The 115,343-nt window shown below is 45.3% G+C and carries 115 protein-coding genes and 1 riboswitch (2 of these 116 running past the window's edge); of the genes, 47 read left to right on the forward strand and 68 right to left on the reverse strand.

The window, feature by feature from the left end:
* Nucleotides 1–1,947, forward strand: the 3' portion of a protein-coding gene (locus tag JK628_RS00990; RefSeq protein WP_202287434.1) for an ABC transporter permease. 453 nt of this gene lie to the left of the window's left edge; only the last 1,947 of its 2,400 coding nucleotides appear in the window; its start codon lies off the left edge, out of view; it ends in the stop codon at nucleotides 1,945–1,947.
* Nucleotides 1,948–2,121: 174 nt separating this feature from the next.
* Here JK628_RS00990 and JK628_RS00995 read toward each other — a convergent pair whose 3' ends face one another.
* Nucleotides 2,122–3,741 (reverse strand): AbgT family transporter, encoded by a 1,620-nt coding sequence (locus JK628_RS00995; RefSeq protein ID WP_202287435.1) that lies wholly within the window; start codon nucleotides 3,739–3,741, stop codon nucleotides 2,122–2,124.
* A gap of 1,068 nt (nucleotides 3,742–4,809) precedes the next feature.
* On the opposite strand from JK628_RS00995, the gene JK628_RS01000 reads away from it, so the two are divergent.
* The 3 genes from JK628_RS01000 (at nucleotide 4,810) to JK628_RS01010 (ending at nucleotide 7,476) form a co-directional block, all read left to right on the forward strand.
* Complete coding sequence (locus tag JK628_RS01000; RefSeq protein ID WP_202287436.1) at nucleotides 4,810–5,379, forward strand: LemA family protein; 570 nt, start codon at nucleotides 4,810–4,812, stop codon at nucleotides 5,377–5,379.
* Nucleotides 5,380–5,764: 385 nt separating this feature from the next.
* Nucleotides 5,765–6,787: a DUF3137 domain-containing protein gene (locus tag JK628_RS01005; RefSeq protein ID WP_202287437.1), complete on the forward strand. Its 1,023-nt coding sequence runs from the start codon at nucleotides 5,765–5,767 to the stop codon at nucleotides 6,785–6,787.
* Between the two features lie 74 nt (nucleotides 6,788–6,861).
* A complete protein-coding gene (locus JK628_RS01010) occupies nucleotides 6,862–7,476 on the forward strand; it encodes a lytic transglycosylase domain-containing protein (RefSeq protein WP_237524104.1) in 615 nt (204 codons plus the stop codon).
* On the opposite strand, the gene JK628_RS01015 is transcribed toward JK628_RS01010, so the two are convergent.
* Nucleotides 7,473–8,855 (reverse strand): MATE family efflux transporter, encoded by a 1,383-nt coding sequence (locus JK628_RS01015; protein WP_202287439.1) that lies wholly within the window; start codon nucleotides 8,853–8,855, stop codon nucleotides 7,473–7,475. The genes JK628_RS01010 and JK628_RS01015 overlap by 4 nt on opposite strands.
* A gap of 96 nt (nucleotides 8,856–8,951) precedes the next feature.
* Here JK628_RS01015 and JK628_RS01020 point away from each other — a divergent pair, with 96 nt between their 5' ends.
* Together JK628_RS01020 and JK628_RS01025 are read left to right on the forward strand one after the other, a co-directional pair.
* On the forward strand, nucleotides 8,952–9,833 hold the full coding sequence (locus JK628_RS01020) for a LysR family transcriptional regulator (RefSeq protein WP_202287440.1): 882 nt from the start codon (nucleotides 8,952–8,954) through the stop codon (nucleotides 9,831–9,833).
* A gap of 271 nt (nucleotides 9,834–10,104) precedes the next feature.
* A complete protein-coding gene (locus JK628_RS01025) occupies nucleotides 10,105–11,427 on the forward strand; it encodes a M28 family peptidase (protein ID WP_202289661.1) in 1,323 nt (440 codons plus the stop codon).
* Between the two features lie 376 nt (nucleotides 11,428–11,803).
* Here JK628_RS01025 and JK628_RS01030 read toward each other — a convergent pair whose 3' ends face one another.
* On the reverse strand, nucleotides 11,804–12,646 hold the full coding sequence (locus JK628_RS01030; protein ID WP_202287441.1) for a 23S rRNA (adenine(2030)-N(6))-methyltransferase RlmJ: 843 nt from the start codon (nucleotides 12,644–12,646) through the stop codon (nucleotides 11,804–11,806).
* Between the two features lie 142 nt (nucleotides 12,647–12,788).
* Between JK628_RS01030 and JK628_RS01035 the strand changes: the two genes are divergently transcribed.
* The gene (locus tag JK628_RS01035) at nucleotides 12,789–13,550 is read left to right on the forward strand and encodes a class I SAM-dependent methyltransferase (protein ID WP_202287442.1); all 762 of its coding nucleotides are present in this window, start codon (nucleotides 12,789–12,791) and stop codon (nucleotides 13,548–13,550) included.
* A 213-nt stretch (nucleotides 13,551–13,763) separates the two neighbouring features.
* On the opposite strand, the gene JK628_RS23395 is transcribed toward JK628_RS01035, so the two are convergent.
* Nucleotides 13,764–13,892, reverse strand: a complete 129-nt coding sequence (locus JK628_RS23395) for a hypothetical protein (protein ID WP_272931637.1) — start codon at nucleotides 13,890–13,892, stop codon at nucleotides 13,764–13,766.
* A gap of 288 nt (nucleotides 13,893–14,180) precedes the next feature.
* On the opposite strand from JK628_RS23395, the gene JK628_RS01040 reads away from it, so the two are divergent.
* From JK628_RS01040 to JK628_RS01055, 4 genes are all read left to right on the forward strand, one after another.
* A complete protein-coding gene (locus tag JK628_RS01040; protein ID WP_237524105.1) occupies nucleotides 14,181–15,788 on the forward strand; it encodes an Ig-like domain-containing protein in 1,608 nt (535 codons plus the stop codon).
* Between the two features lie 155 nt (nucleotides 15,789–15,943).
* The gene (locus JK628_RS01045) at nucleotides 15,944–16,816 is read left to right on the forward strand and encodes an AraC family transcriptional regulator (protein ID WP_237524106.1); all 873 of its coding nucleotides are present in this window, start codon (nucleotides 15,944–15,946) and stop codon (nucleotides 16,814–16,816) included.
* 456 nt (nucleotides 16,817–17,272) lie between these two features.
* The gene (locus JK628_RS01050) at nucleotides 17,273–17,620 is read left to right on the forward strand and encodes a hypothetical protein (protein ID WP_237524107.1); all 348 of its coding nucleotides are present in this window, start codon (nucleotides 17,273–17,275) and stop codon (nucleotides 17,618–17,620) included.
* An 82-nt stretch (nucleotides 17,621–17,702) separates the two neighbouring features.
* A complete protein-coding gene (locus JK628_RS01055; protein WP_202287444.1) occupies nucleotides 17,703–18,149 on the forward strand; it encodes an energy transducer TonB in 447 nt (148 codons plus the stop codon).
* A 109-nt stretch (nucleotides 18,150–18,258) separates the two neighbouring features.
* On the opposite strand, the gene yidZ is transcribed toward JK628_RS01055, so the two are convergent.
* A complete protein-coding gene (yidZ, locus tag JK628_RS01060; RefSeq protein WP_202287445.1) occupies nucleotides 18,259–19,212 on the reverse strand; it encodes an HTH-type transcriptional regulator YidZ in 954 nt (317 codons plus the stop codon).
* Nucleotides 19,187–20,401: an MFS transporter gene (locus JK628_RS01065; protein WP_202287446.1), complete on the reverse strand. Its 1,215-nt coding sequence runs from the start codon at nucleotides 20,399–20,401 to the stop codon at nucleotides 19,187–19,189. Before JK628_RS01065 ends, yidZ begins: the two co-directional genes overlap by 26 nt.
* 165 nt (nucleotides 20,402–20,566) lie before the next feature.
* Nucleotides 20,567–20,666, forward strand: a riboswitch (purine riboswitch).
* 25 nt (nucleotides 20,667–20,691) lie between these two features.
* On the opposite strand from JK628_RS01065, the gene add reads away from it, so the two are divergent.
* The 6 genes from add (at nucleotide 20,692) to JK628_RS01095 (ending at nucleotide 24,110) form a co-directional block, all read left to right on the forward strand.
* Nucleotides 20,692–21,687, forward strand: a complete 996-nt coding sequence (add, locus tag JK628_RS01070) for an adenosine deaminase (RefSeq protein WP_202287447.1) — start codon at nucleotides 20,692–20,694, stop codon at nucleotides 21,685–21,687.
* A 197-nt stretch (nucleotides 21,688–21,884) separates the two neighbouring features.
* Nucleotides 21,885–22,298 (forward strand): VOC family protein, encoded by a 414-nt coding sequence (locus JK628_RS01075; RefSeq protein ID WP_202287448.1) that lies wholly within the window; start codon nucleotides 21,885–21,887, stop codon nucleotides 22,296–22,298.
* Between the two features lie 118 nt (nucleotides 22,299–22,416).
* Entirely contained in the window at nucleotides 22,417–22,773 is a 357-nt protein-coding gene (locus JK628_RS01080) for an antibiotic biosynthesis monooxygenase family protein (RefSeq protein WP_202287449.1), read from the forward strand.
* 79 nt (nucleotides 22,774–22,852) lie between these two features.
* On the forward strand, nucleotides 22,853–23,242 hold the full coding sequence (locus JK628_RS01085) for a nuclear transport factor 2 family protein (RefSeq protein ID WP_202287450.1): 390 nt from the start codon (nucleotides 22,853–22,855) through the stop codon (nucleotides 23,240–23,242).
* 135 nt (nucleotides 23,243–23,377) lie between these two features.
* Complete coding sequence (locus JK628_RS01090) at nucleotides 23,378–23,755, forward strand: hypothetical protein (RefSeq protein WP_202287451.1); 378 nt, start codon at nucleotides 23,378–23,380, stop codon at nucleotides 23,753–23,755.
* A gap of 19 nt (nucleotides 23,756–23,774) precedes the next feature.
* Nucleotides 23,775–24,110: a hypothetical protein gene (locus JK628_RS01095; RefSeq protein ID WP_202287452.1), complete on the forward strand. Its 336-nt coding sequence runs from the start codon at nucleotides 23,775–23,777 to the stop codon at nucleotides 24,108–24,110.
* A gap of 140 nt (nucleotides 24,111–24,250) precedes the next feature.
* Here JK628_RS01095 and JK628_RS01100 read toward each other — a convergent pair whose 3' ends face one another.
* The 11 genes from JK628_RS01100 to JK628_RS01150 all read right to left on the reverse strand — a co-directional run bounded on the left by JK628_RS01100 (nucleotide 24,251) and on the right by JK628_RS01150 (nucleotide 32,369).
* A complete protein-coding gene (locus JK628_RS01100; RefSeq protein ID WP_202287453.1) occupies nucleotides 24,251–24,541 on the reverse strand; it encodes a hypothetical protein in 291 nt (96 codons plus the stop codon).
* 50 nt (nucleotides 24,542–24,591) lie between these two features.
* A complete protein-coding gene (locus JK628_RS01105; protein WP_202287454.1) occupies nucleotides 24,592–25,026 on the reverse strand; it encodes a hypothetical protein in 435 nt (144 codons plus the stop codon).
* A gap of 2 nt (nucleotides 25,027–25,028) precedes the next feature.
* A complete protein-coding gene (locus JK628_RS01110) occupies nucleotides 25,029–26,018 on the reverse strand; it encodes a flagellar motor protein MotB (protein WP_202287455.1) in 990 nt (329 codons plus the stop codon).
* Nucleotides 26,018–26,875 (reverse strand): flagellar motor stator protein MotA, encoded by an 858-nt coding sequence (gene motA / locus JK628_RS01115; protein WP_202287456.1) that lies wholly within the window; start codon nucleotides 26,873–26,875, stop codon nucleotides 26,018–26,020. The genes JK628_RS01110 and motA overlap by 1 nt, the downstream gene beginning before the upstream one ends.
* 14 nt (nucleotides 26,876–26,889) lie before the next feature.
* A complete protein-coding gene (locus JK628_RS01120; RefSeq protein WP_202287457.1) occupies nucleotides 26,890–27,612 on the reverse strand; it encodes an RNA polymerase sigma factor FliA in 723 nt (240 codons plus the stop codon).
* A 12-nt stretch (nucleotides 27,613–27,624) separates the two neighbouring features.
* Complete coding sequence (locus JK628_RS01125) at nucleotides 27,625–28,080, reverse strand: flagellar basal body-associated FliL family protein (protein WP_202287458.1); 456 nt, start codon at nucleotides 28,078–28,080, stop codon at nucleotides 27,625–27,627.
* Nucleotides 28,081–28,094: 14 nt separating this feature from the next.
* Nucleotides 28,095–29,219, reverse strand: coding sequence for a flagellar hook-length control protein FliK (locus tag JK628_RS01130; protein WP_237524108.1), 1,125 nt, complete (start codon nucleotides 29,217–29,219; stop codon nucleotides 28,095–28,097).
* Nucleotides 29,212–29,538: a hypothetical protein gene (locus JK628_RS01135; RefSeq protein WP_202287460.1), complete on the reverse strand. Its 327-nt coding sequence runs from the start codon at nucleotides 29,536–29,538 to the stop codon at nucleotides 29,212–29,214. The genes JK628_RS01130 and JK628_RS01135 overlap by 8 nt, the downstream gene beginning before the upstream one ends.
* On the reverse strand, nucleotides 29,507–29,887 hold the full coding sequence (gene fliS, locus JK628_RS01140) for a flagellar export chaperone FliS (protein ID WP_202287461.1): 381 nt from the start codon (nucleotides 29,885–29,887) through the stop codon (nucleotides 29,507–29,509). The genes JK628_RS01135 and fliS overlap by 32 nt, the downstream gene beginning before the upstream one ends.
* A 13-nt stretch (nucleotides 29,888–29,900) precedes the next feature.
* Complete coding sequence (gene fliD, locus JK628_RS01145; RefSeq protein ID WP_202287462.1) at nucleotides 29,901–31,274, reverse strand: flagellar filament capping protein FliD; 1,374 nt, start codon at nucleotides 31,272–31,274, stop codon at nucleotides 29,901–29,903.
* A 288-nt stretch (nucleotides 31,275–31,562) separates the two neighbouring features.
* Nucleotides 31,563–32,369 (reverse strand): flagellin N-terminal helical domain-containing protein, encoded by an 807-nt coding sequence (locus tag JK628_RS01150; RefSeq protein ID WP_202287463.1) that lies wholly within the window; start codon nucleotides 32,367–32,369, stop codon nucleotides 31,563–31,565.
* A gap of 244 nt (nucleotides 32,370–32,613) precedes the next feature.
* On the opposite strand from JK628_RS01150, the gene fliB reads away from it, so the two are divergent.
* Complete coding sequence (gene fliB / locus JK628_RS01155; protein WP_202287464.1) at nucleotides 32,614–33,789, forward strand: flagellin lysine-N-methylase; 1,176 nt, start codon at nucleotides 32,614–32,616, stop codon at nucleotides 33,787–33,789.
* A gap of 80 nt (nucleotides 33,790–33,869) precedes the next feature.
* Here fliB and JK628_RS01160 read toward each other — a convergent pair whose 3' ends face one another.
* From JK628_RS01160 to JK628_RS01220, 13 genes are read right to left on the reverse strand one after another with little or no spacing between them, the layout of a single operon-like run.
* Nucleotides 33,870–34,886, reverse strand: coding sequence for a hypothetical protein (locus JK628_RS01160; protein ID WP_202287465.1), 1,017 nt, complete (start codon nucleotides 34,884–34,886; stop codon nucleotides 33,870–33,872).
* Nucleotides 34,887–34,906: 20 nt separating this feature from the next.
* A complete protein-coding gene (flgL, locus tag JK628_RS01165; protein WP_202287466.1) occupies nucleotides 34,907–35,824 on the reverse strand; it encodes a flagellar hook-associated protein FlgL in 918 nt (305 codons plus the stop codon).
* Between the two features lie 10 nt (nucleotides 35,825–35,834).
* The gene (gene flgK / locus JK628_RS01170; protein WP_202287467.1) at nucleotides 35,835–37,208 is read right to left on the reverse strand and encodes a flagellar hook-associated protein FlgK; all 1,374 of its coding nucleotides are present in this window, start codon (nucleotides 37,206–37,208) and stop codon (nucleotides 35,835–35,837) included.
* 46 nt (nucleotides 37,209–37,254) lie between these two features.
* On the reverse strand, nucleotides 37,255–37,668 hold the full coding sequence (locus JK628_RS01175; RefSeq protein ID WP_202287468.1) for a rod-binding protein: 414 nt from the start codon (nucleotides 37,666–37,668) through the stop codon (nucleotides 37,255–37,257).
* Nucleotides 37,668–38,798, reverse strand: coding sequence for a flagellar basal body P-ring protein FlgI (locus JK628_RS01180; protein WP_202287469.1), 1,131 nt, complete (start codon nucleotides 38,796–38,798; stop codon nucleotides 37,668–37,670). Before JK628_RS01180 ends, JK628_RS01175 begins: the two co-directional genes overlap by 1 nt.
* A 25-nt stretch (nucleotides 38,799–38,823) precedes the next feature.
* On the reverse strand, nucleotides 38,824–39,312 hold the full coding sequence (locus tag JK628_RS01185; protein ID WP_202287470.1) for a flagellar basal body L-ring protein FlgH: 489 nt from the start codon (nucleotides 39,310–39,312) through the stop codon (nucleotides 38,824–38,826).
* Nucleotides 39,309–39,983: a flagellar basal body L-ring protein FlgH gene (gene flgH, locus JK628_RS01190; RefSeq protein ID WP_202287471.1), complete on the reverse strand. Its 675-nt coding sequence runs from the start codon at nucleotides 39,981–39,983 to the stop codon at nucleotides 39,309–39,311. The genes JK628_RS01185 and flgH overlap by 4 nt, the downstream gene beginning before the upstream one ends.
* Nucleotides 39,984–40,031: 48 nt before the next feature.
* A complete protein-coding gene (flgG, locus tag JK628_RS01195) occupies nucleotides 40,032–40,817 on the reverse strand; it encodes a flagellar basal-body rod protein FlgG (protein WP_202287472.1) in 786 nt (261 codons plus the stop codon).
* Nucleotides 40,818–40,840: 23 nt separating this feature from the next.
* Nucleotides 40,841–41,575: a flagellar basal body rod protein FlgF gene (locus JK628_RS01200; RefSeq protein ID WP_202287473.1), complete on the reverse strand. Its 735-nt coding sequence runs from the start codon at nucleotides 41,573–41,575 to the stop codon at nucleotides 40,841–40,843.
* A 9-nt stretch (nucleotides 41,576–41,584) separates the two neighbouring features.
* Entirely contained in the window at nucleotides 41,585–42,793 is a 1,209-nt protein-coding gene (flgE, locus tag JK628_RS01205) for a flagellar hook protein FlgE (protein ID WP_202287474.1), read from the reverse strand.
* A 22-nt stretch (nucleotides 42,794–42,815) separates the two neighbouring features.
* A complete protein-coding gene (locus JK628_RS01210) occupies nucleotides 42,816–43,475 on the reverse strand; it encodes a flagellar hook assembly protein FlgD (protein ID WP_202289665.1) in 660 nt (219 codons plus the stop codon).
* Nucleotides 43,475–43,894, reverse strand: a complete 420-nt coding sequence (flgC, locus tag JK628_RS01215) for a flagellar basal body rod protein FlgC (protein ID WP_202287475.1) — start codon at nucleotides 43,892–43,894, stop codon at nucleotides 43,475–43,477. Before flgC ends, JK628_RS01210 begins: the two co-directional genes overlap by 1 nt.
* A gap of 6 nt (nucleotides 43,895–43,900) precedes the next feature.
* Nucleotides 43,901–44,251: a flagellar basal body rod protein FlgB gene (locus JK628_RS01220; RefSeq protein WP_202287476.1), complete on the reverse strand. Its 351-nt coding sequence runs from the start codon at nucleotides 44,249–44,251 to the stop codon at nucleotides 43,901–43,903.
* An 84-nt stretch (nucleotides 44,252–44,335) separates the two neighbouring features.
* On the opposite strand from JK628_RS01220, the gene flgA reads away from it, so the two are divergent.
* The 3 genes from flgA (at nucleotide 44,336) to JK628_RS01235 (ending at nucleotide 45,931) form a co-directional block, all read left to right on the forward strand.
* Nucleotides 44,336–45,082, forward strand: a complete 747-nt coding sequence (gene flgA / locus JK628_RS01225) for a flagellar basal body P-ring formation chaperone FlgA (protein WP_202287477.1) — start codon at nucleotides 44,336–44,338, stop codon at nucleotides 45,080–45,082.
* A 110-nt stretch (nucleotides 45,083–45,192) separates the two neighbouring features.
* Entirely contained in the window at nucleotides 45,193–45,480 is a 288-nt protein-coding gene (gene flgM, locus JK628_RS01230) for a flagellar biosynthesis anti-sigma factor FlgM (RefSeq protein ID WP_202287478.1), read from the forward strand.
* Nucleotides 45,473–45,931 (forward strand): flagellar protein FlgN, encoded by a 459-nt coding sequence (locus tag JK628_RS01235; RefSeq protein ID WP_202287479.1) that lies wholly within the window; start codon nucleotides 45,473–45,475, stop codon nucleotides 45,929–45,931. Before flgM ends, JK628_RS01235 begins: the two co-directional genes overlap by 8 nt.
* Before the next feature lie 12 nt (nucleotides 45,932–45,943).
* Here JK628_RS01235 and JK628_RS01240 read toward each other — a convergent pair whose 3' ends face one another.
* The 8 genes from JK628_RS01240 to JK628_RS01275 form a co-directional block, all read right to left on the reverse strand.
* Nucleotides 45,944–46,357 carry a hypothetical protein gene (locus tag JK628_RS01240; RefSeq protein ID WP_202287480.1) on the reverse strand — a complete coding sequence of 138 codons (414 nt, stop codon included), beginning with the start codon at nucleotides 46,355–46,357 and terminating at the stop codon, nucleotides 45,944–45,946.
* Complete coding sequence (locus JK628_RS01245; protein ID WP_202287481.1) at nucleotides 46,354–47,700, reverse strand: FliI/YscN family ATPase; 1,347 nt, start codon at nucleotides 47,698–47,700, stop codon at nucleotides 46,354–46,356. The genes JK628_RS01240 and JK628_RS01245 overlap by 4 nt, the downstream gene beginning before the upstream one ends.
* Nucleotides 47,687–48,439, reverse strand: coding sequence for a flagellar assembly protein FliH (gene fliH / locus JK628_RS01250; protein WP_202287482.1), 753 nt, complete (start codon nucleotides 48,437–48,439; stop codon nucleotides 47,687–47,689). Before fliH ends, JK628_RS01245 begins: the two co-directional genes overlap by 14 nt.
* Complete coding sequence (locus tag JK628_RS01255) at nucleotides 48,439–49,425, reverse strand: flagellar motor switch protein FliG (protein WP_237524205.1); 987 nt, start codon at nucleotides 49,423–49,425, stop codon at nucleotides 48,439–48,441. Before JK628_RS01255 ends, fliH begins: the two co-directional genes overlap by 1 nt.
* A gap of 48 nt (nucleotides 49,426–49,473) precedes the next feature.
* Nucleotides 49,474–51,195, reverse strand: coding sequence for a flagellar basal-body MS-ring/collar protein FliF (fliF, locus tag JK628_RS01260; RefSeq protein ID WP_202287484.1), 1,722 nt, complete (start codon nucleotides 51,193–51,195; stop codon nucleotides 49,474–49,476).
* A 79-nt stretch (nucleotides 51,196–51,274) separates the two neighbouring features.
* On the reverse strand, nucleotides 51,275–51,613 hold the full coding sequence (gene fliE, locus JK628_RS01265; RefSeq protein WP_202287485.1) for a flagellar hook-basal body complex protein FliE: 339 nt from the start codon (nucleotides 51,611–51,613) through the stop codon (nucleotides 51,275–51,277).
* Between the two features lie 29 nt (nucleotides 51,614–51,642).
* Nucleotides 51,643–52,950, reverse strand: a complete 1,308-nt coding sequence (locus JK628_RS01270; RefSeq protein ID WP_202287486.1) for a sigma-54 interaction domain-containing protein — start codon at nucleotides 52,948–52,950, stop codon at nucleotides 51,643–51,645.
* Nucleotides 52,947–53,837: a MotY family protein gene (locus JK628_RS01275; RefSeq protein ID WP_202287487.1), complete on the reverse strand. Its 891-nt coding sequence runs from the start codon at nucleotides 53,835–53,837 to the stop codon at nucleotides 52,947–52,949. Before JK628_RS01275 ends, JK628_RS01270 begins: the two co-directional genes overlap by 4 nt.
* A gap of 431 nt (nucleotides 53,838–54,268) precedes the next feature.
* Between JK628_RS01275 and JK628_RS01280 the strand changes: the two genes are divergently transcribed.
* From JK628_RS01280 to flhA, 8 genes are all read left to right on the forward strand, one after another.
* Nucleotides 54,269–55,150 carry a FliM/FliN family flagellar motor switch protein gene (locus tag JK628_RS01280; protein ID WP_202287488.1) on the forward strand — a complete coding sequence of 294 codons (882 nt, stop codon included), beginning with the start codon at nucleotides 54,269–54,271 and terminating at the stop codon, nucleotides 55,148–55,150.
* A complete protein-coding gene (gene fliN / locus JK628_RS01285) occupies nucleotides 55,143–55,499 on the forward strand; it encodes a flagellar motor switch protein FliN (protein ID WP_202287489.1) in 357 nt (118 codons plus the stop codon). Before JK628_RS01280 ends, fliN begins: the two co-directional genes overlap by 8 nt.
* Before the next feature lie 2 nt (nucleotides 55,500–55,501).
* Nucleotides 55,502–56,230, forward strand: coding sequence for a flagellar type III secretion system pore protein FliP (gene fliP / locus JK628_RS01290; protein ID WP_202287490.1), 729 nt, complete (start codon nucleotides 55,502–55,504; stop codon nucleotides 56,228–56,230).
* 42 nt (nucleotides 56,231–56,272) lie between these two features.
* Nucleotides 56,273–56,419 (forward strand): hypothetical protein, encoded by a 147-nt coding sequence (locus JK628_RS01295; protein WP_202287491.1) that lies wholly within the window; start codon nucleotides 56,273–56,275, stop codon nucleotides 56,417–56,419.
* A 4-nt stretch (nucleotides 56,420–56,423) separates the two neighbouring features.
* On the forward strand, nucleotides 56,424–56,693 hold the full coding sequence (locus JK628_RS01300) for a flagellar biosynthetic protein FliQ (RefSeq protein WP_202287492.1): 270 nt from the start codon (nucleotides 56,424–56,426) through the stop codon (nucleotides 56,691–56,693).
* An 11-nt stretch (nucleotides 56,694–56,704) separates the two neighbouring features.
* The gene (gene fliR, locus JK628_RS01305; protein WP_272931638.1) at nucleotides 56,705–57,484 is read left to right on the forward strand and encodes a flagellar biosynthetic protein FliR; all 780 of its coding nucleotides are present in this window, start codon (nucleotides 56,705–56,707) and stop codon (nucleotides 57,482–57,484) included.
* The gene (flhB, locus tag JK628_RS01310) at nucleotides 57,481–58,614 is read left to right on the forward strand and encodes a flagellar biosynthesis protein FlhB (RefSeq protein ID WP_202287493.1); all 1,134 of its coding nucleotides are present in this window, start codon (nucleotides 57,481–57,483) and stop codon (nucleotides 58,612–58,614) included. The genes fliR and flhB overlap by 4 nt, the downstream gene beginning before the upstream one ends.
* Before the next feature lie 72 nt (nucleotides 58,615–58,686).
* The gene (flhA, locus tag JK628_RS01315; protein WP_202289668.1) at nucleotides 58,687–60,711 is read left to right on the forward strand and encodes a flagellar biosynthesis protein FlhA; all 2,025 of its coding nucleotides are present in this window, start codon (nucleotides 58,687–58,689) and stop codon (nucleotides 60,709–60,711) included.
* 75 nt (nucleotides 60,712–60,786) lie between these two features.
* On the opposite strand, the gene JK628_RS01320 is transcribed toward flhA, so the two are convergent.
* Nucleotides 60,787–61,317 carry a GNAT family N-acetyltransferase gene (locus tag JK628_RS01320; RefSeq protein ID WP_202287494.1) on the reverse strand — a complete coding sequence of 177 codons (531 nt, stop codon included), beginning with the start codon at nucleotides 61,315–61,317 and terminating at the stop codon, nucleotides 60,787–60,789.
* A gap of 106 nt (nucleotides 61,318–61,423) precedes the next feature.
* Here JK628_RS01320 and JK628_RS01325 point away from each other — a divergent pair, with 106 nt between their 5' ends.
* Together JK628_RS01325 and JK628_RS01330 are read left to right on the forward strand one after the other, a co-directional pair.
* A complete protein-coding gene (locus tag JK628_RS01325) occupies nucleotides 61,424–62,848 on the forward strand; it encodes an aminotransferase-like domain-containing protein (RefSeq protein WP_202287495.1) in 1,425 nt (474 codons plus the stop codon).
* A gap of 176 nt (nucleotides 62,849–63,024) precedes the next feature.
* The gene (locus JK628_RS01330; protein WP_202287496.1) at nucleotides 63,025–63,576 is read left to right on the forward strand and encodes a class IV adenylate cyclase; all 552 of its coding nucleotides are present in this window, start codon (nucleotides 63,025–63,027) and stop codon (nucleotides 63,574–63,576) included.
* 17 nt (nucleotides 63,577–63,593) lie between these two features.
* Here the strand turns inward: JK628_RS01330 and JK628_RS01335 are convergent, their stop codons facing one another.
* Nucleotides 63,594–64,763, reverse strand: coding sequence for a BamA/TamA family outer membrane protein (locus JK628_RS01335; protein ID WP_202287497.1), 1,170 nt, complete (start codon nucleotides 64,761–64,763; stop codon nucleotides 63,594–63,596).
* Between the two features lie 109 nt (nucleotides 64,764–64,872).
* Between JK628_RS01335 and JK628_RS01340 the strand changes: the two genes are divergently transcribed.
* Entirely contained in the window at nucleotides 64,873–65,301 is a 429-nt protein-coding gene (locus tag JK628_RS01340) for a MarR family winged helix-turn-helix transcriptional regulator (protein WP_202287498.1), read from the forward strand.
* A gap of 134 nt (nucleotides 65,302–65,435) precedes the next feature.
* Nucleotides 65,436–65,909: a peroxiredoxin gene (locus JK628_RS01345; protein WP_202287499.1), complete on the forward strand. Its 474-nt coding sequence runs from the start codon at nucleotides 65,436–65,438 to the stop codon at nucleotides 65,907–65,909.
* Between the two features lie 54 nt (nucleotides 65,910–65,963).
* On the opposite strand, the gene JK628_RS01350 is transcribed toward JK628_RS01345, so the two are convergent.
* The 4 genes from JK628_RS01350 to JK628_RS01365 all read right to left on the reverse strand — a co-directional run bounded on the left by JK628_RS01350 (nucleotide 65,964) and on the right by JK628_RS01365 (nucleotide 73,500).
* Nucleotides 65,964–66,815, reverse strand: coding sequence for a hypothetical protein (locus JK628_RS01350; protein ID WP_202287500.1), 852 nt, complete (start codon nucleotides 66,813–66,815; stop codon nucleotides 65,964–65,966).
* Between the two features lie 112 nt (nucleotides 66,816–66,927).
* Nucleotides 66,928–68,871: a methyl-accepting chemotaxis protein gene (locus tag JK628_RS01355; RefSeq protein WP_202287501.1), complete on the reverse strand. Its 1,944-nt coding sequence runs from the start codon at nucleotides 68,869–68,871 to the stop codon at nucleotides 66,928–66,930.
* Nucleotides 68,872–69,104: 233 nt separating this feature from the next.
* On the reverse strand, nucleotides 69,105–72,266 hold the full coding sequence (locus tag JK628_RS01360) for a lantibiotic dehydratase (protein WP_202287502.1): 3,162 nt from the start codon (nucleotides 72,264–72,266) through the stop codon (nucleotides 69,105–69,107).
* A gap of 10 nt (nucleotides 72,267–72,276) precedes the next feature.
* The gene (locus JK628_RS01365) at nucleotides 72,277–73,500 is read right to left on the reverse strand and encodes a lanthionine synthetase LanC family protein (protein ID WP_202287503.1); all 1,224 of its coding nucleotides are present in this window, start codon (nucleotides 73,498–73,500) and stop codon (nucleotides 72,277–72,279) included.
* Between the two features lie 265 nt (nucleotides 73,501–73,765).
* On the opposite strand from JK628_RS01365, the gene JK628_RS01370 reads away from it, so the two are divergent.
* The 3 genes from JK628_RS01370 to JK628_RS01380 all read left to right on the forward strand — a co-directional run bounded on the left by JK628_RS01370 (nucleotide 73,766) and on the right by JK628_RS01380 (nucleotide 75,330).
* Complete coding sequence (locus tag JK628_RS01370) at nucleotides 73,766–73,966, forward strand: hypothetical protein (RefSeq protein ID WP_202287504.1); 201 nt, start codon at nucleotides 73,766–73,768, stop codon at nucleotides 73,964–73,966.
* A 741-nt stretch (nucleotides 73,967–74,707) separates the two neighbouring features.
* On the forward strand, nucleotides 74,708–74,878 hold the full coding sequence (locus JK628_RS01375; protein ID WP_202287505.1) for a hypothetical protein: 171 nt from the start codon (nucleotides 74,708–74,710) through the stop codon (nucleotides 74,876–74,878).
* 281 nt (nucleotides 74,879–75,159) lie between these two features.
* The gene (locus tag JK628_RS01380) at nucleotides 75,160–75,330 is read left to right on the forward strand and encodes a hypothetical protein (protein WP_202287506.1); all 171 of its coding nucleotides are present in this window, start codon (nucleotides 75,160–75,162) and stop codon (nucleotides 75,328–75,330) included.
* Between the two features lie 145 nt (nucleotides 75,331–75,475).
* On the opposite strand, the gene JK628_RS01385 is transcribed toward JK628_RS01380, so the two are convergent.
* The 4 genes from JK628_RS01385 to ompR form a co-directional block, all read right to left on the reverse strand.
* Complete coding sequence (locus JK628_RS01385; protein WP_202287507.1) at nucleotides 75,476–77,605, reverse strand: peptidase domain-containing ABC transporter; 2,130 nt, start codon at nucleotides 77,603–77,605, stop codon at nucleotides 75,476–75,478.
* 27 nt (nucleotides 77,606–77,632) lie between these two features.
* Nucleotides 77,633–78,877 carry an HlyD family efflux transporter periplasmic adaptor subunit gene (locus tag JK628_RS01390; RefSeq protein WP_202287508.1) on the reverse strand — a complete coding sequence of 415 codons (1,245 nt, stop codon included), beginning with the start codon at nucleotides 78,875–78,877 and terminating at the stop codon, nucleotides 77,633–77,635.
* Nucleotides 78,878–79,012: 135 nt separating this feature from the next.
* Nucleotides 79,013–80,329, reverse strand: a complete 1,317-nt coding sequence (gene envZ / locus JK628_RS01395; RefSeq protein ID WP_202287509.1) for a two-component system sensor histidine kinase EnvZ — start codon at nucleotides 80,327–80,329, stop codon at nucleotides 79,013–79,015.
* Nucleotides 80,330–80,339: 10 nt separating this feature from the next.
* On the reverse strand, nucleotides 80,340–81,065 hold the full coding sequence (ompR, locus tag JK628_RS01400) for an osmolarity response regulator transcription factor OmpR (RefSeq protein WP_202287510.1): 726 nt from the start codon (nucleotides 81,063–81,065) through the stop codon (nucleotides 80,340–80,342).
* Between the two features lie 357 nt (nucleotides 81,066–81,422).
* On the opposite strand from ompR, the gene greB reads away from it, so the two are divergent.
* The 3 genes from greB (at nucleotide 81,423) to JK628_RS01415 (ending at nucleotide 86,752) form a co-directional block, all read left to right on the forward strand.
* A complete protein-coding gene (gene greB, locus JK628_RS01405; RefSeq protein ID WP_202287511.1) occupies nucleotides 81,423–81,908 on the forward strand; it encodes a transcription elongation factor GreB in 486 nt (161 codons plus the stop codon).
* A 221-nt stretch (nucleotides 81,909–82,129) separates the two neighbouring features.
* Complete coding sequence (locus JK628_RS01410; protein ID WP_202287512.1) at nucleotides 82,130–84,484, forward strand: Tex family protein; 2,355 nt, start codon at nucleotides 82,130–82,132, stop codon at nucleotides 84,482–84,484.
* A 396-nt stretch (nucleotides 84,485–84,880) separates the two neighbouring features.
* Nucleotides 84,881–86,752 carry an LTA synthase family protein gene (locus tag JK628_RS01415; protein ID WP_237524208.1) on the forward strand — a complete coding sequence of 624 codons (1,872 nt, stop codon included), beginning with the start codon at nucleotides 84,881–84,883 and terminating at the stop codon, nucleotides 86,750–86,752.
* 19 nt (nucleotides 86,753–86,771) lie between these two features.
* Here JK628_RS01415 and JK628_RS01420 read toward each other — a convergent pair whose 3' ends face one another.
* Entirely contained in the window at nucleotides 86,772–87,263 is a 492-nt protein-coding gene (locus JK628_RS01420; protein WP_202287514.1) for a hypothetical protein, read from the reverse strand.
* 83 nt (nucleotides 87,264–87,346) lie between these two features.
* Complete coding sequence (gene bioH, locus JK628_RS01425; protein WP_202287515.1) at nucleotides 87,347–88,120, reverse strand: pimeloyl-ACP methyl ester esterase BioH; 774 nt, start codon at nucleotides 88,118–88,120, stop codon at nucleotides 87,347–87,349.
* 57 nt (nucleotides 88,121–88,177) lie between these two features.
* Between bioH and JK628_RS01430 the strand changes: the two genes are divergently transcribed.
* Nucleotides 88,178–88,924 carry a ComF family protein gene (locus tag JK628_RS01430; protein ID WP_202287516.1) on the forward strand — a complete coding sequence of 249 codons (747 nt, stop codon included), beginning with the start codon at nucleotides 88,178–88,180 and terminating at the stop codon, nucleotides 88,922–88,924.
* Between the two features lie 80 nt (nucleotides 88,925–89,004).
* Here the strand turns inward: JK628_RS01430 and JK628_RS01435 are convergent, their stop codons facing one another.
* Nucleotides 89,005–91,545: a M14 family zinc carboxypeptidase gene (locus JK628_RS01435; protein WP_237524109.1), complete on the reverse strand. Its 2,541-nt coding sequence runs from the start codon at nucleotides 91,543–91,545 to the stop codon at nucleotides 89,005–89,007.
* 211 nt (nucleotides 91,546–91,756) lie between these two features.
* On the opposite strand from JK628_RS01435, the gene nfuA reads away from it, so the two are divergent.
* The gene (gene nfuA, locus JK628_RS01440) at nucleotides 91,757–92,335 is read left to right on the forward strand and encodes a Fe-S biogenesis protein NfuA (protein WP_202287518.1); all 579 of its coding nucleotides are present in this window, start codon (nucleotides 91,757–91,759) and stop codon (nucleotides 92,333–92,335) included.
* A gap of 95 nt (nucleotides 92,336–92,430) precedes the next feature.
* Here nfuA and JK628_RS01445 read toward each other — a convergent pair whose 3' ends face one another.
* The gene (locus JK628_RS01445) at nucleotides 92,431–93,762 is read right to left on the reverse strand and encodes an MATE family efflux transporter (RefSeq protein ID WP_202287519.1); all 1,332 of its coding nucleotides are present in this window, start codon (nucleotides 93,760–93,762) and stop codon (nucleotides 92,431–92,433) included.
* Nucleotides 93,763–93,780: 18 nt separating this feature from the next.
* Between JK628_RS01445 and JK628_RS01450 the strand changes: the two genes are divergently transcribed.
* Nucleotides 93,781–94,827, forward strand: a complete 1,047-nt coding sequence (locus tag JK628_RS01450; protein WP_202287520.1) for a polysaccharide deacetylase family protein — start codon at nucleotides 93,781–93,783, stop codon at nucleotides 94,825–94,827.
* A 121-nt stretch (nucleotides 94,828–94,948) separates the two neighbouring features.
* On the opposite strand, the gene JK628_RS01455 is transcribed toward JK628_RS01450, so the two are convergent.
* Nucleotides 94,949–95,455, reverse strand: coding sequence for a GNAT family N-acetyltransferase (locus JK628_RS01455; RefSeq protein WP_202287521.1), 507 nt, complete (start codon nucleotides 95,453–95,455; stop codon nucleotides 94,949–94,951).
* A 384-nt stretch (nucleotides 95,456–95,839) separates the two neighbouring features.
* Here JK628_RS01455 and JK628_RS01460 point away from each other — a divergent pair, with 384 nt between their 5' ends.
* Nucleotides 95,840–96,001: a hypothetical protein gene (locus JK628_RS01460; RefSeq protein ID WP_202287522.1), complete on the forward strand. Its 162-nt coding sequence runs from the start codon at nucleotides 95,840–95,842 to the stop codon at nucleotides 95,999–96,001.
* A 404-nt stretch (nucleotides 96,002–96,405) separates the two neighbouring features.
* On the opposite strand, the gene JK628_RS01465 is transcribed toward JK628_RS01460, so the two are convergent.
* The 6 genes from JK628_RS01465 to JK628_RS01490 form a co-directional block, all read right to left on the reverse strand.
* A complete protein-coding gene (locus tag JK628_RS01465; RefSeq protein ID WP_202287523.1) occupies nucleotides 96,406–97,461 on the reverse strand; it encodes an alpha/beta hydrolase in 1,056 nt (351 codons plus the stop codon).
* A 181-nt stretch (nucleotides 97,462–97,642) separates the two neighbouring features.
* Entirely contained in the window at nucleotides 97,643–98,275 is a 633-nt protein-coding gene (locus JK628_RS01470; RefSeq protein WP_202287524.1) for an SCO family protein, read from the reverse strand.
* Nucleotides 98,276–98,329: 54 nt separating this feature from the next.
* A complete protein-coding gene (cyoE, locus tag JK628_RS01475; RefSeq protein ID WP_202287525.1) occupies nucleotides 98,330–99,235 on the reverse strand; it encodes a heme o synthase in 906 nt (301 codons plus the stop codon).
* A gap of 94 nt (nucleotides 99,236–99,329) precedes the next feature.
* Nucleotides 99,330–100,313 (reverse strand): COX15/CtaA family protein, encoded by a 984-nt coding sequence (locus JK628_RS01480; protein ID WP_202287526.1) that lies wholly within the window; start codon nucleotides 100,311–100,313, stop codon nucleotides 99,330–99,332.
* Entirely contained in the window at nucleotides 100,313–100,858 is a 546-nt protein-coding gene (locus tag JK628_RS01485) for a hypothetical protein (protein ID WP_202287527.1), read from the reverse strand. The genes JK628_RS01480 and JK628_RS01485 overlap by 1 nt, the downstream gene beginning before the upstream one ends.
* A 217-nt stretch (nucleotides 100,859–101,075) precedes the next feature.
* Nucleotides 101,076–101,789: an SURF1 family protein gene (locus JK628_RS01490; RefSeq protein ID WP_202287528.1), complete on the reverse strand. Its 714-nt coding sequence runs from the start codon at nucleotides 101,787–101,789 to the stop codon at nucleotides 101,076–101,078.
* Nucleotides 101,790–101,811: 22 nt separating this feature from the next.
* On the opposite strand from JK628_RS01490, the gene JK628_RS01495 reads away from it, so the two are divergent.
* Nucleotides 101,812–102,030, forward strand: coding sequence for a DUF2909 family protein (locus JK628_RS01495; protein ID WP_202287529.1), 219 nt, complete (start codon nucleotides 101,812–101,814; stop codon nucleotides 102,028–102,030).
* Between the two features lie 18 nt (nucleotides 102,031–102,048).
* Here JK628_RS01495 and JK628_RS01500 read toward each other — a convergent pair whose 3' ends face one another.
* From JK628_RS01500 to lexA, 8 genes are all read right to left on the reverse strand, one after another.
* Entirely contained in the window at nucleotides 102,049–102,924 is an 876-nt protein-coding gene (locus JK628_RS01500; protein WP_202287530.1) for a cytochrome c oxidase subunit 3, read from the reverse strand.
* Entirely contained in the window at nucleotides 102,921–103,046 is a 126-nt protein-coding gene (locus JK628_RS23400) for a hypothetical protein (protein ID WP_272931640.1), read from the reverse strand. The genes JK628_RS01500 and JK628_RS23400 overlap by 4 nt, the downstream gene beginning before the upstream one ends.
* Nucleotides 103,043–103,168: a hypothetical protein gene (locus JK628_RS23405; protein ID WP_272931640.1), complete on the reverse strand. Its 126-nt coding sequence runs from the start codon at nucleotides 103,166–103,168 to the stop codon at nucleotides 103,043–103,045. Before JK628_RS23405 ends, JK628_RS23400 begins: the two co-directional genes overlap by 4 nt.
* Before the next feature lie 121 nt (nucleotides 103,169–103,289).
* A complete protein-coding gene (locus JK628_RS01505; RefSeq protein ID WP_202287531.1) occupies nucleotides 103,290–103,859 on the reverse strand; it encodes a cytochrome c oxidase assembly protein in 570 nt (189 codons plus the stop codon).
* A 2-nt stretch (nucleotides 103,860–103,861) separates the two neighbouring features.
* Nucleotides 103,862–105,466, reverse strand: coding sequence for a cytochrome c oxidase subunit I (ctaD, locus tag JK628_RS01510; RefSeq protein WP_202287532.1), 1,605 nt, complete (start codon nucleotides 105,464–105,466; stop codon nucleotides 103,862–103,864).
* Nucleotides 105,467–105,475: 9 nt separating this feature from the next.
* Nucleotides 105,476–107,044 (reverse strand): cytochrome c oxidase subunit II, encoded by a 1,569-nt coding sequence (gene coxB, locus JK628_RS01515; RefSeq protein ID WP_202287533.1) that lies wholly within the window; start codon nucleotides 107,042–107,044, stop codon nucleotides 105,476–105,478.
* Between the two features lie 452 nt (nucleotides 107,045–107,496).
* A complete protein-coding gene (locus JK628_RS01520) occupies nucleotides 107,497–108,003 on the reverse strand; it encodes a cell division inhibitor SulA (RefSeq protein ID WP_202287534.1) in 507 nt (168 codons plus the stop codon).
* Nucleotides 108,000–108,620: a transcriptional repressor LexA gene (gene lexA / locus JK628_RS01525; RefSeq protein WP_202287535.1), complete on the reverse strand. Its 621-nt coding sequence runs from the start codon at nucleotides 108,618–108,620 to the stop codon at nucleotides 108,000–108,002. The genes JK628_RS01520 and lexA overlap by 4 nt, the downstream gene beginning before the upstream one ends.
* 300 nt (nucleotides 108,621–108,920) lie before the next feature.
* Between lexA and nrfA the strand changes: the two genes are divergently transcribed.
* From nrfA to mtr, 3 genes are all read left to right on the forward strand, one after another.
* Nucleotides 108,921–110,309, forward strand: a complete 1,389-nt coding sequence (gene nrfA / locus JK628_RS01530; protein WP_202287536.1) for an ammonia-forming cytochrome c nitrite reductase — start codon at nucleotides 108,921–108,923, stop codon at nucleotides 110,307–110,309.
* Nucleotides 110,310–110,723: 414 nt separating this feature from the next.
* Entirely contained in the window at nucleotides 110,724–113,147 is a 2,424-nt protein-coding gene (plsB, locus tag JK628_RS01535) for a glycerol-3-phosphate 1-O-acyltransferase PlsB (RefSeq protein WP_202287537.1), read from the forward strand.
* Nucleotides 113,147–114,403, forward strand: coding sequence for a tryptophan permease (gene mtr, locus JK628_RS01540; RefSeq protein ID WP_202287538.1), 1,257 nt, complete (start codon nucleotides 113,147–113,149; stop codon nucleotides 114,401–114,403). The genes plsB and mtr overlap by 1 nt, the downstream gene beginning before the upstream one ends.
* Nucleotides 114,404–114,444: 41 nt before the next feature.
* Here mtr and JK628_RS01545 read toward each other — a convergent pair whose 3' ends face one another.
* On the reverse strand, nucleotides 114,445–115,343 hold the 3' portion of the coding sequence (locus JK628_RS01545) for an AraC family transcriptional regulator (protein WP_237524110.1). It continues 124 nt past the right edge of the window; only the last 899 of its 1,023 coding nucleotides appear in the window; its start codon lies off the right edge, out of view; the stop codon is at nucleotides 114,445–114,447.

Raw genomic sequence — 115,343 nt, forward strand, 5'->3', positions numbered from 1 at the left:
ACAGAAGCGCTGCGTTTGTTTGGCCGTACCGATGTGGTTGGTGACACCTTGCAACGCCAAGAAGGCCATTGGACTATTGCGGCGGTCATTGCAGACTTGCCTGATAATAGCCATTTTGCGTTTCGCTCTCTGGCACAAATGACGCCGGAGATGTTGAGCAAGTTGAGCCTCAGCTCAAATAACAGCTATAACTACTTACGATTGCGCGAAGGGGCTGACCGGGCTCTGGTTGCCAATAAGCTTACAGAGATGCTAAATGAGATGGCCTATGAATCTCAAGAGGTGGTAAAGGTTACACTACAGCCTTTGGCGCAAATTCATTTAACATCGCATACTCGTTTTGAGCTTAAAGAGGGCGGTTCAGAGTCCACGGTATTGATCTGTATTGGTTTAAGTATATTACTGATTGTGATCGTCAGCGTTAACTTCATCAATATGAGCATCGCACAAGCGAGTCAAAGAGCAAAAGAGGTCGGTGTTCGCAAGGCTTTAGGGGCTTCAAAAACGCAATTAGTGAGCCAATTCTTAACCGAATCGATTCTGTTATCGACCATCGCCGCTGTGATAGCTTGCGCAATTGTTGAGCTTAGCCTGCCGTGGTTTAATACACTTGTTGGACGCGAGTTAAGCCTGAACTATGCGTCTAGTTTTAGTGGATTTATTGCGGCTATCACCGTTTTAGTCGGTCTAGTTGCTGGGCTTTACCCTGCACTGTTTATCTCCTCTTTTAGCGCAAAAAGGGTATTAAGTGGCGATCTGCAGCGCGGTAAAACGGCTATCTGGGTGCGCAAATCTTTGTTGGTATTGCAATCGGCACTGTCTATTTCATTGATTATCAGTTCAATCACGCTATATCAACAATTGGACTTACTCAATACGCTACCTTTAGGTTATGAAAAACAACATAAGATGTTGATTTCTGGTCTAGATCGAGATGAACTTTTCTTTGTGAATAACTCTGCTCTGCTGAGTGAGATCAAACGGATCCCCGGTGTGAACTCAGTGTCTGCCATCGATAATGATTTAACTGAAGTTATACGCAGTTCGATTCGGTTTACCTGGGATGGTAGCTCTGAAGAGGGTGAAGTGATCCCATTTGTTGGAGCCGGTTTTGATATCGTCGAGACTCACGGTTTTAATCTTATCGCCGGGCGTGACTTCTCTGCAGATTTTGCTGCTGATTGGTTTCAAAAGCACGAGGATGGTTCGAGCAGCGCATCGATTTTGATCACTAGGCAATTAGCTAAATTGGCTGGCTTTAGCAACCCGCAAGATGCTGTCGGACAAACCTTCGGCTTTAACCAAGCCGATAAAGGCAAAGTGGTCGGTGTGATTGAAGATCTAAAAGTCGGCTCAGTAAAAGATGCATCATTACCAGTCATCGTCATCTGCGGCATGTCCTATCAAAATGAGGCTCGGCTGGTGATTAACTTCGAGCCGCTGCAATACGCTGCAGTGAAAGCGGAGGCAGAGACTATTTTGCAAAGGCAGATGAATAAAGCCATTTCAGAGGTAGAGCTGTTAGCAAACAACTATGATGAAATATATCAACCGGAGCGCCAAGTCACTCAGGTGGTGATGATCTTCTCAATGCTTGCAATCCTTCTAACCTGTGTTGGGATCTTAGGTTTAGCCTCGTTTAGCGCATTAAGGCGCAGTAAAGAGGTGGCCATTCGTAAAGTGCTGGGTGATACGGTATTTGGTTTAGTGAACTTACTGGCGAAAGAGTTTTTACTGTTGGTGTTATTAAGTGCTGTGGTTGCCTTTCCTGTGACGTATTGGCTTGTGGATGATTGGCTAAATAACTTCAATGAACGGGTATCGCAATCGATACTGGCTTATGGACTAGCGGTGACTTTGGTCACTGTGATTACTTGGCTGACGGTGGCAAGCATAGCCTATAAAGTTGCTAGTGCAAGGCCATCGCTGAAGCTACGCTATGAGTAAGTCAGAGAACTGCTGATTTTAGAAAATAGATCGCAGCAAGGATACTCATCAGTTTGAAGGTGCAGGATTCAGTAGCAGTTCAATGGCCGTCCCCTTAGTCAAATCATATAAAACGCCTCAATGATTGCATTGAGGCGTTAATTAAAAGACAGCTTTCAAAGCTGTCACTTGAATTTAAGGGGTGTAATAAGTTTCAGCCCCGGGTCCGACAGGCAGACCTAAAACAAATACCCATAGGAAGAAGAAGCAGGTCCAACCGATAAAGAACACAATGGAATATGGCAGCATGGTCGCAACCAATGTGCCTATGCCAAGATTCTTCTTATATTGCGATGCAACGGCCAGAATGAGGCCAAAATAGCTCATCATTGGAGTGATTAAATTGGTGACTGAATCGCCAATTCGATAGGCTGCTTGAATAGTTTCTGGTGCATAACCGACCAGCATCAACATCGGGACAAAAATAGGCGCTGTCACGGCCCACTGAGCTGATGCACTGCCAAGCATCAAATTAATAAAGCCACACATCATAATGAACAGTACGAAGACTAATGGTCCGGTCAAACCTATCGCATTTAATGCGTCTGCACCCGATACAGCCAGTACGGCACCTAAATTGGTCCACTTAAAAAAGGCGACAAACTGCGAGGCGAAAAACACCAGTACGATGTACATGCCCATGCTACTCATGCTGTGAGACATAGCATTAATCACATCTACATCGCGTTTCATGCTGCCAACCACTTTGCCGTAAACTAGTCCAGGTATGGCGAAACAGACAAAGATAAAGGCAACAATCCCTTTCAGAAATGGAGATCCTGCCACAAGACCGGTATCAGGGTTCCTTAATGGTGCACCTTCAGGTACGACGGTAAGCGCGAGTAACACCGACATCGCCAGGACCGCAATACCAGCAACTTTAAGGCCTTTTTTCTCTAAGTCAGTCACCCCGTCCATCTTCTGTTCGCTAAGATCCGTTGCCGCTTCACTAGGGTCGTATTTCCCCAGCTTGGGTTCAACAATTTTCTCGGTAACAAGCGCGCCTAAGAAGGTGATTAAGAAGGTTGAAACAAACATGAAATACCAGTTCACCTCTGGGCCAACAAGGTATTCAGGGTCGATCATCTGCGCTGCAGCTTCAGTGATCCCGGATAAAAGAGGATCAACAGTACCGAGTAAGAGGTTGGCACTATAACCGCCCGAGACACCAGCAAATGCAGCGGCTAGGCCGGCTAATGGATGGCGACCGAGCGAGTGGAAGATCATCGCTGCCATTGGAATGAGTACCACATAGCCAAGCTCGGCTGCGGTGTTAGATACAATACCTGCAAATACTATGGTAAGAGTGACAAGGCGTTTTGAAGTGCCCATCACTAGTAGGCGCATTGCGGCTGAAAGCAAACCTGAACGCTCTGCAATACCTACACCTAAAAGCGCAACCAAAACGGTGCCCAGCGGAGTGAAGCCGGTGAAGTTGGTGACAAGATTAGACACTATCATCCGTAGGCCTTCGGCGTTCATTAGGCTTACAACGTGAATAAGACCATCGGCGCTGCGTCCTGACGCTCCTTCTGGTCGTGGATCGATAACGGTGAGTTCAAAGTAGCCTGCAATGCCACTAATCACTACTACTGCAGCACAAAATAGAGCAAACAGCGTAATGGGATGGGGCAGTAAATTACCTAAGCGTTCAACAACATTGAGGAAGTTTACAAACCAACCACTGGGCTTATCATTTGGGTTAGAGGATGGATTGTTAGGTAGAGGCAAGCTCTCTCCTTTATCGGTACTCATGTGATCTTCCTTCACTAATTATTTTTATGTTTATTATGGGCTAATTATCTTGCACGGTTGTTCTTAAGATGTCTCGCTCCATAGGGAGAAAGCTTAAATCTAGAGGGAAATGTAAACCGACCTTGCATGATGGATAACAAAAATTAATTGAACCTTAAAAGATGTGGTAAAGCTCACTAACGCTCGATACAGGGAGTATTGCAGAGGGGATCTTTAAAAATAAGCAAAAAAAAGGACTCATGTCGAATGAGTCCAAAAGGGATTGATTGGTAACAATATACGGTTGAAACTTACAAAATAACTGTCCGTTGGGGATGACTCTAATATAGCTCTGCGCGGCTGTACCAAAGCTGAATGTAGATACCTGATTTGATGAACAGTTATTAATGTTGAACCTATGGCCTAATAGCAGTTCCCACTGTGGAGTAACTATCAATTTTTAGGTAAAAAAAAGGACTCATAATTGATGAGTCCGAAAGGGATTGATTGTCTAACAATGTTGCTTGAGATGTCACCACTATACGGTTGGGTAGCTGTATCTAAGCTGAATAATGGGTCTGCTAGGTTTTCGTTAAATATTGAGTCAGTGTGAGTTTAACGTTGAATTTTGGCTGTCATAGACGGATTCAGCAGCAACTAGTTGTGAATATAGGTTTTACAGTGAATTTGTAGTGGAAATCGCGTCGATAATTGTCAGTTTGTACAAAAAAGCACTACATGAATAATGCATTTAATTGCTGAATAATAAGGTAATAAATTATTTCACTGTTGATAAACTAGCCGTTCAATTTAATTTGGTAAAGTTCACTCATTAATGGCGCTAAACCCTTAAATTACAGTGATTCAATATGATTTTTCAGCCATAAAAGTACCAACTTGGTGAAAAGTGCGTTAAAAAACATCACGAAAATTGCTTGCGAGGGGCGCTATTAGGCTGGATTTCGGCGGCTAAATGAGTAACAGTAGTTGCCACTAAAGCCAAGAATAGCGCCAAAAATGATTGTTTTTCCAGCGCATTGGTAAAGATGCCTATAAAAAAGGGCACTAAAATAACAATAAGGATATGTAATGGAAGGTATTTTGTTGGGCTTAGGGTTGGTAGTGATTATCGCCTACCTCTGGTATGTCAGCTTAATCAAAAAACGCAATGCAGGCCGAGAAGCATTATCTGGCATTGATGTGCAGTTAAAGAAGCGCTCGAATTTAGTGCCAAATATTTTAAAGATTGCGCAGAAGTACATGGACCATGAAAAATCACTTCTGACTGAGATCACTGCACTCAGAACTCAAGCCGTTGAGAGATATAGTGATACCGATCCTGATGCGGTTAAAGCGCATTTAGAGGTCTCTGAACTGCTCAATCAAAAAATGTCACAATTGATGGTTAACGTCGAAAACTATCCTGAGCTTCGCTCTGACAATACCATGCTGCAAGCAATGCAAACCTACAACGAAGTCGAAGCTCAGCTTTCAGCTGCGCGTCGTTTTTATAATAGTGCCGTTTCTGAGCTCAATACTGCGGTAGAGATCTTTCCTGGTTCAATCATCGCATCAATGGCGAGTGTTAAAGTGATGCCTTTTTATGAAGCGAACGAAGCATCAAAAGCCCCTATAGATGCGGCTGATTTTTTAAAGTAATAACCTCGACCAGGCCGTAGTTATATCAGCGCGGTCATGAGGATTATCGGGCTGTTTTATTTCAAGGAAGATATCAATGCTTTTGGTTTTTTAATTCTTTTGCCTCTTTGGTTTCTTTATGATCGACTATCTCAACCTACATATATTAAATACGTTAAAAATGGCAGTTGTAGTAAAGTGAAATACTCATTATTTTCAATGCTCTACCAGTTTTTGTTTATTTGCTTTATGACAATAGCTATTGGTGCATTGGAAACATAATGAATCAGGACAAATAACAGTTGGCTGCTTGCTCCTTCGTTATTAAGAGTAGGCAACAATTATTTGCCTACTCTTAATAGGGCGATACTTACCCATATACTCAGTGACTTAAAATGACGGCTCTATGAATATTATTGGTTTTATTTTTGGTGCGCCGATTAAGGCATTACGTGGTGGTGATAGACTTTCAGCATCAGCAAATGAGCAAGATGCTTTTAAAGCTCACTACCAACAGCACATTGAACCGCTAACCAGTAAGTTTGAAAATGCCAGAATTTCAAGTCTTAAAGCCTGCCGTGGCAGGCTCTATTTAAGCGCTGCAATTTATGTCGCTCTGGTTGTTCTGGCCTTTCTGTTTGAACCCATGCTCACTCAAGGCTCAACACCCGAGCTTTTTTACTTGATATTGGCTGGTCTGTTATTACCGTTTTTATGGTGGATAAATCGGCCGATTAAACACTATAAGCAAGATGTAAAACAGCGGGTTTATCCACAAATATTCAAATATTTCGGTAGTGATTTTGTCTTTAGTCGCGATCGTAAAATGAGCCTTAAAGGGCTTAAGTCTTCAAAAATTTTGCCCCATTATGACAGCGCTAATTTCGATGATTATGTTGAAGGTACCTACAAGGGTGTTGAAATTGCACTGAATGAATTACATCTAACTAAGCAAGTTCAGCGGGATAAAACCACCGACACAGTGACTGTGTTTAAAGGCTTGATGATAGAGCTCAGTAGTCATAAAGCATTTAAAGGTCATACCGTGGTGGTTAAAAACCGTGGCGGGCTCATCAACTTCTTATCAGGGAGTTTTAAAGGCTTAGAGCGGGTAAAGCTCGAAGATCCTATTTTTGAAAAGCAGTTTGATGTGTTCTCAACCGATCAAATAGAGGCAAGGTATCTGTTAACCGTCACCTTTATGGAGCGCCTACAAGCCCTATCATCAAGCTTTGATAACAAGATCCAGTGTGCATTTTATCGCGATAAACTACTGATCATGTTGGAAAGCAAAGATAATCGTTTTGAGATGGCATCGATATTTAAAGGGGCTACTTTTGAATATGAGTTTAGCCAGATTAATAAAGAGATGAAGCAACTCTTTGCCATTATCGAGGTGCTTAAACTCGATAAGTCGATAGGTTTATGATTAAAACCTTCTTATTAGCGTGCTTAGTCGCTTTTAGCATGTGCAGCTGGGCACAAACTAGCAAGCCTCATTTCGTGGCGAAACCGTCTGACAAGAGTGTGTTGGGCAGTAAGAAAGTGTCAACTCGTTCTTTGCCAGTTGCCCGTGCTCCTGAGCAGGTTTATCACTACAAAAATGCAGATGGAGTGGTGGTTTTTTCCGATCGGCCGCCAGAGACAGGGCATTATCAAGTGCGTATTTATGACTGTTATGCTTGCAAACCCAGCTCCAATATCAATTGGCAGTCAATTCCGCTATATACCCAACAGTATAAAGAAGAGATTCGATTAGCAGCAAAAAACTACAGTGTAGAAGCTGCGCTTATCCGCGCTGTCATTCATGCTGAATCAGCATTTAAGCCTGCGGCTCTTTCAAAGGCTGGGGCGCAAGGTTTAATGCAGTTAATGCCTGCGACGGCCAAAGAACTTGGAGTCACTGATGCCTTTAAACCGAGTCAAAATATTGCGGCGGGCAGCCGCTATTTAGCACAATTATTACAGCGCTTTGATGGTGATATTACCTTAGCGTGCGCCGCGTATAATGCGGGTGCGTCGAGGGTCGAGCAGTATCATGGTGTTCCCCCATTTCCAGAGACAAAAGCCTATGTCGAGCGGGTCAATATTCTGCTGCAACGCTACCGCAAAGCCTAAATCGTCACAGCATCAAGCGTGTTGATATCACTGTTACCCAGTTGGCGACGCTTTTTAATATCAAAATACACCAACGGAATGACCACAGTACATAGCGCAATATTGGACAGCGGCATCGCTAACCATACACCGTCGACACCGATAAGTTTCGGTAAAATAAACAGGAAAGGTAGCTGAACCAGCATATTGCTACAGGCGATAATAAGCGCTTTTTTACCCTGGTTAGTTGCCATAAAATACACCGATGCCAACGCAATAAAGCCATCGAGAGGCATCGCAAATAGGTGCATGCGGATCCCCTCTGCCGCTGTTGCGACCAATGCAGAGTCATTGCTATTAAACAGTCCCACCATAAACTCGGGGAACACATTCAGCAGCAAGGTCCAGCTGATCCCGGCGATAAAAGTCACCTTAAGCGATAGCATTAACATCTTATTGATATTTTCATGCTGCTCGGCGCCATAATAGTAGCTAACGGGAGGTTGCAGACCCTCTGCAACACCTTCGGCGACAAAGTAATACAACACCATTAGATAACCAACAATAGCAAAGGCGCCAACGATTAATGGTGAACCATACTCCATAAAAAGTCGGTTATGCAGCGCAAACACAAAGCTAGTGTAGAGGTACATAAACAGGCTTGATGAACCGAGTAAAATGATCTGTCGGCTAAAGCTTACATTAAATAGGCTAAATTTAGCTGGCCACTTTATGTTGCTATAACGCGATAAGAAATAGCCTAAACCGATCATACAAATGATCACTTGGGCGGTGATGGTGGCAATAGCAGCGCCCCTTAACCCCAACTCCCAAACGCCGATAAACAGGTAATCTAATACAATATTAATCACCGCTCCCATTGTCATCAATATGGTGGCCAAATTAGGATTTTCGTCATTGCGGATTAGAAATGGTAGTGCCGCTGCTAGTACGGTAGCAATACCACCCCAGGTAAATACCGCAATGTAATCTTGCCCCATCTGTAACGTAGTATCGACGCCGCCCTGAGCTTGCAATAAATAGGTACTGCTGGCCAATAGGATGAGGGTTGATGCGGCCGCTAATACCAGCATAAGTATCATGCTGGTGGTTAATATTGTTGCAGCTGCGGTGGTATCGCCTCTGCCGCGTAAAATCGATAGTAAGCTACCGCTTCCCATCCCCACCATGATGCCAAAGCCCACCATAAAATAGATAACAGGCCAAGCCATGTTAATCGCCGCTAGCCCTTCAAACCCAATGTAGTGACCGATAAAGATGCCATCGACAATCTGATACAAGCCATTGACTAACATGGCCGCAACGGCGGGCAAGGTATAGCGCCAGAACGTTTGCTGGATGGTTTGGTTTTGAGCTGATGTTGGTGTGAATGCTGACATTATCTTTACAGTGTTGAAGTACGTAAGCCGGCAGGTTACCCTGCTATTGAGATTGAACAAAGTTAGTTTCTATCTGTTTTAGATATAGGAGAGCTTGTGAATTGGACATTAGATGAGCTAAATGCATTTGTAAATTCGGTTAAGTTAGGCTCATTCTCTGCGGCAGGTCGGCGCATGGGCAAGGCGCAATCACGGGTGAGTACAGCTATCAGTAATCTAGAAGCAGACCTTGGTTTTGAACTATTTGATCGCAGCGCTAAATTGCCGATCTTAACGCCATTGGGTGAAGAGATGTTTATCGAAGCGCAAACAGTACTAGCCCAATGCCAACGATTAAATGCTCGTGCAATGACGGCAACATTAGGCGAAGAAGTTGCGCTCACTGTGGCGATGGATGAAGCCGTGCCTGTAAATGCCTTTGAAACTTTTTTTCAGCGAGTATCGACTAATTTTCCGTTGCTTAAACTGACGATTATCAATGGTTCACAAGAAGATATAGCGTTGTGGGTGGATGAGGGGCGCGCTGACATTGGCATAATGTTTCATACAGTATCACTGCCAGACGCACTCGAGTTTATGTCAGTGGGTCAATTCAAACATAGCTTGGTGGTATCGGCTAAACACCCTTTAGCGAAAGTACCTACACCGACACTAGAGCAATTGATGCAATATCGGCAACTGGCGATTTGTGACCGAACTGGTCAGTCGCAAAGCCAGCCATTATCGGCAAACCATTGGTATATCGACAGCTATTACTACATGGTTGCTTTAGCACTGCAAGGTGTAGGTTGGGCACTCGTGCCTGAGCATGTGGCTAATACGGAGTGGTATTCAAATGAGTTGCTAGAGCTCTCAACCGAATATATTCCCAATCCGTTATTAGTTGAAATTGGCGTGGTGAATCGACGTGACAAAGAGATCGGTCCGGTGATGCGCTGGTTTTTTGCTGAGCTTGATACAGTATTAGATGATCACTAGAACGCCATTGAATTAGAGCATAAAACAGAAATTCATTGACCTAGTATAGTCAGAACGACTGTATTTTTCACTCATGGTAGTACCGTTTTCTGGCGGACATAACTACTAACAATTGAGCGGGGCTTTATTAACCGTAAGTGCTGCCGTTTTGCTAAAGTGGTGCACAAAATAACAACAATAGAATAATCACATGAATACTCGCTCTGGTTCTCGTTTGGGTTCATTTTCTCTACGCTCAAGCCTACCGCTTGCTGTAATTGCTTTCTCTGTTATGGCAGCAAACGCTACGGCCAGTGGATCTAACGTGGCGCCTTCTGAAGAGGATATGCGCCTGTATGATATAGCCTCAGCACCAAGCGCTGCGCGTTTACATGCAGACGTTGAGAAGCTGGTCAGTTTTGGTACTCGACATACTCTTTCAGATACGCAGTCAGATACTCAAGGCATAGGTGCGGCTAGACGCTGGATAAAGGCTGAATTTGAGCAGATATCTAAAGCCTGCGGTGGTTGCTTAGAGATAATCACTCTGGCTGATACCGTGACGGGAAAACGTATTCCTAACCCTACCGAAGTGGTTAATGTGATTGCTATTCAGCGTGGTAGTAGCGATCCCAAACGTGTCGTGATGATGAGTGGCGATATAGATTCACGAGTGACCGATGTGATGAATGCAACGTCACTCTCTCCGGGGGCTAACGACAATGCCTCTGGGGTGGCGGGAGCGATAGAAGCGGCGCGGGTGTTATCTCAATATCAATTTAATGGCACCATTGTTTACGCAGCGCTATCGGGTGAGGAGCAGGGGTTATACGGCGGCGCAACACTGGCGCAATACGCTAAAGATGAAGGTTGGCGAGTTCAAGCCGTACTGAACAATGACATGATAGGTAACATAGAAGGCATTAACGGCGTTATCGACAACCACTCAGTGCGAGTTTTTTCCGAAGGCGTACGCATTGCCGAAACCATCGATGAAGCCAAGCAGCGTTACTTTAGTGGCGGCGAAAATGATTCGGCATCGCGTAATCTAGCGCGAAAAATTAAAACCTTAGCAGACCAATACATGACTAACTTAGATGTCATGTTGGTGTATCGTCTAGATCGCTTCGGTCGTGGTGGTCACCACCTGCCGTTTAATAAAGCGGGTTTGCCTGCTGTGCGAATTATGGAAACCAACGAGAACTACAACCGTCAACATCAAGATATCCGGGTTGAAAATGGTATCGCTTATGGTGATGTAATAGAAGGCGTAGATTTTAATTTCAATGCAAAGCTAACCGCACTAAATGCCATTAGCTTAGCGTCTATGGCGTGGGCCCCTGCACCGCCAACAGAGGTGACAATTAAGGGGCAAGTATCTGCAAGTACCACGTTAAATTGGGATGCGACTAAACAAAAGGATGTTGTGGGCTACCGAGTCTATTGGCGTTTAACCACAGAGTCGGAATGGACTCATAGCCGTTACGTGGGCAACGTCAGCAAGTTTATATTAGAAAATCTCGTGATCGATAACTATGTTTTTGGCGTTGCCAGCGTAGGTGATAATGGTAATGTTAGCCCGGTAGTGTTTCCCGGTGCAGCGGGAGCGTTTTAAAGGCATTAGAGAAAACAGGTAGTAGTCACTAGGTCTATAGAAAAGGTATGGCCTAACCTATCTGAATGCTTAGAAGGTCCTAGGTACTAGGACGTTCGCCAGCTCACTGCTAGGACGGACTACGTCCTGCTAGGAGAGCAACAGAAAACACCATTTGGCTTTTGATGTTGATTTTATGCTTTGCTAGAACCTAGAACCTAGAACCTAGAACCTAGAACCTAGAACCTAGAACCTAGAACCTAGAACCTAGAACCTAGAACCGCTAATACTCGAGCTTAGAACCGCTAATACTCGAGCCTAGAACCGCTAATACTCGAGCCTAGAACCGCTAATACTCGAACCTAGAACCGCTAATACTCGAGTCTAGCAGGTCTGTTTACTCAGCTACTTCCTGTTTCACCACTGTTTTACCGCCATTTTGGCCAATGCGGCGCTCTAGATAATCGAGCATCTCTTTGGCGATAGTGTCTAATTGCCATGGTGGATTGATAATCCACAATCCAGCGGCAGTCATGCCAAACTCATCACTATCAGGCTTAATGGATTGCTCAATACGCAGTTGGTTCTTAATGCCACTTTCGGCTAATAGCTTAAGCATACGTTCCGTTTGAGCGCGGTCGACAACCGGATACCAAAGCATATAAACGCCAGTAGAAAAGCGTTTGTGTGCCTTGATTATCGCTTTCGCAACATCTTGATAGTCGGTTTTAATCTCGTAACTAGGGTCTATTAAAATAACACCACGACGCTCAAGTGGCGGTACTGCGCCAATCATGCCTTTAAGGCCATCGCCCTTGATCACTTTAACGTGTCGGTCACCGGTAAACTGCTCATCTAGCGTCGCAAAGTCAGTGCCGTGCAGTTCGTGCAGTACCATGCGATCTTTTTGACGCATATTCATATCAACGAAAGCGGGTGAGCCTGGGTAAAACTCTAACTCTTTTTTACCTTGGTTAAAATGGGTTACGTCAGCAATGTATTGCACTAAAGATTCAGGCAGATCACTACGTTCCCATAGTCTGGCCACACCATCTAAGTATTCACCGGTCTTCTTAGAAAACTCATCGGTGAGTGCATAACCGCCTGCGCCCGCATGACTATCAATATAGGCCATCGGCTTGTCTTTTTTATGCATCAATTTGAGCACTTGTAGCAATATAGCGTGCTTGAGCACATCGGCATAATTGCCAGCGTGATAGCCGTGACGGTAACTTAACATGAGAGATCCCAGACTTGAATGAACAGTCATAAACTGTGTAATACCGTCATTATAAGTTGTATGCGGCATCAGGTATAGGTATTCACTCTCGCTGGCTTTTGGCATAATGCGATAGAGTCTATTAAAACGCGTGGAACTACTTTTGCAAATACCGATTTTTTTTAATCCGCAATACCCATCTCTCGCTGATATAAGTGAACGTTGGGGGTTGGTTTGGGACAAAGAAGCGCAATTTGAACTGCGCTTTGAGCACAATACTTTGAGCCTGTATAAGCGCGATGAACCCAAGTTGGATGGTATTAATGTTGACTTTGTTTCAGGTGCAGTGGCACACCGACGCAAATTTGGTGGTGGTCGCGGCCAATCAATTGCTAAAGCCGTCGGTCTTAAACAAGGGCTAACGCCTACAGTGGTTGATGGCACTGCTGGCTTAGGACGCGATGCCTTTGTGCTTGCCAGCTTGGGTTGTAAAGTCATTATGGTCGAGCGTCACCCTGTTGTTGCCGCTTTATTGGAGGATGGTTTGCGTCGAGCCTATGACGATAGCGAGATTGGCGAGTGGATGCGTGAGCGCATGAGTTTATTTCACGGTTCAAGTATTGATGCGCTAACGGAGGCTGCTGCAGCTTCTGGAACTGAGATTGATGTGGTTTACCTTGATCCCATGTATCCTCATCGTGAAAAATCCGCATTAGTTAAAAAAGAGATGCGAGTATTCCAAACCTTGGTTGGCGCGGATCTAGATGCCGATGGTTTACTTAAACCTGCACAAGCACTAGCGACTAAACGTGTCGTGGTGAAGCGCCCTGATTACGCAGAAGATCTCGATGGTGTAAAGCCGAGTATGGTACTGGCGCAGAAGAAAAATCGCTTTGACGTCTACGTTAAAGCAGCGATGAAATAGCAGAGAGGAAACGTTTAAATACGCGGGTAATTAAATGTTTATGTCAGCTTGTATCTACTGAGTAGGCGGCTCTATCTGCTATTGTTTTTTCCAAATTTAACTCAAATTAAAAGTAGTGGCGCTTTGGCCATTATTTTGTAAAGAGCTGGGTGTCACGGTAGCATTTACACATTAGCGGTGTATTCTAGATAGTTGGCACTCACCTCTTTAATTCTAAGCTACATTTCTAACATCTGTTCCAGGCTGTTTATCTGGATTCAACATCACTTCAGCGATAGCGTCACAGTTTCTAATACCGATAGGCCCGCGCTTGGGGTTTATTGCCTTAGTTCCTGCTGCCATCTAGCGCTTCATAAAGCGCACCCTCTATTAATTTAATAGATGATTTTAAGAAGGGGCTGCAATTCTGATACTGGAAGCATGGAAAAGCACAATTCAAAGAACTGTTACTTATCTAAATAATTAGACCTTCTCTCTCAGTGACAGCTTTGGGTCACACTCTGCTCATTAGGTATCTTATCGGCAATTTTAGCTCCCTTACTGACCTACTTTGACACAGGCTTGAGTATTAATTTAACAGTTGTACAACTTAATGTGCTCCAGGCTAAATCCCACGCCTAGGGGCCAATAGTGTCAACTATTAAAAGGGAAATGATGATGAAACTTTACGGCTCAAGTGCCCCACGCAAGACGCTTGTTGCAGCCATGCTTCTCAGCCTTCTGAGTGCATGTGGCAGCGACGATAATAATAACAATGATAAAGATCCGGTAATTCCCGCTAACACTCCACCTATTGCTAATCCGGTGGATGCCAACGCTACCATGGGCAGCAACAGTATTATCGATGCCTTGGCCAACGATACCGATCCTGATGGTGATCCGTTGACTATCGAAACCGTAACTGTGACAGAGGGGGCTGGTTCCGCATCGATTCAGGATAATATGATCTTGTTCGAACCTGTCGAGGTCGGTACTAGCATACTCAATTACACCATCTCAGATGGTAACGGCGGCGATGCTGAGTCGATTGTTACTGTTGTTGTGACACCAAGCGGGTTGGCCTATGTCGGTTCCAATACCTGTATCTCCTGTCATACGGATAAGGAGTCCTATTTCGAGACCGGTCACAATTTTAAACTCACCAAGGTAGAGGGGGAGGAGCCTCTCTACCCTTTCACCTCTCTCTCTGGCGCGCCAGCGCTGTTGGATATAGACAACACTCTGGGTAACCCCGCAGGTTGGCAGGACATCAGTTACGTCATAGGTGGCTACAAGAAAAGTGCCATGTTCATCGACCAGAATGGCTATATCATGTCCGGTGATAAGGCAGGCGTAGGCGTCGCTCAGAAGGGAGGAGAGATCCCATATGCGTATACCTATCAGCCCAATACCGCACCAGATTCACACCCCTACGGTTACTGTGGCAGATGCCATACAACAGGCTGGCAGGATTACACAGAAGGTGCCGGTGATATCCGTAACCTGAATAGGCAAGATGACATGCCGGGAATGGACGGCACGTTTGCTATGACCGGGGTTCAATGTGAAAGTTGTCATGGTGCCGGTAGTGAACATATTAAGAGCCCGTCAAAGCAAAACATTGTTAAGATAGCAGAAGCACGTGTTACTGAAGATTTCCTTGCAGATGATATGGGCTATGGTAAGGCTGCTACCTGTACAGAGTGTCACACCACTGATGATGCAGTTAGGCGTTACCCAGACTATCTGTCTCCCTTTGACCAGGTCTTTGGTGAAGTTACCCAAGGGGCGCGCTTGAGTCTGAGTACTGGTTTTGGCCCCGAAGGGCGCCTAGGTGGTCGTGGTGGCCGCCACGCGGGCACAACCATGATTGGTACCGATCCGGATACTGGTGTGGCTATGGGCAAGAAGAAGGACTTCACCTGCTCAACCTGTCATAACCCGCATAGGTCTGAAAAATATCAGGATCAGCCGGGTCATGAAGATGCAATGGTACGCGAGTGTACCGATTGCCATAACAAGGAGTTTGCCACCGCTGCTCCCGCCCATGAGTTCGTAGCTAAGTGCACCGATTGTCACATGCCTAGTGAATCTCATCTGTTCAAGATAGATCTGGATGGGGCAAAGGACGACCCTAGACACTTCTCGGCAGATGGTGAGTACATGAAGCCTTGGCTTCGTGCTTACGACAGCTGTTCAGGTTGCCATGAGGATGACTATGATGAGCGAGCCAACCGAATAGGGCAAATCCACCTATAATACCCATTGGCCAGCGGCGACTTGCCGCTGGCTAACCAGTCCTTACACCGATACCCTTGCAAAGAGGTGTTATAGTGGTCCGTATGAACAATTGCTATTCTATTCCCAACATTCACTACCGAGCTCCCTCCATAGAGGAGTCAGGTATCGAAGTTATGGATCTTGAGCGCTTCCGCGAAAGGCTCAGTCGCTACGACTTCGATCCCTACCAACCCCACAGGGTGAGCTACTTCTGTTACCTGTTCATCACCAAGGGGCAGGGACAGCACATGATCGACTTCAAACGCTATCCCTACCAATCTGGCAGTGTTATCTTTGTCAACCGCAATCAGGTACACGCCTTCGATCCTGATGATTTCCCCCAGGGCACGATGATCAACATTAGCACGGAGTTCTTCTCCAATAGTTCTTCCAATATTCGCACCTCCTACTTTGCACCGTTTCATCAAAGCATGGCGTCATCACCAGTTCTAACGACACTACCTGAGGAACTCTATGAGAGCTGCAGGGTGCTGTTAGAGGAGATTAAAAAGGCCCTTTATGATGAAGCAGACGATGATGTGGTGGTGCAGCTGCTGACTTCTGCTCTGTTGATCAAATTAGGCCGACAGAGAAAGAGTCACCTCAGTCACTTGAGCGAGCACCAGAAGGAGCGCTTCGATCTGTTTCTCAGTCTCGTGGAACAACACTTCTTCGAGGCTAGGGAAGCCCTTCAGTATGCTCAGTGGATGCACACTAGCTACAAGAACTTAAACCAGCTTTGCAAATCATGCTGCGGCCGCACAACCAAGCAATTAATTGATTTTAGAATCATTCTTGAGATCAAGCGCAAGCTGGTTATGGACGGCCTGTCAGTACAACAAACAGCAGATGATCTAGGTTTCGAAGACATTACCCACTTCAATAAGTATTTCAAACGGTTGACCAATCTCACTCCAGCCGCATATAAGCGGGAAAAAAACGCTGAAGAACCTAGACGATCTCCTTCGCCTCATGGCGGTAGATATTCACCATGCCCAGCCTCTTGATATCTACCATCCTGGTTTGGGTGCCCTAATGAGTTCCCATTCATTGAGGTCTTACCCTACTAGGCTTCCATCATGACAAAAGTGGGTTCACTTTACCTCAAGATATCAAGCAAGGTAGTACGATTAATTTTACGATTGAAAACCACTCTGTTCTCGGCTTAAAAAGCGGCAACCTGAAAGATGTTTTTTGCTCAATCAATACTAATGAGTTTGTAGTTCATAATGCTCACCTAGTGTTAGATTTTGTATAGCTGAACCCCGGCTATTGTGATGCAAGATCGAGGCAACCATCTCAGCCGCTATAGTTAATTGTGGTATAGGAATGTGCAGGTGCTTGTTGCTAAATGGCTGCAACATATTTACAACAATAGAACTAAACTGCTAGTTTGAGTTCATTAACTGAGCAACAGAGTCGCTATTGCATAAGTTGTTAAGTTATTTAATCAAGGAGGATTAATGAAAAAGTGGATGTGGAAGCTCGCGACAATATTGGTAATCGGTGTATTGGCACTTAACCCTGAGGCCGCGGCTTTAGTGATGTTTGTTGACGCCGTAGGGCTTGATCTATTTCTATTACTCATTGAAGTACAGCTAGTGGCTGTCAGTGGCTATTACTTTCATACTTGGTTTAAGCCAGTATTGAGGCCTTTTTATCAATATCTACTTAAAGTTGACCCCTATTTTTTTATCCCAACAAAGGACTCAGTTGCTAAATTCCCGATGATTTTGTGCCATGCAGTCCCTTTTTTGATGTTACTCACCATAGGCTTCACAGTGGCTAAGCCAGTGATAGATATGACGTAAGTTAATAGCTAGCTTAGATATCAGCTGTAAGCCCCCTTTTAATTAAGGGACTTATTTAAATTAATTAAACAATGGAATGTAGATGAAATATTTATTAATCGTAATGGTTATCTCAATTTTTTTAATATCAACAGAGAGTGCTGCAAAACGACGAGCTTTTTTTGGTGATGTTTTACTCACAGATATTGAGCCTAAAAGTGATTATTTATGGCAACGTACGAATAAAACTCCCGCTAAATATCCGATGGAAATGGCGCGTGCAGGTATTGCAGGTTGTGCAATTTTGTCCTTTAATATTTCTGATTCTGGTGCAACTGAAAATGTGCAAGTTATAAAGTCTGTCCCGAATAAGGATCTTGGTAAACATTCACGCTACATGGTAAAGAAGTGGCGCTGGGATGCCACTAATAGTGACAGTAATCCAGCTTCAGAAAAACGTACTCTCAGAATGGATTATTGTATTGGCGAAGAGTCTGCTGAAAAGTCGCTACAGTTGTGTAAACAGCAAACACAGCTTGCATGTAGTTAATTAATCGCAGCGGTTAATAAAATGACCAGGTTATAGTTGCTGTGTATAAGCAGCTATAACTCCAATTTGATAATACAAATACACCAGCATATGAACTGAAGCTGCAGTGCTATGAGCAATAAAGTCTTTTTATTGTGTCTCTGAGCCAGTTAATTTTGGGGTTATGTCCATTGCGTTTGTGCCATAGCATGGTGAACGGCGTGAGTAACTTGTCGAGATACTCCTTATCTAAAGGGATGGGCAAGCTGACGAGATCAAAGCGCATGTGCTGTACATATTGTTGGCAGTATTTAGGCGCCGTCGTGAACATATCATGCCCAGGTTGAGCGGCCATAAACAGCGATTGCTCAAAGCTGTTCATTGTCAGTGCGACGTTACGGGTTAGCCCCATCTCCAGTAACACTTCGTCGAGCGCCCAAGTTTCACTCTTTTCCCAAACAATATTGATATGGGCGTATTTGAGGAATGTCTCTAAGTTCCACTCCTCTTGCAGTGCTGGATGGTCTTTATGCAAGTACACCATGGGAAGATCGGTGAACAGTACCTCAAAGTCGATAAAGTAGGGTAGCAGGTCTAGCAACTCTTTTGAGCGTGGGTGACTCTCTCTACCGGAAAAACCGATATCAGCATCGCCGCAAATAATTGACTCTAACGAATCATAATCCCATGTTTGCACTTTCACTTTTGCATCAGGATATTTTTGATAAATTGACTGAGCTAATTGATTAAACATGATCAGTAGCAACGGTGATTCCATTGCTAAATTAAAATGCACTCCATTAGGTACTTCATCGCCACGTTTCTCTAAGATCTGGCTGCCCATTTGCAGCCACTCGGCAAGATCTTCCTCAATACTTTGCGCTAGAGGCGTGGGCCTCAAGCCTTGAGGCGTTTTTACAAACAGAGGATCGTCAAACCAGTCTCTAAGTTTCTTAAGTGCCTTACTTACCGTTGAGGGGGTAACATTTAGCTTCTTAGCGGTTCTAGACACATTCTGTTCTTTGAGTAAGATTTGTAGTGTGAACAACAAATTAAGATCAAGTCGTGCTAACGATTTCTTCATTGGAACCACGGTGAATGGGAGACCCCAATAATAGTATTAGAGTGAGGCTAATAAGGCTACCTAGTAGTAATATTATCAGCAACATATTTAACGCGCTCACTCCCAGTAGCCCCATAAGCCATATATACAAGCCTGAACTGAATACTTGGGCAATACCGAGTAAAGAGCTCGCCACCCCAGCGCGTTGCGAGAATGGACTGAGCGCTTGGCTCATTGCAACACCAAAACCAATGGCGAATCCGCTGCATACCAGCGCAAACCCCATTAAGTACAGGGTGTCATTTTCAAAACCGTAATAGGAGCTAGCTAAAATAAGCGCGGCTGTTAGCAATATGCATTGCGAGATAATCATTAGCGTACCTTGTTTGATCCAAGATAATGCCAAGGGCGCTAGAAATGATGAGAGCATGCTCACTAATGCGGTTAATGCCATCACAGTTGAATATTCGCCGCGGTCAAAGTCCATCATTCCCATAAGTAGCATTGGTGAGACGTTAACGTAAGTCAGAATGGTCGTGACGCCCAAGGCGGTGATGATCAACCGACTAATGAAGTAACGTTCGAGAAAAACCTCCACGTTAGCGGACTTGGTTGCCGTGAGGCTTGTGTTTATGTCGAACTGTTGTTTAGGCGTCTTATTCGGCTTGGTTTCTTTTAAAATAAATATAGCAAGTGCACACACCAAGACTCCGATACCTGCCATGGTGTTAAACAGGCTAGGCCATGGAAATCTGAGCATAATCAAGTGGCCAATGACCGGCGCAATAACCGGAATAATACAGGTAATGCCGTTTAGCATTGACAGTACTTTGGCGCGGCGCTGGTCGTCTAAGGTGTCGCGTAGAATGGCGAATGCCACCACATAACAAGAGCCTGCGCCAATGCCCTGTGCAAATCGTGCGATTAAAAATGTCTCGGTGTTGTCGGCAGAGCCGCAAACGATTGAGGCGATGACAAAAATAGTGGCACCAAAAATGGCGACCGGTTTACGGCCTATTACATCTGCAAATCGCCCAGCAAATAGCATGGTGGTTGCCATGCCTGCAAGGTAGATTGAAAAAGCGATGTGCAGGTGCGATTCGCTGGCACCGAGGTCTTGTGCTATTTTTGGTAAACCAACGAGGTAGAGATCTATCGCGGTAGGGTAGAGGAGCACAAGCGCAAAACTGCAAAGAAGATATCGAAACATAAGTACCTCGTATAATGGATGTAACGAGCATAAGCTTCGAATCATCGATGTACGAGTTGCAGTTATGACAACAGGTATTTCTTATTACGACATACGGTTGATCCATAACGTATTTAATTTTGGCTGAACTTTAAGTGGCTTGTAGTTATATGGCTAACAATGTTAAATTCCAACCGCTTATTACTTCGTATAATCCCAATGATATGGTTTGGGAGTTTCTACCAAGAGCCTTAAATTCTTGATTATGAGGTCTGTGACTTTAATTTCTTATTCAATAAAGGTAGAGACCTATGAATTATCTAGACTTGCCCAAAATCGATCTACATTGCCATTTAGATGGTAGCGTTCGTCCGCAAAGCGTTATTGATATTGCGCAGCAGCACAACCTGCCATTACCGAGTAATGATCTTAATGAGATCCAATCATTAATGGTCGCCCCTGATGCTTGCCAAAATCTTGATGAATACCTGACTCGGTTTGAGTTGCCACTGTCTGTGATGCAAACCGCGAGCGGTATCGAACGGATATCTTTTGAAGTGTTTGAAGATGCAGCCAAAGAGAACGTCAAGTATCTTGAGGTGCGTTTTGCGCCGTTACTGCATCTGCAGAGTGGACTAACTCTGCAGCAAGTGATTGGCAGTGCAGTTAAAGGGATGAAAAGAGCTGAGTCGCAATACGACATCAAAGGTAATTTCATTCTGTCGATTATCCGTAATATGCCTAAAGATAGGGTTAACGAGGTGATTGATGCGGGCGCTAGCTTTATCGATGATGGTGTGGTTGCATTTGATCTTGCGGGTAGTGAGTTACCTGGATTCTGCGCAGGCTTCATTCCTCATGCGCAATATGCCGTAGAGAAGGGTTATCGAGTCACCATACATGCTGGAGAACAGGGTGTAGGACAAAACGTGCATGATGCTATCACCATGCTTGGCGCCGAACGTATTGGACATGGCATCGATATTAAGACCCATAAACAAGCTTATGATTTAACAAAGAGTAAATCAGTTGCGCTGGAAAGCTGCCCAACCAGCAATGTGCAAACTAAAGCTGTCGACAGCTTGAGTGAGCACCCTTTCAGCGAGTTTTATAAAGATGGCGTGTTGATCACCATTAATACCGACAACCGTACGGTATCAAATACAACTATGACTGATGAAGTGCGTAAAGTGATGCAAGAGTTCAAGCTAAGTCGTAAAGAGTATTTTGAGATTTATAAGGTGAGTGTTGAGCATTCATTTGCTTCAGCGGCGGTAAAGCAACAGCTTTTAACCTTGGCGGAATAATCCTGCGTTAGCGTTTATTCTCATTCCTACACGGCTCAGAGCAGATGCTCTGGGTCGCACCCTTCTGAAAATCCTGCTGTCAGCAATTGCCAAGATAAGCTCAAGTTTATAAATGGGTACAGCTAGAATGATCACCAGCCAATGAGTTTCTTGCTCACATAAGATAAAATCCAGCTTTAAATTGGAGTAAAAATGATATGAGTAAAGCCATCGAACAGAACATTGGTAGCATTGCCTTAGTGGTCGAAAATTATGACGATGCCATCGAATTTTATACTAAAAAGTTACAGTTTGAACTGATTGAAGACCTTGATTTAGGGGAAGGTAAACGTTGGGTTTTGATCTCTCCGCCCAACTCGACAGGGACCAACCTGTTACTCGCACAAGCGAGCAATGATCAACAAAAGTCGGCGATAGGTAATCAAACGGGTGGTCGAGTCTTTTTGTTTTTACACACCAATGATTTTTGGCGTGACTATGAGCAGATGAAGGCTAATGGTATTGAGTTTACTGAAGCACCAAGATCGGAAGAATATGGCATGGTGGTGGTATTTAAAGATCTTTATGGTACTAAGTGGGACTTATTACAATTAAATAAAACGACTGCTTAGGCGGTGTAAGCTATGACGTCTTTTGCTTAATAAACTTTGATGCGACGCATTAATGTTTGATATTGAAAATGCTAACGTAATAGATAAGTATATTGAACCATTTTGAGTAAAACATCTTATGATAGCAGTGATATTTGAAGTGCAAATAGCAGAGGGAAAATCCGCAGAATACTTGGATATTGCCGCTGACATTAAACCTCTGTTAGCCAATATAGATGGCTTTATATCGATAGAACGGTTTCAGAGTTTGACTGACAACAGCAAAATTCTATCATTATCGTTTTGGCGCGATGAAGCATCAATTCAACAGTGGCGAAATCTAGAATCTCATCGTTATGCTCAAGTAAAAGGGCGTGGCGGAGTCTTTAGCCACTACAGACTTAGAGTGGCTGGCGTTATTCGAGATTATGGTATGGAACAGCGCCAAGAAGCGCCCGACGATAGCCTGTTAGCACATGGTTCTAGCTCAGATTAACTTCGATATTTAATTGCTTTATGTGTTGTTTTTGGTTCTTATAGTTCGACATGATGACTCTAATCTAAGGACAGCTAAGATGAAATATGACACGCTTAAGCAATGGCATAGCATCGTAAATGATAAAGATACCGCCAGTCTGGCCACGTTATTGGACGACAACGCCGTATTTCATTCTCCCATCGTTCACACTCCGCAAGTTGGTAAGCAGATTACCCTGCAATATTTAACTGCAGCATTACACGTGCTGTTTAACGATACGTTTAAATACGTTCGAGAGATAATAGGCGAATCTAATGCCATGTTGGAGTTCGAAGTTGAAATTGAGGGGGTTATCGTTAATGGTGTGGACATTATCAGTTGGAATGAAACAGGTAAAATCGTTGATTTTAAAGTCATGGTGCGTCCATTAAAGGCGGTAAATATCGTGCACCAAGTGATGATGCAGCAGTTACAAAATAATAAATAACCCCGCTATTTCAGCGATGCTAAATGAAAAGTTTGGGTTTTATGTTGTAGGTTGATTGCCTTGCGATAGGTGTTAAATGTATCGCAGCGACGGCGGGGTCGATGGCAGCATTAAAAGGGATTAGAGGTTACAGGGATGGAATTATTACTCAAAGCGTTAACGGCACGTGGTTACGCTGCCACGCTTAAAGACCGCAGGATAAAAGTAAGTCCAGGTGGGCTGTCGAATAGTGTTTCAATTTTGTATGATATTTCGCTCGATCGATATGTAGTTAAAAGCCATGACCTAGTTGGCGGTATCACGACCGCATTAATGCTGTTTAATGGCTTATGGACCTATAAAGCTAGCGAACCATTTTTCGGCTCACTATTCATCGCTATGGCAATGTTTGGATTTTTACTCATTGTTATGACCGAATTAAAGATCAAATCACTAGGTGAATATATGGATGTGTTTAACCTTCAGCATCAAGCGCAGCAATCTGGAGCAGAACATCAGCTGAGTCGGAAATAGGAAATACAAGGAAGGAATAATGGCATTTAATTCAAAATTGAATTATACAGACTGGTTGAAAACTGAGTATCCACAGTTGAAAAATAGCTCCAGTGCTGAAACATTTCAGTATATCGAACAGGCCAAAGCCGACACCAAGACGATCACTATATTGCTAGTGTTTTTCATGCCATTTGCTTTACTTTACCCAATGAATCATCTGCTCACATCTTATGGTTTCGCGCCTTTTGAAAGTATTTTTTATTGGTGTATGTTTTTGGCGGTGACTTTTATAGGCAGCTTGCTTATGAGTAAGCTTGAGAGTGAAATTATTAAAAGAAAATTGAGACATTTACTCAAAAATAGCCAGCCATAGGTGCTTTGTCTTTACTTCAAGCTGGCACTGTTTCATTGCACTACAGTGCTAGGATAGGTGGCATCGTTATCGAACGTGCCTCCCTTGTCTAATATTGCATGCTCGAAATCTTCGTTTAGTTAAGTAGTTGCAGTCGATGACTAAAAGAAGAAGAAAAAGAAATAGGCGATAAGTGCAAATGACATTAAAGCGCCGATGATAACTGGATAGATCTGGTAACTGTCTTCGGCGCGACGGGCACGCCTAAAGCATAAGTTAACTAAAATGAGGTTGAAGAGTGCCACCATTATTGAGGTCATTGCGCCATAGCGAAAAGACATGTTTTTGAGCTCGATGACCAGATAGATCAAGATCACCCAGTCGAACAGAATAAGGTAAAGAAACAATTTCTGTAATAAGTCGGGTCTTTTTCGCTCATATGGCGCTGGCATTGTGCTCTCCTTTTTCGTCACTGGGTAGCTAAGATAGCAATCTGTTTAATTTATATTTGTCGTCCTGAAGCAAGGATTTTATTGGTAATAATAGTACGCTGCTGTTCGTCCTCCTCCATCCACATGGCACCGATAAAAAGCAGTTTATTACTGATATTTTGGATGCGCATCACCTTGATGGAGTAATATGCATCGTCGAACTTAAGATACAGCTCTTGGTTAAGCTTTACCTTGCAGGTACTAATGATGCCAACCCCCCCTAAACCGACATTCTTTATATTGCCCACCCCAGCCTTGGTTTTTACCCAGCAATAATCTTTATATAGCGACAGGGTTACACCGTCACAGGCAAGAAGAATATCTTGCTGCTCATCTTGTCTTAGACTCACCCTTATATGCTGGCGGCTGTCTGCGTGAATATGCTCAGGCATCGGCGCTTTATCTGCTGGGATAAATTCGCCATGATCAACGATAGGTCTGTCCATGATTAAGGGTATCTCGTGCGCGGTTGGTTGGCCTCGGCGATTTGCTTGGCTTTTATAACACTGTCTTTTGGCGCTGGTTTATCCTGAGGCAGCCCCATCATTTGACGCAGTTGATTTTCAGCATCGGTTGTCATAACTAGCACTTCGATTCGGCGGTTAGCGGCTGCTGCGGGGTCATCCACGTATGGAGCTTGGTCTGCCATGCCAGTAATTTGAACCACTTGGTGACGTTTAAGCCCCCCGTATTCAAGTACTCTGCGGGCTAGCAGGGCGCGTTTACTGGACAGTTCCCAGTTAGTAAATTTTTTACCTACGTACGGTGTTGAGTCCGTATGGCCAGAAATCGTAATTTTGTTTTCAACTTTACTCAATAGAGGGCCAAGAGCCATAAGCAGATCTTCAAAATAGGGTTTCATATTGGCGCTGCCGCGGGTGAACATAAATTGATGTACATTGTCGTGCATTAATATGCGTACGCCTTGGGGAATCACTTGTAGCTCAACGTTGGATCCCATACTGACATCTTTGATCACTTGTTCTATTTCTCTGGCAAGAAACTCCAGTTGTGCTTGGGTTTCAAACTTACCCGGCACGAGCGAGTTCATCTCTGGTCCTCTACCCGCCTTGGCGTTATCAGTTCCCTCTGGAATACGGTTATGCATTGCAGGACCACTACGATCAACACCTGTAGAGGCGGCTGGCAACACCGCTTGTTGAATGGCGAGGTTACCCTGGAAATCAAGCACCGAGGGTGCACCACTTAAACCAAATGGATTAATTGAACCATTAGCGGATAAGTCGCCATTGAGGTATTGGACTATCATAGTCCGCTCTTGCTGATCTGCGATTTGCATTATCCACAGCACCATAAATAGCGCCATCATAGCTAAGGTAAAGTCGGCAAATGCCACTTTCCACGCACCACCATGAGCTGCTTTAGCTTTGCTTCGCTGCTTGCGTCGAATAACGATAGGCTCAGGTCTGATCGCCATTAGTTTTTCTGCTCCACCATCCAGCGTTCAAGCTCTATGAAGGTCGGGCGGTTCTCACTTTGGATCTGTTTACGACCGGCATCTATCGCCAGCATTGGCGGTTTACCTTTAGCAAATGCAGCCAAGACCGCGGCAACACAACGCAATTGCGCTGATTTGCGCTCAGTTAAATGTTCCAGTGCTTTCGAGAGTGGATCAAATATGCAGTAGCAGGCAAAGATGCCGATAAAGGTACCGACAAGGGCTGCGGCAACTTTGACTCCAATCATAGTAATGGGGCCGTCGATATTCGACATGGTGATAATAATGCCCATCACTGCCGCTAAGATGCCAAAACCTGGCATGGCCTCTGCGACTTTATTTAGGGCATAAGAGGGGCGCATTCTGTCTTCATCGATACGGTGGATCTCTTCATCTAACATGTGCTCTAAGTCATGCGCAGAAAGCTTACCGATAGACTGTAGTCTTAGGTTGTCGATAAGAAAATTGAGTACATTCGGGTGTTCGAGCACGGTTGGGTACATGAGAAATAGTGAGCTTTCGTTCGGTTTTTCAATATGGTCATCGAGTATGCGTAGGCCTTGGGATTGGATCTGCGCCATCAGCATATTCAATAAGCCAAATAGTTGTGGATAGAGTTCAGGGTCCTCTTGGTCGACCTTAAGCAGCTCCTTGAGTTGCTCATACATATCAATGAGCACAGGTTTGGGATTAGCAATAACCAGTGCGCCAACACCAGCCCCAAAAATGATTAGGATCTCGGCAGGCTGCCACAGGGAGATCAAGGTTCCTCCGGCCCAAACATACCCACCAAATACTGACAAGAGGATGACGACTAGCCCTAACAGTTTGCTCATACTATCTCACTTATTTACCGTTCCCATTGCTGATAGATGGTTTGAAGTTGCTTCACTGCTTGTTTGTGTAGTTGGCAAATTCGTGTTTCTGTCAGCCCCAAGGTAGCGGCAATTTCTTTTAAATTGAGTTCATGTTGATAGTAAAGCGACAGGATCAGCTGTTCTCTTTTGTTTAATTTTGAAATTGCTTGGAATAAACACTCTTTTGCTGAAAATTGCTCCAAAACATTATTTTTATCGATAAAATGACCACCATCACTGAGCATTTCATCTAGGCTGCGCATCGATTCTGATTGTGAAGCAAATAAACGTTCGCGATAGGCGGCTTCGCTTAATCCCATCGCTTCGGCAACCTCTTTATCCGTCGGTGGCCGAGCTAATAATCGGGTGAGTTTTCTGACTGTGTCATTCAGTTCATGGGCTTGCTGTCTTACTGGGCGTGGTCGCCAGTCTTGCCGCCTAAGCTCATCTAAAATGGCGCCGCGAATGCGCTGACCAGCAAAAGAGATAAAGCCATTGTCGTACTCTCCAGGGTAGCGTCTAGCGGACTCCAGCAGCGCCATCATGCCAATCTGTTCCATATCCTCTTTGGCAAGCACGGAGCCGCAATGACTCCTCAATTTTGATACTGAACGTTTCACCAGAGGGAGGTACTGCATCATCACCTGGCTTTCAGATAGGCGGTTAACTGCAATATCACCACTGGCTTCTTCGTAGGCTGATTGAGCTGTATTCATAGCATATGGCCTTTATTGAATAACCATACGAGTAAACAACACCTCGTCTAATTCTATGTCGAAGTCATTTTCTGCGAGCACCAGTGATAGCAGCGCGTGCGCTTCTTGCTGCAGTGGCTCAAATTGCTGCGCATTTTTGAGTTCATTGAAGTGCTTCTTGGAGAACATCTTCATTAAGGAGTTTCTTATCACTGGATCAGCCGCTTTAATGGTCTTGGTCACATTGCTTGAACGACTTTTAAACGCCATTTCGAGTAGTAAGTAGTGCGGGTACTCCTCCCCCGTAATCGAGATGACAAATTTGTCCAATGGGTAGAATTGTGCCACTTTAGTTTCGGGTTCTTGGGTTAAGAAAGGGCCTCCAATGAGTGTTGGAGATTGCCAGCCGGCCCAAAAAATGGCTGCAGTCCAGGCTGTTATAAAGACTAAAAACTTGATCCGCTTACTGGATTTATTGGTGAATGGCATGCTGCGATCCTTAGTTATGCGAGTAGATCAACGTGATCTTGTTGGGAAGTCTCGGCTGTCATTGGCTGAGCACCTTGCAGGTTAGCGGCGGCGATGGCCGATTGGGTCCCCTGCTGTGTTTGTTGTTTCTGTGAATCACCTTGGCTGATGTCGACGTCAATTTGACCGCCATGATCGGCGGCCAATTCGGCGCGCAGTCTGTCGAGTCCGGTTAATAGTGCGTCGCGTACCGATGCATTCGCGGCATGCATCTGGATATGCAATTTATCGCCATCTAGGCGCACATTGAGCTCTATTTTTCCAAGCTCAGGAGGGTCGAGCCTTAGCTCTGCTTGCTTGATCTGTTGATCAATTTGAAAGCGTAGTTGTTCACGTAGTGGTGACAGCATCTCTTGAGCTTGCTGCAGCATAGGTGCAGCTTGAGAAACGGACACAGGTCCCCATTGTGCAACCGCACTTTGAGCACGAGTATTGCTGGCAATAATCTGATGCGCCGACTCAATGGTATCGATACTGGCGCTATCCACCTGTTTGGTTATAAACGCTGATGCAAATTGTGTTGCACTTAAGAATGGGTTGATATTGTCAGGCTTTACCACGCTGTTATTGAATGTCGCAGTCGTGTTCGAGCTGGCTAAATGGCTTGCCGATGCCGATGCCGATGCCGATGCCGCAGTCGCAGTCGCGCTATTCACGGTGGTTGTGGTTGATGGTTTGCTATCTATTTTTGATGCTTGGCTACTTAGTTGATGCGCTAGCGGATTGACTGTTGCAGTGTAAGTACTGCCAAAGTCCACTGCTTTAACTGGATTGCCCTGTCCATGTTGGGCGTTATAGTTGGCAGAATCGATTGCTGTAGCGCCGATGAAGTTGGTGCGATAAACAGTGTCTGTCGTTAAGGGGGCACCAGAGGTCGCAATCGACTTGACCGCGGCCGCTGAAGCATCACCAATCACTGTTGGGTTTTGTGCTTGTATTGGCTGTGGTAAGGCTAATGAGAAAAGTGGAGTGTCGCTTGTCGACTGTTGCTCAAGATCATCAATATAGGTTTGGTCGATAGGCTCTCTAATATTACTTATAGGGACTGAATTGGAGGCCGATGTTGTGCTTAATGCACTTGCTAAAATGGGACTAGTCATTGGTGACTCCAGCGCTGGCACAGGTAAATTGGTAAGCAGCGAGGCCATCTTGCTGCTGCTCAAATTGGGCCATCTCTTGCTTGACCTTGCTTTGTGCTTGGCGTAGCGTCTGCACTATTTCCCCATGGGTTTGCGCTAATGATTGCCGCGCAAGCACCTGTGAACGAGAGTGTGGCTTGCCCGCTTTTCTAAGGGCATTGCACATCTTTTCATTCACCATCACCAGCTTCTCCCAGTCTTCAACGCGCGCGTGAAACAGCAAGGCTTTTTCAAACTGCTGCCACTGCTCAATTGAGATTGGCCCAACCTGTTCTGACATCGGTTATCACCTTTGTTATGGGTTCAAGGGCTGTAACGCTATTTTCAACGCTGGCGGTGACCAATTGTCGGCTACAGTAGTCGTAAAGGTGGTTGAGTCCGGCGGCCACTTGGCCACCGTTTTCAATATCTAGCATAGAGTCGAGACCGTGGACGATATTGAGACACTTGTTGATGCTCTGACCTTTGTCTTCATAGCTCTTACGCTGCATAAAACCGCTAGCACGTTGGATCTCCTCTAAAAGACCGTCGAGCAGCATCCGTACCATTTCATGTGGATTGGCGGCAGCAGCTCGGGCATCTAATGAGGTCTGTTTGTAAGCATTAAAGGGATCGTGCTCATTCAACATTGGTTAGCATTCCTTAATTAAACAGCATGCTGGCTGAGTTAAGTTGGTTAATGGTGTTTTCCATTGCGGTGAACTGAGACAGATAAATTTGGTATCTCTGCTTCATCTGATAGTCATGGCGAGACATGCTGTCTTCAACGCGTTCAATTTGTTGATCTAGGTTGTTTTGCTTAAGATCGAGATAACCATTGGACTGAGTGAATGGTTCGATAATGGTGTCAATTCTGTCGATAAAACTGTTATCGGCAGTGAACATCTCTTTTAGGGCTGCGGGATCATCTTTAAGTGCTTGGGTTAGCTTGTCTTCATCGATATCAAGCTCACCACTACGGTTCATTTCAATACCAATATCAGACAAGCGCATGCCATTTGGTGCTGCTTCAAACACGCTATTGCGCATACTGGCTTGCAGCATTCTTAATGTAGAGTCACCTTTGAGAGCACCGAGCTGATCTTCTGTGACAGATGAGGGCTTATCATCTTCATCATCTTTATCTTTGTCGTCAGTGTCCTTATCATTTTCTTTGGCTTCATCGACGACGCTACTCCCCATAGAGCGGGTAAGCTGATTAATTTGGTTCATAAGGTCATTGAAGGAATCGACAAAGTCCTTAACCGCATCTTCACTGCTACTGGTGTCTGATTCGATTTTTATGGTGCTGCTTTCGCCCGCTGAATGTGTTTTGTTCAGCTCTATTGATACCCCATCAATAACGTTACTTATGTAGTTACTGCTACTAGTGATATCGATACCATTGAGCACTATCTCTGCATCTTGCGCCGCTTTACGTTCGCTCATGCCCCAATCAACACTGTCCATCTCAACTTTGAGTGTGCTGTCTTTACCTGATTCAGAGGAGGTCATCATTAACTCGACACTGCCACCCGTTCTTACGAGTGAGGCTTGGACCCCAGGGTTATCAGGGTGTGAATTAATGGCGTCACGAAGATCATTCACGGTGCGAGTGCCGTCGGCATTCAGCACGGCCATATCTATCTCTATGGTGTCAGCGATATCGGGGCCGACTTGGATACTCAATAAACCACTCGCGGGGAGTAAGTCGGTTTCACTGGCAAAGCTTTTCGTCAGCTGATGGGCTTGAGCGAGTTGCTTGACGGTGAGATCATAGGTGCCCGTGGGGGCATCGCTATCGACGGTAATCGCGGCATTCTCATCGCTGATTGATGAGGTTTTACTTTCAAAGGCATCACCATTAATCTTTTCTAGATTACTGGTCATTTTATTGAGGCTACGCTCCAACAACTCATAGGCATCAATTTGGGTTTGATGCTTGGTTAAATTGGTCTTAAATAACTGATCTTTGCTCATTCTTTCTGCTGAAATTAGTTGTTCAGCAAAAGATGCACCGCTCATACCTGAAATCATTTGATCCTCCTATAATGATACTTTGCAATCTCTGTACCAAACATTAAGTGTTTGTATCTATTAGGTTGTGTGTGCTTATCTGTACTTGTATTCGTTAGTTTTTTTCCGTTTGCAGCAAGGAAAAGGAAGTACGGCTTCCGCAAGTCACTTGGCTCACAATTTGATTTGTAGCTATGTCTCTATTAAGGCGACATTGGGAAGGTGATGCTGAAGTGAGTCGGTGATGATTTTTCAAAAAAAAGAGCCTAAAGGCTCTTTTTTGAAAGTTGGGAGGGTAAGGGAGGAAAATTAACCCAATAGACCCATAACCAAACCAGTGTTTTGGTTTGAAGAAGACAGAATATTAGTACCCGCTTGAACCAACAGCTGATTCTTGGTCATGTTTGCAGATTCAACCGCAAAGTCAGCATCCATGATACGGCCAGCGGCAACTTTAGTGTTCTCAGTTACGTTAGCAAGGTTTGAACTTGTGTGACCCAAACGATTGATGTTAGCACCCAGTGTTGAACGCTCTTTACCTACTGCATCAATGAAATCATCAATCTTAGTGATAGCGCCTTTTGCTGCACCTGCAGCTGAAATATCATCAGCCACACCAGCAAGCTTAGTTTTATCTACTGTTACAGTTAGCTGTTCAGTAGCGCCTGCACCGATCTGGAATTCAACACCTGCGGTTAATGAGTCGAATAACTTGTTACCTGAGTATTCAGTGTTATCAACAATACGAGTGATCTCTTTGGTTAGCTCTGCAAACTCATCGTTAAGTGCTGTTAAATCTTCAGCTGAGTTCACGCCGTTAGCTGCTTGAGTTGCAAGTTCTTTTTGACGGTTTGCAATAGTTGTTAGCTCATCTAATGCGCCATCAGCAGTTTGCAGCATAGAAGTTGCATCGTTTACGTTACGGTTAGCTGTTTCCATGCCTACTACGTTGGCATTTAAGCGAGTCGCGATTTGTAGACCAGCAGCATCGTCAGAAGCGCTGTTGATACGTAGACCAGTAGAAAGACGCTCCATAGCATTGCTAAGTAGGTCATTGTTTTTTGTCACAGAGTTTTGGGCAACAAGTGAAGAATAATTAGTATGTACTGATAGCATAACGTTTTCCTTTAATAAGTCATTTAAGCACAGGGTCTTACTAGTGATAAAACGACTGCCAAAATCAAAACTGAAAATCCACTATGAATTTAATTTATACTATTGATTTAAGTTGTTGTAATTGTGGTATTAATTATTTTTATTTTATTTGGAATAAACATCATTTTGTACCGTTCTGGCTTTAGTTATTTGCCATTTTAGTCGCTTTATATAGTCATACTAGACGCCGGTTAAGAGAACTAAAATGGAAAAAGCGCTAATTAGACCTAGCTTTGTAACGCAATTTAGCTGCATTGGCGGTGAGTGTGAGGATAGCTGTTGTTATGGCTGGAATATCCATATTGATAAGCAGAGTTACAAAAAGACTTTAGCCCATAAAGATCTTAAGTCTTTGGCTCAAACCAATTTGAAGAAAGTTAAAAAGAGTCAGCAACAATGGGCTCAAGTGGTACTTGATGCAAAAGGTGCCTGTGGATTTTTAGACAGCAAGCAGCTTTGCCAAATTCACGCTAAAGCGGGTGAGGAGTTATTGAGTAACACCTGTAAGACCTACCCTAGAATGTCGCACATGAAAGATGGCGACCGCTATGAAAGCCTGTCGTTATCTTGCCCGGAAGCGGCGAGAACTATTCTGCTTAAGCCAGATGCATTTCAGTTTGAACGCATGAGTGTTAACCATAATAAGGCATTTAAATCGACGCCAATATGGGCTAAAAAAGCCCACGATTATACTATTCAGCTGTTGCTGAAACCGGATCAGCCAATAGAGCATGGGCTTACAGCAGTAGGCATTTTAATGAAGACCACCGAACGGGTAGCCAATGGTGAACTTGATAGCAGCGCGATTGATGACATGTTCCAACAGTTGGTTAAGCTGAGTGACAATGGTCAGCTTAAGGAGCACTTTGAGGGGTTTAATAAAGATACTGAAACCCAAAAAATGCAAGCCTTTACCTCGATCCAACTATGGTTAAACACTAATAAGACTGGACGAGGGCGCAGTCGGTTCGAGCAGATTAACCAAGCTATTTGTGCGATGGCTGAAGGCGACAACAAAATCAGTATGGGTCGAATCAACCAGGCTTGGCAAGATGAGGCATTACCCGCACTCGCTGAGCATCAAGCGCTGTTTAGCCGTTATCTATTTTACTACTGTTACCATATGAACTTTCCGCAAGTCGACAAGCTCACACCATCGCAGGCCTTTCGTGTCATGTTGTTGGACTTCTTTATGTTGCGTTGCTATTTAGCGGTAATGGCAGCTCATCAACAGGGGCTATCTGAGCACGATATTATTTTGTGTTTTCAGGTGTACCACACCAATCGGCAGCATAAAGCCAATTATAGTGACTACGTTTTGCAGCTTTTAGATAAAGGCCAGTTTGAAGACTTAGCGTCTATTCTCACTCTATTGTCTTGAGCTCGATATGCAGCGGTTGGTGTAGTGGGGCTGATCCAGCCCCATATCTGCGGTCCTATTTTAACGGCCTGTATTAAGGGTTAAATCAGTAGTGCTGAGACTTGAGTTCGGCTGAGGTTAGCTTGTGCCATAAGTGAGGTCACCTGCAGGCTGAAGGGCGAAGGTTGCATCAAATTCTTGATTTGATCCAAGGTCGAGTCGAGCTCCAGCGTGGTCTCTTTTTGGCGGTTGACCTGATGCAGCTGCTGCTGAACATGTCGCTGACTATTATTGAGCTCTTGTAGCTGGCTGTCGATTCTTTGGCGAGTTTTCGTGATTTTAGCTAACGTTTGTTTAAGCGCTTCGGGGTTGTTAAAGCGCCACTCACGTGGATCTTGCCAGCTTAACTCCTCGTTTACCTTAATGGTACGTGCATCACCTGCTGGCAAACGTTGACCTTGCCCGGTCATCAATATTCCAGCTTGAACTTGTTGCCACTGTGACTTGTTGCTTTTGAAGATAACTCGGCCATCTTTAGATTTACCCACTTGAATATCAACGGGCTTGAGGGCACTGTCGAGACGTTGTAGCAGCTCCTTTGGTTGCGCATTTGCCGGTAACAGTAGCCTTACGGTTTCGTTGCCTATATGCATATTTACATGTTCGTCGCGGCTGTTTATCGCCGTTAAATCGACTGACTTTAAACTGAAGCTGTATTTAGCTAAGGGGCGTTGTACTGAAACAAGATTGAGCTGATGATCGACTAATTGCGTGCCTTGGTAGCTGATATCGAGACCCGCCAATTTTTGTTGAATTTGCAGTGCTTGGTTAACAGAGTCACTACTATCAGCCTTAATCGACTGTTGGCTGTGGTTTTGTAGTTGCTTTAGTAAGGCCTGTACCTGTTGTAATCCCTGTTCTGCAACTTGTTGAGCGCTAATTTTATGCTGGCCCTGGGTCACTCTAGCCCATTTATTATAGCTTTCAAGCCTATGGCTAGGGATGCGAGCGACGTTGGTTTTTGTCTGCTCTTTAACGGGTTGTTGCATACTCGTCGTTGGCGCAACCGTTTGGCTACGCTGCTGAACTTGCAGTGAATCTGAAATCCCTTTGAGCATCGACTTCTCTTAGTTAGCTATTATATGTGATTAAACAGCGATAGTTGCGACACCTGCACAAACGTCTGTTGAGTGACCTTTAGGGTGGTGAGCTTGAGATTAAATTCAGCAGTCGCTTGCGCATAATCTAGGCCCTCCGTCTCGCCAATCACCTCTTCGTTAAATAACACCCGCTCTTCATGAGCAGTTTGGATCAAGCTCAAGGTATTTTGCTTGCCACCAATATCGGTGATGGCAGAGCTAATACTGGTTAAGGTGTCATCGAGGCTAGTGAGCATGTCGGTGGCAGTTTGGCTAAAGAGCGGGTCACCAGGTGCTAAGGTAGGATCTTCTAACACGGCAATAAAGTCTTTAGTTTGGTTAAGAATATCTGCGCTACCGTTAGCAAAAATAAATTCAGCCGCGGTGCTGTTGGCGGTCATCCAAGATGAGCCAGACGTTTGCACTTCACGGTGGTTAGTATCACCTTGATAGACATAGTTACCGCTGGAATCTTTGGCTATGGGAGCTGTATCGGTCAAATTGCCTGAAAATAGATAGTTACCACCTTCATCTTTGGCATTAACCGTATCGGCAAAGGCTTCTAATAATTCACTCATCTCTGCTGCATAAGCGGCTCTGTCTTCTGGCGATAAACTGCCATTGTTGGAAGCAACAGAGATTTCGCGCATGCGGCTTTGCAATTCAACCATGCTCGACATATAAGTTTCTGCACGGCCAAAACTGGTTGAGAGCGATTCAGTATTGTTGATGTACTGATTTGTAGCTGCCATATCTCGTTGGCTGTTAATGACCTTGACTGAGCCGATGGGATCATCTGAGGGGCGAAGAATCGACTTACCTGAGGCCATCATTTGGTTCAATTTAGAGATATCGACAGTCGATTGCTGCAGGCTTTGTAAATTGTTGCTGTACAGATTAAGCATACTTACGCGCATACGAATACCCCTAGATAGTGTTTAAAATAGTTTGAAATAGCTGGTCGGCGGTTGAAATAACCTTGGCATTCGCTTGATAAGATTGCTGGTAAATAATCAGGTTAACGCCCTCTTCATCCATATTGACACCACTCGTGCTGGCCCATTGACTCTGAGCTTCTAGCTGTAGTTTAGCTGCTGTTTCTTCGCTCATTTGTGCTTGACGAGAGGAGGAACCCAACTCACCAATTTTGCTGGCAAAGGCATCACCCATTGTGGTGCTGACATCCATTGAAGCAAAGGTGAAACTCTTATCGGCAAGGCCGAGCAGATCTTTCAAATTACTGTTGTCTCCAGGAGTGCCATCTTTACCAAAGGCCAGCATATCAGCGCTAAAACCTGCGGTCATAGATAGGCTGCCAGCGGGATTGGTTGGATCATAGCGAAACAGATCTTGAGTTGGGGTGTTGCCCTGTAAATCAGTACCACCGGCCAGTAGTGCATTAAACTCATCGGCCATAGTGATCGCCAGTTCATCGATGAAAGCCATTGAATCGACCAAGCTATTATCACGGTAGTCGATAAGCGCGCCTAAACTGCCGCCCGCGGTTTCATCAAGGGGAAAACTGGATTGACCGAACTGAATACTAATCTGGCTAAATTGTGGGTTGGCCGGATCTGGCTTGACCATAATGGTTGAGGCTGTCGGGCCAGATAACAGTGGTTGGCCTTGAGCTAAGGAGATATTGAGCATGCCGTTCCCATCGTCCACCACATTGACATCAACTATTTTAGACAGGTCATCTACCGCGGCATCTCGCGCATCCAACAGGGCTAACGGTACATTACAACTGGCATTGGATTTTTGAATGTCAGCATTAAAACGCGCGATGGTTTGTAACTGGCTGTTAATCTCTTTGGCTGAAGCGCCTATTTGACCTTCGACTTGAGTCACTTGAGAGTTAAGCCCTTCGCTGATGGAGTTAAAACGTTGAGTAAGGGCTTTGGCTTCGTTGAGTACGCCTTGACGGTGTGCGATCTCGTTAGGTTGCTCCATTGCCGAGTTTAGTGAGGCAAATAGCAGATCGAGTCCTGCTGAAATGCTGTTGCCCTCGGAGCCGAAGATCTGCTCTACTTGGCCCAAATAGCTCGACTGTGCTTTGGCAAAACTCAAGTTGCTGGTGCTGTTCCACAGTTGCGCTACTTCGTATTGATCTGAAATACGGCGAACCCCATCGACCATCACGCCTGAACCGCTACCATAAACGCCGTTACCCACAGAGCTGAGCATGACCTGCTGACGAGAATATCCTGGCACCATCGCATTCGCGACATTGTTGGACGTGGCATTCAGGGCTGCCATGCTGGCATTAAGTCCTGACATACCAATATTGAGCATGCTCATCTTAAATCCTTATCTGTGGTTAAATACGGGCTCATCAACAGTGTGACTACTCTGGCAGCTTGCTCACAAAGGGCAATATCAAGGCTGGCTGCATGGCATGAGTATTCTGTTCGCTATTAGGTTGATCATTAGAGGCGACCGTTTCGGGTTCCGACTTAAGTCCAGCGGCCAATTGTTTACTCATTACTTCAGCGAGTCCGGTGCTTTGCATCTGGCTTAGGCGGCCCGCAAGCTCAGCATCATGCCAATCACGGTACATACCATTATTTTGCGAAGACAGCGGACTGTCTTCATCGGCCATCACGTCTGATGCGGAGCGCATCTGCTTTAATACGGTTTGCAGAAACAGAGCTTCAAACTGCTGGCTAACCAGTTTTAGCGCACCATGCTCGCCATTGGCTTTAATCAACTCGCCAGCATTGAGTTGGTTCAGGTAACCGTGGTTATTATTCAATTCCATTAAATTACTACCAATTCAGCTTCAAGGGCGCCCGCTTCATTAAGAGCTTGTAAAATGGCCATCAGATCCATCGGTGATGCGCCTAAGCTGTTAACCGCACGCACGATGTCATTGAGGGCGATACCTTCTGGCCAAACAAACATATGACCATCACCAGCATCAATATCAATTTGACTGTCTGAAACCACGACCGTTTCGCCTTGTGCTTGGCCTAAATAAGCCCCATTTGGCTGGCTGACAAACTCTTGTTCAACGATAGTCACGGTCAAGTTACCGTGACTGACGGCCGCCTTGCGCACCACTACATCACCGCCCATAACCACTGTGCCGGTACGGCTGTTGAAGACCACCCGTGGTGATTTACGCCCTTGTTCAATCTGCAACTCTTCGAGCATTGACATAAAAGTGACTCGCTCACGGTTTGAGCTTGGGGCGCGAACGATAACTTTAGCGTTGCTATCAGCTTCGGCGACATCTGGGCCGAAAAGCGCGTTAACGGCTCGTTCAATATTGCGTGCTGTTTTAAAGCTGGGGTCGATAAGGTTTAATACGATATGCTCCTCTTCATTAAAGTTGCTGTGCATTGCTGCTTCGAGCAGGGCACCATTGGGAATATTACCGACGGTGGGCACATTAATGGTGACAGAGGTGCCATTTCGGCCCTGGGCTGATACCCCACCAACCACCAAGTTACCTTGGGCGACGGCGTAAATCTCACCATCAACACCACGCATCGGTGTCATCAACAGGGTGCCGCCGCGTAAGCTTTTGGCATCACCGAGAGATGACACTGTGATGTCTAATGTTTGCCCTGGACTTGCAAGGGGGGAAACCGTGGCATGTACGGCCACCGCGGCCACGTTTTTCAGTTTGGGAGCGATCTTGTCATCAATCTGCACGCCAAACTGCTTAAGCATGTTGACGATCGACTGGCTGGTAAAGCGCACTTGTGTGCGGTCGCCAGTACCATCGAGCCCCACGACTAAACCGTAACCGACTAACTGGTTGTCACGGATCCCTTGCACATCAACAATGTCCATTAAATAGCGATTTTGAACTGCAGCTTGCAGGTTAAAAAGTGGCATTGAACCGAGTAGGGCGCCGACCAAAAAGAGAGCGATTCTATTCATCTAATACACCATAAATGTTGAGTGTTCATAAGGGAGACCAGTGACTGTTAAAGTAGCGTGAAGTCCAAGCAAGGCGGCTAGACTCTGATATAGAGTCCTCGCCAATGTATAGAACCCTTACATCGTGAATGCACTGTGAGGAGATATTATTGTTATCGCCTATATCAGTGGGTTGTATTATCCCTAGCAGGTATAAGTATTCGCTTTTTTCACTGTTGCTTAACCATTTTTTACCACTAATAAATAGGGTGCCTGTTGGTAGTTTCTTTTTCACCGTTACCGTCATTGGAGCTGATAACCGGATGTGTTGATGGCCCAAGATGATATCGTCTTGTTGGCTCGATTTTGGTTCCGATTCTAGCGTTACGACCAAGGTGACACCTTCGCAGGCGGGAGGCTTATGTTTAAATAACCCGCTTATAAAATTAGGTTGTGATAAAAGCCTAATTTCACTGAATAAGTTACTTTTTCCATTTAGCACATCTTGAACTGCAGCTTTAAAATCAATACTCATAACGGGAACCAAGGGCTATTAAAGTAACGCGAGGCCCAGCCCATACGGTTGCTGTCAGATATGGCACCTTGGCCGCCATAGATAATGCGAGCGTCGGCGATACGTTGCGACGAGATAGTATTGTCGTTACCGATGTCGTCGGTACGAATAAGTCCAAGCAAACGTAAGTACTCATCGCCTTGGTTGAGACGTAACCATTTTTCGCCGCGGATCAACAGGGCGCCATTTGGCAACACCTTGGCGACGGTCACTGTGATGGATCCTGACAGTTGATTTTGTTGTGTGCTTGAGCCTGTACCGTTGAATGAGCGGCCCATATTGGCTTCGCCGCTGCCGCTGACACTGGTATTGTCGGTAGAGCCTTGACCATCAATGGACATGCCGCTGACCTTATTGGTTTTGGTGTCAGCCCGTTTACTGGAATAGGTTTTCTCATCGAGCGCGACGGTAAGAATATCGCCCTCTCGAAAAGCGCGTTTATCTTTAAATAGCGTCAGCATAAAACCAGGGCGATAGGCACTGCCGTTTTCTGCATCAGGAAGGCTGTAATCAATTTCCGGCGGCGCCCACTCAGGTTTGCCCGGCGCGGTGTCAGGCTCTGGAATGTGGGCCATACAGCCAGACAGTAGCAGTATCAGCGCTAAACTTAAGCCCATCCATGTTGATTGCATTGCGGCTCCCTTTTCGAGTTCTATTACTGGGTCAATGATTAAGTGTAATTACAGCGCTTGGTTGAGGAACTTGAGCATGTCGTCTGAGGCCGATACGACTTTGGCATTCATCTCATAAGCTCGCTGAGTCGAAATCATCTCGACCATCTCCTCAACCACATTGACGTTAGCGCCCTCTAGTGCACCTTGGCGTAATTGGCCCAAGGCTTGGTCACCAGCAATGCCCTCTATTGCAGCGCCTGAGGCACCTGTTTCGCGATAGAGGTTATTACCGCGGGCTTCCAGTCCTGCTGGGTTGGTAAAGTTAACCAGCGTTATCTGCCCCAGCTCTTGCGCATCAGGCTGACCAGCCATTTGTGCTGAGACGGTACCATCGCTTGCGATGGTCACGGTGAGTGCGTCTTCAGGGATCTCAATGTTAGGCACCATTGGCAAACCTTGAGACGTCACCATCAAGCCTTCGCTGTCACGGTAGAATTGACCGTCTCGGGAGTAACTAATGTCACCATTGGCTTCTTCAATTTGGAAGAAACCTTGACCCTCAATCGCGAGATCGAGTTGCTGCCCGGTGTTAAGCATGTCACCGGTAGTGAATACCTTCTGAGTACCCGCAACCCGTGTACCAGTACCGAGTTGTAAACCTGATGGCAGTTCGTTTTGCTCATCGACCTGGCCGCCCGGTTGGCGCTGCACTTGATAGAACAGATCATTAAAGGCGACACGATCACGTTTAAAGCCGGTGGTGTTTACGTTTGCCAAGTTATTGGCAATGGTGGTCATTTTAGTATCTTGAGCGGTTAAGCCGGTTTTGCTGACCCATAAAGCTGATTGCATTGTATTATCCTTTCAATTCGAATCTAGGCATCACGCAGTAGACGGTTGCCCGCTTCTGCCAGTTTTTCAGCGCTTTTCATCAGTTTGACTTGCACTTCAAACTGACGACTCAAGTCCATAGAGGCAATAAGCTCGCCCACAGCTTGCACGTTGCTAGCTTCAAGAAAACCACTGCTTAGCCTCACCTGCTCGCTGGCGGCTAAGGGTTGGCGATCCGCTGGGTACAGCAAACCATCAAGGCCTTTGGTCATGGCGTTGATATCTGGATTAACCAGCTTGAGTTGGCCTATCTCTTCAATAATGCCGCCTTCATCAGCGATGATGCTCAAGCGGCCATCATCACCGACAAATAGCTCGCGGTATTCAGGTAACACAATGGGACCATCTACTCCGGCGACAGGGCGACCGTCTAGCGCTAGCTGGCCGTTAGCGTCTGGTTGGATGGCTCCCGAACGGGTATAACCCTCACCTTCAGCGGTCATCACTGAGAACAAACCTTCGCTATTGATGGCAAGATCTAAAGTTCTGCCAGTCGGGTTCAATGCGCCACTTTGCTGACTAAAGCCGCTGCTTTGGGTTTGCGCCAACACGCGGGTTTGTAAACTGTTGCCCGTTGGCGCAACTGTCATCGCATTAACGCGCTCTAAATCAGCTTTAAAACCTGTGGTGTCAGCATTGGCTAGGTTATTCGCGCGGATAGCTTGTGCTTCCATCACTCGGGCAGCGCCTCTGGCGGCCGTGTAGATCATTCTGTCCATGAGTTAGGCCTAAATCGCGTTGAGCAATGCTTGTTGCATTGTTGAGTTGGCATCTAACACCTTGGCGTTTGACTGATAGTTACGCTGGGCTGTCATCAAGTTCACCATCTCGGCGGTGGTGTCGACATTGGAGCCTTCAAGGTATCCAGAGGCAACAGACCCCAAGGTACCCGTAGTCGGTGTACCAATAATTGGCTGACCCGCGGCATTGGTTGCTGTCCATGCGTTATTACTCACCGGAGTTAAGCCGTTAGGGTTATTAAAGTCAGCCAGTACCACCTGGCCTTGTAGTTGCTCCTGGCCGTTGGTGTAAGTGCCGAACAGCATTCCGCTCTCATCTAAACGGATACCATTGAGTTCACCCGAGGTGTAACCATTCTGGCTCAAGCTGGAGTTGTTATAGTCAGAGGCATATTGGGTGCTCTTGTCATAACTTAGCGCCAGGTTCATGTTCGATGCACCAGCCACAATGTTAGGGTCGCTGATTGCCAAGGTTAATGTGTTACCGCCAGTAAGAATACCGTCAGAGTCAAAGTCTAATTGATGGCCGCCGGCAGGTGTAACGTCGGTATTGCCCATCATGTAATGCACAGACCATGTGTTATCGGCTGTCTTAACATAGTACTGGGTGAGGGCGTGCTCCTTACCGAGTGAATCATATGCAGTCACTGTACTTGATGAGTGGTAAGTGGCTGCATTGTCAGGATCAAATGGAGTGGCGACAGGATCAATGACATTTACTCTAGCGTCGAGGTTAGAGACTAAGCCCAAGGTAGTCGTGGCTTTGGCGGGTAGGGCGCCAGCCTGAACTTGCAGGTCAGCAACGTTACCTGTTTGCAGGTTACCGGTTGCGCCAACAGAGTAACCTTGTAGGCGATTACCGGCAGGATCGGTGACAAAACCGTTGGCATCTTGATTAAACATGCCAGCTCTGGCGTACATGGTGTTGCCATCTTGGCCACTGAGGACGAAGAAACCATCGCCCTGTATCCCCATATCGAGCTGGCGACCTGTGTAGGTTAGGCTGCCACCGTTGGTGAAGTTTTGGCTGGTGGACATCACATTGACACCGCCAGCTTGACCGCCGTTATAGATGGCTGAAAACTCGCTACGACCGCTGCGAAAGCCGACGGTTGAAGAGTTAGCAATGTTATTACTGATGGTATTTAGATCTTGTGTGGTTGCTTGTAAGCCACTTAACGCAATATTGAAAGACATCGATTAATCCTTTGCTAACTAGTTATGAAACTTCAGAGATTTCCAGCACAGAGATAGTGCCAAGACCATTACCTAATTCAGCCATCATCATTCCAGAGGCGCTGATAAAGTGTATTTTTTCGATTTCAGCTTGGATAAATGTGTCGGCCGTTTTCTTAACATCACCGCTGGTGGTGTTGGCGACAATGCTGTAATCACCCGGCGGTAGACCGAGTGCTTCAGGGTTGATCGTAAAGCCGCTATCTCCAGCTTCTTGAGAGCCTAGCTCTAATGTTTGTACCACTTCACCGCTGCTATCGACGATATCAATACTCAAGGCTTCAACGGCATTTTGCAGATACACCTTGCCCTCTAACGGCGTGTTGTCGATGTTGAATTCTGAGGCTGGCACCATGGCATCTTTACCGACTAGCTGTGCCGATTGCACAATGCCAAGGTTTTCCATTATCGTCATTGAGGTCGACTGGTTTGCGCGCATCTGCTCTAAGCTTTCCACTTGAGAAAACTGCGCTAGCTGCGTCACGTATTCAGTACCATCGATGGGGTTTGTGGGGTCTTGGTTTTTAATTTGGGCAATCATCAAGGTCATAAATTCGTTCTTGATGGCGGCCGAATCATTACCCGGCGAGCTAATGGTGTCTGGCACATTCGCAGTGGTATTAGAGTTGTTGGTGACGTTCATCATTTCGCTCCTAATTGCAGTAAACCTTGCTGCATAGAGCGAGCGCGGTTCATGATTTCAACGTTGGTTTCAAATGAACGGCTAGCTGCCATCATATCGGCCATCTCTTCAACGGTATTGACGTTGGAGTAGGCTACATAACCTTGCTCATCGGCAAAGGGGTGGTCCGGTTCGTAGCGTAGATCCAGCGGTGCAGCTGATTCCACAATGGCGGAAACTTCCACATGAGCACCTGCGACCTGACCCTCTTGAGTCTGTTTATAGATGGTTGAAAAAACAGGTTTCAATGCACGAAAAGCCTCTTCAGGGCTTTCTGCCGCAGCGCCCGCATTGGCTAAGTTGCTGGCAACCGTATTGAGGCGAATGGTTTGAGCATTCATGCCGGCACCGGCAATCTGGTAAATTTCTGAAAATGACATAGTGGCTTATTGACCTTCGATAGCAGTGCGTAAACCTGAGATCTTCATATTGAGGAAGGTCAGACTGGTTTGATAATCCATGGCGTTTTGCGAATATCGAGCTTGCTCTTGCCCTAATTCGACGGTGTTTTGGTCGCTTGAGGTTTGATAAGGAACTCGAAAGCTTTCTTGGTAGTTTCGGTCTGGAGACATACCTGCATTGATCTGTAGCATCACTGTTTTAAAGTCGAGATCACGCGCCTTGTAACCGGGAGTTTCGGCATTGGCTAAGTTACCTGCCAGCATCTTGCTGCGCTCAACTCTAAAGTCTAAAGTGTGCGGGTGAATACCTAATGCGGCATCAAGGTTGATAGCCATTACGACTCCTAGTATGGTATGTCCAGTTTAATTGTTGTTGGTATATCCAATTAATGTGCCAATAGTTATAACCGAGGAATTTCAGTGGCTTATTCTTGTGTGTGGCGAAAGATCGGAACCTGTATTTCCTACTTCCTCCTCGGTACTGCCTGTTTATTTCCGCAGCTGAGTGTGGCCCAAGATGCAACTGATGCAGCGCTACAAATTGAAGATGAATTTAAACAATTATTATCAATAGAATTGGTTGATTGGCAGCAGCAAGCCGGGCTGACTAAACTCAAATCGAGACTCGATATCAAAGTGCCGTCGGGGGCTAAAAGACTGGTAAAGTGCTCGTCGGCATTGATGATTGAGCCCGCCAAGAGTGTTCCTTTAGGTAATGTGCAGCGCAAGGTGAGTTGTGAGCCAATGGGCTGGAGCTTATATGTACGGGCATCGGTCGATGTCAAAGCCAAGCTGCCGGTGGCCAATCGTGTGCTCAAGCGTGGTGAGCAGATCACTATGGCGGATATTGACTGGAAATTGGTAAAACTGGGCGCTGCAGACAGAGATTTAGTGACCGATATTGAGCAGATTGTTGGCCGACAAGTGGTGCGAAAATTACGCCGTTATAAACCGATTAAAGCGCTGCAATTAAGTGCACCTCAGTGGGTTAATATTGGTGACCGAGTAATTATTGAGGCCCGCAGTAATGGATTTTATGCCAACATGCCAGGTGAAGCGCTGGAAGGCGGCGGAGAGGGCAAAGCGATCCGGGTTAAGAATTTGAGCTCGGGTAAAATCATCTCCGCCTATCCGATAGCAAAAGGGCGGGTTGCCACCCTATTTTAAAAGGAAGCCGTAGCGGTTACTTTATTGGTTAAATAAATCGCTTTGTCATTTCAGATTGGTGTCAAAGGGTCGCTTTACTTCTTATAGTAGGCGTATTTAAGGCAGTAATTATGGACATTAGCAAAGTAAGCAGCATGCTAAATGCTGAAATGGGCATGAGCAAAAGCAAGACGCAAAGTGCGGCCCCAATGCCAGAAAAGCCAGTGGCAGTGCCGATTAAGGCGCAGCAAGAAGTCAGCGAAGATTGCAAATTATTGGAGCATACTAAATACAGCTTAGAGCAGTTGCCTGACTTTGATCTGAATAAAGTGGAGCAGATCCGTCAGTCATTAGTGGATGGTAGTTTTGAGCTAAATCTGCAACAGCTGGCTGAAACTATGGTGCAACAACATGGTTGATTCCGTAGTAACCACTAACAAGCGTGAGCTAGTTCAACGTATTGTACGTGGCATTCGTCAAGATATCGAAGGTTATAAACAGCTAAAGAGTTTATTGAAACGGCAACGGGAATTGATGCAACGCCGAGATAATAACGGTCTAACCTACCATAACCAACATCAGGCAGAGCTGTGCGATAACTTGATGCGCAAAGCCAGCGAACGTCGCAAAATGTTAGAAGCCTTAGGTTTTTCAGGTACCGCCAGCGGTATGGCAATCTTGATCCGTAAGTTACCTGCGTCATCGGCTGCTGAGGTTTCGCAATTGTGGGAAAATCTACTGTTATTGGTCAAAGATAGCCAATCGGCCAACGAATCTAATGGTCAGTTATTAGTGGCACAGCAAGAGATCATCAATCAATTACTGAATCGAGATAATGATACAACTATCGATTACGGTGAAGCACGTTAATAGCCCGACAAACTAACGCTGACTATAATATCCCGCTAAATCATCAAGTTGCTTCTGCTCTTGTTTTTGCAGTAGCAGCTCATGCTGCTGTAAACGTTCTTTATACAGCCACTGAATCCCTTGTTGGCGGCCAAGCTGTTTGCGCCATAACCCATGCATTCTTTGCTGCTCTTGCTGTAATAATAGCTGTTTGCGAGTCAGCTGTTTTAACATCGGCTCGATTGCTTGCACCATCTGCGAACTGTTTTGCAGCTGCAGCGCTGATGGGCAGGTTGCATTAGCGTGAGTGTAGTCTGAGATCATCTGCCCCAATTGCAGTTTCTGTTGTTCTATATGATCAATTTTTTGTTGTGCGGCGTTTCTTTGCTGCCCAAGTTGGCAGAGCTTTTTCTCCTCTTGCTGACACAAGTTTAATAATTGCTTCATTCACTATCTCCAACTGTTAAAGAGAAGCCCATTTGACTTACCAACTGTGCCAATGCGCTAAGACTCTGGTTTAAATTGGCTTGAACATGGGTCTCTTGGCGCAGGAATGCCGCCATTTGAGGGTAAGCACTGACAGCCATGTCCATCTCTGCATCGTTGCCTGCTTGATAACCACCTAATGGCAGCAGATCTTTAACTTCGTTATAGCGCCCGTTGAGATGACGAAACCACTGTCCCTGCTTTAAGGTGTTAGGCTGAGCAACTTGTGTCGCTAAGCGACTGACGGATGCACCGATATCAATCGCTGGGAAATGACCCTGCTCAGCCAGCTTGCGATTTAGCACTATATGACCATCTAAAATGGCGCGAGCGGCATCGGCAATCGGATCTTGTTGGTCATCGCCTTCGGTTAACACGGTATAGAATGCGGTTAATGTGCCGGTTGGATGCTGACTATTACCAGCCATTTCAACGAGACTAGGCAGCTGCGCGAAGGCCGATGGCGGATAGCCTTTCGTCGCGGGTGGTTCGCCTAAGCTTAGGGCTATTTCACGTTGGGCTTGGGCGTAACGCGTTAATGAATCCACCAACATTAGTACGTGCTTGCCCTGATCGCGATAACCAGCAGCAATATGGTGACACAAACGCATAGCACGCATGCGCATTAAAGGCGTGGTATCAGCAGGCGCAGCGACGACCACGGCACGTTTACGCCCCTCTTCGCCCAGCGACTCCTCGATAAACTCCCTGACTTCTCGGCCTCGTTCGCCAATAAGCCCGACGACCACAATATCGGCCTCAGTAAAACGGGTCATCATGCCTAATAGGACACTTTTACCCACGCCTGAACCTGCAAATAGCCCTAAACGCTGACCACGGCCAACAGGTAGCAAGGCATTAATTGCGCGGATCCCAACATCCAATGGTTGCCGAATCGGGGTACGCTTTAAAGGGTTAGTGGTTTTGAATTGCAACGGCACTTGAGGGATATGTTTTATGCAGCCTAGATCATCAAGCGGTTGTCCCAAGCCGTCTAACACTCTGCCAAGTAAGCCTGGCCCTGTGGGAATTTGATAGCGGCCCTCAATTGGCATAACACGTGCACCAGGCATTAGGCCACTGGTTGGCTCAATCGGCATTAGGCACAGGGTATCTTTGTAAAAACCGACCACTTCGGCTTCGACTAGGTGATTGTCGCGGCACTCAATATGGCAACGGTCGCCAGTGCCCAGCTGGCAGCCGACAGCCTCGAGTAACAGGCCATTTACTCGAGTAAGACGGCCATAAACTTGGGCGACAGGGACCTTAGGCCAATTGAGAATATCAGCACTAAGCTTCAACATCTGCCTCGTGTAATTGTGGCTCTTGAGTGGCTGGTTGCTCTTGCAAGTGAGTTTCCACTTGAGCCATGCAGCGGTCGAGGCGTGTCTCTACTGATGCGTCAGCATCGGAAGTTTCACTAACGATACGGCAACCGCCAGCACTAATGCTAGCATCAGGGACTAGGCTCCACGATTGGATCTTGTCTGCGGCTAACTCTTTTAGTTTGTCGACAGCACTTGGTTCAAGGTGTATTTTGACCTTGCTTGGGTCATCCGGCAGCGCGGCGAGTGTCTCTTCAATTAAGGCTAAGATTTGCTGCGGTTGCAGGGTTAATTCACAACGGATCACCTGCAAAGACACCCGTCTGACGAGATCTAATATTAACGACTGTTGCTGCAAAATTTGTTGACTGTGTCCCTCTTCAAGGACTGATTGCAGCGCACTTATGGGGGTGAGAATACTATTGAGCTGCTCATCAATATTGTCTTTACCTTTTTGCTGTCCCTCAATTCGACCTTGATTGAAACCCGCGGCATAACCAGTTTGTTGCCCCTCCTCTTCGCCGGAGCTAAAGCCTGCTTGATGGCCTTTTTGTACACCTTCGTTGTAGCCTTTATCGAAAGCCTGTTGAAAATCTTGCCAGCTGGCAGTTTCAGTGTTGCCATCACTCTCTGCAACCAGAGGTGAAAAGCGATGTCGGCGTGCGTTTTGGCCGATAAGGCGCCAGCGTGGGTCTGCTTTATTAAGTGTGTGGGTCATTACTCTACTACCTGTTCTTCAAACAGTTGCAACTCGAATTCGCCGTCATCCATCATCTGTTTAGCTAAGGTCATGATCTCTTTCCGAGCAGCAATCGCTTGGCTCAATGGTACGCTACCAATAGCTTCCACTTGAGTTTCGATTGCCGAAGACATGCGTTTTGGTAAGGCGCTAAGTAGGGTGGATTTTAGCTCGCTGTCGATACCTTTTAATGCCAGAGCAAGCACATCGGCTGGCACCACTGCCATGATCTCTTGCAGCGTTTCTGGTTTCTGACGCCCGAGAATAATAAAGTCGAACATGTTGTCTGCTACATTGTTGGCTAACTGTTTATCATGTAGTTTGAGCATCTCCATTAGCTGCTCTCTGTCGCCGTCAAAACGGTTGAGGATATCGGCAACTTGGCGTACTCCGCTGATTTGGGTATAGCTTTTACCCATAGCGATCAGCATACAGCGTTCGACCAGTTGCTTTAGTTCGTCAACGACCTCACGATCAATATCACCCAACTGTGCGATACGAACCAGCACCTCATCTTGGACTTCAGTGGGGAGTCCTTGCAGCACTTGTGCAGCACTTTCTGGCGGTAGCAAGCCTAACAGCACTGCTTGCAGTTGGCTGTGTTCGTTGGCTATTTCGCGAGCCAACAGTTGTGGTTCAACCCATTCGAGTCGCTTAACGAGAGTTTTAACTTCATCACCGTAGATACTGTCTATCAGACTTTTGGCCACGCGATCACCTAGGGCGAGATCTAACGTTTTTTGCAAATAAGTGCGTGATGCTCGCGCGATACCAGATTGTTGTTGATAACCCTTAAAGAAGCGCCCCAGCACTGCTTCAGCTTCGTTCTGGGTTATGCTCGCTAATCGCGCCATTTTGTGACTTAAATGCTGTACATCGTTGCGATCCAAGTGCGCCATGACTTGCGCTGCACCTTGCTCTCCCATGCTAAGCAGCAACATGGCAGCTTGCTCTAGGTTGTCCATTTTTATTGTGACTTCATTATTATTCACGGTTTGGTTTACCTATATTCGTTAAGCTTGATGAGATGGTTGTTCGCTTTCTTGGTCATTAATCCAATGGGATATGACCTCGGCCACACGTGCTGGCTCTTGATTCGCAAGCAAGCTGAGGTGTTCCATCTGTATCGTTAATGGTGAGCCCGGCGCAGGTAAGCTGAGATTACTGCTCCAGTTGTTGTCAGTGTTGCTATTGTTGAGATCCAACAATGCATCTGTTTGTGCCTGCGCTTCGCTAATGGTTTTATTGTCTCTGGCTTCTGCTGGCGGGATTAACGGTGTAGGCGTTTCCTGCTGATTGTCTTTGCTGTTGAGGTCAACCGTGCGGGTTAAATGTTGCACCAATGGACGCAGTACAAAGAAGATCATCCCGAGCCCTAAAATCGCACCGATGAAGTAGCGTAAGTATGCTTGGTAGCTTTCGGCTTGCCACCACGGCAGAGGTTCAAACTCAACCACTTGTACCGGGGCAAAATCAAAACTACTGATACTGAATTGGTCGCCACGGTTGGTTGAGTAGCCGATTGCGCCCTGAACCATGTTGCTAATTTGGTCGAGTTGCGGTTGACTCCAGCCTGTTTCGCCTGCGGCTTGGCTATTGAGCAGTACCGCGATAGATAGGTTCTCTAACTGCATTTGTTGGTAACGGGTGTGTTTAACTGAGCGGCCAATTTCAAACTGACGACTTTCTTGTTGATTAAGATCGGTGTTGCTGTTGGCGGCAGGTGCTGCTCCGGCCGTAGGAGGCTGATTACTTAAGGCTCCGGGGATCCCCAGTGCCATATTGCCACTGGTTTGCTTGGTACTTTGATTCTCTTGGCTCACCACGGTTTGCGGGTCTAGTGATTCACGTGTTTCTTCGACTTGGTTGAAGTTAACCGTAGCTGCAACCTGTACTTGGAAATTATCCTGTCCGAGAATAGGTTGTAACATGCTAGAGGCGCGGCTAACTAAGCTCTGCTCAAGCTCTTGGGTGTATTGCAGTTGCTTATCTCGCGCTTGAGTTAGATCTTGACTAGCATTGATATCAGCACTTAAATGGTTGCCCTCTTGGTCAACAATTTGTACACGCTCTGGTGTCATCCCAGTGACACTGCCGGCGACTAAATTGGCAATCGAGATAATCTGTTCTGACTGTATATGTTGACCAGCAAATAGCGCTAACATCACTGAGGCTGATGGCAATTCAGGTTGTTGGCGGATAAATAGCGTCTTCTTGGGAATAGCGAGGTGAACTCTCGCGGATTTAACTGCCTTGAGTGCCATGATAGTTCGTGATAACTCGCCCTCTAAGCTATAGCGATACTTTGCTTGTTCCATAAACTGGCTGGTGCCAATGGTCGATGCATCAAGAGAATCCATGCCTGATGGGACCTTGGCTTTCACGCCACGAGCGGCGAGCAACATACGGGCGTTACCCAGCTTGTCTTCAGGTACTAACACCAAGCCTGTAGTAGGGTCTAGTCGGTAACGGATCCCTTCGGTTTCGAGCACTTCCATGATGCGAGAGGTCTCGACGTTTTCCTGATTACCATAAAGCGGACTATAGCCTCGGCCGGTACTCCACAGCATTAATACGATGACGCAGGCGGCAACGATAGCCAAAATAGCCAGTGTCGCGGCGTAATTATCACCGCGACTGAACTGCTGCCATTTTTGCTTCAAGCTGTTAAGGCGATCATTACTGCCATTTACATCGGTTACGACTGGGCTGGTTTGAGTCAATGTGGTCGACATGCTTTGCTTATTCCTTGCTCAAAAAGGCGGGTTGAGTTGTTGGCGTTATGACGCGAATGGTTAACTGAGTACCCATGGCTTAGATAGGCATTTTCATGACTTCATCAAACGCTTGCACTAAACGGTTTCTGATCTGAATCATGGCTGAAAATGACAGACTGGCCTTCTGCGATGCCACCATGGCGCCCACTAAGTCATCACTTTCGCCACTATCCACGGCTCTAACGAGTGCCGACGTGGTATTTTGGTCAGTATTGATCTGACTGACTTTATTTTGCATCAGATCGGTAAATGAGGCGGGCTGAAGTCCAAAATCTCGTGGGTTAGGACCGATTTTAATGGCACCTTGGGCCATCTCTGAGTGGATATTGAGTTGCTGGATCATTGACTGGGCGCTGGCAATGCTGGCATTTGACATTAGTGTTCCTTAATTATGCTGGTGGTGACTTACGCAGCGTGACCAGAAGATGACAATATTTGTTCTATATCGATGCCGTCTTCGCGCATCTGTACAAGCTTGTATCGCAGGGCGCGGGTGGTCATCCCAAGGGCTAGTGCCGTATTATTTCGGTGACCATTATGGCGTTTCAAGGTATCGATAATGTATTGGAACTCTGCTTGGCGCTTTGAGGCTTTTAGTCCGGATTCATTGGGTTCTTTGGCTGCATTTCCCTCATCGTTTGCTAAGCCGAGTTCTTCAGCTTGTAGCGCTTGGCCACGACGCATAACAAGTGCGCGCTGGATGGTATTTTCAAGTTCTCGGACGTTGCCTGGCCAATCATGGTTTAGTAGTAAATTGCGTGCTTGTTCGCTGAAATAGCATTGCTGGTTAGCAGCCAAAATTTTATAGCGCTGTAAAAAATGCTCGGCGATGGGCAGAATATCTTCACGTCTTTGCCTAAGAGGTAATATCTTTATTGGCAACACATCTAATCGATAGAAAAGGTCTTCTCTAAATTGGCCATCGAGCATGGCTTGGCGCAGATCTTTATTGGTGGCGGCAATAATGCGAATGTCGAGTGCAATTGATTTATGGCTGCCTAAGCGCTCCACCTCTCTTTCCTGTAAAACCCGCAGCAACTTGGCTTGTAATGCAACCGGCATTTCGGCGATTTCATCGAGCAATATGGTGCCGCCGTTGGCGAATTCAAATTTACCAGGTTGATCGGTGTTGGCGCCGGTAAAGGCACCTTTAACATGGCCAAATAGAATCGACTCTAAGATACTTTCCGGGATTGCGGCGCAATTGATAGCAACAAAAGGCTGTTCTGCACGGTCGGAATGACGATGAATGTAGCGAGCCAAGGGTTCTTTGCCTGTGCCACTTTCACCGGTGAGTAATACACTGGCTTCGGTATTGGCAGCTCGATGAGCCAGCATCAGCAACTGGCGACTGACTGGCGCGGCACAAATCAGCTCATTATTGGGCAACTCTAATCGGCGCAATCGCTGCAACAGAGAACACAGCTGCTCTTCGTCTATAGGTAAAAGCAGATAGTCTTGCACACCGCACTGCATTGCAATACTGGCAAGTTCAGTTTGTTCCGGTTCTAGTAGTGCGACTTGGTGCTTACCTGGGCATTGTCTTAGCTGGTTGGCAACATCGTGGCTGCTGCACAGCGAAAGATTGACTAAGCTCAACCATGGCTGTTCGTTATCATCAGTTTGCCAAAGACTAAACCCTTGTAGAGCGATTTTTTTCAGGCTTTCTTGGGGTAATTTGGCGTCGACAAATCTTAAACTAGAACGATTCACTTTGATGCTCCCAAGCTTGAGCTTTTGGCTGATTTGACTAAACGTACGCTAACTCTTCGGTTTAGCTGTCTCCCAGCGCCATCTGTGTTACTGGCTACGGGAGCACGATTGCCGTGATGTCGTGTTTGGATGATCTGTGGTGGAACTCCAAGCTCTATGAGTCGAGACTTCACTTCATCAGCGCGCGCTTTACTGAGTACTAAGTTAGCAAGTCGTTCACCAGAGGCATCGGCATGGCCGTCGATTAATATCTCAACGATACTTGGGTCTGCTTGGAGGTAGCGGTGAATAGCGTAGAGATCTTGTTCATGTGCAGGGCTTAACAGGCTTGAACTACTAGCAAATTTCAGCTCAAGACGGCGCAAGTAGCTAAAGGGCTTTGGGAGTAATTGTTGACGACAGATCTTGAATTGATTGGCGACGGTTTGTGTGGCAACAGGGCTGGAGCTGACTTGATACCCACTATTTTCAGTTGCGATGCTAACTTGCCAGGTTAAGCCTTGTTCGAGAGCCTCTAGAAATGGATTGGTATCGTGCTGAGCTAATGCTTGAGAACCTAGCCAATTGAGCGATGTTGTCGCGATAGGTTGTTGGATCTTTGCTTGCCAAGAGGGGGGGACTACTGCGGCTTGGCTTTGAGTATTATTTAAACTTAACCAGTCAGCTCTAAGCGATAGAGTGAGCGCTTCACCAGGGCTTGCAATAAGCTGAAAGGTACCAAAACGCTGTACTCTATGGTTGATTTCACAGCCAAATTGGTCCCCTGAAAACTGCCATTGGGCTTTTTCAAAAGGTGTTTGATAATTGATCGATGCTGCAAATAAGTTATTTGTGAGGAGAGTACAAATAAAGAGCGAACAGGCCGAAATATAAACTGAGAGTTTCAATTTCCCATAATCCTTAGATGTATAAAATGTTATTTGTTATTACTGCTTTTTAATGTTGCCAATTAAACACTTAATATTAAAATATGTAAAACTTTTTATTATTATATTTTTATATAAATAGATCTCTAGCTGTTGCGCTTAGGGTTGAATGTATTAACTTTAGTTACATTGTTAGCTGTTATTTATTAGCTGCACGTACTGAGTTACGTGGCTTAATAGGGGCTTTTGCGTCTTTTAGTAACGTGCACTTTGCCTTGTTTGATCATAAGATCTTGTTTTTACGAGTTTTGGGTGTTCTAATAAATAACGCTTTAGCATTTCATGTTGAGTGTATGTTGTATTTTGATGTTATTTTGACGATCGTCATTTAAATAACTCTTTTAACCGTAATGTCGGTTGTTTGACGATCGCAATGTTTTATAGGAATTAACGTGAAAACAACCGCAAAAGCTAGTTTAATTAAGTTCAATCATGCTTTGGAATTAAGGCCTGTAGTATTGATTAAGGAAAAATTAGCTAGGAGTCGATTATTAACTCAATTATCTAATCGTCAGCGTAATATGCTGGACGCTATAAATGAACTGCTTATGCCGATTATACGTCAAGGTCATTTAGCGTTATCAAATGTATCGCTAAGTGCAAAAAACAACCAGGTAACTCCGCAGTTACATGATGCTTGGTTTTTATTGAGTTATAACCGTATTGAGTTGGGGTGGTGGCAAATTGACAAGTGCACTCTAGATCAGTTGGCAAGCGGATACTATGGCAGTTGTTTGACGGCACCTAAATCTCCCCTAAGAGCACCGAGTCACTCTGAACTACGTATCGTGAAAAGAATGATTCTGGCTATGATAGCCACATTGCCGGTGTCAGACATCGATGCCGATAAACTAGAGCTCGAATTGGTGTTGAATAATACACCGCTTAAAGTGCCTGTTTGTTGTGAGCTGAGCTTTCCATTAGGGCACGCTGGTCCGCCGATTCATTTTTATATGGCTGAGCACTTGTTGGAGTTGATGGCGGAGCAGCCGAGTCAATACCAGGCTGATCCTGAGTTGGCAGAGAAGCTAGCCAATAGACTTAAACAGATCCCGCTACGGACTTCACTTGAGCTTGGGCACCAAAGTATGCCTGTAACCTCACTGCAAAATGTCGCAGTAGGCGATATTTTACCGATGAATTTACACTCTCGCTGCCCACTAACTATCGGCAAAAGACCACTTTTTTACGCCACAGTGCATACCCATGAAGGTCAAATGGTGGCCAAATTATCTCAAGAAGCCTTTCAAATGGAGGAGCAATCCAATGGCTGAAAATAGTATTATGCAGGACGATAACTTTCTTTTAGACGATGATTTTTTTGCAGAAGATGTCGTCGAGGAATCCAAAGCACAGGCTAAGCCTGTAAAAGATATGTCGTTTTTTAATCAGCTTCCGGTACACGTGACATTGGAGCTTGCTAGCGTAGAAATATCGTTAGGAGAGTTGGCCAAAATGGGTGAGGGCGATGTAGTTGCACTTGATCGCATGGTTGGAGAACCGCTAGATATTCGCGTCAATGGTGCATTACTTGGGCGTGGCGAGGTGGTCGAAGTCAACGGTCGTTATGGTGTGCGTTTGCTTGAAGTCGAAGCAACGAGCCTTACGGGAGCTGTTAATTAACTATGTGGCGAGTGTTGCTGGTTATATTTGCCTGCTTTTCATCGGCGGCGTATGCAGGAGATGGATTAACGTTATTTTCGCTGGCTGACGGTGATAAAACCCAGTCTGTGAATATCAAGTTGGAAATCTTAGCGCTCATGACTGTGCTAAGTTTTTTGCCGGCGTTATTGATGATGTTGACCAGCTTTACCCGCATTATTGTGGTGTTGGCAATCTTGCGGCAAGCATTGGGTTTACAGCAGAGCCCCCCAAATAAAGTGCTGATCGGTATCGCCTTAGTGCTGACAATTTTTATTATGCGCCCAGTAGGGCAGTCGATTTACGATGAGGCTTTTCTTCCCTATGATCAGGGCCAAATTGAGCTGACGGAAGCGGTTGCTCTTGGAGAGAAACCGTTGCGGCAGTTTATGTTGGCGCAAACGCGTGAAACCGATCTTGAACAGATGCTAAAGATAGCTGACGAACCTACCACGTTAACGGCCGAACAGATCCCCTTCTTCGTGCTTATGCCTGCATTTGTGTTGAGCGAATTAAAAACAGCTTTTCAAATTGGTTTTTTGCTGTTTCTGCCTTTTTTGGTCATCGACTTGGTTGTTGCCAGTGTCTTGATGTCGATGGGTATGATGATGCTTTCTCCGCTCATTATCTCCTTGCCGTTTAAACTCATGGTCTTTGTACTAGTGGATGGATGGTCAATGACGGTGAGTACTTTGGTGGCCAGTTATGGATAGAAAGGTGATGTATGGGTTAGATCATCAGCTGAGGGGGAATAGATGAATAGTGTAAAGAGTGACGAACAAGTGTTAGCTCTATCTACGGGTGACATCATCTATTTACTGCTTGGCACGATTATGCTGATGTTAGTCATGCTAAACGACTGGCCCAGTGTGATTGAGCTGCTTACACGCGGGTTCTTTTAGGGTTATGGATGTCAATGAACTAACAGGAATGTTTGCCGAGGCGATATTTTTGGTCGTGACCATGGTCGGAGTCTTGGTGGTACCGGGGTTATTGATGGGGTTGATTATTGCGGTTTTTCAAGCGGCAACTCAAGTCAATGAGCAGACATTGAGTTTTCTACCACGCCTGGTGCTGACGTTATTAATGGTGGTTTTCTCCGGTGAGTGGTTGTTGATGCAGATCAGTGATTTCTTTAATCGACTATTTATGAATATTCCCCATATTATTGGCTGAGGATTAGTAGCATGTTATCGCTTACCTCAGTTCAAATTAGCGCGTTTATTGGCACGTTCTGGTGGCCTTTTTGCCGTATTATGGGCGCATTTATGGTGATGCCTTTCTTAGGCAGTAACTTTATCCCGGTCACCGTTCGCGTGCTGTTGGCATTTAGTATTTCAGCTTTACTGGCACCCATCTTACCGCCTGTACCACAGGTGGATGTACTCTCTTTACTGGCAATAGTCCTAGCTGTCGAACAGCTGCTTATTGGGTTCATGTTAGCGCTATTTTTGTCGATTATGATCCATGTGATGACGCTTCTTGGCGCAATGATGTCGATGCAGATGGGCTTATCTATGGCGGTAATGAACGATCCTTCAAGTGGCGGCAGTAATCCTATTATTGGCCTGTGGCTTTTACTGTATGGCACCCTATTATTTTTGGCATTAGACGGTCATCTAGTCGCCATTGGCGTGTTGGTTGATAGCTTTCGATTATGGCCGATAGGCAGCAGTGTATTTGATTTGCCGTTAATGGGACTCATTGGGCGCTTCTCCTGGCTGTTTGCCGCGGCGTTTATGCTGGCGTTACCGGCTATTTTGGCGATGTTAGTGGTTAACATCACGTTTGGCGTGTTAAGCCGAGCGGCACCCTCATTAAATGTGTTTGCACTTGGCTTCCCGATGTCGATGTTGATGGGTTTGCTCTGTGTGTTCTTCTCTTTCAGTGGTTTGCCTAACCGTTATAGCGACTTGTGTTTGGACGCCTTGTCTTCCATGTATCAGTTTATTGGCGGTTCACCATGAGCAGTAAAGATACTGGCCAGAGTAAAACTGAAAAAGCGACACCGCAAAAGTTAAAAAAAGCCCGTGATGAAGGGCAGGTACCTCGCTCAAAAGATTTAGCCTCTTCGGCGTTGATTATTGGTTGCTCAATATTACTGACTACGACAGCGGACTGGATTGCAGCAAAGGTGGCGGAGTTGACCAGACTCAATATGTCGTTCACCAAGGCGCAGTTAGATGAGCCGGGAATGATGACCAGGCATTTAGCGCACTCGTTATTAGAAATACTCAATATCCTGGGGCCACTATTTTTAATGGTGGCCATCATAGCGATGATCGCAGGTGCCATGCCAGGTGGCCCGGTTTTTAGTTTTAAAAATGCGAGCTTCAAATATAGCCGTATCGATCCCATTGCGGGCTTAGGTCGAATTGCGTCGATTAAGTCTTTGGTTGAACTAGTAAAATCGATACTAAAAATAGTCTTGTTGATTAGCATCATGTTGCTTTTTTTGGAGAAAAACTTTCAGGCACTAATGGCTGTCAGTCAACTGCCGATTGATGAAGCGGTGATGCGCGGTATCGATATGTTGAGTTTAGCAATGCTTTATCTGGGGTTAGGCCTATTAGTCATCACGTTTATTGATGTGCCCTATCAATATTGGCACCACCACAAAGAGCTCAAAATGTCTTTGCAAGAGGTAAAGGACGAGCATAAACAACAAGACGGTAAGCCTGAGATTAAAGCAAAAATTCGTCAAATGCAGCAGCGTATAAGTCGCTCAAGGGCGGATGTATCAATCCCTAAAGCCGATGTTTTACTGGTCAACCCCAGCCATTATGCAGTGGCGCTAAAATATGAATTAACTAAGGCTGATGCACCATATGTTGTGGCTAGAGGCACCGACGAACTGGCGCTCTATATGCGTGATATTGCTAAGCGTCACGGTGTTGAGGTGGTTGAGTTACCGCCACTAACACGAGCAATTTACTACTCCACACAAGTCGAACAACAGATCCCAGCAGGGCTCTTTGTTGCTATTGCCCATGTGCTTACCTATGTGATGCAGCTGCAGGCTGCACGTAAGGGTCAGCAGGCCAAGCCTGATCCCTTACCACACTTTTATATCCCTAAAAACTTGCAACATGACTAAAGGTTATTTGATTTGAAGAACTGGATTACGCGTACTTTTGCCGGTAGCCCTAGTTATATCGGTATTCCAATTATGCTACTCGCTGTGCTGGCCATGGTGATACTGCCATTACCGCCATGGCTACTCGATATCTTTTTCACCTTTAACATCGTGTTGGCGGTGATGGTGTTACTTGTTGGGGTGTCAATTCGGCGCCCGTTAGAGTTTTCGGTATTTCCAACAGTACTGCTGCTAGCGACCTTACTGCGACTCACATTGAATGTCGCCTCGACTCGAGTGGTGTTGATAGAAGGTCATGAAGGTGGCGATGCTGCAGGTAAAGTGATCCAAGCTTTCGGTGAGGTGGTGATAGGCGGCAATTATGTTGTCGGTGCAGTTATTTTCCTTATTCTAATGATCGTTAACTTTGTGGTGATCACCAAAGGTGGCGAGCGAATCTCAGAAGTGTCGGCACGCTTTACCTTGGATGCCTTACCCGGTAAACAGATGGCAATTGATGCCGATCTAAATGCTGGGGTTTTGACCCAAGAGCAAGCCAGAGATAGGCGCCAAGAGGTTGCTCGTGAAGCTGACTTTTATGGTTCGATGGACGGTGCTTCAAAGTTTGTTCGTGGTGATGCGATTGCCAGTATCCTTATTTTAAGCATAAACATGTTAGGTGGCTTGGCGATTGGTGTCTTCATGCACGACCTAAGTGCCGCTGAAGCTTTTAAAACTTATGCCTTGTTGACGATCGGTGACGGCCTAGTCGCGCAGATCCCATCGTTATTGCTGGCTACTGCAGCGGCCATTATTGTAACTCGCGTATCAGATGCTGAGGAGATGCCAGAGCAATTGCGTCAACAGTTGCTGGCCAATCCGAAAACGATCGTTACTGCTGCGATAGTGATGCTAATTCTGGGCATCGTGCCGGGTATGCCAACCTTTGTTTTCCTATCTTTTGCAGCTTTACTCGGGTTTGTGGCTTGGAAACAGGGTCAAAGGCAGCCTGAGATTGCAGAGTCTAAAGTCGAGGAGCTGCGCGATAGCAATTTAAGTGAACCATCAGCTCCTAGTTGGGACGCGCTGCCGTACACCGATTTGGTTGAGGTACGTCTAGGCTATCGTTTAGTGCATCTGGTCGAGCGCAGTAAAGGTGCAGAGTTACAAAAGCGCCTGACAGGGATCCGTCGTACCCTTTCTGAACAAGCAGGTTTTTTATTAGCCGAAGTGCGAGTGCGGGATAATCTTTCGTTAGCGCCTAACGCTTACCAAATTAGCTTAATGGGTAACCCTGTCGTCACCGCGGAGCTTGACCCTGATCGCTTGATGGCGATTAAGAGTGGCCCGGTATTTGGTGATATAGACGGCGTGCTTACCAAAGAGCCCGCCTACCAGATGGACGCTACTTGGATAGAGCAAACTAACAAAGCTAAAGCGTTGAACCTTGGTTATTCAGTCGTTGATAATGCCACGGTCATTGCTACCCATGTGAGTAAGTTGATCCGTGAATCGCTGCCAGATATGTTGCAGCATGATGATGTTCTGTTGTTGAGCGATCGTTTAGCTAAGCAAAGCCCTAAGCTGGCGGAGTCGCTCAACAATGCGCTAACGCCAATATTGCAGTTGAAGGTTTACCGATTGCTGCTTAAAGAGCAGGTATCACTAAAAGATATTCGTACCATTGCCACGACGCTACTCGATTGCAGTGAAAACAGTAAAGACCCAGTATTGTTAGCTGCAGATGTACGTTGTGCCTTGCGTAATAGTATATTGAACTCCATCGTGGGTACCGAGCCGAAACTGAATGTGATGACACTCGCCCCTGAGCTTGAGCAAACCTTGATGTCAGCGTTAAATCAATCACAACAGCAGGGCAAAGGCTCACTAGATAGTTTTCCGGTTGAACCTCAGCTGTTGGCACAACTGCAGCAGCGTATGCCGCAGTTGCTAGCGCAGGCAAAGGAGCATGGTCACAGTCCGCTATTGTTAGTATCCCCGCAATTGAGGCCAATTTTAGCCCGCTATGCGTTAGCATTTGCGCGAGGCTTGCACGTGTTGTCTTACAATGAGATCCCAGAGACGCGGGAGTTGCTGGTTGCAGGACAATTAGGCTAGCCAAAATGATAGGTAAAGGGGATAGCGTGCTATCCCTTTTTAGTCTTTAGCAGTAAAGCTATTGTGTTTAAAGGCTTATCCTTGAGTGTTCGCCGACTTTAGATGGATGGCGTAACTGTCGATTGTATATCCACCATCTTGGTACTGCTTTACAAACCGCATCCCTAGTTTTTTGAGTACCTGGCTTGAGTCAGTATTTTCTGGCATCACTTCGCCATAAATGGTATCTAAATCCATATGGGCACGAGCGTATTCTATACAAGCTCGGTTGGATTCCGTCGCAAAGCCTTTACCCCAATAGTCAGGGTGAAAACGGTAACCGATATCGACGGCATTAATACGGCTTTCATTCTTAAAGCCGCAAAAACCGATGACAGATCCAGTCTCTTTTAGTACCACTGCCCAGCGGGCAAAGCCAAACTCTGCATACTCCTTAAGCCAGATGTTCTCGATGATCCCTGCTGCATCTGCAACACTTTCGCACATTCCTGCGTCGCCAGTGTAGCGGTTAACTGCTTCAGGAGCGTTGAAGTGGTAAACCGCTTGGGCATCATCACGATTGAATTCGCGAATGATTAAACGTGCCGTTTCAGTAATGATTTTCATATTATTTGCCCTCTATTCTGTATTGGTTTTCACTTTACATAGAGATCTAAATGCAAAACAGATACAGTTAATGTAAATAAAACCCAATACAGATTATGAGTTGTCAATGGCAGTGTTTAAATACCGACAAATCGTTGATGAGTTCATTGTAGCCATCGAGGCGGGACATTTGGCGGGTAAGCTGATGTCGGTACGCGCATTCGCTCAGCAAAGGCAACTGGGAGTCTCTACGGTAATACAGGCATATCATGAACTGGAACGTTTAGGTTGGGTGGTTGCTAAGCCCAAACGCGGCTATTTTGTGATATCTAGAGTCAATGCAAAACCACCAAACTATGGTCGCCAAATCAATAGAGTCGTTGCTGGACTAACCCTTGATAGGGCGGTGCAGTACTCCTTCAATGACAATGATATTTTACCGCTGTCGTGTACCGCCCCCAGCACCGTTATAGACCCAGAATTATTGCTAAATCAGCTGCACAAAAAAGCGTTGGCTAAACGGCCCTATAAGCTATGGATGCAAGACCCTATCGAAGGTGTTGCAGAGTTTAGGCAAGCCATTTGTCAGCATCTGCTTCGCAGTCAGCAAGTGTTTGATTACGAGCAAGTACTGGTGACAAACGGGCGGCAAGAGGGGCTAATGTTAGCGCTTATTGCCGCTAAGGCCTTGCAGCAGCCGATTGCCGTCGAGTCGCCGATGTCGTTCTATTTCCAAACGATGTTGAAACAGTTCAATGCAGATGTGGTTGAAATACCGATGCAGGCCGACTACCAAGATGAGCTAGCGCTGCTAAGTGGTGCTTACGAATCGCAGTCTTTTACCACCTATTTGGTTAATCCTAATTTTGCTGACCCTACCGGAAGAGTGCTCAGTAGAAGTGAAAAGCTACAACTTATTGAGTGGGCAGAAATACGTAATGTGACGTTAATAGAGTACGATCGTGGTGAGCTCTATTTTGGCTGCGAACGCCCTGCGACGATTGCAAGCTTGGTGGCAGAGCAGTCATCATGCCGAGTGATCTGTATTGTCGATTTTTACGATACCATTTCACCGACCATCAGTTTGGGCTATTTACTGTGTGTTAATAGCTTTGATGAGTGCCAATTTGCCAAGCAGACCGTCGCCGAAGAGCCAAGTATAGTGCTGCAACACATGCTGCAACAGATGATGGACTCTGGCCGCTATGACAAACATCTCACTGCACTTCGGGCTCAAATACAGCAGAACTATAGTGCGACAATGACACTGCTTAGACCGCGGCTGGCTAGCATCAGCGCCACCCAGCTTTATCTTAGCCAGCCAAGCGGCGGCCCCTGTATTTGGTTTCAGCTGCCAGCGCATTTAAGCAGCCAAGAGTTGTGGCATAGAGTGATTGAGAAGAAATTGTCTATTGCGCCTGGAGCCATGTTTACGCTCGATAGTCGTTACGATAACTATTTCCGCATAACCTATGCCTTGCCATGGAATGACGACATGGAAAATGGCATTAGTTTACTGGGGCAGATCATCGCAGAATATGTGCAGCAATAGGGGCTTTGATTATTCATTGCTGGCTGTGCTCATTTTGCGTATTCGCAACGTTGTTTGTTGATGCTAAACATGTTTAAGCTGAATCGATTTTTAATCAGCCGGTAAATTATTTACACTTGTAGCCTAAGGCTTTTAGCCACCCAATTTGAGACTATTTAGTGGAACGGGTATAACTCATGAGCCAAGAGCATTTTAAAGGTAAATTTGAAGTTGAATTGAAGTACCGCTTGGCGTCGAAGTCTGCTTTTTTAGCCATCCTTAATTCGACTATTGAGCATGAAGTGATGCTGCAAGATAACCTTGAGTCAGACAGTTATTTTGACCAGCAAGATACACTGCTGACACAAGGTAAGAGCGTATGTATCCGTGAGATGGAGCCCTCTGGTATTAAGCTATGGATAGTCAAAGGGCCGCAGGCTGATCGTTGTGAAGCGACTAATATAACTGATGCTAAAAGTGCTCGAAGCATGCTGAGGACCATGGGCTATGAGGTGGTACTTGAGATGAAAAAGATCCGTAGTATCTACTTCATTGGCAAGTTTCATATTACGGTTGATCATCTTGAAGGGCTCGGAGATTTTGCAGAGTTTGCGATTATGACTGATGACGAAGCACGTTTAGAGGATTACCGTAAAGAGTTGGTGGCCTTAGCGGCAAAGTTTGCTTTAACCGCCGCTGATATCGAACAGCAATCCTATCGACAGCTGCAAACGAAGAATAATCGTTAACCACAATCGCAGTAGACCTAAATGCTTTCGCCAAAGCCGAAGTAGACGATGGTATCGCCGTCAGAGTTGTAGGTTAGATCGACTTTGATGTTCAGGCGTTCATAGGGCAGTATGTTGTATCTAAAGCCAACACCGATGACTCCGAGTAAGTCGCTGTCACGAAAGTCTTGAGTATTTCCCTGAAGTTGCTCACCAAAACTCTTGCCTACACCGCCGATAAGTACCACTGCTGACTTGTCCAAATAGTCGTTGCCAGTCGCCGAAAATTTGTGGCGGTATTCAACTTCTAAATTGACCATATTTGATGATATGTAGTCACCTATGGCATAGCCACGCTGCACTTCTTTACCTTGGCGACCATAAGTCGTGAATGCTGAAGAGGGTGCATTTTCTGCGTCAATCAAGTAGCGAGCAACAAATTTTGTCGCAATGATCCGGTTAGAGTTGTCGCCAATACTGTAAAAATGCCTGAAATCTGTAAAAACTGAGGAATAGGTTTTATCTGTGTCGTTACCAAGCCATTCAGCGTGGTTCTCGTACTGTAGATCCCAAATGAAGCCGCTATGAGGGTAATAGAAATGCTCTCTTGTATCCCACTGCATTGAAACGCGGTAGCCAATATCATCTTGGTAATCGCCAGTGAATCCAAAATCTTCAAGGGCACTTTGCTGTTCTGGATTATCGGCAGTATAACGGGTCGAGGTGTATATACCGCCAACGCCAAGGTAAAAGTCACTCGCCACTTTAAACATAAAGTCGGCATCGAATTCGATAGTCTCTTTATTTGAATCGATACCCGATAGCGGTTGATTGGTACTGGTAAACCCAGTTTCAAAAGAAAGTCGGAAATTATCTTCAAACAAGATAATATCCCCCGCAACTTTGGCAATGTAGCTATCATTACTGGTGTAGATCAAAGGGATAGCAATCGTTGATGCATCTGACACTAAATCATTTTCGTCGGGATAAAATGCAAACAGAGGGATTGCGCTAATCCCCGCCTTTATTGAAGGGTCATAGAAGGGGAGAATAATCGGTTTGAACTTGTTAGTTCGGTCGCTATTAATTACAACTTCTTGGACGACTTCAGTATTGGCAGAGGTATTACTTACCTCATTTGAATAAGCTGGACTGATGACGGCTGCAGCTAAGCTACAAGCCAATGTATTTAGTTTAGTGATACGCATTGGATATGTTGCTATACAATTTTAAAAGGAAGCGCATAATACGGCACGGAGGTTGTACATACAACTAGGTTAATTACCAGTTACTAATTCTGATGTGGGGAATAAATGAATGGAATTGAATAGTAAACTTTTTTATCAGATCTCTTTGCTGCACAGAGTTTTTCGTCGAGAAGCTCAAACTATTCTAGCGCAAGAATTAGATGTCACACTAGAGATGCTATCTATTATGCAGATTTTGTCTGAGTCGGGCGCTATGCCGCAGCAGCAACTTGCGGATCTACTTTTTATCGAAAAAAGCTCAATGAAACGCAACGTCGATAAGCTATTAACGAGAGGCTATGTGATTGCTGATTATGGCGTTGAGAAGAACAGAAAGTTCATCAATATTAGCGTTAAAGGCGAGCAAGTTCGCCTCAGTGGAAAGCAGATAATGCAGCAGCAAGAAACAAGCTGGTTACAGCACCTTTCAACAGCAGATCAGCAAAGCTTGATGAGTAGTATTAGTATGTTAGTGAAAAGCCGAGTACACGAATTGTAAAGGCCAAAGGGGTTTAGAGTAGCGAGTTGTAAGTGAGCAACTTGATAACCCTATTTTTTCTCTGTATTTGATTGCCGTAAATTGCACTAGCATGTAGCCACTCCAGTATTTAACCACTTAAAAAGGAACGCCCCATGATTGAACAAGGACAAGCTTTACCTAGCGGTACTCTGTCAGAGTTAACGAATGATGGCATGTTGAACCACAATGTTGCCGAGCTATTTGCCGACAAAAAAGTAGTACTTTTTGCCGTACCCGGAGCGTTCACGCCGACCTGCTCTGAAGCACACCTTCCAGGCTTTGTGGTGATGGCAGATGAATTTAAAACTAAAGGTGTCGATATTATCGCCTGTGTTTCAGTTAATGATGCGTTTGTGATGAAGGCATGGGGAACTGCGCAAAATGCATCTGAACTAACCATGTTAGCCGACGGCGATGCAAGCTTTACCAAAGCACTAGGGCTGGAGATGGATACAGCTGGCTTTGGTGGTGTACGTTCACAGCGCTATGCGATGGTGGTTGATAATGGTGTCGTTACAAGATTAAATGTTGAGGCACCACAGTCATTTGAGGTCAGTACTGCTGAAGCAATTTTAGCGACACTTTAAGTGATATAACTTAATAAAAAAGGAGCTTAATAGCTCCTTTTTTTATTGCTGTTTTTAGAAATAATGCACGTATTCAACCGCAACGCGATAAAGCACGTCATCAAAACCAATCAGGTCTTGTTCCGATTTTCGCTCAATATATTGCGAGATAAAATGCAGCAAGTTATTGTTATTAGCGAGCGGCACAATCACACTCATGTTAATGCGATTAAACTTGTATGACTTACCATCTTGGTAGTTCCACTGCCCATCGTAGCGACTGTAGTCGAAAGCGAGTTGCACTCCGGTATGGCCAAAGGTATAACGGTTGTTCCAAGAAAAGTAGTAACCATAACCCTTTCGGTTTAGCTCATCTTCGGTGATGCCTTGAGATTCTCGTGGCCAGTCGTCATCTTTCTCCTCTTCGCTATAAGCAACGCCAAGGCTGAGGCCCAGATCATAGTAATTGACATCGCCATAGCGATTATTTAGCCCGAGACCTAGTACCGCAAGCTGTTCGAACTCTTCAAGTTGTTGGCTGTTGTAGTGGCCTTCGTAGTGGCCAATAAAGCTTAACGTATGATTAGCATTATCGTTGATATTCATGAATGGGCGTTGATAGTGGAACTTCATGTCCATCGAGTCACGATATCGGTCTTCATCGTATTTCTCTGAATCACTTTCGTAGTAGTAAGTGCCGCGTACTCTAAAGTAGTTTTTATCTAGCTTATAAGTTTTATCGTAGCGAAGGTCATCCCAAATAAGCGATAGTCCTACGCCTTTCGATAGGGAACTCTCTGGAGAGTCTTCATAGGTTTCCATGCCTGATACGATAGATACTGCGAAAGGGGAGTCAGACTCTGCCGCACTAACCTGACCTGATAAAAAGCTTGTCGCGATAACCGCGCTTAAGAGGAGGTTGTTCATTATATCCCTATTCCCTTGGTGTTGATCCAGCATGACGCTGTTGAAAGTACTGTCATTTTAGCTGGGTTTTTAAGGAAAGGTTACAAAGAAATCAGCTTCACAAATATATTTTTTAAACGACTGTGTTAATTCCGAGGCTAACTTCGATGTTTTCGACACTCAGTTCAACCTCTTTTGCTATCTCATCGCTTTGCAGTGAGGCTGCTTGAGCATGGTCTTTAAGGCTATTCATCGCGCTAACAAAGTCGTCAAGATGGCTCACTTGCTCTAACGTGCTATTGGCACCTTGTTTAGCGGTATTTGCCATCTCACAGGCTTGAGATTGCACACTCTGAGCAACTTGCCATAAGCTTTGGGCACGCTGTTTTTGCACCCGCGTAACCTCGCCAATACCATGCACTCGTTCATCGAGGTCGGTATTGGCTTGGGTGAGTTGATTGAGGATCTGCAAGATCTCTTTTAGTGAGACTTGGGTGCGTTGCGATAGGTTTCTGACCTCGTCAGCCACCACGGCAAAGCCACGACCTTGCTCACCAGCTCTTGCCGCTTCGATGGCTGCATTTAAGGCTAGTAAGTTAGTTTGTTCAGCAATGTTGCTAATGGCATCAATGATCCTCGAAACGTCAGCAACAGATGTTGTCAGACTCGAAAGTGATTGATGGCAATGAGTGACTGCCAGTTGTGACTCTTCCGTTGCATCAAGCACGGCTTGGGCTTCTTGCTGGCTGAGCTGCATCTGCTGCATGGTCTGCTGTGCACTTTGCTCTACTTGCTCAGACGTTTGGCTAACATCTTTTGCCAATACGCGTATATGCTCTGTTTGATCTTGCGCCGTGAGTACAATATTTTGCGTTTGCTCGGCACTGGCTGAAAGATGTGAAATTCGCTCGACAAGCGAGCTTAATGATTGAGACACATGAGTGATCTGCTCGCGCTGTATCTCATCTTCTTTTTCAAACCGTTGTAACAGTTGGTTAAAGTGGCCTGCGATTTGGCCCGTTTCGCAACGGCGCTGAATCGACAGTCGCTCTCGGCTATTGGATTCACTTAACTTATAGAAGGCGCGGTTAAGATGTTTTAGCGGTTTAATTACCCGTCGTTGTTGCAGTATTAAATAGCCGATAGAAAACAGAATGAGTACCGACACCATGGTATATATTGCGATGCTGAGTTGCTGTTTAAGCTGCTGATTATGCAGGTCCTGTTCCGCTCCAAGCGCGAGTAACAGCTGCTCAATAGTCGCTATATCTTGGGTCATCGCTTGCTGAGTTCGTTGGTTTTCAATCAATAGCGAATGGGTATTATTGACCTCTTTGTTATAGCGATTACTTAGGCTTAAAAGTTCACTGCGGGCATTATCGCCTATCTCTATCTCTTCACCGCCTTCGTCGCCGAGGGCAAACTCATCAACCTCTAGTGTTTCATATATGCCGATAAGCGGCAGCATATCGAGCTTGTCGTGCCAAAGGTCAAGCTCACTAATTAGGCTATTCAATATAGATTTCAGCCGCTGCTCCTTGCCAATCAAATAGCCGTCAGTGACTTGAGATAGATCATAGACTAGCGGGGGCAGCTCTCTGGTTAATGCTAAGTATTTATTGGCAAGTTGTGGCTGCAGTTGCATGCCTTGGAGCGCGTAGTCAGCCATGCGCCGATTGTAATCGAGCATTTCAGATTCTGCATGGGCTAGTAGTTGCCGTGGGTTACCGGCAAGCTTCCCTGCAGCGCGATAGTCATTGTCGAGGGCGACAACAAAGTTTCTAATTGAAACTTGTAGTGGTAAAACTTCAACGCTTTGTTGTTGGCTAATAAGAGTCTGAATTTCTGCTAAGTTCAGCTTAGCTTGCTCAAGTTTGCTTGCATCCCCGCGACTAAGATAGCTATCAAGCTCGCGTCTTATCTCTACCAAAAAGGTTTTTTGGATCTGTTGTAGTTGTGAGGTTTGTTGCTCTATGAATTGTCGCTCTTCACTGCTCCAGAACACGACAGCAGCCAATAAAGCTGCGATGAGCAGCAACACTGCTGATGCAGAAAGCGATAGCGTTGAGATTTTCATTCCGTTGACCCACATCAAAAAGATGGGCTAAGAATATGTCACTAAGATTACAAAAAAATTACAGAGAAACAGCGGATTAGGAAAATATAGTTGTTATTTATGCAACATGAAATATTTTAATGTGGCAGACGAGTACGCGCTAGTTGTTAATAAACTCGGGGTGCTAGTCTGCCGTCAGAGGTCTAGTATCGAGCAAGGCCAGCGGCAAGTATCGTTACTCTGCTGGCCACCGACTAGTTAGCAATTTTTTTATTTCTTTGAATTTTTGAGAAATAGAAGCGTCGAGTGAAATCATGGACTACCAACTCTTGCTCTCTATTGTAGGCCTTAAATACTCGATTGTTGTGCATATGCAGCAGCGAGTTGATCAAGGTGTCGAAACTGCAATTAAGCTTACCTTCTTTTTGTAGCAGCTTAAGATTTGCAATCATGGGGTCAGCGAGCACTTGCCACTGTTGTAATAACTTGTGCAGCTCAAGCTGACTTGGTGACAGTGCAGTTTCAGTTACCAAGTTACCCAGCTTGGCCATGTCATCTGCAAGCTGGTGCTGCTTCTCTCTAAAGCGGTTTCCGAGTTGTTTTCTCAGCATAGCGCTTTCATTGAACTCGGAGCCAAAGCCTGTGCGTAATCGCGTTAGTAGGCTCAAAGTATCATCGTCATTGTAGTCAAATATATTGAATAACTTATTGCAGGTGAGTGCGGCGAGTCGCCAGCGCATGTCTTCGCCGTGCTCATCAATTTGCTGCAACATTGCTGCAATGAGTTGGCTGTCAGCCATGAAAAGCGCTTCGACTAGCTCCATAGCTTCTGGACCGCCATAACGCTCAACTTCACGCTCATAGGTCGACATTTCAACTCTATGCAACTGATTTGCCGCCAGCATAGGTTCAAACACACTGTTTAATAAGGGCAGTAGTTGCCCGTAAAGCTTCTCTGGAGAGCCTTGGAACCTGAGCCTAATATGCCAGTCGGGATCACCATAACGGATAAAGAACCATTTATTGAACAGTTCTGCATGCTGCTCAATCAATGGTAATAGCTGTTCGCTAAGCAGGTTTTCCACTGTGGTATTGCCCGAGTATATTTTCAGACTAAGCCACTCTGAGCCGGGTGCGAATCGACGAGTAATGTTTTTGGCTTCAATATTTTTAAGTGGATCTTCGTGAAGACAGGCTAGCTTAGCCGCTTGCTCATTGAAAAATGGAATAATAATTTCGCTATTAAAGTGTTGACCTTGTGCATTACTGACCACAGGTGTCAGCGTTTGGCTGAGAACCTCTTTTAGTGGAATGTGCTTTAAGCCCTTAGATTCTGACAGTAAGATAGCCAGCATGGCGGGGTTGGTTAGATCCAGTTGTAGTACGTGGTCGCTAACAGCGAATAACACCCAGTTTTCTAGTCTATATTTCTGCTGCAGCTTGCTCCATTGTTTATCGTTGATCTGCTCGGCTTGATATAACTTCTCTAATTCTTCTCGTGGTATTTGCCATGATTTTTCGGCCAAAATAAGATTATCTAGCATTATACGAGGACAAAATACTGCATTATCGAGACTGGTTGGTTTCGAAAATCTGGGCAGCGAAGTAGACTGATTTTGCAACATAGACAAAAATTTATAGCCACTAAGGCTTCTATCGGAATAGTTATGTGCACATGAGAGCCGTGGCACAACTTGCTTATTGAGTTTTTTGGACCACAGTTTAACTTCGTTGTTTTCGACCCAGACATACAGATCAGATAATGTTATTTGCTTATCTTCATCAAGCGATGAGTCAGCCATAAAGGTGATTTCATAGTCACGTAGATGAGGGCGGGCGATCACATTACCTGGGCGCCCCTCTGGGACGTGAGCAATTTCAGCAAATATCACATCTGGGCTGTGGCGCTCCTCCTGCTTTAAATGCGCTATCAGTTTAGTTTTCAGTTTGTCATCTAGATGGCAAAATCGACCTAACAGGTTAGCGGCAGATGGCCCGTAGCAACCATTATATTTCATAATGATTCGCTGATTTTTATCGTAATAGCAACTGACCATTGCCGCGAATGATGCGGGCAAACTCGTATCTTCTTTAAGCGTTTTTATTTGCTTTGTTAGATTAGTAGCAGATATAGATATAGTGCCTATAGTACTTATATTTGGTGCTGAATATGTTCGCTCTATCTCGAGCTCCAGTGGAGTGCTAGAGGCCTCTGCTTGGCTGCGATTATTCTGTCTACCCAGATTTATCCCAGCAATTAAAGGTGCTTCGTAACCCGTTTCGTTGGAAAAGCCAATTCCAGACTCTTCGTCGAGTAGTAGGTCCAGCGGTACAAATTGGCCTTCAAAGCGTTGATTGAATTTCTGAATGAAGTCCGTAAACGGCGAGTAGGGTCGCTGGTGGCTCTTATGCAGCAAATTTAAATGTTCTGCTAGCGTATCAACCTCCACTTGTGACAGTTCACATGAATTAAATTGGCGTATTATGTCAGTCTGAAACAATTTTCCTTCGTTAGGTTTGACTAATTCGTTGCTTAAAGAGTGGGTTACTGCTTGGTATTCATTGATCGATACCGTCGATTTTTGGTCAAAGCGCTGCAGATGAAATAATCCAGTTGCTAGTTGATCGGCATATTCAGCCTTTTTGATAGCATTAAAAGTGTCGATAAGGCTACTATCCGGCGAATAACCAGTGAGTGGCAGTGGTAACTTGGCGACCAATATCGACTCAGTGATTAATTGCTCCACATAGGGCTCTATGTCCACAGTTGTCGCGGCCGGGTGGGCTATTTGAAACTGTTTGACTAAGGATGAAAAGCTAATGCCCTGCTTCGACAGTTTTAGTGCGGTCAAGAAGTATTCGTCAGCTGCTATCGCGGATAGGCGGTACTGTTGATCATCGTTAGATTGATACGATTCGATATAGCGGCACTGTTCTGCGACAAAGTAGTGTGAGCTATTGGGGTGGTAGCGCATCGCATCGTCACGTATTGCTTGTGATGCTACTCTCGATTTTAACGCACTAAGATAGAACATATCGAGCCGTGTCTTGCGGCTATCTTGCAGGTAGTGCTGACTTACTATGCGGGTATCCTGCGTTACATTGCCCAGCGCGATCCCTGAGAATAGCCCAAAAGGTGTCGGGCGAGAACTCATGCGGATAAAGTATTTTATTAGCGATTGTTCGGTTTTATTTGCTTGTTTGCTATGCGGTTTTTCTTGCCATTGCGGTAGACTATCGATTAACGCAGGACTGGCTAAATACAAGGCTTCTTGTATGCCTGGCATATCTAGCCAAGCGTTAAGCTGTACTCGCATCTCTTCTCGGTCAGTTGAAATATTGCTGAGCTCTTCAAGGGGCAAGCGTGGCGCTCGGATCACAAAAAAGCTTTCATTTTTAGCTAAGGGCTTGGTCATAAGTAATCCTTTACGTCAATAGCAGGCTGTCTGCCCAGTCTGCGTTACCAGTGGTTGCGGTAATTAAAGCCAAACCTATACCGGCATAACCGGTAAGAAACCCAGTATCTTGTTCATATTGCAAAGATATTCCAGAATAGGCATTCAATCCTGCAAGGCCGCCTTCTGTGAATCGTTGTAGAGTGAAATCTAACCAGCGTAAGGCGGCTTGTTCGAGCTCTGGCTCATCGAGTATCTCGTTAAGCAGTTGGAACATGACGATCAGCCCACTACTGCCATGACAAAGTCCGGCATCAAAAATACTGCCATTGTCGGCGGTTCTTTTACTGGTTCTGATGGCTATATGGCGGGCCGCTTCAGTAAACCGGTCTAGGTTAAGGTCTCGGCCTACGCGTGCCAGCGTTAATGCGATAGGTAGATCGCCATAGCACCACCCCAGCCTGGCGATGCTGTCTGAGCCCGCTACTGAAGGAAAACCCAATTCGCCTTCATCGGTGGTTATTTGCTGTTCAAGAAGCCAGTTACAGCTTCGGACGAGTAGCGTTTGCACTCGATGTTCAAGCTGAGGAATTTTTATGGCCGGTAAGATGGCGGCAATAATACCGGGTACACCATGAGCTAGGCCCAAGTTAAACTCTATTTCATCAAGGTTTTCAGTGTTTAGCCTGAAAACCGAGTGGCTGGCTTGATGCCAAGATAACTGTTGTTCATTTACCTGTATGGCCAACGACTCATAGTGGGTGATGATTTTTTCATATAGGCGCGGGTCTGTAGAGCGCTTAAGTCGCCTAGCGGCATAGACAGCAACACCCGCCAATCCCAGTACATATTCAAGCTCACCCTGCCACTGCGGTGTACTCAAGGCGGTAATCATTAGCTCGTCCAAGGTGTTGCAAAATTCGATATCATAGTCATCACCCTGTTGTTGGTTGAGAAACTCTAGTGTCCAACCGATACCGCAAATTCCTTTACTTATTTCTAGAGTTAATCTGCCAATTGATAGCTTGTTTACAAGGTTTGCTATTTCGTCATTCAGAGTTTTCTCAATCTGAGCAGAACTGGTGTTGCTTATTGTCTCGGATAGATATAAATATGATAACTGGCCTGTCCGACCTCCTAGGAAACTGTTGGTTACAGCGGGGTAACTAATAATAGAACCAGAAAAGTCATGATGAATACTCTTGATGATATCTCGATTTGATAAAGATATATTTAATGGCGTAATCAGGGGCATAAGTAAATTCTTTGGTTGATTTGATTTATATTGGCAAAGTGGTTCGCTTTAATTTATTCTCCTTAATATACATCAATAATAATATATTTCACGTCAAAAATATTATAAAGACCAAGTTTTCTAGCGCCTAGGATAATACTGTCGTTAACTAATTTCAGCGCGTGGGAAGTATCGTAAATATTTTGACTTTGTTATTTCATTGAAGTATGCTCATTTTACGTACTGAATGAGTCGGTACAATAAGCGAAAAAATAGGGAAATCTGAATGAAACTTCATTTGAACAAAAAGAAACTTAAAAATCTTTCAAAAGATTGTGCGGCATTACCAAGAAATGTAACTCCACAAGTAGCTGGCGGCTCTTTTGAGTGTGGAATGTATACAGATAATTGTGGTGATGTTACAGGCGGTTGCTTAACAGGATGGAGCGAATTTCAAAATAAGTGCGTTGAATCGTATATTTGCTAACTTTTATATTAGGACAATATAATCTCCTATGATAAGTAGTAAACACATTGTTTTTACTATAAAGCTACCATCAATTAGGTAGCTTTATAGATATTTTGTCGCTAGGTAATTTGAACATCACTGCTCACCAATCTTCTTTGGTTTTAAATTTAATTAATGTAATGGCCTAAATCCGTGGTATTTTTTACTTAGTCGATTCTTCTTGCTTAAACTAACATAGTTTTATGATTTTTCAATCTGATATTACTTTTTTGATGCTTGATATATAGCGTATGCTTTAAATTTATTAATTTCTGGTACGCTGCTATCACATGAAGATAAGCTCTGTTCAGATCAAAGTTGGCAATAGTAATTTTAATACGTATTTAATCAACGTTACGGAGCCATAATCTGTTGCAGATAGTGTCTTTTGAGTGGGGTTGCCCTGCATTAAAAAGTACACTAGTGCTGTTCAGGTAATACCCATGTTCTCACTATTATCCATGGGTTCTAAATGTTAATAGCTGCAATTTTTTTGAATGAGCTTATCAGCTTTAAAATAAGGTGCGTGACACTGCGTAAGTTGTTGTTTGTTATGTGTGTTACGCTAGGTTTAAGAACTGGTGGTTAAATGGCTTAATGAGTACTTTTGTAGTATTTACAAAATTACTTAACGTACGTAGTTTATTTGTGGTGACAGCAACTCGTTATTTTTATGTCTTGGGCTGTCACTTGTTGAATTTAACTAATTTGGGGATAAACATGAAACTAGTACTTAAGAAGAGTCAGTTAAAAAACCTAACTAAAGATAATGCAGTTCTTCCTGATGACGCGACTGCTAAGATAGCAGGCGCTGGTGCCCGCCCTACTGCCGATGCTTATTGCCTCTCTGGTAAGGTTAATACTTGCGCTCCTCGATGTGGTCGTCCATAAGTAAATATTTGACTTGGTTAAGGTCAGTATAAAAAGCCAAACAGCTATGTTTGGCTTTTTTGTTATATATACTTCTATGAGTATATTTATGCTGTAATTAATTCACGCTTGAATTTACTTTCAAACCTTCAAGTATAGTGGGCGTTAGTGATGAAATCAGTACTTATGTGGTATTTATTATTTCACTCGATGCCAGTAGTTTTGTTGTGAAGTGACGAGGAATCGTTATTTTAACGTACTGCTATGAACACTGATGAAATTTAACTAGTTTAGAGGTGAATATGAAATTCTTACTCAAGAAAAGTCGGTTGAAAAACTTAACTAAGGATAATGCAACGCTTCCTGGCTACATGACAGATAAAATAGCGGGTGGTGACTCTCGGCATTCTTATGATGCATATTGCCGCTCGGGCATGAATAATAGTTGTCCAGGTAAATGTAATCCTCCATAATTCAACCTATGGCTGATTTTGTATGCTGTATAGAAATCAAGAGGCAATGTTTGGCTTTTATTTTATACATACCTTAAATTCTGCTAGGGTTTAATTCGGCTACTACTGACTGTTTTGTCGGTCGCTATCTATTTTTATTCGTGAACTAAATTATTGTTGGAGATATGACTTCAGTATTGCCAGTTAGCAGTAAACTAATCTCTCTATCGGCAGAAGCGATTGTTTCTTTACGGTGGGCAATAATGACTCGAGTTATTTTCATCTGTTTTATAGCTCGATTAATATCGCTTTCTAGAGCGGTATCTAAGTGACTGGTCGCTTCATCCATAAACAGTATTTTCGGTCGTTTATATAGTGCCCTAGCAAGAATGATCCGCTGTTTCTGCCCACCCGACAAGCTTGAGCCCATATCACCAATGAGGCTGTGATAACCCATTGGCATATTGCTAATATCATCGTGAATAGCGGCCATGTCAGCACAATAGACTAGGTGCTCCATATCTATTTTGTCATCAAAGAAGGCAATGTTGTCGGCAACGCTGCCTGATAGCAATTCGTCATTCTGCATAACGGCGGCTATCTGTTGACGATAGTGTTTATGACCGATTTGAGACAGTGGAATGCCATCAATCAATACCTCACCTTTATAGGGGGTGTCTAACCCCAACATCACTTTTAATAAGGTCGATTTACCGCAGCCCGATGGCCCCGTTATGGCCACTGACTCGCCAGCTTTAATATCCAGACTGATGTCATTAAGCACGTCTGGAGTCGCATCACTGTATTTAAAAGAGAGGTTTCTAAGTGTGATCCCCCCTTGGATCTCTGTGGTGACCTGTTGTTCACTCAGTGTCTCTTTTGGCTCCAAGGCGATATCGGCGATGCGCTCAAAATGCAGGCTGAGCATCTTAAACTCAATCAGTTTGTCGATCAGGTTCTGTGCCTTGGTCATAAATTGGGTTTTGTACGCCATAAAGGCAAACAGCATTCCGGTGCTAAACCCGCCTTGAATAACCAGTGTCGCGGCCACGTATATCACCAGAATGTTTTCACAACCGAAGAGCAGCCGATTAATCGCACTAAATGATAAGTTGAAATTACCTAAGCGAATATTTTGGTTAATGGCGGCGGCATAGCGATTTTGCCATTGGCCTTCACGCTTAGCTTCTGAACCAAATAGTTTAATGGTTTGAATGCCCCGTACCGTCTCCATAAAATTGCTGTTTTCCTCAGCATGGGCAATGATCTCTTGTTCGGAAATCGCTCTAAAGGGCTGATACATTGCCGCTCGAATGATGGCATATAGCACAACGGCGATGAGTACAATGGCAGACAACAGGGGGCTGTAGTAAAAGATCATAAATAGCGTGAGCAGAGCCATGATGCCGTCAATAATTGACTCAACCACGCCTGTCGTTAACAACTCTTTCACCTGTTGCAATGAGCCAAAGCGCGAGACAATGTCGCCCATATGGCGTTTCTCATAATACTGTAACGGCAACCGGATCAAATGGTGAAATAGATTTGATCCCAGCTGTATATTCATCAGGTTGCCAAAGTGGAGTAGGGCGAGGCCACGTAGTGCATTGGTGGCAATTTCAAATAGCAGTACCATAAAAAATCCAACTGCCAGCACAATCAGTAGCGACGTGTCCTTACTGATCACCACGTCGTCAATGACAAGTTGTATATAGTAGGGTGTAATGAGAGCAAAGCATTGCAGCAGTAACGACAACGAAAAAATAAGAACTAATGAGCTTTTTAGCCCAATTATTTTACTCCAAAAATCGGAGAATTTAAGATTGGCAGCTGGTTTTTTTTGTTGGAACTCTTTGGTTGGCCTAAGCTCGAGCGCTATACCTGTAAAGTGCTTTGAGGCTTCTTCAATTGATAACTTCTTGACCCCTGAAGCGGGGTCATGGATCACTATGTGATTGCGACTAACCGATTTAAGTACCACGAAATGGTTTAGATCCCAATGCAAAATACACGGTACATCTAAGCAGGGTAGGTCTTCAAGGTCGATTTTTAGCGGTCGCGTGGTTAATGCCATTTGCTCAGCAAATTGCATGATATCGAGCAATGTAGCCCCTTCAAGCGAAAGCTGAAAGCGCTGGCGCATCTCATTGAGTTGCATTGCATGGCCGTAGTAGCCGGCAATCATTGTCAGGCAGGTGAGGCCGCACTCTGTTGCTTCTGACTGCCTAATCATTGGCAGCTTTCTTTTATTCCAGAAGCTCAATTTGCTTGCTGAATTTACTACTACGTCGTCCATGTTGGTAGTCCTGTCAATCAAGTGCTGTTAGAGTTTTCCATGAAGGCTAAAAATAGGATCAAATAACCAAGCTAATAATGATCTTCGCTCGACGATGATATCTGCATCTAGCATCATATCTGCTCGTAGCGGGGTTTTTTTCCCATAGGCGATGATCTCTTGTACCGATAGGCTGACGACCACTCGATAAGATGGATCTTTAATCATTCCTGGCAGCTCAGTCTCTTCAGGCAAGATAACATTGGAACTGACTTCAATGATTTCGCCGTCAAAAATACCGAATTTTTCATAGGGAAAAGCATGGTAGCGAAGCCTGACTTGTTGGCCCATTTCGATAAAACCAAATGCGGAGGTGGGAATAAAGAGTACTGCCTGCATCTTGCTATTTTCGGGAAGCACACTTAATAAGAATTGCTGGCTACTTACTGATTTACCAACCTTAGTCAGAATGCCAGTAATCTTGCCACTCATCGGTGCCCTTAACTCTGCCAACGACTCTTGCTCAACAATTGCTAGGCTTAGTTGCGCTTCAGTGAGCTGACTTTGTAACTGGTCAAGCACTTTTGCGTGCTCTATTGGTAGCTGCGACAGCTGATTAACTATTTGGCTAAGCTCATTATTGAGCGTCAGTTTTTGCGAGTGAGTGCTTGAACTCTGCTGTTTAATCGTAAGAGAGGTGTCTATCTGTCGGTTAAGATCGAGTTTGGAGGTATAGCCTTGCTCAGCAAGCACCGCCATCTGCTCGGAAACGCTATTATTTATCTCAATACGCTGATTGATGATCTCACTCTGGCGCTCAAGTTCGTCTAGTTTGGCCGATATATTGCGTTTACTGTGGGTTAGGTTTTGGATTTGCAGGGTGTTTTTCGAGTGTTGTTTGTTGATTTGCAGAGTCAGCATATTGATTTGGAACTGATATTGATCGATACGTGAACGGTTTAACTCGAAACCATCTATCCCATGTTTTAGCGATTCTACTCGTAAAATAGGTTGACCTTTTTTTACGCGCTCCCCCTCTGTGACCAGCACTATTTTGACAATTCCAGATTGCGGTGAAGTTAGTTTAAGCAAGCCGCTATCGGGCTGAACAACGCCAATGACTCGCTCTTTTTTACTGTATTCACCGGTGGCCAAAAATATGATACTGAAGACGAGAATAGTCACGAGTAACAACGCTAACCACTTAAACGCGGCAGGCTGTATTAGGCTAACAGTTCCGTCTAAACGGTTAACTTTATGCCGCATGACTTCTTGTCTAAATAACTGTTCCATGTATATCCGTATGTTTGTTCTGGTTTAAAGTGAGTATCCAAATTACCCAATATTTTATTCTATCCCATTAAAAATAATATCGAAAGTGAAACAAATTTTCACGGGTGTCGCTCACGAAGCGGGCTGCAGAAATTATTACTCTAGCGGTAGCCAAACTTGTGCGTGCAGGCCGCCTTCTTTGCGATTGGTTAAGATTACTTTGCCCTGGTGGCGGTCAACGATACGTTTGATAATCGCCAGACCTAAGCCTGAACCGACGCTGCCGCGGGCGGTATCGCCTTGAGTGAAAGGTTCAAACAGCTTGGGGATCTGCTCTGCGACTATACCGGGGCCATTATCCTCCACACTAAAGCCTAGGTACTTACCGTTAAACTGCGAACTTATCTTGACCCAACCATTGCCATAACGATAAGCATTTTCAACTAAATTACTTAGAATACGCTTGATGGCAATACCTTGCATTGGAATTTTCGGACATTCACTCAAATCAGATTCAATGGTGCCCTCGCGGTTTGATTCAGCTTGGATCACGTCATCAATTAGGTCGTTAATCTGTTCGAGCTCACGAGTGCCCTCTTGATCTTGTCTTATATAGGCGATGAATTGATTGATAATGGCATCCATATCTTCAATGTCATGCACTATGCCATCTTTTAGATATTGATCCTCTGCGACCATCATCTCTGACGCTAAACGAATACGGGTTAGTGGAGTTCTTAGATCGTGAGATATCCCAGCCATCAACAAGGCTCTATCTTGCTCAAGTTGCTTCATACCGTAGGACATCTGGTTAAAAGTATTGGTCACTTCAACAATTTCAGTAGAGCCACTTAAGGGTAAAGGTTCGGGGTAATCACCACGAGACACGGCAATAGCCGCTTTTTGTAAACGCCTTAAAGGTCTATTCTGTTGGCGGGCAAACCACCATCCACCGGCGACACTCAGGGCTCCAATCACCATTAAGTAGAGCGTTAATGGCGAAAGGTTTTTTTCATTTAAGCCTGTTAATGGGACTTTGATCCAAATAGAAGGGGCTTGTGGTGGGCGGATCCAAATTTGAAACTCTTCACCTTGAGCAATGCGCACTTCGGCTTCGCCGCCGAGGTATTCTGACATTTGTGACGACAGAAAACCGTAATAGGTTGCCCGCTCGATACCCGCCTGGCGCGCCTCTTTTTGATTATAAAACTGCATGGCATCGTCACGCACTTTTGCGTTAAGCGCGTCCACCATGGTGAGGTGTTCACGGCCAACATCGACTCCATCGACAAACAGCAGTTTTACTTGGCGAGCAATAAGTTGGTTAATTTGTTGATAGCTGGGCTTAATAAAGTAAACCGCAACAGAGAGGTAAGACACCAATTGGTTAGTTAGCAGTAAGCAGCCAATTAACATCACTGTCTGGCTGAATGAACTGCGGGGTGTAACTCGGTGCCACCATTTAATGATCATTGTTTATTAATTACTTACGCGAAGTTCCGTCAGGCACAAATACATAGCCTAAACCCCAAACGGTTTGAATATAGCGTGGATTAGCGGCATCGGTTTCAATTAATCGGCGCAAGCGTGAGACCTGTACATCGATAGAACGCTCAAGAGCAGAGTAATCGCGGCCGCGGGCTAGATTCATCAATTTGTCACGTGATAAAGGCTCACGAGGGTGGCTGACTAACACTTTTAACACAGCAAACTCGCCGCTGGTTAGCGCAATCGCTTCCTCGCCATGATGCATTTCACGAGTGGCAAGATTGAGTGAAAACTCCCCAAAAGTGATCTCCTCCTCTTGCTGAGTAGGCGCTCCTGGTACTTCAGGTGTTTGGCGACGCATTACCGCTTTAATCCGCGCCAGTAGCTCTCGTGGATTAAAAGGCTTGGGTAGGTAATCATCAGCGCCAAGCTCAAGGCCTATAATCCTATCGACTTCATCTCCCTTGGCGGTAAGCATGACGATGGGGATCGTGTTACCTGTTTGACGTAGTCGGCGACAGATAGATAGACCGTCTTCACCCGGAAGCATCAGGTCCAGTACCAGCAAGTGAAAGTTTTCACGCTCTAATAAGCGATCCATCTGTTCGGCATTGGCCGCGCTGCGAACTTGATAACCTTGCTCCATCAAGTAACGCTCCAATAAGGCGCGGAGCCTCATATCATCGTCGACAACGAGAATCTTTGAGGTTTCTTGTCCCATGCGTAGGATCCTTATTTTTGCTAGGAGAGCCAATAGGTATAGGCAACTGGCTGATATTGAATATGAATTAGCCTAATATAGCCGCTTTAATATGTTACTGACCAGCGAGTTATCACCCAATAACACATCTATTAGCTTAAGGATAAATGAGTGGAGTGTTTAAGGTGTTGAAAAGTAGCGTAATAACCATTGAGTTAACCTGTTTTTTAAATTGTAACCAAATTGAATAAATCGTTACTAAGAATGCTGGCGAACTAACATGATGATTCAGCTGCGCTGTAAAGTGCATCGGTTGAGCTGAATTATGCTATGATTTTTGGCCATAGATTATCGTTAACCTCCAAAAAAGTAGTCCGTATGAGAACGAATATCGTCACCCGCGAAGGTTTTGAAAAATTGCAAAAAGAGCTTAATTATCTATGGCGTGAGCACCGGCCTGAAATCACTAAGATCGTCAGCTGGGCTGCTAGCTTGGGCGACAGAAGCGAGAACGCTGATTACACTTTTAACAAGAAGAAACTACGAGATATTGACCGTAGAGTACGTTATTTGCGCAAAGCCATCGAAAACACTCAAGTTGTCGATTACTCACCGGCTCAAGAGGGTAAGGTTTTTTTTGGTGCTTGGGTTGAGATTGAAAATGATGACGGCGAGAAGCGCGTATTTAAAATTGTCGGTTATGACGAGATCTTTGGCCGCAACGATTACATCTCGATTGATTCGCCTATGGCGCGTGGTTTGTTGAAAAAAGAGATCGATGATGAAGCGGTGATCCATACGCCCGCTGGCGAACAAGTGTGGTATATCAACCGCATCTCTTATCAAGGATTTGAAGAGGCTTAACAAGTTCTAATGATTTAAGCTTGTTACTGCACTCTCGAATCGAGATTAGCAGCAGATGTTAGCGGCTAAATATACCTTAATGATTTCGCTACACCTCTAAAAATCAATTAAATTAGCGAATTCCATTCTTCAGCGCAAAAACAGCGATTAGCGAGTTTAAAATTGCTTCTTAGCTGTGTTATCTTGAGCGCAATATTACCTTTTTGGCATCACTTCTATATATGCATAACATTGCACAGCTTATTGCTGATGAACTAAACGTACGTCTTCAGCAAGTTAACGACACGATTAAATTACTGAATGACGGTGCAACAGTGCCGTTTATCGCGCGCTACCGTAAGGAAGCTACTGGTGGGCTTGATGATGCGCAGTTGCGCACGCTATACAGTCGCCTTGGCTATTTACGCGATCTAAGTGAGCGCCGCAATGTTATTTTGTCGAGTATTGAGGCGCAAAATAAATTAACGCCTGAGTTAAAAGCTGCGATTAATGCTGCTGATAGTAAAACCCGCCTAGAAGATCTTTACCTACCTTATAAGCCAAAGCGCCGTACCAAGGGCTTGATTGCGATTGAAGCTGGAATTGAACCATTAGCGGATTTTTTACTGGCAAATCGAGATGTAGATTGTGATGTAAAAGCCGCTGAATACCTTAATGTTGACGCCGGTTTTACTGACGCAAAGTCGGTATTAGATGGCGCTCGCTTTATCTTGATGGAACGCTTTGCCGAAGACGCTGAGTTACTGCAAAAAGTGCGTAGCCACATTGAACAAAATGCCGTGCTTGAAAGCCGTATGGCTAAGGGTAAAGAGAAAGAGGGATCTAAATATAGAGATTATTTTGAGCACTCTGAAAAACTAACTAAGGTACCATCACATCGTGCCCTTGCCATGCTACGTGGCCGTAATGAAGGTATGCTGAGCTTAAGCGTCAATGCAGATCCAAACAAAGAAGCCAAGCAAGCCAGCTACTGTGAAGTGATTATCAATGACCACTGTAAACTGGCGATTAATGATACTGCAGTCGATCAGTGGTTAAAAACCGTGGTTGCGGCAACTTGGCGAGTCAAAATAGCATTGCAGATGGAAACTGAGTTTTTCGGCCGTATGCGCGATAGCGCAGAAACTGAAGCGATTAATGTATTTGCGCGTAACTTAGGCGATCTTTTAATGGCAGCCCCTGCGGGCGCCAAAGCCACCTTAGGCTTGGATCCTGGCCTTCGCAGTGGCGTTAAAGTCGCGATTGTAAACAACACCGGCAAACTGGTTGCTCACAGCACTATTTTCCCTCATGCACCACAAAAACAGTGGGATAAATCGCTTAGAACCTTGGCTAACTTAGCCAAGATGCATAAGGTTGAGCTCATTGCTGTTGGTAATGGCACCGCCTCACGCGAAACAGACAAGCTAGCGGCAGAACTTATCACCATGGTTAAAGCTGAACTACCAACCTTGACCAAGGTGATGGTCAGTGAAGCGGGCGCCTCTGTGTATTCAGCCTCTGAGCTAGCTTCAGAAGAGTTCCCTGATGTTGATGTGTCTATTCGTGGCGCGGTATCAATTGCCCGCCGTTTACAAGACCCATTAGCGGAGCTAGTAAAGATCGAGCCTAAGGCCATTGGCGTTGGGCAGTATCAGCACGACGTAAGCCAAAGTATGCTTTCAAGTTCACTGGAAGCGGTAGTTGAAGACTGCGTCAACGGTGTTGGTGTTGATGTGAATATGGCGTCAGCGCCACTGCTTGCCCAAGTGGCGGGGCTCAATAAAACCTTGGCACGCAATATTGTCACTTACCGTGATGAACAGGGGCAATTCACCAATCGTAAAACCTTGCTGAAGGTAGCACGTTTAGGCCCTAAGGCTTATGAACAAGCGGCAGGTTTTTTACGTATAAGCAATGCTGAAAACCCACTTGATGCATCTTCGGTTCACCCTGAGGCATATGCATTGGTTGAATCAATCGCCAGCGCAAAACAACAATCAGTTGCTACGCTGATTGGCAATACTGAGCTGCTCAGCACGATTGAAGCCAAAGACTTTATTACAGGCGATTTCGGTTTACCGACAGTGACCGATATTCTTGCTGAACTCGACAAACCCGGACGCGATCCCCGTGGTGAATTTAGGACTGCTACCTTTAAAGAGGGCGTTGAACAGATCAATGACCTTAAGCCAGATATGATATTGGAAGGCGTGGTGACTAACGTGACCAACTTTGGCGCCTTTGTCGATGTTGGTGTGCATCAAGATGGGTTAGTGCATATCTCATCGATGACCGAAAAGTTTATTGATGATCCGCATAAGGTGGTTAAAGCGGGTGATGTGGTTAAAGTTAAAGTGATGGAAGTTGATGCCGAAAGACGTCGTATTGGCCTTAGCATGCGACTGACCGACAAAGCGGGCGAAGCGCCAAAAACAGCGCCTCGACCAGCTAACCATAGTAGCAAGAATAATGGCTCCAAACATCAAGGCGGCAAGTCGCAATCTCAGTCGCATAAAAGCGCTAAGCCAAAGCAGGCCACAAATGCCGCGATGGGCAATGCCTTTGCTGATGCCTTTGCTAAGATGAAAAAGTAGCGCGACAATAAACGAAGAGTAAGCCCCGCCAGAATGCGATTCTGTCGGGGCTTTTTTATGTCTGACAGTTATAGCCACTACTTTTAGCTAGTTAATGTGTTTTTAAGCTTGTGACACTAAAGTCTAGGCTTGTTAAAATGTGCGCCAAGCTAGGTAAACTAAATACTGCACAATAATAAAGAATAAATAGCTTGAATTTAACTTGGTAAAGGATATGTTGTACGCCGTTTCATGTATGAAACTTATTACCGACAAGGAGGTCTTAACTATACTTTTAAAGCGCTTCATAGAAAGCGGCAAGCAAAATACTTAGGATTATCAATTTTGACTCGTTCACATACGTTAGGACCTTTTCGGTCGATTGTTATATTTGCGGCCATCTCACTGGTGGTGGTCATGCTCAGCAGGTTGGGTCTGGCTATTTGGCAGTTTGACCGCGTAGATGTTGTTTCTGGTTGGTCTCAGTTATTAATCCAAGGCCTGCGTGTTGACTTTGCCACGCTATGTTGGCTGTGGGGAGCTGCTGCACTCGGCACGGCAATCTTTTCTGGTGATCATGCTATTGGTCGCATTTGGACGCAAATATTGCGGGTTTGGTTGACCTTAGGTTTATTGACCGTCGTCGTCCTTGAAATATCGACTCCCTCCTTTATTGCAGAATACGGCATCAGACCTAACCGTTTGTATGTTGAGTATCTTATCTATCCAAAAGAAGTATTTTCAATGCTTTGGGCTGGCAGAAAGGTCGAACTTATTTTTTCAGCATTGATCAGTACTGCCGTGTTCTTTGGTGGCTGGAAACTCAGCGGAATACTAACCCAAAACCAAACTTACCCTCGCTGGTATTGGCGTCCTGTTCTCGGCATTTTAGTCATTGCAATCACCATCTTAGGCGCACGCTCAAGCTTAGGGCATAGACCACTCAATCCATCGTTAGTGGCTTTTTCAAGTGATCCATTAGTTAACTCACTAGTGACAAACTCCGCCTACTCTTTAGTGTTCGCCATTAAACAGATGGGCAGTGAAGCGGATGCTGCCAAGATATATGGCAAGTTACCGGAAGAGGAGATCATTAGCATTATTCGCCGTGAAAGTGGCCGCCCACTAGCCGATTTTCAGTCTAATGATTTTCCGAGTGTCTCTTATAATACAGCTAGCTATCAAGGTAAGCCTAAAAACCTAGTCATTATTCTACAAGAGAGCCTTGGGGCTCAATTTGTGGGGAGTTTGGGTGGCTTGCCATTAACGCCAAACATTGATGAATTATCGAAACAGGCATGGGCTTTTGAGCGCATGTACGCTACTGGAACCCGTTCGGTGCGTGGTATTGAGGCTGTTGTGACCGGTTTCACGCCGACGCCTGCGCGCTCGGTTGTGAAGTTAGGTCTCAGCCAAAATGGCTTCTTTTCATTGGCTTCATTGCTAAAGCAGCATGGTTACCGTAATCAGTTTATTTATGGTGGTGAAAGCCATTTTGATAACATGCGTAACTTTTTCTTAGGCAATGGTTTTACCGACATCATTGACGAATCGGACTACAAAAATCCTAATTTCGTTGGTTCTTGGGGCGTGTCGGATGAGGATCTGATGTATCGTGCTAACGATGAGTTTGAGCGCTTACATAAAGAGGGGCAACCGTTCTTTAGCTTGGTGTTTAGCTCGAGTAATCATGACCCATTTGAGTTTCCTGATGACCGTATAGAGTTGTTTGAGCAGCCAAAGCAGACTCGTAATAACGCGGCAAAATATGCTGACTACGCGGTAGGTGAGTTTTTCAAGCGTGCTAAGCAGTCCGATTACTGGAAAGACACAATATTTGTAGTGGTTGCCGATCATGACAGCCGAGTCGGCGGTGCTGAACTGGTGCCTATCTCTCGCTTCCGTATTCCTGGGCTTATTTTAGGTGAGGGTATCGAGCCTAAAGTGGATACTCGAGTGACCAGCCAGATTGATTTAGGTCCGACGCTATTGTCATTGATTGGTGTGAGTGACGCGTACCCTATGTTGGGTCGTGACTTGACTAAAACAGCTGAAGATTGGCCCGGTCGTGCGTTAATGCAGTACGACAAAAATATGGCTTACCTACGCGGCGACGACGTGGTGATCCTGCAGCCTGAACATCCAGCATCAGGGTTTACCTATGATCCAGTCGCAGAGAAGCTAACTGCAAGTCCACAGTCTGATGAAATGAAACAAACGGCATTAGGTTGGGCATTGTGGGGCAGTATGGCTTATCAAAAAAGCTTGTATGGCGACAGTAAAAAGTAGTTAGTAATAAAGCGGTCTTTTAGACTGTTGTAAGCATGTCGGGCTCAGTCTTTGGCTGAGTCCGATTTTGATAAAAGGCTTCGATATGGACGCCAAACGCACGGTAGAACTGTAATGTCTCATTTGGCATGCGCTTATTGTCAGTGGACGCTTGTTTTTCGACTGGCTGGTTTGGCAGTTTAATATCACTGCGTTTTAACGACGAACGAAAACTAAGCAGCTGTTTTAAATCTAATGCTGCTGGACGTTTTTGCTGCTCTTGCTGAGATTGCTCCTGCTGTTGCGAACTCCCTTGCTGCTTACCTTGTACTGAATCCCGTAATTTTGCTTGTGTTTGAGCTTGCTCAGCAGTGCGTTCGTGCTGCGGATTAAAGGCGCGCTCTTCATGGCCCTTGCTTGCTTGCGGCGGAGGTAAAACGGGTGGGCGCTGTTGATTATCCGTGCGTGCAGAGTCCGTCGCTACGTTAGAGGTAGAGATCGGCACATTGGGATAATTTGTGGCAACGATCATAGACAGTTCCGCTTTAAGTTGTGGTTAAATGTTAACCAATAATCATTCAAAAATAAAGCAGTTTCACTCCTCAACCATATAGTTTATTGGTGTTTTTCAAGCCACATGCCTAAGGCAAGAACAAAGTCTTCCGTATGGCTGATGAAAGGAGCATGAGACGCTTTTGGCAATATGACATCTTCGCTATGACTCAACTCTGGCAGCAGTTTAATCACTCTACGTGGCACGAGTCCGTCGAGCTTGCCCCATATTCTTAACCAAGGTTGGTTTATCAGTGGTAATTTGTCCCTCAGATCAACGTTAGCGAGCATCGCTAGCCCTTGCTCCAGAGCGCTAAATTGCGGCTGAGGTTTGGCCAGTACCCACTCGCGCAGCTGCTTGATATCGCCCTTGGCTGTTTGGCTACCCATGGCTTGTATTGCTAGAAATCGTTCGATGGTTTTTTCTAGATCTTGAGTTAACTGGCTGCCGAATTGTGCCAGCACATTAGGTGGGATCCCGGGCCAAGATTCCTCTTCACGTGCCATAAAACAGGGAGAGGAGGCGATAGTACACAGCGCGCTCACATGTTGTGGATAGCTGAGTGCTGCTAAGGTGGCCACCAATCCGCCGAGTGACCAACCTATCCAGATTGCAGGTTTAGGCACACTGGCAATGATGCTGGCTACCCAATCATTAATATCACCAGCAACGACATCACTTTCGCCAAAGCCGGGCAGATCAACAAAGTGAAATCTATACTGAGGTAACAAGTCGGGCAAAGCGGTAAATACCGCGCTATTAACGCCCCAGCCATGCAGCACGACTACATCGGGGCCTTGGCCTATCGAACTGACATGTAACTTAGTTTGATCCACGTATTGGTCCTGTATTGATTCGGTAATGACCCGGTATTAGTGCTGCCGTATTAGCAAATGGGCTATGAAAAAAGGGGCTTCATTATTACTCAACGATCTTGGCTGCGACAGCTGGCGGCTATATTACCCAATCGGTGCTTAATGTGCCATCAACAGATAACGTCCAAGCAGAGCGGTATTTGTCGGGTTTGCCTCAATGCATGCCTATACCAGGCACCGATTTGTTTAGGTTGTGGTAGAGAGATGCAGCTGCAGGTTATCTACTGTGGCGAGTGTCAGCGGTACAACAAGCTAAAGGTGGTAGCGCCTTGCAGTTATCATGATGGACTTGGGCACTGGGTCGGTCAGATAAAGTATCAAGCGCAGTTTTCTGTGATTGAGGTGATGGTCGATGCGCTGATCTGCCGCTTACATTATCTAATTGAATTAGGCTTTGTGCAAATGCCACAAGCCATCATCACGGTGCCATTACACCCCAAGCGGTTGCGGCAGCGCGGTTTTAATCAGGCATGGCTGATTGCACAATCATTGGCACAAAAACTTGAGCTCCCCTTGCTTGACGATGTGCTTACTCGGCAAATAAACACCTCGCCCCAAGCGGGGTTATCGGGAAAAATGCGCCGTAAAAATTTACTAGATGCTTTTACATTGGTGGCAGAGATAAAGCTACAGCGTATCGCCATTGTAGATGATGTGGTGACGACGGGGACAACGGTCAGTGAAATAGCGCGACTACTGAGCGAACAACATATTGAAAGCCAAGTCTGGTGCCTAGCAAGAGCAGAGGCACCAGGGCTTAACTAATGTTTAGTGGTCATTTAGTAAACTATACTCACCTCACTGAATCCTGCATCTTCAGGTAGGACGGGTGTAAGCATAAGTACCTAGTGAAGAACGGGAATAAAATAGAGTGCATTGGCATAGAGCCTTTCTGATCCTAACCAGATGTTTCTAAATAGCAGGTTGTCGGTCATCGCTACCACGGCGCCTTTCGATCTTGACTCGACTATAATCGCCGGGCCGTTGGCAAAACTGCTTTGATATTCTTGCGCCATATAGCCGCTTAAGAGTGGCTGTGATGCATAGCTCGCCGCAACCATAAAGTCGCTGGCGGTGTGCGCAAACCCGATCGCCTTATTCTTCATTACGGCTAAACGTTCGCCATTGATACCAAAATTAATTGGGTGGCTTTTATCAAGTTTCAACTCAACGATAGCGCCGCCGATCTCCTGTCTTGCCCTAAAAGAGGATTTTTGCTCAAAAGCCAAGCCATCCCCATTAAAGAGTTGCTTGTAAAAGCGCTCTCCTCGCAGACTGGTTTTTAGAATGTTGGCTTTAGTCAGCCAAGTTAATGCGCCCTTCTGTGCTATGACAACCCCACCATCAGCGATAAAGGGCCCAAGCTTGCGGCCAAACTTTTCATCTAAGTTGGTGTAGCTTCCGCCGGCAAAAATAATATGCGTGTATTTACTGAGCTTTATTGCGTTTAGATTACTGGTGTCGACTAAAGTGGTTGGCACTTGGAGTTGAGAGTCTAAGTAATACCAAATTTGACCCACCTCAGGGATTGAGGTGCCTTTGCCACTAATGACTAGCGGCTTGATAGGGCGGATGACTTTAAAGTCTGGACTGCCTAAATCGATGCCACTGCTTGCGCTACTGGTATAAGCGGCTGTGATATTCACACGAAGCTCTTGGGCTAGCTTAGCAACGAGTTTGCTTAGTTCACTAGCGGAGTGGCCATCTTGTTTTAGAGGGATCTGTAAGCTGCCTGCAGGAAAGTCGAGTTTGTCAGTATGAGTTGCTAACGTAAAAGGCTTGGCGGCAAACTTTACTTGAACACCTTGGCTTAACAGTTGTTGTAGTAGAGGCGCAGCTGAGCTTTGACGCCAGTCGATAAGCAGTGCCACTGCTTTGGGTGTCCATTTCGATGGGATAAACGTTGGCGCTGTTTTACTTAATACACTGAGCTCTAGCTTAACGTTCTGCCGTACTGATAGGTCGAATGCATGTTGCAAGTTCCAGGTCGAGACATCATAAAAGGTAGGGTCATTAAACTCAGTTCTGTTGTCGAACAGTGCGTTTAACAAGGCTGTTTGTGCTTGATTATCTGGAATAAATATACTGCTTTCAACCGAGAAGGATTGACCGCCTTGAGTGAGTTTATTGGTTAAATAGTAATACTCAATTTTGTGTTGTGATAACAGCTGGGTGAGTTGCTGTATCCGCTGCACATCATTGGCTGCAGTAATTAGTCGCCCCGCTTGTCTTGGCTTTTTTTTCCGAGGTTTTTGATGTTTGCCACTAAAGAACTCTGTTTGATACTCTCGCAGCTCAGTCTTAAGCGCCAGTGCGCCTTTTAAGCTTGATATAGAGGTAGCGTACTGGTTTTCAATTGCTTCTTGAAAGCGAACGATACCGTTAACCGAGTCTTGCTGTTGGCCGCGAGCACTGGCTTGTTCGAACAGCACACCGATAGCGCCGTTAATGTCAGGATAAGTCGAGCCTTTGCCATAAAAGAAGTCATCAAACAGTTGGCGGCTGAAATAGCTCTGTTTCTTATCGTCTAATGCCGCTTGATGATAAGCGGCTAGCTTGATAGTCAACTTTTGATTAGCGATTGGTGTCAGCGGGTGGGTCCTTTCAGGAACGCCCGGTTGGAAGAAGTAGGTTTGGTTGTGTCCCATCTCATGAAAGTCACCCACGTAATGGGGTTGCCAGCGATGAAATAGCGCAACTCTTCCTTGAGATTCAGGGTGACGTAAGAATAGCCAATCTCTATTAAGATCGGCTAGATAATGGTTGCTTCTGCCGCTAGGCCAGCCCTGTTTATGTTCTGCGTGGTTTGGGTCGCTGACGACAACGTTACCTGCGTAGCCATTAGCCCAAGTCGAAAAACGATCCATGCCATCAGGGTTTTGGCTTGGGGTGATCAGTACCACCGCATTTTCGAGTAAATCGCTAACCCATTTTTCTTCGCTGCTAGCCAGCATGTGACTCAACTTCAAGGCCGCATGGGCGCCACTGGCTTCATCGCCATGTATCGAATAAGCCAACCAAATAACGATCGGACCCGTTTGTTTGCCAAGATACTTTACCTGCTGGCGTTGCTTTAAAATCGCAGCTAGTTGTTGTTGATTTCTAGTTGAGGTGATCACTGCCGTGAGTTGCTGGCGACCTTCATGAGTTTGGCCAGTGTTTTCGAGTGACACTCGCGGGTTCTGCTGGGCGATCTCCTTCAGGTAATAGTTGACCTGATCATGACGCAGCAAATACTCACCAAGTGGGTAGCCTAGAAATTCCTCTGGGGAGCTGGTGGTTATTCCGTAAAGTGGATTATCGGTCAAACGAACCTTTTTTGCCTCTGCCGAAAGAGAGAGCAACATCATAAAGGCGCATAAAAAAGTGAAAACGGTTTTCAGCATCGAAATAATCATTATATTTATAATATTACGCTTAAATTAACAGCTCTGCAGTGACAAAACCACCGTCAATGGAGGTGAAAAATTGTGATCTAATCAGCGTTAATTGGCATTGTGTGAGCATTGGGGGCTACAAAGCGCAGCAGAGTAAGAGTATTATAGGGTTAATTCTTACTAAAACACTCAGGTATATTCCTGACGGAGCTATGTTTTCATGATTACCATTTCCGAAACAGCTCAGGCGCATTTTGTTACATTGCTATCAGATCAGCCTGAAGGAACTCACATTCGAGTATTTGTTATCAGCCCTGGCACAGCACAGGCTGAGTGTGGTGTTTCTTACTGTCCACCAGATGCTGTAGAAGCAGACGATACCGAATTTGAGTTTACTGGTTTTAATGCCATGGTTGACGAAAAGAGCGCGCCTTTCCTGGAAGAGGCAACCATTGACTTTGTGACCGATCAATTGGGTTCACAACTTACTCTTAAAGCGCCTAACGCAAAAATGCGTAAAGTGTCAGGTGATGCACCACTGGTTGAGCGTATAGAGTATGTGATCCAGTCAGAAATCAATCCACAGCTAGCAAGCCACGGCGGTAATATTTCACTGGTTGAAATTACCGAGGACGGCATAGCGGTACTGCAGTTTGGTGGCGGTTGTAACGGTTGCTCTATGGTCGATGTGACACTAAAAGATGGCATTGAAAAGCAACTACTTGATATGTTCCCTGGTGAACTATCAGGCGTAAAAGATGTTACTGAACACCAACACGGTGATCACTCTTACCAGTAACCAATACGGTTAACTAGAAAACGCGATTTAAGGTCGCGTTTTTTGTGGGCGTAACTGCTGATAATGTTATTGATAGGTTCTAATTAGAACCTTTATCAATCCAACACCTTTCTCAGTCTCAGCCAGTAATGAGCTGACATAGTCAGGCTACGTGCCAACATAAAGGTGCTCATGGCCGCCCATAATGCGTGATTACCTAAGGATTGCAGTAGATACCAAGTGGGGAAAAATACCGCAAAGGTAGCGATGATCATGCTGTTACGCATGACTTTTCCTTGGGCTGCACCGATATACACGCCATCAAATAGGTATGACCCAAACGCTAGCAAGGGTAAAAACACCACCCAAATCAGATAATCATTTGCCACCAGTTGCACCTCTGCAATGCTGGTTAGGGCGCTAATGACATTGCTACCTGCAAGGGCAAAAAACAACGTAAATCCAACGGCTGCTATAGCTGACCATGCCCATGCCAACGTCACTGATTCTTTCATCAGTCGACTGTTCTTCTGACCATAAGCGCGGCCAACTTCGGCTTCGGCGTAATAGGCGATGCCGTCTAATGCGTAGGATATAAGTAACAATAGGTTAAGCAATACGGCATTAGCGGCCACAGTATTGTCACCAAGGCTTGCACCATAGAAGGTCATAAAGGCGAATGACAACTGCAAGCATAAGCTACGGACAAAGATATCGGCGTTAAGACTAATCAGCTTATGGTAGCTCTTTAAGGATAACTGCTTACAAACGGTAATAAAGTGAAAGTCGCCTAACTGCTTAAGCTGACGCTTTACTAATGTCAGTGCAACAGCAAAGCCTGCTATATCGGCAAACACAGAGGCTAATGCAGCGCCTCTAACGCCCCAATCTAACCCTATCACAAACAGTAAATCTAAGATGATATTGACTAAGTTGGCGACGATTAACTGCCACATAGCCGCTTTAGGCTGTTGTCTACCTAACAACCAACCAAGCATGACTAAGTTCATTAACGCGAAGGGCGTAGACCAGATCCGTACTTGGAAGTACTCACGGCAATATCGCTCGACTTCAGCACTAGTATCGGACAATAGCATTGCTAAATCGACGATAGGTTGCTGCAGTAAGACCGCAGCTAAACCAAATAGCAGCGCTAAGCTACCGGCTTGGATCAGTAGTCGATACTGCTGTTGAGTGTCGTTGGCACCATAGGCCTGCGCAACTAATCCGGTGGTTGCCATGCGTAAAAAACCAAGTAACCACAGAATTAAGGTTATAATTGTTGACCCAACTGCCACGCCGCCTAAATAATAGGCATTACTTAAGTGACCAACGACAGCAGTGTCGACTAGTCCCAGCAGTGGAACGGTAATATTTGACAAGATCATTGGCAACGCGAGTGCGAGTAACTGTCGATTTTTTTGTGGATTTAGCAGTATGGCAATCATTTTAGAGGTCTAATATTTATGGTTAAAAACGTGTTATTAGCGCTGTTTGCGCTGACAGGTTTTTCGGTGCAAGCAGCGGTAATTTTACAGTATCACCACGTATCTGATGATACGCCCGCTATCACTAGCGTTACGCCTGCACAATTTAAAGAGCAGATGCAGTATCTGGCTGAAAACAACTTCAATGTCGTGCCACTATCTAAGGTTGTGGCCGCGGTAAAGGCTAAGCAGCATTTACCAGCGAAGACTATCGCCATCACTTTTGATGATGGTTATCGTAGCATTGCTAACACAGCGCATCCCATCTTAAAGCAATACAAATTTCCCTACACGCTTTTTGTCTCGGTAGAGCCTATCCAGAAACAGTATGGCGAGATGATGAGTTGGCAGCAGCTGATCACTTTGTCAGAGGAGGGCGCTGAAATTGCCAACCATACATGGGGGCATGAACATCTTATCCGCATGGAAAAAGGCGAGACTGAGCAGCAATGGCTAACGCGCATTGAAAGCAATATTTTGCGCACCGAAGCAGAAATTGCCAAGGCGACTGGTCAGAATCACAAAATGCTGGCTTACCCTTATGGTGAATATAATCAGCAGATAGAAGATATGTTGAACAGGCATGGCTTTGTGGCATTGGGACAACAATCTGGTGCAGCAGGTCCATACTCACCGCTAACGGCATTGCCAAGATTTCCTGTCGCGGGCGCCTATGCCAATCTTGACAGTTTAAAGGTCAAGCTGCATAGCCTCAATATGCCAGTCATGGAGCAGACCAATAGCGACCCACAGCTGCAATATGGCCAGTGGCGGCCAGAGATAAAAGTAAAGCTAGATATGGCAGATATTAACGCATCACAGCTGATGTGCTTTATCCAAGGTCAAGGGGCTAAAAAGCCAGATTGGATTAGTGATAATGAGTTTACCATTCGCGCAGAACTCGATCTCCCAGCGGGGCGTTCACGCTATAACTGCACCGCACCCAGCAAGCATCAGGGCGGTTATTACTGGTTTTCACAGCCTTGGGTTAGACCCAAAGACAATGGCGAGTGGATAGCAGAGTAGAGCACCGATCCTTATCACTCGCTGAGCTAGTGATAAGGACTCGTGGCCAGTGTCAATCTATTGCTTAGAATAGAATGACACTGGCAGAGAAGTTGTTTTGATGCAAGCGAGTTAAACCCAGTTATCCCTTAGCTAAAAATGACTCATGATAAGTCACAGCTCCAGCCGGGCGAGCACCTTGAAGTAACACAGCTTGAAAATATTCAGCTGGAACATCTGCAAGCACCAAGCCATCTAGCGGCTCAAAACCGAATTGACGATAGAATTTGGGATCGCCAAGTAATACACAGCCATTAGCGTTGAGATTTTTTAACTCTCTAAGAGCCGCATGCATTAATTTAGAGCCAATGCCCCTGCCTTGCTCTGTTGGATTGACAGAAATGGGCCCCAAACCATACCAATCAGTTGTTCCATTGGAGATAGTCACTGGCGACAAGGCAACATGGCCGACTATTTTAGATGAGTCTTCTGCAACAATAGACACAGATAACGCTCCGGAATGTCTTAAAGCATCCACAATAAATTGTTCAGTATGATCAGTATGTGGTGCATCAAGAAATGCAGCTGCAGTGACTTGATGAATAGTGGTGATGTCGCAAGGTTTCTCTAATCGAATATTAATGGACACAGAAGCTTCTCCTAGTCGGATTTTGGCCTTTTAATAGGCGAAGTATAGTTTGGCTTAAATTGGCTTTTGCAGTAACAAAGCCAGTTGCATTTTATCCGATTATAACTTTTTGTTATGTATCACTTGGAAATAAGTGTGAAGTGGTGTTGTAAATATTACTTTAGCTAGCTTTAACATCTGCGGTTCCAATGACCTGCGTTGGTGCTGGACAGGATGTCCGAATGTCGTGATCACATGGTCGATGATGCTCCCGGCATCATCATGATATTTCCCATATCCCTATGGGTCAGATGTGAATGAACGACCGCATGTATAAATACTGCTGAGGCTCGCTGCAGCTCTTTATAAAAGAAAGGGTCCCTGTGAGCTCAACGAAAACAAACAATGTCCCTATTTAAAGGCCAGCTCGGCATTCATGCCTCTCACTCTGTTTTCAAAGGCCTCAGCCGTATCTACACCGGTTTCGAAAAGCGTAACAGTTCAGCATTTGAGTTTTCAATTTACGGACACAAGCCTGCAATTAAACGAAATGACCAAGCTGAATAACTTTTACTTGCAGAAACCAATCTTCCCCGTTGGAAATTTCGCTTTTTAAATTTCGCCGGGGCGCTGAGGGATTGACTCTTATGAAATCAAGAGCGGGGTTAAGCGCTTTCCCCTTTGGCTCTACTCTTTATTATAAGAATGGGCGAAGCACCACGACGTTGATATTGATTTTATCCTAAACTTCAAACGTAAAGCGATGCATCTGTGGTTCCAATGACCTGCGGTGGTGCTGGACAGGATGTCCGAATGTCGTGATCACATGAATACCGCCATAACCTCCCAGAATATATCCACGAACCATCGAAAACATTAGGCTATATCGACTCTGTAGGAGGAAGACAACTTCGTCGGGGCTGAACCCAAATAAACCAAAGTCACCGATAACGACGAAGAGTCATATTGTTTTAGTCTACGCACCTTTGGCTATCGCTAGTTAGGCTACATATTTGTTTGGTTAGATTGTTTCCTGCCGCTTCGTAGCCATTACCAGACAAATAGTCGGCTATTTCAAATAGTGCTACAAGACCTTCTGCTGTTTGCTTGAGCGTAAAGGCGACGTGCTTGTCTAGTTCTTGTATTGCGCTTTCCTTTTCAGAGGTTGCGTAATAGAAGGTTAATCGCTGTAGTGTTTCATTAGGAATGATGACTTTGAAGCCAAATTTTTCAGATAAGTCAGCGTAATGCTTTTTTAAAGCATTTAATCCTGAAGTTTTAACTTCATCGGTAGGCTGCCAATGAGCAAAAGTTGTTTGCAGCGCAAACTGCATAGAGGAGTGCTTAGTAGTTTGGTGTGACTGTGTCGGAAATGTTTTTGATATAAAAGACGCTCCTGCCATACTGGCCAATTTATCACTCAACTCAGTAAAAGGCTTTTGCATGTGCTCGCCTTCGTTAGCAATCGTCATCGTGAGCGGGGCTTTACTTTCTAAAAAATGGAGTGTTGATTTGGAAACTCGATTTACAATGTAGCCATCTTCTAGTGATGGGCTAAATGCGAAGTATTGTGAGAAAAGTGACGAGTCATTCAACCAATAATCAAGTACGAAACGGCCTGCATTTGAATGGCCAGATAAGATGCTATACGGCGCAACACGATAGTTGTTCCTTACATGGGGTATGACTTCTTTAGAGATAAATGTGGCAAATGGGCTGGGCTTACCATCATTGGGTCTAAGTTCTTTGCCTCGACCTTCTATACCTACAACGATGAAGTTTGGCGCTTGTTTTGCTAATAGGTCGAGTGTCGATAGCGTTGACAACATGTCCCATTGAGCATGGAGGACATAAAGTACAGGGTAAGTTTTGTTGTTATCGTTATATTGCTTAGGAAGCTTTACTAATAGGCTTCGTTGCTCATCGAGGGAATTGGACTGTAACTGAACTTGTTGAGCCAATATTAAATCGGTTGCTGAGACGAACTGAGGGCAAAGCAAAAACAAACTAAACAATAAGGATCTCATCTATAACTCTCCATGTTGATGCGTTTCAAAGTGGACTTACTCGATCTCAGTAATAAGCGATACACGCTTTTACTAATGTCTACGGTGAAGTTCTATCGTATTCCTTGGTAAAATTCAAATGAGGAATATTCTCCCGCTTATCTGGTTGGGTGATTGTGCTTTAACCTGAGGCTCTTTTAAGCTAACCATTGTCATACTTATCAATCAAAGCATTCACATCGTGAATAAGCGCACTATTTTTAATCTGTGGCAGCTTACCTGGGGTATCTGACTTTGGCTTGATAATCGCCACTTTCTCTCCTCGGGGTGAAACGAGTGCAAACGAAGCGCTATGGTCGACTTGATAGCTATCACCATCACCCACCATGGCGTAAACAAAGCCTAAACTACGGGTGATGGGGTAAAGCTGTTTATGTTCGCCGGTAACGGCCATAAACTCAGGATTGAAGAAGTTGGTATAATTGAGCAGGGTATCAGTTGAGTCTCGTTCAGGATCCACGGACAGAAAAATAACCTGCAGGCTGGTGTTTTCTGATAACGACGGATAAGCCGCTGTTAGCTTGCCCATGGTGGTCGGGCAAACATCAGGGCAGGAGGTGTAGCCGATGAAAAATAGGCTCCAATGGCCAGTTAAATCGTCATTACTAAAACGATTACCATGTTGATCGGTCAGCGTAAAAGGCGCGATAGCTTGTGGAGTTGGAAACTCAAAGCTCGTTTGCAAGACGAGGTCTTTAGGCTCGTTCAGCAGCGCTGCTGTCCATACACCCGCCGAGGCCAAAATCAGCGCCACTATAATCCATGATAGTTTCATCGTGCTTTTATCTCCCAAGATTTAATCGTCATAGCGAGGGTTGCAGCCCCCTCTTTAAACCCACAGGTAGTGGTCAACCAATAAGGCAATAAATAGCAGCATGAGGTGATAGATGGAGAACCTAAACACATTCATTGCAAGCCCTGGTGTTTCATGGAACTTAAGCTGCCATGCTTTGTAGATAAAGCCTGCGCTTAATAGTGTTGAGCTGACCAAATACACTGGACCACACATGCCGACAAGCACCGGTAATAGACAGGCGATGGCTAAAAGAATGGTATAGAGGAATATACAGGTCTTAGTGAACTCAACCCCATGAGTTACTGGCAACATTGGAATATCCACTTTGGCGTATTCCGCTTTTCGATGTATCGCTAACGCCCAAAAGTGCGGTGGCGTCCATGCAAAAATAATGATCACTAGTAATAAAGCATTACCGTGAAACTCACCGGTTACCGAAGTCCAACCCAATAGAGGTGGCATCGCGCCCGCTAGGCCGCCGACGACAATATTTTGTGGCGTAGCGCGTTTCAAATAAGCGGTGTAAACCACGGCATAACCGATCAGGCTAGCGAAGGTTAACCAAGCCGTTAATGGGTTGACCAAGGCATACAGGATCACAAAGCCCAATATGCCAATACCAAAGGAGAAGATAAGCGCTTTAGTGATAGATATTTTACCTTTGGGTAACGGACGGTTGTAGGTTCTGGCCATTAATCCATCGATACGCCGATCGATAAGATGGTTAAAAGCTGCTGCCGCACCTGCCATCATGCCGATCCCGGCCATGCCTGCTATCAGGGGTTGCAGTGGCACTGCACCAGGCACCGCGAGGCACATTCCGACCAACACTGTCAGTAGCATTAGCGCTACCACCTTTGGCTTGGTCATTTCATAGTAAGAACGCCACTGAAAAAGGGGGGCGGTTCGGTTTCTGGCTATTGTTATCTGTTTTTCCATATTTGAAACCTCGTTATATTCGCTCACTGAACATAAATTAAAACGTTTTTCTTTTTGTTTTTTATCGTAATTTGTCTATTGGAAATCTTTGCTGTTATGCCTTACGCCACAAGGCATAGTTGATAAATACCAGTGTTAGTAATAGTAAAGCTGCTCCCGCGTTGTGCGATACCGCGATACCCAAGGGCAGATGTAAAACCACATTGCTGATCCCTAGAATGACTTGTAATACCACGAGTACTACCAGTAGCCACGCGGCATTACGCAGTGTGGATGACCGTGCCTTGGTCACCAATTTGTAGGCTAGAAATAGCAGCATTATGCTAGTAATTATGGCGCCGAAGCGGTGCGCGACATGTATCGTCATCCGTGCCGAATAATCTAAAACGCCAAACTCGTAGCTTGGATGGTCGCCTTGAAATGGTGAGAATGCTGCAGCGAAGTTTAAGTTGTCGACCCAGTTACCTTCACAAATAGGCAGCGAGGTACAAGCCAGTGCAGCATAGTTGGATGAGGTCCAGCCGCCCAAAATAATCTGTAACAACAGTACGCCAATGCAGACCAAAGCCAAGGCTGATAGCTTTCTTGCTGGGGCATCGCCACCGGGGATCCGTAGGGGTTTACTGCGAAGGTAGAGCAGCAGGAGTAATGAGAACAGGGCGAAGCCGCCTATTAGGTGTGACATTACTACAATGGGCATCAGCTTCATGGTGACAGTCCACATGCCGAGCGCTGCTTGAAACACGATGAGTGCGGCGATAAACATTGGCAGCTTTTTAGGTGCGTCGGTTTTGCGTAAGCTCATGATTAAGATCACCAGCACCATCAAACCCAATGTGCCAGCAATGTAGCGGTGGATCATCTCAAGCCAGGCTTTTTCTGCTTCAACGGTATGTTCGGGAAAGGCGTCTTTGACGGCGGTTAGCTCATGGTTTGCGGTAGGAACCTTGACCATGCCGTAGCATCCTGGCCAATCAGGGCAACCCAGTCCAGCATCAGATAAGCGTGTATAAGCGCCCATCATAATGACGCACAGAGTAAAAACTAGGGTGACCTTAAGCAACGATTTAATCTCCATCAGCCGATCCTTGAAAGCTTAAGCATCTTTCTCAGGTCGGCAATAATGGCTTTACCTTGCATAATCTGTGCTTGATGGTCGGTGGTGATGGGGTAACTCATTACCATACTACCGAGAGGGTCTACCACGACAAATTGTTGATTGTTGAGCAGCTGGCTCATTGCCAATGTCGGGGTTGCAGTGGCGAAATCAAATGCATCAAGCGCGGCTAGATCGCTATGCTCATTAAGCATAATAATCGTATGCACCCTATCTTGATTGCGTCCAAGTGCGATATGGCTCTGTTGTAAAATATACAGCCTATCTTGGCAGGTTGCCTCGCAAATAGCGGGCAGTTGATACAGCAGTTGCCACTCTTTGGGTTGCGGGTTGGACATATCTAAACTTTGATAGTCTATTCCAACATTAAGCAGTTCGCCTTTGTTGGTTGCACCACCGTTATATAGTTCAAAACTGAGGATCACTTTGGCTGCAATGACAGGAATTGCAAATGCTAGTAATAGGAGTAATAGTGTTTTCTTGCCGTTCTTTTTCTGGGAGTTCATTCCATCTCCTCGATGTTATTCTATGTATCACTGTTGCAACGCTTTACCTGTTTAAGGAAAGCGATAAGTCATTACCAATACAGCTTTGTGCTATAAGCAAAACGACGGCGATAGCGAACAATTTAATATCATACTTCCCGGAACGGCTAGGAAGTCTATTTTCTAACCTACCTTGTCTTTTCTTACTTGGCAATAGAGATGTAAATTTTAAGCTGTGTTATTTATCTTGTTGTTTTAATTTACGAAAAAGCGCGTAAAGCACTAGGATCCCAAATGCTCCTGCCATGCTAAACCATTGCACTGCATAGCCCTGATGCTTCTGTGCCGATAATGGGATCGGTTTCCATGGATGAGCGCGTGTATCGTTGGGAAGATTGTTTGGTTGCAATACGGTGCGAACCAGCGGCTTATCTATCAATAAAGCCAACTGCTCAATATTTAGGTTCTGAATACGCTTGGGCCAGCCGGGCTCAGCCATCAAATCAGAGCTCATGGGATTCATCTCTTTTTGGTAGACTCGGCCTGTAAGCTGCAATGGCTCAGTGATTGCTAACACTGTGGGCAGCACCGCCCGATCGATTCCCCCAACTGCAAAGCCTAATTCGACTAATAACCATGGCTTAGTGGGGTCTATTTCAAATGCTTGGTAGGCCAAGTAACCGACTCTGCCATCGACAGTTTGATTGTCGAGTAGAAAGACTTGCTCGAGGATCGGGGTTGCCTGAGTGCTAAGTTTGTAGCCGGTTAGGTTTTCATTACTGGATTGCTCGAGAAGTTGTTCGAAACTGAGTACTGTGGCGCTTTGACGCGCGCTAAGCGCAGTTTGCCACTGTTGTTTTTGCTCAGCGCGTTCGAGTTGCCAAAAACCTAGCTTGACCAAAATAGAAAACACTATCAAAGTAGAAAGTACAATAAAGCACCAAGCACCCATAGCCCCTATTTTAGGAGAGTTAATGAATATACTATTGGTTTTTAAAGTGGTTTTAGTACTGTTACTACTATTCATATTATTTAATTTGGCTCGAGCCATGTTGGTGATGGTTAAAGGGGAAAAGAGTGTACCTATGAGCCAATATTTAGGCCGTCGAGTGATCTTCTCTGTGATGGTGGTTGTGTTGCTTCTATTAGCATTAGGGACTGGGATTATTGCGCCTAACCCCAGACCCTACTAATGAGCTAACTATCGGTGTTTACAGCACGTAAACGAAGATAAATAGACATAACCAAACAACATCGACAAAGTGCCAGTACCAGCTACCTGCTTGAAATGCAAAATGGTGTTCTGGCGTAAAGTGACCTTTAAGCACTCTAAAGAACAACACAATTAGAAACACCGTTCCTAAGGTCACGTGCATACCATGAAAACCGGTAAGCAAGAAAAAGGTGTTGCCGTAGACGCCAGAATCAAGCGTTAATCCCATCTCTTGGTAAGCGTGAATATATTCCTCGGCTTGCAGCACTAAAAAGCCAATTCCCAACAAGATAGTGAATCCTAACCAGGCCGTTAGCGCTTTGCGTTTATTGCTCTCTAAGCCAACGTGAGCAAAGTGCAACGTCACTGATGATGTGAGTAGAATAATGGTGTTGTATAGCGGCAAGCCAGTCCAACCCATAGCCTCAGTTGTGCTACCGTCGGGAGTGGTCACTAGCGGCCAGATTGCTTCAAAAGTAGGCCACAGTACTTCGTGCGTCATAGCATTGTTTGATGCACCGCCAAGCCAGGGAATTGCAATTATTCTGGCGTAAAACAGTGCACCGAAGAAGGCGGCAAAAAACATCACTTCGGAGAAGATAAACCAGCTCATACCTTGTCTAAATGAGCGGTCCATCTGTTTGGAATAGAGGCCGGCCATTGATTCGGCGATAACGGTTCTAAACCATCCGAAAAGCATAAAGATAATCACAGCAATACCCGTCAGCAGGATATATCCGCCGCTACCACCTTCGCTGTTTAACTGTGATACAAAGGTTCCAGCACCGAAAGCGATGAGAAACAAACCTATAGCACCAATAATAGGCCAGGCACTTTGCGCTGGTACGTAGTAGGCTTCGTGTTTAGTGGTCATTTGCTATCTCCTTTCTCTGCTCCAGTGTGACGAGGTGTGGAGAGAAATAAAATCGAAATGGCACCAATAATAGGCCAGGCACTTTGCGCTGGTACGTAATAGGGTTCGTGTTTAGTGGTCATTTGCTATCTCCTTTCTCTGCTCCAGTGTGACGAGGTGTGGAGAGAAATAAAATCGAAATGGCACCAATAATAGGCCAGGCACTTTGCGCTGGTACGTAATAGGGTTCGTGTTTAGTGGTCATTTGCTATCTCCTTTCTCGGCCATGGAGTAAAGAGGCGTGGAGAGGAATAAGCTCGTCATTAATTTTGTATTTGGCCTACTACTATTTACGGACAAATAATTTAGTTGTTGCTCAATGGTTGTCATCTTGCAGCTCCTTGCTCTACGCTGCCGACATAACCCTTGTCGGTAATGTTGTAGAGGGTATAAGAGAGGGTCAAGGTTGAAATGGAGTCCGGTAAGTCAGGATCCACGTAAAAGATGAGTGGTAGATCGGCGCTAGCTGTTGCTGCTAGCACTTGTTGATTAAAGCAGAAGCATTCTGTTTTATTAAAATAGGCGGCAGCTTGTCCAGGAGAAACCGACGGTATTGCTTGGCCAACGATATGTTTCGCAGACAAATTTTTAGCAACAAAGTGGGTTCGTATCAATTCTCCAGGGTGAACTTGCATGCTGTTGACCTCAGGTTTGAACTCCCAAGGCAGATCGCTCTGCACTTGGGAAACAAACTCGACGGTAACGGTTCTATTTTTATCTACCGTAACGGGCTTATAGACACTGGCAGTACTTTGGGTTTTACCATTAATACCGAGAGTGTCGCAAAGCACGTCATATAAAGGCACGAGGGCAAAGCCAAAACCAAACATCCCCACTGCACCTAGCAGCAGCATGCCAATGAGTTTGCGGTTAGACTTGCTCTGTGCTTGCTTCATCTTTACTTCACCTCAGGTGGTGTTGTAAACGAGTGATAAGGTGCAGGGCTCGGAAGAGTCCATTCCAAACCTTCGGCGCCTTCCCATGGTTTAGCGGGGGCTTTATCACCGCCACGAATACATTTGATGACTACAGCTAAGAAGATCAATTGTGACAGGCCGAAGGCAAAGCCGCCAATCGATACGATCTGGTTTACATCTGCAAACTGAATAGCGTAATCGGGAATACGGCGTGGCATACCCGCTAACCCGAGGAAATGCATTGGGAAAAACAACACATTCACCGAGATCACCGAGCACCAGAAGTGCCATCTTCCTAGGGTTTCACTATACATATTGCCAGTCCACTTCGGCAGCCAGTAGTACGCCGCCGCCATAATGGAAAATATCGCCCCGGTAACCAGTACATAGTGGAAGTGCGCCACCACGAAATAGGTGTCGTGGTACTGGAAGTCAGCAGGTGTTATAGCCAGCATCAGCCCCGAGAAACCGCCTATGGTGAACAGGATAATAAACGCCACAGCAAACAACATTGGGGTTTCGAAACTAATTGAGCCGCGCCACATGGTAGCAACCCAGTTAAAGACTTTTACCCCCGTGGGCACCGCAATCAGCATGGTGCAATACATGAAGAAGAGTTCGGCAAATACCGGCATCCCCGTGGTAAACATGTGATGCGCCCATACTAAAAACGACAGTATGGCGATACTAGCCGTTGCATAAACCATCGACGCGTAACCAAACAGAGGTTTACGACTGAAAGCAGGCACAATCGCTGAGATGATGCCGAAGGATGGCAAGATCATAATGTACACTTCGGGGTGACCGAAGAACCAAAAAATATGCTGGAACATCACCGGGTCGCCACCGCCTGCAGCGTCGAAGAAGGCGGTTCCAAAGTACTTATCGGTTAATACCATAGTCACCGTGCCAGCCAGCACCGGCATCACTGCTATGAGTAGAAATGCTGTGATTAGCCAAGTCCAAACAAACAGCGGTAGTTTCATCCATGTCATACCTGGAGCGCGCATATTGACGATGGTGACAATAACGTTAATCGCCCCCATTATCGAACTCATCCCCATAATATGAACTGAAAAAACGAAAAGCGCAGTACTGTCAGGGCTATAAGTTGTCGACAGTGGCGCATAGAATGTCCAACCAAAGTTAGGACCACCGCCTTCCATAAACAGCGAGCTGAGTAGGATGGCAAATGCAAATGGTAGAATCCAAAAACTCCAGTTGTTCATTCTTGGCAGTGCCATATCTGGCGCACCAATCATCATCGGAATAAGCCAGTTAGCCAAGCCGGTAAAGGCTGGCATAACTGCCCCAAACACCATCACCAGACCATGTACCGTTGTCATCTGGTTAAAAAAGTTTGGTTCGACTAGCTGCAGGCCTGGCTGAAATAACTCAGCGCGAATGACCATGGCCATCGCGCCACCCGTAAGGAACATAATGAAACTGAACCATAGGTAGAGCGTGCCGATATCTTTATGGTTGGTGGTTAAAATCCAGCGCATGATGCCTTTCGGCGCCCCATGATGATGGTCATCATGGTGATCGTCGTGAGCGGCTGGCGAATCTTGTGTAATTGTGCTCATTTTAATCCCTTACTTTCCGTGGCCAACAACGTCACTAGCCTGAACTGCATCACCGGAGTTATTACCCCAAGCATTGCGCTCATAAGTCACCACCGCAGCAAGCTGTTGTGGTGTCAGCAATGCGCTAAATGACTGCATTGCAGTAGCCGGTTTACCATTGATGACAACATCAAGGTGACCGCTTACCGGTCCTGTAATCACCGGACTGCCAACTAATGAAGGGAAAGCGCCAGGCAAACCCGTTCCCGCAGCTTGGTGACAAGCAACGCAACTAGTCATGTAGACCTTCTCACCCATGGCCATAAGCTCATCCATGGTTAAGTCATCCAGAGCAACCGCTTTAACGTCTGCAACAACTTCAGTTGTGACTTCACTCGCTGCAGCTTGCTCGGTTTTAGGTAGGGTAGCAGGTAAAGTGGCTGGTACTGCGGCGGCAGTATCACTGCTTGCTGCAGTACCTGACGCTGCTGAGCTGACATCGGCAGCTTGAACCGTATCGCCAGAGTCATTGCCCCAAGCATTACGTTCAAAGGTAATTACCGCCGCGATTTCAGTGGCAGTCAGCTGCTTAGCAAATGCTTGCATCGCAGTGCCCGTCATACCATTCGATACGATATCGATATGATCAGCGATGGGGCCTTTGATAATTGGACTAGCAATAAGAGAAGGGAATACGCCTGGAAGACCTGCACCATTAGGTTGGTGACAAGCGGCACATCGAGCCAGATAGATCTGCTCGCCTTGAGCCATCAGCTCCTCCATGGTCAAGGTTTGCGAAAGTGCTGCTTGAGCTGCAGCTTCAGCATTACTCGCTTGTTCCTTTTGAGCAATTAACCATTTATCAAAGTCTTCTTCTGTGAGTGCTTCGACAACAATTGGCATAAAGCCATGATCTTTACCACAAAGTTCAGCACATTGACCACGGTAAACACCGGGCTTATCAATCCGCGTCCAAGCTTCATTAATAAAACCAGGGTTAGCATCTTTTTTAACCGCAAAAGCCGGTACCCACCATGAATGGATAACGTCATCTGAAGTCATTAGAAAGCGCACCTTGCGGTTAATCGGCAATACGAGAGGTTTGTCTACTTCGAGCAAATAGTGTTCACCTTTAGCTTCGGTGCCCTCGATCTGCTCTCTAGGAGTCGACATTAAACTATAAAATTCAACGTCTTTATCGAAATAGCTGTAATGCCATTTCCACTGCGAACCTGTAATTTTAATGGTGAGCTCAGCATTACTGGGGTCCTCCATTGCAATCAAGGTTTTGGTTGCTGGAATAGCCATGATAATAAGAATAATAAAAGGCACTACAGTCCACAAAATCTCGACTTTAGTGCTTTCATGAAAGTTGGCGGCGACAGCGCCTTTTGATTTGCGGTGGTTGATCATGGCATAAATCATTGCGCCAAAAACAACAATGCCAATAGCACAGCAGATGTAAAGGATTATCATGTGGAGGTTATAAACCTTACCACTGATCTCCGTCACACCCTCTGTCATATTAAATGGCATTTCTGATGCAAAAAGTGCAGGCGAAAATATTAGCGCCAACACACAGTACAACAATTGCTTCACTAGACTTCTCCTCTGTCAACAAGACAAAGAAGAGTCACACAGTAAGTCTCTGCTCTATGTAAACTCTTCGTTCCCAAAAAAGCAACGATGACTTCAAAGTGCGCGAGTGGTTTATCTATCGTGTCGTTATTTTAGTTTTCGACTATCGATTAGACTTTATTTAGTTCCAGTACTTGATACTGGTTGGTGTAACCACGGTGGCACCTACGGCTGAAATATATCAGGCCGATCTCAGTCTTCATATACTCTTAAAGGATCTACAGTCATACATAAAGACCGACGACTAAATCGTTCGGATATAACAAAATATCGTTGTTATCAGTACCTACACTACTTGGTGTTGAAATATTGATCAAGATCACTTTTTGATTCATTTGTTTAGTGGTAGGAATAAAAAAGCTCCCGAGTAGGGAGCTTTAGTTAAAGACTAGAACTGTAATATAAATAAATGCTTAATGCATTGCAGTGAACAAAGAGCCTTGATTAAATGGCTCGCCCTGTGCGTTTATTGTGCTGTCAGGTAAGTGAGTGTTCGCATTTTCAATGATGATACCTACCGCTTGAGCGCTCTTGGCGACTAGCTGCAGTCGTCTACTGTCTCGTGCATCTAACTCGTTAGTCCAGGTTATCACTGCACTCGATGTCCCGCTGGTGAGCGCTTTTTCCATCGCCCAAAGTGTTTCTACTTCATCTTTGGCATGTACAAGTAGGATCCTATCCATCCGTACGCCAGCTGAAGCTAGCATCTGTTTGTAACCGATATTAGGTGGGCTAATTAATACAATCCAGCGACCCTGCAGGCTCAGTTGAGCCAGTTGACCACAGATCTGTTTTAATTCATTGCGTCCCTGAGTATGAGATATCATAGTTTCGATATCTGTCTTTTTAGACATCGTCGAATTGGGTATATCTTGCCAAAGGCCAGGGTGACGCGGGCTTACACCTAATAATTTGTTCATTGCCAATCTCCATTACGGATCACGCCAACGGCTAAACCTTCAATACTTAAGCTTTGGTTTGCCAGATCGACTTCTATCGGTGAGTAATCCTCATTCTCGGCATGTAAGAAGACTTTGTTGCCCCTCTTTTCAAACCGCTTAACCGTGACGTCATCTTCAACACGGGCGACAACAACTTGGCCATTACGAGCCTGTTGGCTCTTATGAACCGCCAATAGGTCACCTTCCAGGATGCCGATGTCTTTCATACTGTCACCGCGTACTCGTAGCAAAAAGTCGGCTGCTGGACGGAACATCGCAGGATCAACTTTATAGTGTTGCTCTACATGTTCTTGAGCCAGAATCGGTTCGCCTGCAGCCACTTGGCCAATAAGTGGTAAACCGAGATCGGCCTCTTCGGTATCTTCTTGAGTTAGCTTAATGCCTCGAGAAGTTCCCGGTATGATCTCAATACAGCCTTTCTTCGCTAAAGCTTTTAAATGCTCTTCGGCTGCATTGGCAGATTTAAAGCCTAAACGTTTTGCGATTTCGGCACGGGTTGGTGGCATACCTGTGTCTGAAATATTGCGTTTAATAAGCTCTAAAATTTCAGCTTGGCGTGGTGTAAGTGGTCTCATAATTAAGCCTGTCTTTCCATACAGTAACTGTCAGTATATACAGTATTCTGGTTCGCGCAAGTATTAACCAAGTTAATGTTAATATGTTTGGCATTTAAGATTGAAAGCTGCGTTCAACCCGAATTCAAGATCTAAGTGCACCACACCAATTGAATATAAAAAACCTCCTTCGTTGGGGGCTTTTTTATGTCCGTTGGTAAGGCTTCATTAATTCTTACTCTTTAAGTAAAAACTTCCGAATTATCTTATTGAATAGTCTCGCTTAATATACGGCTCAGAATAGAAACGTGGGGTTAAACGATGAACAATAAAATACTCAAACTAAGCACCATTGGCTTAGTCATAAGCGCTATATGTACCGCCGCTTTCGCAGGTGAACAACTAGATCCTCGCAGTGAGCAATATCAAAAGAAATTTCCAAAGCAATATAACACTTGGAAAAAGACGATAGAGCAAGACAAGAAAATCGACGAAGTTAAAGAAAATCCTAACCTTGCCGTGTTGTGGGCGGGTTATGCGTTTTCAAGAGATTATGACACCCCGCGCGGGCATCAATACGCAGTAACAGATCTCAGAGGGACGCTAAGGGTTGGAAGCCCGGACGCAGACCACAAAGATTTACAGCCTATGGCTTGTTGGTCGTGTAAAGGCCCAGACGTCCCCCGTATGATTACAGAACAGGGTGAAGACGGCTTCTTCAGTGAGAAATGGAGCGCGGCAGGATCTGAGATTGTTAATACTATCGGTTGTCAGGATTGTCACGAACCCGGTTCGTCTAAACTTCGCGTATCTAGACCATTCGCTCAAAGGGCAATGGATAAGATAGGTAAGAATTGGGACGATGCCTCTAGAACCGATAAAAAAGCTATGGTTTGCGGTCAGTGCCACGTTGAATACTACTTCGAGAAAGAAACCAAGAAAGCGGCTTTCCCTTGGGATAATGGCGTCGATACCGATAGCGTGGAAGAGTTCTTCGACTCTATAGAGTTTGTAGATTGGACGCATCAAATATCAAAAACACCAATGTTGAAAGCTCAACACCCGGATTATGAAACTTGGAGTTCAGGCGTTCATGGTCAAAACGATGTTACTTGTATTGATTGTCACATGCCAAAGATCACCAACGCAAAGGGCCGAAAGTTTACCGATCATCAGGTTGGAAACCCGTTTGACCGTTTCGAGGTGGGTTGCGCTAATTGTCACGAACAGAGCAAAGAGCAGATGTTAGCTGTTGTTGCAAACCGACAGGCAATGATTAACGAGCTTAAAGACTGGGTCGAAACTCAGTTAGTACACGCTCATTATGAAGCTGGCGCAGCTATTAAGGCCGGAGCAACGGCAGCAGAGTTAAAGCCAATACAGGATGATATTAGACATTCTCAATGGCGTTGGGATCATGCTACCGCTTCACACGGCATAGCAATGCACAACCCTGAAGAAGCGTTAAGGGTATTAGGGACAGCGATTGATTTATCAGCCGACGCAAGGGTTAAACTTGCTAGGTTGTTAGGTGAAAAGGGCGTTAAGCAGCCCGTAGCTATCCCGGATATATCGACCAAAGAAAAAGCACAAAAAGCGATTGGTTTAGATATGGATAAGCTAGAAGCAGAAAAGGCAACGTTTAGCGAAACAGTGCTTCCAGCGTGGGACAAAGAAGCTGAGGAACGACAAGCTAAATACGATAAGTAGCCAATAAGAATAAGTCCTATATAGCGAACGACTCCATTGCTTAATCCCACCTAAGCCCGCTGTATAGGCAGTAATACCAAGTCTCTTTATTGAGGCTTTTTTATGCCTGCTTATTGGCTTCTGTATAGGGGCCGCTTTCTATATGCAAGTGCACTATTCAACTAACTTATTGATCGCAATGAAACGGGCATTCACTCTTAAACTGAATCCCACATATAAGTTAGGGCTAGATTTATTGGGCTTTAACAGGGCAGAACCAGACTTAATCGACTAGCTGTACACCGAGAATAAGCTAAGTCACTGTTCCATAAATGCACTAGTGTTTCCCATTGGGATTGTAAAGCAGTAGCGCAAACAGTTGGGAATTCTGGTATTCTATGACGTATTACAAGCGACCATTACTGCAAGCGAATCATGTCGAAAAAAGACTCTCTCTGGTTTAAATCATTACGCTGGATCCAAAAAAAGCTCGTGCAAACTATTGTTGTGCCCCACGATCCTTTTGAAGACCTCAATCTTGATCCAAGCAAACCACTCGTTTATGTCATGAAAACAGAATCTGTTAGTGACATAGCAGCCCTTAGTGAAATGACCGGTAAGTTCGGTTTGCCTAGCCCTTACGATGACCTAGAGGTCAATGGGGTGAGTGCGCCGCGAGTTGTCTGCCTTGAAGGTAGCAAGCCATTATTTGGTGAAAGGGAAAGTGCTGAGCAGTATTTGCATTGCTTTAAACGCTTGTTAAGCGTGCATAAGCAAAACGCAGAATTAGATATTCAGTTGGTTCCGGTAAGCCTCTATTGGGGACGAACGCCGGGCAAAGAAAACGACACCATGCGTGCCGCCGTATTGGAGCGCCAAAATCCAACTTGGCTACGCAAGTGCTTGATGATCTTATTTTTGGGTCGACATAGCTTTGTGCAGTTTTCTAATGCTGTTTCTTTGCGTTATATGGCAGACGAGCACGGCACCGATAAGCGTATTGCACAAAAACTTGCCCGCGTTGCACGAGTGCATTTTCAGCGTCAGCGTAAAGTCATGACCGGGCCTCAACTTCCAAAACGCCAAGCTCTGTTTCATGCTTTGTTAAAGTCAGAATCAATCACTCGGGCAATTAAAGAGGAAGCGGTTAATAAAAAAATCTCCGAAACAGAAGCTCGTGCTAAAGCGATGGAGTATCTAGATGAAATCGCCGCAGATTACTCCGATAGCTTAGTGCGCATCACTGAACGTTTTCTGACCTGGTTGTGGAATAAGCTCTATAAAGGGATCAACATCAAGGGGGCTGAACAGGTCCGCCAGTTGCACCATGATGGTCATGAAATCGTTTATGTGCCATGTCATCGCAGCCATATGGATTACCTCCTACTGTCGTATATTCTGTATTACCAAGGCATGGTGCCACCGCATATTGCCGCTGGTATTAATCTTAACTTTTGGCCTGCTGGGCCGATGTTCCGCCGTGGTGGAGCCTTCTTTATTCGCCGTAGTTTCCGTGGCAACAAACTCTATACTGCGGTATTCCGTGAGTATTTGGATCAGCTTTTCACTAAAGGCTACTCTGTTGAATACTTTACCGAAGGCGGTCGTTCGCGAACCGGTCGTTTATTAGCGCCAAAAACAGGCATGATTGCCATGACACTGAATAGTGTTTTGCGTGGGGTTGAACGTCCTGTCACTTTGGTGCCAGTTTACCTCGGCTATGACCATGTCATGGAAGTCGCCACTTACCACAAAGAGTTAAGTGGTAAAAAGAAGAAAAAAGAGTCGGTTTGGCAAGTGTTTGGTGCTATTCGCAAGTTAGGTAATTTTGGCCAAGGTTATGTGAATTTCGGTAAGCCAATAACCCTACACAACTTCTTGAACGATGAAGTGCCAAATTGGCGCGAAGATGTTGCTCAAGAGCCAGAACAGAAACCAACATGGTTAACCCCCGCAGTGAACAAGCTTGCAGGGCAGGTGATGACTAATATTAACGATGCTGCTGCGGTTAGTGCGGTAACGTTAACGAGCTTAGTTTTGCTCGCATCTGAGCAAAATGCATTAGAGCGCAGTCAGCTCGAAAAGCAGTTAGATCTTTACCTTACGTTATTAAAAGAGCTGCCTTATACCGAATATACGTCGGTACCAGAGGGTAGCGGTAAGGACCTAGTATCGAATGGTTTGGAACTGAAGAAAATTCAGATCGAAAGCGACTCGCTCGGGGATATTATCTCAATCGACGACAGCATCGCGATTACCATGACTTATTATCGCAACAACATTATTCATTTAATGGTTGTCCCCTCTCTAATCGCCGCTTGCTTGCTGCGTAAAGAGCATTGCACTCGTGATGACGTACTTAGCTTTGTGAATGATTTTTATCCGTTGCTGAAAGCTGAGCTGTTTATGGGAGTTGAAGACCCTGCGACTTACACGCAAAGTATTTTAGATATTTTCGTGGCACAAGGGCTAGTTGTTGAAAATGGCCATTTTGAGATCGCCGATGACAAGGTGAATCAACTGCTACTGCTGTCAGGAACGATTGACGAAACGATGCAACGTTACGCCATCCTATTTAACTTATTGGCAGTAAAACCTAACATGGAGCGCTCGGAGCTTGAACGTGATAGTCACCGCCTTGCACAAAGACTGGGAGCGCTTCACGGTATTACGGCACCGGAGTTCTATGACAAGAAGCTATACGCTACGCTAAGCGTCAAATTAAAAGAGTTAGGTCATCTAACGGATAGCGAAGGGTGTAGTGATATCAAACGTATAAAAGACAGAGCCAATTTACTGCTACGTTCATCAGTAAGGCAAACGATAGTCGATAGTGTTAATGCGGAGCAAAAAGTTTAATGGCGAATCATATGAATGCGGCTAAAAATAAAGTCGCAGGTAAATCGCTATTAGGCGGCGCAATGATTATTGCGGGTACAACCGTTGGCGCGGGAATGTTTTCCCTGCCGGTTGTTGGCGCAGGAATGTGGTTTGGCTACTCAATGTTGATGCTGGTTGGCATATGGTTTTGCATGTTGGTGTCGGGATTGATGCTGCTTGAGACTAACTTACATTTTAAACCTGGTGCAAGTTTTGACACCTTAACCAAAACTACTTTGGGTCAGTTCTGGCGCATCATCAATGGGCTCTCAATCGCTTTTGTACTGTATATTTTGACCTATGCCTATATTAGTGGTGGCAGCTCGATTGTTAACCATAGCCTTGAAGGCTTGGGAGTTAATCTACCGCAAAGTGTTGCCGGATTAGTGTTTGCAGCAGTGTTGGCGTCAATTGTTATTATCAGCACTAAAGCGGTCGATAGAATTACCACCATTATGCTTGGCGGAATGATTATTACGTTCTTTCTAGCAGTTGGTAATCTACTGATCGATGTGGATACGGCTAAGTTATTTGTGCCTGATGGCGAAACGAGTTATGCGCCTTACCTGCTGGCAGCGCTGCCCTTTGGTTTAGCCAGTTTTGGTTATCACGGTAACGTGCCAAGTCTGGTTAAGTACTACGGTAATCAACCAAAGACCATTATTAAGGCCATCTTCATCGGTACCTTTATTGCGTTGGTCATTTATAGCTGTTGGTTAGTGGCAACTATGGGCAATATTCCTCGTAGCCAATTTGTTGATATTATCGCTCAAGGCGGCAATATGGGCGTGTTGGTTGGTGCATTGTCTGACGTTATAGCGAGTCGTTGGCTCAATACTATGTTGTCGTTATTTGCCAACCTTGCGGTAGCCTCATCATTCCTCGGTGTTACCTTAGGCCTGTTTGATTACTTAGCTGATCTTTTTGGTTTCGATGAATCTCGCCAAGGCCGCTTAAAGACCGCAGCAGTGACATTTATTCCGCCGACTATTTTAGGGATTCTATTTCCTAACGGCTTTTTAATTGCCATTGGTTTTGCAGCATTAGCCGCCACCATTTGGGCGGCAATAGTGCCCGCTATGATGGCGTATCGATCACGCCAGATCTTTGCAGATAGTGAAGGCTTCAAAGTGCCAGGCGGCACGCCATTGATTGTTATCATCATCCTCTTTGGTCTGGTGACGGGTGCTTGCCACTTACTTGCGATGGCGGGGATTCTGCCGGTATATGGTTAACCCTCGAAAATCTTCATCTATATAGCAATAAAAAGCCTCTATTACAGAGGCTTTTTATTTAGTCGGCTTATCTTGCTCATGTATTGCGTCGGTGTCTGCTTTCTAAAGCGGGTAAAGGAGCGGCTAAAGCTATGGGCATTGGCGTAACCCAAACGCTGGGCTATTTCGGCAAAATCTTTACCTTCCTGCATGTATTTGATTGCTTGATTACACAGTATGTAACCCGACAAGTAGGTAAAACTAAAGCCTACTTTTTGTAAGCGCCGTTGCAGCTGTTGTCTAGAAACACCAAATAAATTTGCCACAGATAGCAGCGTGGGCAGATCATAATAGCGAGCATAGTTGATCATTTGGTACAGTACTTTCGGTAAATCAGAGGGTTGTGGCATGTTCAAATAGCTTTCAAATTGAGCGAGAGAGACTGAAGTCGTTAAAGTATCGCTGCTAAAATAGTCCATCGGTGATGGCCTTAGTAGGTCATCGATCCTTATCCATAATTCGGTTTGCGGAGCATTCCAAGACACTGGGCAGCCAAATATAGCTTCTGTTTCTTTTTGCTTAATCGGCGGACCGCTGAGTCTTAGTTTTTTTAAGGTGTAATGAGTGCCTGCAAAGTGTTTGATGGCATTAAACAAGGTAATAGCGACCCGTAGTGAATCATGTGACCGAGCTCTGTCTTTGGCATAAGGGTTGTTGTAGCACCATTTCAATATATTGCCTGATTGCAGCGCATAATAGCTAGCGCCTGAATGAAAGCTGCAAATTCCAATGTTAATACGCCGAAAACACATAGCCAGATCCGGCGCGGACAGAAACCAGTTTCCTGGGATCTCTAGTGTTGATATATCCAGATATTGCTGGATTTTCACCATGTAGTCAGCTTCACCCGTTAGCACTTCTAGTTGGGTGAACCATTTGGACGCTTCACTAAATGGAATTA

The sequence above is a fragment of the Shewanella sp. KX20019 genome, from assembly GCF_016757755.1.
Classification (GTDB): domain Bacteria; phylum Pseudomonadota; class Gammaproteobacteria; order Enterobacterales; family Shewanellaceae; genus Shewanella.

Coding starts and splice junctions, on each gene's coding strand:
- JK628_RS00995 (WP_202287435.1), bottom strand. CDS start 3,741: ATGAGTACCGATAAAGGAGAGAGCTTGCCTCTACCTAACAATCCATCC.
- JK628_RS01000 (WP_202287436.1), top strand. CDS start 4,810: ATGGAAGGTATTTTGTTGGGCTTAGGGTTGGTAGTGATTATCGCCTAC.
- JK628_RS01005 (WP_202287437.1), top strand. CDS start 5,765: ATGAATATTATTGGTTTTATTTTTGGTGCGCCGATTAAGGCATTACGT.
- JK628_RS01015 (WP_202287439.1), bottom strand. CDS start 8,855: ATGTCAGCATTCACACCAACATCAGCTCAAAACCAAACCATCCAGCAA.
- JK628_RS01025 (WP_202289661.1), top strand. CDS start 10,105: ATGGCAGCAAACGCTACGGCCAGTGGATCTAACGTGGCGCCTTCTGAA.
- JK628_RS01030 (WP_202287441.1), bottom strand. CDS start 12,646: ATGTTAAGTTACCGTCACGGCTATCACGCTGGCAATTATGCCGATGTG.
- JK628_RS23395 (WP_272931637.1), bottom strand. CDS start 13,892: ATGGCAGCAGGAACTAAGGCAATAAACCCCAAGCGCGGGCCTATCGGT.
- JK628_RS01045 (WP_237524106.1), top strand. CDS start 15,944: ATGGATCTTGAGCGCTTCCGCGAAAGGCTCAGTCGCTACGACTTCGAT.
- JK628_RS01050 (WP_237524107.1), top strand. CDS start 17,273: ATGAAAAAGTGGATGTGGAAGCTCGCGACAATATTGGTAATCGGTGTA.
- JK628_RS01055 (WP_202287444.1), top strand. CDS start 17,703: ATGAAATATTTATTAATCGTAATGGTTATCTCAATTTTTTTAATATCA.
- yidZ (WP_202287445.1), bottom strand. CDS start 19,212: ATGAAGAAATCGTTAGCACGACTTGATCTTAATTTGTTGTTCACACTA.
- JK628_RS01065 (WP_202287446.1), bottom strand. CDS start 20,401: ATGTTTCGATATCTTCTTTGCAGTTTTGCGCTTGTGCTCCTCTACCCT.
- add (WP_202287447.1), top strand. CDS start 20,692: ATGAATTATCTAGACTTGCCCAAAATCGATCTACATTGCCATTTAGAT.
- JK628_RS01075 (WP_202287448.1), top strand. CDS start 21,885: ATGAGTAAAGCCATCGAACAGAACATTGGTAGCATTGCCTTAGTGGTC.
- JK628_RS01080 (WP_202287449.1), top strand. CDS start 22,417: ATGATAGCAGTGATATTTGAAGTGCAAATAGCAGAGGGAAAATCCGCA.
- JK628_RS01085 (WP_202287450.1), top strand. CDS start 22,853: ATGAAATATGACACGCTTAAGCAATGGCATAGCATCGTAAATGATAAA.
- JK628_RS01090 (WP_202287451.1), top strand. CDS start 23,378: ATGGAATTATTACTCAAAGCGTTAACGGCACGTGGTTACGCTGCCACG.
- JK628_RS01095 (WP_202287452.1), top strand. CDS start 23,775: ATGGCATTTAATTCAAAATTGAATTATACAGACTGGTTGAAAACTGAG.
- JK628_RS01100 (WP_202287453.1), bottom strand. CDS start 24,541: ATGCCAGCGCCATATGAGCGAAAAAGACCCGACTTATTACAGAAATTG.
- JK628_RS01105 (WP_202287454.1), bottom strand. CDS start 25,026: ATGGACAGACCTATCGTTGATCATGGCGAATTTATCCCAGCAGATAAA.
- JK628_RS01110 (WP_202287455.1), bottom strand. CDS start 26,018: ATGGCGATCAGACCTGAGCCTATCGTTATTCGACGCAAGCAGCGAAGC.
- motA (WP_202287456.1), bottom strand. CDS start 26,875: ATGAGCAAACTGTTAGGGCTAGTCGTCATCCTCTTGTCAGTATTTGGT.
- JK628_RS01120 (WP_202287457.1), bottom strand. CDS start 27,612: ATGAATACAGCTCAATCAGCCTACGAAGAAGCCAGTGGTGATATTGCA.
- JK628_RS01125 (WP_202287458.1), bottom strand. CDS start 28,080: ATGCCATTCACCAATAAATCCAGTAAGCGGATCAAGTTTTTAGTCTTT.
- JK628_RS01130 (WP_237524108.1), bottom strand. CDS start 29,219: ATGACTAGTCCCATTTTAGCAAGTGCATTAAGCACAACATCGGCCTCC.
- JK628_RS01135 (WP_202287460.1), bottom strand. CDS start 29,538: ATGTCAGAACAGGTTGGGCCAATCTCAATTGAGCAGTGGCAGCAGTTT.
- fliS (WP_202287461.1), bottom strand. CDS start 29,887: ATGTTGAATGAGCACGATCCCTTTAATGCTTACAAACAGACCTCATTA.
- fliD (WP_202287462.1), bottom strand. CDS start 31,274: ATGATTTCAGGTATGAGCGGTGCATCTTTTGCTGAACAACTAATTTCA.
- JK628_RS01150 (WP_202287463.1), bottom strand. CDS start 32,369: ATGCTATCAGTACATACTAATTATTCTTCACTTGTTGCCCAAAACTCT.
- fliB (WP_202287464.1), top strand. CDS start 32,614: ATGGAAAAAGCGCTAATTAGACCTAGCTTTGTAACGCAATTTAGCTGC.
- JK628_RS01160 (WP_202287465.1), bottom strand. CDS start 34,886: ATGCTCAAAGGGATTTCAGATTCACTGCAAGTTCAGCAGCGTAGCCAA.
- flgL (WP_202287466.1), bottom strand. CDS start 35,824: ATGCGCGTAAGTATGCTTAATCTGTACAGCAACAATTTACAAAGCCTG.
- flgK (WP_202287467.1), bottom strand. CDS start 37,208: ATGAGCATGCTCAATATTGGTATGTCAGGACTTAATGCCAGCATGGCA.
- JK628_RS01175 (WP_202287468.1), bottom strand. CDS start 37,668: ATGGAATTGAATAATAACCACGGTTACCTGAACCAACTCAATGCTGGC.
- JK628_RS01180 (WP_202287469.1), bottom strand. CDS start 38,798: ATGAATAGAATCGCTCTCTTTTTGGTCGGCGCCCTACTCGGTTCAATG.
- JK628_RS01185 (WP_202287470.1), bottom strand. CDS start 39,312: ATGAGTATTGATTTTAAAGCTGCAGTTCAAGATGTGCTAAATGGAAAA.
- flgH (WP_202287471.1), bottom strand. CDS start 39,983: ATGCAATCAACATGGATGGGCTTAAGTTTAGCGCTGATACTGCTACTG.
- flgG (WP_202287472.1), bottom strand. CDS start 40,817: ATGCAATCAGCTTTATGGGTCAGCAAAACCGGCTTAACCGCTCAAGAT.
- JK628_RS01200 (WP_202287473.1), bottom strand. CDS start 41,575: ATGGACAGAATGATCTACACGGCCGCCAGAGGCGCTGCCCGAGTGATG.
- flgE (WP_202287474.1), bottom strand. CDS start 42,793: ATGTCTTTCAATATTGCGTTAAGTGGCTTACAAGCAACCACACAAGAT.
- JK628_RS01210 (WP_202289665.1), bottom strand. CDS start 43,475: ATGAACGTCACCAACAACTCTAATACCACTGCGAATGTGCCAGACACC.
- flgC (WP_202287475.1), bottom strand. CDS start 43,894: ATGTCATTTTCAGAAATTTACCAGATTGCCGGTGCCGGCATGAATGCT.
- JK628_RS01220 (WP_202287476.1), bottom strand. CDS start 44,251: ATGGCTATCAACCTTGATGCCGCATTAGGTATTCACCCGCACACTTTA.
- flgM (WP_202287478.1), top strand. CDS start 45,193: ATGGACATTAGCAAAGTAAGCAGCATGCTAAATGCTGAAATGGGCATG.
- JK628_RS01235 (WP_202287479.1), top strand. CDS start 45,473: ATGGTTGATTCCGTAGTAACCACTAACAAGCGTGAGCTAGTTCAACGT.
- JK628_RS01240 (WP_202287480.1), bottom strand. CDS start 46,357: ATGAAGCAATTATTAAACTTGTGTCAGCAAGAGGAGAAAAAGCTCTGC.
- JK628_RS01245 (WP_202287481.1), bottom strand. CDS start 47,700: ATGTTGAAGCTTAGTGCTGATATTCTCAATTGGCCTAAGGTCCCTGTC.
- fliH (WP_202287482.1), bottom strand. CDS start 48,439: ATGACCCACACACTTAATAAAGCAGACCCACGCTGGCGCCTTATCGGC.
- JK628_RS01255 (WP_237524205.1), bottom strand. CDS start 49,425: ATGGACAACCTAGAGCAAGCTGCCATGTTGCTGCTTAGCATGGGAGAG.
- fliF (WP_202287484.1), bottom strand. CDS start 51,195: ATGTCGACCACATTGACTCAAACCAGCCCAGTCGTAACCGATGTAAAT.
- fliE (WP_202287485.1), bottom strand. CDS start 51,613: ATGTCAAATGCCAGCATTGCCAGCGCCCAGTCAATGATCCAGCAACTC.
- fliN (WP_202287489.1), top strand. CDS start 55,143: ATGGCTGAAAATAGTATTATGCAGGACGATAACTTTCTTTTAGACGAT.
- fliP (WP_202287490.1), top strand. CDS start 55,502: ATGTGGCGAGTGTTGCTGGTTATATTTGCCTGCTTTTCATCGGCGGCG.
- JK628_RS01295 (WP_202287491.1), top strand. CDS start 56,273: ATGAATAGTGTAAAGAGTGACGAACAAGTGTTAGCTCTATCTACGGGT.
- JK628_RS01300 (WP_202287492.1), top strand. CDS start 56,424: ATGGATGTCAATGAACTAACAGGAATGTTTGCCGAGGCGATATTTTTG.
- fliR (WP_272931638.1), top strand. CDS start 56,705: ATGTTATCGCTTACCTCAGTTCAAATTAGCGCGTTTATTGGCACGTTC.
- flhB (WP_202287493.1), top strand. CDS start 57,481: ATGAGCAGTAAAGATACTGGCCAGAGTAAAACTGAAAAAGCGACACCG.
- flhA (WP_202289668.1), top strand. CDS start 58,687: ATGCTACTCGCTGTGCTGGCCATGGTGATACTGCCATTACCGCCATGG.
- JK628_RS01320 (WP_202287494.1), bottom strand. CDS start 61,317: ATGAAAATCATTACTGAAACGGCACGTTTAATCATTCGCGAATTCAAT.
- JK628_RS01325 (WP_202287495.1), top strand. CDS start 61,424: ATGGCAGTGTTTAAATACCGACAAATCGTTGATGAGTTCATTGTAGCC.
- JK628_RS01330 (WP_202287496.1), top strand. CDS start 63,025: ATGAGCCAAGAGCATTTTAAAGGTAAATTTGAAGTTGAATTGAAGTAC.
- JK628_RS01335 (WP_202287497.1), bottom strand. CDS start 64,763: ATGCGTATCACTAAACTAAATACATTGGCTTGTAGCTTAGCTGCAGCC.
- JK628_RS01340 (WP_202287498.1), top strand. CDS start 64,873: ATGGAATTGAATAGTAAACTTTTTTATCAGATCTCTTTGCTGCACAGA.
- JK628_RS01345 (WP_202287499.1), top strand. CDS start 65,436: ATGATTGAACAAGGACAAGCTTTACCTAGCGGTACTCTGTCAGAGTTA.
- JK628_RS01350 (WP_202287500.1), bottom strand. CDS start 66,815: ATGAACAACCTCCTCTTAAGCGCGGTTATCGCGACAAGCTTTTTATCA.
- JK628_RS01355 (WP_202287501.1), bottom strand. CDS start 68,871: ATGAAAATCTCAACGCTATCGCTTTCTGCATCAGCAGTGTTGCTGCTC.
- JK628_RS01360 (WP_202287502.1), bottom strand. CDS start 72,266: ATGACCAAGCCCTTAGCTAAAAATGAAAGCTTTTTTGTGATCCGAGCG.
- JK628_RS01365 (WP_202287503.1), bottom strand. CDS start 73,500: ATGCCCCTGATTACGCCATTAAATATATCTTTATCAAATCGAGATATC.
- JK628_RS01370 (WP_202287504.1), top strand. CDS start 73,766: ATGAAACTTCATTTGAACAAAAAGAAACTTAAAAATCTTTCAAAAGAT.
- JK628_RS01375 (WP_202287505.1), top strand. CDS start 74,708: ATGAAACTAGTACTTAAGAAGAGTCAGTTAAAAAACCTAACTAAAGAT.
- JK628_RS01380 (WP_202287506.1), top strand. CDS start 75,160: ATGAAATTCTTACTCAAGAAAAGTCGGTTGAAAAACTTAACTAAGGAT.
- JK628_RS01385 (WP_202287507.1), bottom strand. CDS start 77,605: ATGGACGACGTAGTAGTAAATTCAGCAAGCAAATTGAGCTTCTGGAAT.
- JK628_RS01390 (WP_202287508.1), bottom strand. CDS start 78,877: ATGGAACAGTTATTTAGACAAGAAGTCATGCGGCATAAAGTTAACCGT.
- envZ (WP_202287509.1), bottom strand. CDS start 80,329: ATGATCATTAAATGGTGGCACCGAGTTACACCCCGCAGTTCATTCAGC.
- ompR (WP_202287510.1), bottom strand. CDS start 81,065: ATGGGACAAGAAACCTCAAAGATTCTCGTTGTCGACGATGATATGAGG.
- greB (WP_202287511.1), top strand. CDS start 81,423: ATGAGAACGAATATCGTCACCCGCGAAGGTTTTGAAAAATTGCAAAAA.
- JK628_RS01410 (WP_202287512.1), top strand. CDS start 82,130: ATGCATAACATTGCACAGCTTATTGCTGATGAACTAAACGTACGTCTT.
- JK628_RS01415 (WP_237524208.1), top strand. CDS start 84,881: ATGCTCAGCAGGTTGGGTCTGGCTATTTGGCAGTTTGACCGCGTAGAT.
- JK628_RS01420 (WP_202287514.1), bottom strand. CDS start 87,263: ATGATCGTTGCCACAAATTATCCCAATGTGCCGATCTCTACCTCTAAC.
- JK628_RS01430 (WP_202287516.1), top strand. CDS start 88,178: ATGGGCTATGAAAAAAGGGGCTTCATTATTACTCAACGATCTTGGCTG.
- JK628_RS01435 (WP_237524109.1), bottom strand. CDS start 91,545: ATGCTGAAAACCGTTTTCACTTTTTTATGCGCCTTTATGATGTTGCTC.
- nfuA (WP_202287518.1), top strand. CDS start 91,757: ATGATTACCATTTCCGAAACAGCTCAGGCGCATTTTGTTACATTGCTA.
- JK628_RS01445 (WP_202287519.1), bottom strand. CDS start 93,762: ATGATTGCCATACTGCTAAATCCACAAAAAAATCGACAGTTACTCGCA.
- JK628_RS01450 (WP_202287520.1), top strand. CDS start 93,781: ATGGTTAAAAACGTGTTATTAGCGCTGTTTGCGCTGACAGGTTTTTCG.
- JK628_RS01460 (WP_202287522.1), top strand. CDS start 95,840: ATGTCCCTATTTAAAGGCCAGCTCGGCATTCATGCCTCTCACTCTGTT.
- JK628_RS01465 (WP_202287523.1), bottom strand. CDS start 97,461: ATGAGATCCTTATTGTTTAGTTTGTTTTTGCTTTGCCCTCAGTTCGTC.
- JK628_RS01470 (WP_202287524.1), bottom strand. CDS start 98,275: ATGAAACTATCATGGATTATAGTGGCGCTGATTTTGGCCTCGGCGGGT.
- cyoE (WP_202287525.1), bottom strand. CDS start 99,235: ATGGAAAAACAGATAACAATAGCCAGAAACCGAACCGCCCCCCTTTTT.
- JK628_RS01480 (WP_202287526.1), bottom strand. CDS start 100,313: ATGGAGATTAAATCGTTGCTTAAGGTCACCCTAGTTTTTACTCTGTGC.
- JK628_RS01485 (WP_202287527.1), bottom strand. CDS start 100,858: ATGAACTCCCAGAAAAAGAACGGCAAGAAAACACTATTACTCCTATTA.
- JK628_RS01490 (WP_202287528.1), bottom strand. CDS start 101,789: ATGGGTGCTTGGTGCTTTATTGTACTTTCTACTTTGATAGTGTTTTCT.
- JK628_RS01495 (WP_202287529.1), top strand. CDS start 101,812: ATGAATATACTATTGGTTTTTAAAGTGGTTTTAGTACTGTTACTACTA.
- JK628_RS01500 (WP_202287530.1), bottom strand. CDS start 102,924: ATGACCACTAAACACGAAGCCTACTACGTACCAGCGCAAAGTGCCTGG.
- JK628_RS23400 (WP_272931640.1), bottom strand. CDS start 103,046: ATGACCACTAAACACGAACCCTATTACGTACCAGCGCAAAGTGCCTGG.
- JK628_RS23405 (WP_272931640.1), bottom strand. CDS start 103,168: ATGACCACTAAACACGAACCCTATTACGTACCAGCGCAAAGTGCCTGG.
- JK628_RS01505 (WP_202287531.1), bottom strand. CDS start 103,859: ATGAAGCAAGCACAGAGCAAGTCTAACCGCAAACTCATTGGCATGCTG.
- ctaD (WP_202287532.1), bottom strand. CDS start 105,466: ATGAGCACAATTACACAAGATTCGCCAGCCGCTCACGACGATCACCAT.
- JK628_RS01520 (WP_202287534.1), bottom strand. CDS start 108,003: ATGAACAAATTATTAGGTGTAAGCCCGCGTCACCCTGGCCTTTGGCAA.
- lexA (WP_202287535.1), bottom strand. CDS start 108,620: ATGAGACCACTTACACCACGCCAAGCTGAAATTTTAGAGCTTATTAAA.
- nrfA (WP_202287536.1), top strand. CDS start 108,921: ATGAACAATAAAATACTCAAACTAAGCACCATTGGCTTAGTCATAAGC.
- plsB (WP_202287537.1), top strand. CDS start 110,724: ATGTCGAAAAAAGACTCTCTCTGGTTTAAATCATTACGCTGGATCCAA.
- mtr (WP_202287538.1), top strand. CDS start 113,147: ATGGCGAATCATATGAATGCGGCTAAAAATAAAGTCGCAGGTAAATCG.